The 115,343-nt window shown below is 70.9% G+C and carries 98 protein-coding genes and 1 tRNA gene (2 of these 99 cut by a window edge); 46 read left to right on the forward strand and 53 right to left on the reverse strand.

Features of this window, described 5'->3' with window-relative positions:
- The 15 genes from eccCa to OG496_RS21700 all read right to left on the reverse strand — a co-directional run.
- On the reverse strand, nt 1-2,706 hold the 5' portion of the coding sequence (eccCa, locus tag OG496_RS21630) for a type VII secretion protein EccCa (protein ID WP_405972045.1). It extends 1,311 nt beyond the left edge of the window; 2,706 of the gene's 4,017 nt are visible here — the first part of the coding sequence; the start codon lies at nt 2,704-2,706; its stop codon lies beyond the left edge, outside the window.
- A gap of 55 nt (nt 2,707-2,761) precedes the next feature.
- Nucleotides 2,762-3,991, reverse strand: a complete 1,230-nt coding sequence (locus tag OG496_RS21635) for a MinD/ParA family protein (RefSeq protein ID WP_405972046.1) — start codon at nt 3,989-3,991, stop codon at nt 2,762-2,764.
- A gap of 25 nt (nt 3,992-4,016) precedes the next feature.
- Nucleotides 4,017-5,372, reverse strand: coding sequence for a type VII secretion integral membrane protein EccD (gene eccD / locus OG496_RS21640; protein WP_405972047.1), 1,356 nt, complete (start codon nt 5,370-5,372; stop codon nt 4,017-4,019).
- Nucleotides 5,373-5,386: 14 nt separating this feature from the next.
- Entirely contained in the window at nt 5,387-5,692 is a 306-nt protein-coding gene (locus tag OG496_RS21645) for a hypothetical protein (RefSeq protein WP_366490842.1), read from the reverse strand.
- A gap of 36 nt (nt 5,693-5,728) precedes the next feature.
- Complete coding sequence (locus tag OG496_RS21650) at nt 5,729-6,235, reverse strand: HD domain-containing protein (RefSeq protein ID WP_405972048.1); 507 nt, start codon at nt 6,233-6,235, stop codon at nt 5,729-5,731.
- Nucleotides 6,236-6,541: 306 nt separating this feature from the next.
- Nucleotides 6,542-7,258, reverse strand: a complete 717-nt coding sequence (locus tag OG496_RS21655; protein WP_405972049.1) for a DUF6508 domain-containing protein — start codon at nt 7,256-7,258, stop codon at nt 6,542-6,544.
- Between the two features lie 6 nt (nt 7,259-7,264).
- Complete coding sequence (locus OG496_RS21660; protein WP_405972050.1) at nt 7,265-7,669, reverse strand: hypothetical protein; 405 nt, start codon at nt 7,667-7,669, stop codon at nt 7,265-7,267.
- 17 nt (nt 7,670-7,686) lie between these two features.
- Nucleotides 7,687-8,091, reverse strand: a complete 405-nt coding sequence (locus OG496_RS21665; RefSeq protein WP_405972051.1) for a hypothetical protein — start codon at nt 8,089-8,091, stop codon at nt 7,687-7,689.
- Between the two features lie 17 nt (nt 8,092-8,108).
- On the reverse strand, nt 8,109-8,510 hold the full coding sequence (locus OG496_RS21670; protein WP_405972052.1) for a hypothetical protein: 402 nt from the start codon (nt 8,508-8,510) through the stop codon (nt 8,109-8,111).
- Entirely contained in the window at nt 8,503-8,901 is a 399-nt protein-coding gene (locus OG496_RS21675) for a hypothetical protein (protein ID WP_405972053.1), read from the reverse strand. Before OG496_RS21675 ends, OG496_RS21670 begins: the two co-directional genes overlap by 8 nt.
- A gap of 71 nt (nt 8,902-8,972) precedes the next feature.
- Nucleotides 8,973-11,795, reverse strand: a complete 2,823-nt coding sequence (locus tag OG496_RS21680) for an ADP-ribosyltransferase (protein WP_405972054.1) — start codon at nt 11,793-11,795, stop codon at nt 8,973-8,975.
- 2 nt (nt 11,796-11,797) lie between these two features.
- Nucleotides 11,798-12,202: a DUF6507 family protein gene (locus tag OG496_RS21685; RefSeq protein WP_405972055.1), complete on the reverse strand. Its 405-nt coding sequence runs from the start codon at nt 12,200-12,202 to the stop codon at nt 11,798-11,800.
- A 95-nt stretch (nt 12,203-12,297) separates the two neighbouring features.
- Nucleotides 12,298-12,612, reverse strand: a complete 315-nt coding sequence (locus OG496_RS21690; protein ID WP_366490831.1) for a pore-forming ESAT-6 family protein — start codon at nt 12,610-12,612, stop codon at nt 12,298-12,300.
- 60 nt (nt 12,613-12,672) lie between these two features.
- On the reverse strand, nt 12,673-13,005 hold the full coding sequence (locus OG496_RS21695; RefSeq protein ID WP_366490830.1) for a hypothetical protein: 333 nt from the start codon (nt 13,003-13,005) through the stop codon (nt 12,673-12,675).
- Between the two features lie 210 nt (nt 13,006-13,215).
- Complete coding sequence (locus tag OG496_RS21700) at nt 13,216-14,394, reverse strand: PP2C family protein-serine/threonine phosphatase (protein WP_366490829.1); 1,179 nt, start codon at nt 14,392-14,394, stop codon at nt 13,216-13,218.
- Nucleotides 14,395-14,556: 162 nt separating this feature from the next.
- On the opposite strand from OG496_RS21700, the gene OG496_RS21705 reads away from it, so the two are divergent.
- Nucleotides 14,557-15,816 (forward strand): GNAT family N-acetyltransferase, encoded by a 1,260-nt coding sequence (locus OG496_RS21705; RefSeq protein WP_405972056.1) that lies wholly within the window; start codon nt 14,557-14,559, stop codon nt 15,814-15,816.
- Nucleotides 15,817-15,843: 27 nt separating this feature from the next.
- Here the strand turns inward: OG496_RS21705 and OG496_RS21710 are convergent, their stop codons facing one another.
- Both OG496_RS21710 and OG496_RS21715 read right to left on the reverse strand, forming a co-directional pair.
- The gene (locus tag OG496_RS21710) at nt 15,844-16,659 is read right to left on the reverse strand and encodes an Fpg/Nei family DNA glycosylase (RefSeq protein ID WP_405972057.1); all 816 of its coding nucleotides are present in this window, start codon (nt 16,657-16,659) and stop codon (nt 15,844-15,846) included.
- 89 nt (nt 16,660-16,748) lie between these two features.
- Nucleotides 16,749-17,234, reverse strand: coding sequence for a ribose-5-phosphate isomerase (locus tag OG496_RS21715; RefSeq protein WP_366490826.1), 486 nt, complete (start codon nt 17,232-17,234; stop codon nt 16,749-16,751).
- Between the two features lie 215 nt (nt 17,235-17,449).
- Between OG496_RS21715 and OG496_RS21720 the strand changes: the two genes are divergently transcribed.
- A complete protein-coding gene (locus OG496_RS21720) occupies nt 17,450-18,880 on the forward strand; it encodes an amino acid permease (protein ID WP_405972058.1) in 1,431 nt (476 codons plus the stop codon).
- Here OG496_RS21720 and OG496_RS21725 read toward each other — a convergent pair.
- Nucleotides 18,877-20,808, reverse strand: coding sequence for a serine/threonine-protein kinase (locus tag OG496_RS21725; protein ID WP_405976672.1), 1,932 nt, complete (start codon nt 20,806-20,808; stop codon nt 18,877-18,879). The genes OG496_RS21720 and OG496_RS21725 overlap by 4 nt on opposite strands.
- A 239-nt stretch (nt 20,809-21,047) precedes the next feature.
- Here OG496_RS21725 and OG496_RS21730 point away from each other — a divergent pair, with 239 nt between their 5' ends.
- Both OG496_RS21730 and OG496_RS21735 read left to right on the forward strand, forming a co-directional pair.
- Nucleotides 21,048-21,800 (forward strand): LPXTG cell wall anchor domain-containing protein, encoded by a 753-nt coding sequence (locus OG496_RS21730; RefSeq protein WP_405972059.1) that lies wholly within the window; start codon nt 21,048-21,050, stop codon nt 21,798-21,800.
- Nucleotides 21,801-21,947: 147 nt separating this feature from the next.
- Nucleotides 21,948-23,273: an FAD-binding oxidoreductase gene (locus OG496_RS21735; RefSeq protein WP_405972060.1), complete on the forward strand. Its 1,326-nt coding sequence runs from the start codon at nt 21,948-21,950 to the stop codon at nt 23,271-23,273.
- Here the strand turns inward: OG496_RS21735 and OG496_RS21740 are convergent.
- Nucleotides 23,257-23,838, reverse strand: coding sequence for a biotin transporter BioY (locus OG496_RS21740; RefSeq protein ID WP_366490822.1), 582 nt, complete (start codon nt 23,836-23,838; stop codon nt 23,257-23,259). The two genes, OG496_RS21735 and OG496_RS21740, sit on opposite strands and share 17 nt — an antisense overlap.
- Before the next feature lie 441 nt (nt 23,839-24,279).
- On the opposite strand from OG496_RS21740, the gene OG496_RS21745 reads away from it, so the two are divergent.
- The 7 genes from OG496_RS21745 (at nt 24,280) to OG496_RS21775 (ending at nt 31,558) form a co-directional block, all read left to right on the forward strand.
- Nucleotides 24,280-25,479 (forward strand): ROK family protein, encoded by a 1,200-nt coding sequence (locus tag OG496_RS21745; protein WP_405972061.1) that lies wholly within the window; start codon nt 24,280-24,282, stop codon nt 25,477-25,479.
- 251 nt (nt 25,480-25,730) lie between these two features.
- Complete coding sequence (locus OG496_RS21750) at nt 25,731-26,801, forward strand: ABC transporter substrate-binding protein (protein ID WP_405972062.1); 1,071 nt, start codon at nt 25,731-25,733, stop codon at nt 26,799-26,801.
- Nucleotides 26,798-27,679, forward strand: a complete 882-nt coding sequence (locus OG496_RS21755; RefSeq protein ID WP_405972063.1) for an ABC transporter permease — start codon at nt 26,798-26,800, stop codon at nt 27,677-27,679. The genes OG496_RS21750 and OG496_RS21755 overlap by 4 nt, the downstream gene beginning before the upstream one ends.
- Complete coding sequence (locus OG496_RS21760; protein WP_366490819.1) at nt 27,655-28,395, forward strand: ABC transporter ATP-binding protein; 741 nt, start codon at nt 27,655-27,657, stop codon at nt 28,393-28,395. The genes OG496_RS21755 and OG496_RS21760 overlap by 25 nt, the downstream gene beginning before the upstream one ends.
- Before the next feature lie 204 nt (nt 28,396-28,599).
- Nucleotides 28,600-29,943 carry an LLM class flavin-dependent oxidoreductase gene (locus tag OG496_RS21765; RefSeq protein ID WP_405972064.1) on the forward strand — a complete coding sequence of 448 codons (1,344 nt, stop codon included), beginning with the start codon at nt 28,600-28,602 and terminating at the stop codon, nt 29,941-29,943.
- Between the two features lie 12 nt (nt 29,944-29,955).
- Nucleotides 29,956-30,846, forward strand: coding sequence for a TauD/TfdA family dioxygenase (locus tag OG496_RS21770; RefSeq protein ID WP_366490817.1), 891 nt, complete (start codon nt 29,956-29,958; stop codon nt 30,844-30,846).
- A 76-nt stretch (nt 30,847-30,922) separates the two neighbouring features.
- On the forward strand, nt 30,923-31,558 hold the full coding sequence (locus OG496_RS21775) for a superoxide dismutase (protein WP_405972065.1): 636 nt from the start codon (nt 30,923-30,925) through the stop codon (nt 31,556-31,558).
- 169 nt (nt 31,559-31,727) lie between these two features.
- On the opposite strand, the gene OG496_RS21780 is transcribed toward OG496_RS21775, so the two are convergent.
- Both OG496_RS21780 and OG496_RS21785 read right to left on the reverse strand, forming a co-directional pair.
- The gene (locus OG496_RS21780; RefSeq protein WP_405972066.1) at nt 31,728-32,336 is read right to left on the reverse strand and encodes a histidine phosphatase family protein; all 609 of its coding nucleotides are present in this window, start codon (nt 32,334-32,336) and stop codon (nt 31,728-31,730) included.
- On the reverse strand, nt 32,333-33,856 hold the full coding sequence (locus tag OG496_RS21785; RefSeq protein ID WP_405972067.1) for an FGGY-family carbohydrate kinase: 1,524 nt from the start codon (nt 33,854-33,856) through the stop codon (nt 32,333-32,335). The genes OG496_RS21780 and OG496_RS21785 overlap by 4 nt, the downstream gene beginning before the upstream one ends.
- 71 nt (nt 33,857-33,927) lie before the next feature.
- On the opposite strand from OG496_RS21785, the gene OG496_RS21790 reads away from it, so the two are divergent.
- The 3 genes from OG496_RS21790 (at nt 33,928) to OG496_RS21800 (ending at nt 36,962) form a co-directional block, all read left to right on the forward strand.
- Nucleotides 33,928-34,971 (forward strand): 2-hydroxyacid dehydrogenase, encoded by a 1,044-nt coding sequence (locus OG496_RS21790; RefSeq protein WP_405972068.1) that lies wholly within the window; start codon nt 33,928-33,930, stop codon nt 34,969-34,971.
- A gap of 266 nt (nt 34,972-35,237) precedes the next feature.
- Nucleotides 35,238-36,659, forward strand: coding sequence for an FGGY family carbohydrate kinase (locus OG496_RS21795; RefSeq protein WP_405972069.1), 1,422 nt, complete (start codon nt 35,238-35,240; stop codon nt 36,657-36,659).
- 108 nt (nt 36,660-36,767) lie between these two features.
- A complete protein-coding gene (locus tag OG496_RS21800) occupies nt 36,768-36,962 on the forward strand; it encodes a hypothetical protein (RefSeq protein ID WP_405972070.1) in 195 nt (64 codons plus the stop codon).
- 12 nt (nt 36,963-36,974) lie between these two features.
- Here the strand turns inward: OG496_RS21800 and OG496_RS21805 are convergent, their stop codons facing one another.
- A complete protein-coding gene (locus tag OG496_RS21805) occupies nt 36,975-37,640 on the reverse strand; it encodes a disulfide bond formation protein DsbA (RefSeq protein WP_366490810.1) in 666 nt (221 codons plus the stop codon).
- A 145-nt stretch (nt 37,641-37,785) separates the two neighbouring features.
- Between OG496_RS21805 and pepN (OG496_RS21810) the strand changes: the two genes are divergently transcribed.
- Nucleotides 37,786-40,383, forward strand: coding sequence for an aminopeptidase N (gene pepN / locus OG496_RS21810; RefSeq protein WP_366490809.1), 2,598 nt, complete (start codon nt 37,786-37,788; stop codon nt 40,381-40,383).
- Nucleotides 40,384-40,628: 245 nt separating this feature from the next.
- On the forward strand, nt 40,629-41,666 hold the full coding sequence (locus OG496_RS21815) for a hypothetical protein (RefSeq protein ID WP_405972071.1): 1,038 nt from the start codon (nt 40,629-40,631) through the stop codon (nt 41,664-41,666).
- 74 nt (nt 41,667-41,740) lie between these two features.
- Here OG496_RS21815 and OG496_RS21820 read toward each other — a convergent pair whose 3' ends face one another.
- The 6 genes from OG496_RS21820 to OG496_RS21845 all read right to left on the reverse strand — a co-directional run bounded on the left by OG496_RS21820 (nt 41,741) and on the right by OG496_RS21845 (nt 48,759).
- Nucleotides 41,741-42,949, reverse strand: a complete 1,209-nt coding sequence (locus OG496_RS21820; RefSeq protein WP_405976673.1) for a glycosyltransferase — start codon at nt 42,947-42,949, stop codon at nt 41,741-41,743.
- A 727-nt stretch (nt 42,950-43,676) separates the two neighbouring features.
- Nucleotides 43,677-44,813 carry a serine hydrolase domain-containing protein gene (locus tag OG496_RS21825; RefSeq protein WP_405972072.1) on the reverse strand — a complete coding sequence of 379 codons (1,137 nt, stop codon included), beginning with the start codon at nt 44,811-44,813 and terminating at the stop codon, nt 43,677-43,679.
- Between the two features lie 98 nt (nt 44,814-44,911).
- The gene (locus OG496_RS21830) at nt 44,912-46,684 is read right to left on the reverse strand and encodes a TIGR03767 family metallophosphoesterase (protein WP_405972073.1); all 1,773 of its coding nucleotides are present in this window, start codon (nt 46,682-46,684) and stop codon (nt 44,912-44,914) included.
- Nucleotides 46,685-46,947: 263 nt separating this feature from the next.
- On the reverse strand, nt 46,948-47,406 hold the full coding sequence (locus tag OG496_RS21835) for an NUDIX hydrolase (RefSeq protein WP_405972074.1): 459 nt from the start codon (nt 47,404-47,406) through the stop codon (nt 46,948-46,950).
- Between the two features lie 10 nt (nt 47,407-47,416).
- Nucleotides 47,417-48,307 carry a pyridoxamine 5'-phosphate oxidase family protein gene (locus OG496_RS21840; protein ID WP_405972075.1) on the reverse strand — a complete coding sequence of 297 codons (891 nt, stop codon included), beginning with the start codon at nt 48,305-48,307 and terminating at the stop codon, nt 47,417-47,419.
- 2 nt (nt 48,308-48,309) lie between these two features.
- Nucleotides 48,310-48,759, reverse strand: coding sequence for a VOC family protein (locus OG496_RS21845; RefSeq protein WP_405972076.1), 450 nt, complete (start codon nt 48,757-48,759; stop codon nt 48,310-48,312).
- Between the two features lie 110 nt (nt 48,760-48,869).
- On the opposite strand from OG496_RS21845, the gene OG496_RS21850 reads away from it, so the two are divergent.
- Nucleotides 48,870-49,433: a CGNR zinc finger domain-containing protein gene (locus OG496_RS21850; RefSeq protein WP_405972077.1), complete on the forward strand. Its 564-nt coding sequence runs from the start codon at nt 48,870-48,872 to the stop codon at nt 49,431-49,433.
- Nucleotides 49,434-49,546: 113 nt separating this feature from the next.
- Nucleotides 49,547-52,849 carry a S8 family serine peptidase gene (locus OG496_RS21855; RefSeq protein WP_405972078.1) on the forward strand — a complete coding sequence of 1,101 codons (3,303 nt, stop codon included), beginning with the start codon at nt 49,547-49,549 and terminating at the stop codon, nt 52,847-52,849.
- Nucleotides 52,850-52,905: 56 nt separating this feature from the next.
- On the opposite strand, the gene OG496_RS21860 is transcribed toward OG496_RS21855, so the two are convergent.
- On the reverse strand, nt 52,906-53,655 hold the full coding sequence (locus OG496_RS21860; RefSeq protein ID WP_405972079.1) for a hypothetical protein: 750 nt from the start codon (nt 53,653-53,655) through the stop codon (nt 52,906-52,908).
- Nucleotide 53,656: 1 nt separating this feature from the next.
- Nucleotides 53,657-54,178: a sigma-70 family RNA polymerase sigma factor gene (locus OG496_RS21865; RefSeq protein WP_366491365.1), complete on the reverse strand. Its 522-nt coding sequence runs from the start codon at nt 54,176-54,178 to the stop codon at nt 53,657-53,659.
- A 338-nt stretch (nt 54,179-54,516) separates the two neighbouring features.
- On the opposite strand from OG496_RS21865, the gene OG496_RS21870 reads away from it, so the two are divergent.
- A complete protein-coding gene (locus OG496_RS21870; protein ID WP_399391651.1) occupies nt 54,517-55,533 on the forward strand; it encodes an aspartate-semialdehyde dehydrogenase in 1,017 nt (338 codons plus the stop codon).
- Nucleotides 55,534-55,696: 163 nt separating this feature from the next.
- Here OG496_RS21870 and OG496_RS21875 read toward each other — a convergent pair whose 3' ends face one another.
- Nucleotides 55,697-56,170 carry a DUF1203 domain-containing protein gene (locus OG496_RS21875; RefSeq protein WP_405972080.1) on the reverse strand — a complete coding sequence of 158 codons (474 nt, stop codon included), beginning with the start codon at nt 56,168-56,170 and terminating at the stop codon, nt 55,697-55,699.
- A gap of 112 nt (nt 56,171-56,282) precedes the next feature.
- Here OG496_RS21875 and pepN (OG496_RS21880) point away from each other — a divergent pair, with 112 nt between their 5' ends.
- On the forward strand, nt 56,283-58,856 hold the full coding sequence (gene pepN / locus OG496_RS21880; protein WP_405972081.1) for an aminopeptidase N: 2,574 nt from the start codon (nt 56,283-56,285) through the stop codon (nt 58,854-58,856).
- Nucleotides 58,857-58,923: 67 nt separating this feature from the next.
- On the opposite strand, the gene OG496_RS21885 is transcribed toward pepN (OG496_RS21880), so the two are convergent.
- The 3 genes from OG496_RS21885 to OG496_RS21895 form a co-directional block, all read right to left on the reverse strand.
- On the reverse strand, nt 58,924-59,682 hold the full coding sequence (locus OG496_RS21885; protein WP_405972082.1) for an SDR family NAD(P)-dependent oxidoreductase: 759 nt from the start codon (nt 59,680-59,682) through the stop codon (nt 58,924-58,926).
- Between the two features lie 87 nt (nt 59,683-59,769).
- Nucleotides 59,770-61,014, reverse strand: coding sequence for a sigma-70 family RNA polymerase sigma factor (locus OG496_RS21890; RefSeq protein WP_405976674.1), 1,245 nt, complete (start codon nt 61,012-61,014; stop codon nt 59,770-59,772).
- The gene (locus OG496_RS21895; protein WP_405972083.1) at nt 60,933-62,039 is read right to left on the reverse strand and encodes an EamA family transporter; all 1,107 of its coding nucleotides are present in this window, start codon (nt 62,037-62,039) and stop codon (nt 60,933-60,935) included. Before OG496_RS21895 ends, OG496_RS21890 begins: the two co-directional genes overlap by 82 nt.
- A gap of 136 nt (nt 62,040-62,175) precedes the next feature.
- Between OG496_RS21895 and OG496_RS21900 the strand changes: the two genes are divergently transcribed.
- Nucleotides 62,176-62,670, forward strand: a complete 495-nt coding sequence (locus OG496_RS21900) for a MarR family winged helix-turn-helix transcriptional regulator (RefSeq protein WP_393755649.1) — start codon at nt 62,176-62,178, stop codon at nt 62,668-62,670.
- Between the two features lie 19 nt (nt 62,671-62,689).
- Here the strand turns inward: OG496_RS21900 and OG496_RS21905 are convergent, their stop codons facing one another.
- The gene (locus tag OG496_RS21905) at nt 62,690-64,189 is read right to left on the reverse strand and encodes an FAD-dependent monooxygenase (protein WP_405972084.1); all 1,500 of its coding nucleotides are present in this window, start codon (nt 64,187-64,189) and stop codon (nt 62,690-62,692) included.
- 127 nt (nt 64,190-64,316) lie between these two features.
- Here OG496_RS21905 and OG496_RS21910 point away from each other — a divergent pair, with 127 nt between their 5' ends.
- Complete coding sequence (locus OG496_RS21910; RefSeq protein WP_366490790.1) at nt 64,317-64,910, forward strand: TetR family transcriptional regulator; 594 nt, start codon at nt 64,317-64,319, stop codon at nt 64,908-64,910.
- Between the two features lie 91 nt (nt 64,911-65,001).
- Here the strand turns inward: OG496_RS21910 and OG496_RS21915 are convergent, their stop codons facing one another.
- From OG496_RS21915 to OG496_RS21925, 3 genes are all read right to left on the reverse strand, one after another.
- Nucleotides 65,002-65,280: a hypothetical protein gene (locus tag OG496_RS21915; protein WP_405972085.1), complete on the reverse strand. Its 279-nt coding sequence runs from the start codon at nt 65,278-65,280 to the stop codon at nt 65,002-65,004.
- Between the two features lie 66 nt (nt 65,281-65,346).
- Nucleotides 65,347-67,500 (reverse strand): 4-alpha-glucanotransferase, encoded by a 2,154-nt coding sequence (gene malQ / locus OG496_RS21920; protein ID WP_405972086.1) that lies wholly within the window; start codon nt 67,498-67,500, stop codon nt 65,347-65,349.
- Complete coding sequence (locus tag OG496_RS21925) at nt 67,501-67,791, reverse strand: hypothetical protein (protein WP_405972087.1); 291 nt, start codon at nt 67,789-67,791, stop codon at nt 67,501-67,503.
- 182 nt (nt 67,792-67,973) lie between these two features.
- Here OG496_RS21925 and OG496_RS21930 point away from each other — a divergent pair, with 182 nt between their 5' ends.
- Genes OG496_RS21930 through OG496_RS21940 form a run of 3 tightly spaced genes read left to right on the forward strand, consistent with a single transcriptional unit; the run spans nt 67,974 to nt 70,548 of the window.
- Nucleotides 67,974-68,507, forward strand: a complete 534-nt coding sequence (locus OG496_RS21930) for a PadR family transcriptional regulator (protein WP_405972088.1) — start codon at nt 67,974-67,976, stop codon at nt 68,505-68,507.
- The gene (locus OG496_RS21935) at nt 68,504-69,202 is read left to right on the forward strand and encodes an ABC transporter ATP-binding protein (RefSeq protein ID WP_405972089.1); all 699 of its coding nucleotides are present in this window, start codon (nt 68,504-68,506) and stop codon (nt 69,200-69,202) included. The genes OG496_RS21930 and OG496_RS21935 overlap by 4 nt, the downstream gene beginning before the upstream one ends.
- The gene (locus tag OG496_RS21940) at nt 69,199-70,548 is read left to right on the forward strand and encodes an ABC transporter permease (protein WP_405972090.1); all 1,350 of its coding nucleotides are present in this window, start codon (nt 69,199-69,201) and stop codon (nt 70,546-70,548) included. The genes OG496_RS21935 and OG496_RS21940 overlap by 4 nt, the downstream gene beginning before the upstream one ends.
- An 83-nt stretch (nt 70,549-70,631) precedes the next feature.
- On the opposite strand, the gene OG496_RS21945 is transcribed toward OG496_RS21940, so the two are convergent.
- Nucleotides 70,632-71,168, reverse strand: a complete 537-nt coding sequence (locus OG496_RS21945; protein WP_033284586.1) for an HNH endonuclease — start codon at nt 71,166-71,168, stop codon at nt 70,632-70,634.
- A gap of 348 nt (nt 71,169-71,516) precedes the next feature.
- Here OG496_RS21945 and OG496_RS21950 point away from each other — a divergent pair, with 348 nt between their 5' ends.
- Complete coding sequence (locus tag OG496_RS21950; protein ID WP_366491364.1) at nt 71,517-72,611, forward strand: mechanosensitive ion channel family protein; 1,095 nt, start codon at nt 71,517-71,519, stop codon at nt 72,609-72,611.
- A 112-nt stretch (nt 72,612-72,723) separates the two neighbouring features.
- Here the strand turns inward: OG496_RS21950 and OG496_RS21955 are convergent, their stop codons facing one another.
- Both OG496_RS21955 and OG496_RS21960 read right to left on the reverse strand, forming a co-directional pair.
- A complete protein-coding gene (locus OG496_RS21955) occupies nt 72,724-73,035 on the reverse strand; it encodes a hypothetical protein (protein WP_405972091.1) in 312 nt (103 codons plus the stop codon).
- Nucleotides 73,036-73,700: 665 nt separating this feature from the next.
- Nucleotides 73,701-74,027, reverse strand: coding sequence for a hypothetical protein (locus tag OG496_RS21960; RefSeq protein ID WP_405972092.1), 327 nt, complete (start codon nt 74,025-74,027; stop codon nt 73,701-73,703).
- A 156-nt stretch (nt 74,028-74,183) separates the two neighbouring features.
- On the opposite strand from OG496_RS21960, the gene OG496_RS21965 reads away from it, so the two are divergent.
- Nucleotides 74,184-74,339 (forward strand): DUF397 domain-containing protein, encoded by a 156-nt coding sequence (locus OG496_RS21965; RefSeq protein WP_405976675.1) that lies wholly within the window; start codon nt 74,184-74,186, stop codon nt 74,337-74,339.
- Nucleotides 74,340-74,371: 32 nt separating this feature from the next.
- Here the strand turns inward: OG496_RS21965 and OG496_RS21970 are convergent, their stop codons facing one another.
- The gene (locus OG496_RS21970; RefSeq protein ID WP_405972093.1) at nt 74,372-74,938 is read right to left on the reverse strand and encodes a hypothetical protein; all 567 of its coding nucleotides are present in this window, start codon (nt 74,936-74,938) and stop codon (nt 74,372-74,374) included.
- 353 nt (nt 74,939-75,291) lie between these two features.
- Here OG496_RS21970 and OG496_RS21975 point away from each other — a divergent pair, with 353 nt between their 5' ends.
- The 14 genes from OG496_RS21975 to OG496_RS22040 all read left to right on the forward strand — a co-directional run bounded on the left by OG496_RS21975 (nt 75,292) and on the right by OG496_RS22040 (nt 94,823).
- Nucleotides 75,292-76,125 carry a hypothetical protein gene (locus tag OG496_RS21975; RefSeq protein WP_405972094.1) on the forward strand — a complete coding sequence of 278 codons (834 nt, stop codon included), beginning with the start codon at nt 75,292-75,294 and terminating at the stop codon, nt 76,123-76,125.
- A gap of 200 nt (nt 76,126-76,325) precedes the next feature.
- Entirely contained in the window at nt 76,326-77,552 is a 1,227-nt protein-coding gene (locus OG496_RS21980) for an ROK family transcriptional regulator (RefSeq protein WP_405972095.1), read from the forward strand.
- Nucleotides 77,553-77,903: 351 nt separating this feature from the next.
- Entirely contained in the window at nt 77,904-79,241 is a 1,338-nt protein-coding gene (locus OG496_RS21985) for an ABC transporter substrate-binding protein (RefSeq protein WP_366490777.1), read from the forward strand.
- Between the two features lie 7 nt (nt 79,242-79,248).
- Nucleotides 79,249-80,217 (forward strand): carbohydrate ABC transporter permease, encoded by a 969-nt coding sequence (locus OG496_RS21990; RefSeq protein ID WP_399391681.1) that lies wholly within the window; start codon nt 79,249-79,251, stop codon nt 80,215-80,217.
- A 2-nt stretch (nt 80,218-80,219) separates the two neighbouring features.
- On the forward strand, nt 80,220-81,113 hold the full coding sequence (locus OG496_RS21995) for a carbohydrate ABC transporter permease (protein WP_019065642.1): 894 nt from the start codon (nt 80,220-80,222) through the stop codon (nt 81,111-81,113).
- Between the two features lie 6 nt (nt 81,114-81,119).
- Complete coding sequence (locus OG496_RS22000; RefSeq protein WP_366490775.1) at nt 81,120-82,385, forward strand: 6-phospho-beta-glucosidase; 1,266 nt, start codon at nt 81,120-81,122, stop codon at nt 82,383-82,385.
- The gene (locus OG496_RS22005) at nt 82,376-83,347 is read left to right on the forward strand and encodes an N-acetylglucosamine kinase (RefSeq protein WP_405972096.1); all 972 of its coding nucleotides are present in this window, start codon (nt 82,376-82,378) and stop codon (nt 83,345-83,347) included. Before OG496_RS22000 ends, OG496_RS22005 begins: the two co-directional genes overlap by 10 nt.
- Nucleotides 83,348-83,532: 185 nt before the next feature.
- Nucleotides 83,533-84,978, forward strand: coding sequence for a hypothetical protein (locus OG496_RS22010; protein WP_405972097.1), 1,446 nt, complete (start codon nt 83,533-83,535; stop codon nt 84,976-84,978).
- Nucleotides 84,979-84,992: 14 nt separating this feature from the next.
- Entirely contained in the window at nt 84,993-86,054 is a 1,062-nt protein-coding gene (locus OG496_RS22015; RefSeq protein ID WP_405972098.1) for a glutamate ABC transporter substrate-binding protein, read from the forward strand.
- A gap of 66 nt (nt 86,055-86,120) precedes the next feature.
- Nucleotides 86,121-87,452 (forward strand): hypothetical protein, encoded by a 1,332-nt coding sequence (locus OG496_RS22020; RefSeq protein ID WP_405972099.1) that lies wholly within the window; start codon nt 86,121-86,123, stop codon nt 87,450-87,452.
- A gap of 26 nt (nt 87,453-87,478) precedes the next feature.
- Nucleotides 87,479-90,019, forward strand: a complete 2,541-nt coding sequence (locus OG496_RS22025; RefSeq protein WP_405972100.1) for a tetratricopeptide repeat protein — start codon at nt 87,479-87,481, stop codon at nt 90,017-90,019.
- Nucleotides 90,020-91,363, forward strand: coding sequence for a PP2C family serine/threonine-protein phosphatase (locus OG496_RS22030; protein ID WP_405972101.1), 1,344 nt, complete (start codon nt 90,020-90,022; stop codon nt 91,361-91,363).
- A 114-nt stretch (nt 91,364-91,477) separates the two neighbouring features.
- Nucleotides 91,478-92,824 (forward strand): VWA domain-containing protein, encoded by a 1,347-nt coding sequence (locus OG496_RS22035; RefSeq protein ID WP_366490769.1) that lies wholly within the window; start codon nt 91,478-91,480, stop codon nt 92,822-92,824.
- Nucleotides 92,825-92,885: 61 nt separating this feature from the next.
- Complete coding sequence (locus OG496_RS22040) at nt 92,886-94,823, forward strand: FHA domain-containing protein (RefSeq protein WP_405972102.1); 1,938 nt, start codon at nt 92,886-92,888, stop codon at nt 94,821-94,823.
- Between the two features lie 49 nt (nt 94,824-94,872).
- On the opposite strand, the gene OG496_RS22045 is transcribed toward OG496_RS22040, so the two are convergent.
- A complete protein-coding gene (locus tag OG496_RS22045) occupies nt 94,873-95,838 on the reverse strand; it encodes a methyltransferase domain-containing protein (RefSeq protein WP_405972103.1) in 966 nt (321 codons plus the stop codon).
- A gap of 77 nt (nt 95,839-95,915) precedes the next feature.
- On the opposite strand from OG496_RS22045, the gene OG496_RS22050 reads away from it, so the two are divergent.
- The 4 genes from OG496_RS22050 to OG496_RS22065 all read left to right on the forward strand — a co-directional run bounded on the left by OG496_RS22050 (nt 95,916) and on the right by OG496_RS22065 (nt 103,555).
- Nucleotides 95,916-96,329, forward strand: coding sequence for a globin (locus OG496_RS22050; protein ID WP_405972104.1), 414 nt, complete (start codon nt 95,916-95,918; stop codon nt 96,327-96,329).
- Between the two features lie 144 nt (nt 96,330-96,473).
- Nucleotides 96,474-99,707 (forward strand): FtsX-like permease family protein, encoded by a 3,234-nt coding sequence (locus tag OG496_RS22055; protein WP_405972105.1) that lies wholly within the window; start codon nt 96,474-96,476, stop codon nt 99,705-99,707.
- An 82-nt stretch (nt 99,708-99,789) separates the two neighbouring features.
- Entirely contained in the window at nt 99,790-102,501 is a 2,712-nt protein-coding gene (locus OG496_RS22060; RefSeq protein WP_405972106.1) for an FtsX-like permease family protein, read from the forward strand.
- Nucleotides 102,502-102,598: 97 nt separating this feature from the next.
- Nucleotides 102,599-103,555, forward strand: coding sequence for an ABC transporter ATP-binding protein (locus tag OG496_RS22065; protein WP_405972107.1), 957 nt, complete (start codon nt 102,599-102,601; stop codon nt 103,553-103,555).
- 6 nt (nt 103,556-103,561) lie between these two features.
- On the opposite strand, the gene OG496_RS22070 is transcribed toward OG496_RS22065, so the two are convergent.
- The 8 genes from OG496_RS22070 to OG496_RS22105 form a co-directional block, all read right to left on the reverse strand.
- Nucleotides 103,562-104,230 carry a hypothetical protein gene (locus OG496_RS22070; RefSeq protein WP_405972108.1) on the reverse strand — a complete coding sequence of 223 codons (669 nt, stop codon included), beginning with the start codon at nt 104,228-104,230 and terminating at the stop codon, nt 103,562-103,564.
- Nucleotides 104,227-104,640, reverse strand: coding sequence for an acyl-CoA thioesterase (locus OG496_RS22075; protein WP_405972109.1), 414 nt, complete (start codon nt 104,638-104,640; stop codon nt 104,227-104,229). Before OG496_RS22075 ends, OG496_RS22070 begins: the two co-directional genes overlap by 4 nt.
- Before the next feature lie 5 nt (nt 104,641-104,645).
- A complete protein-coding gene (gene ettA / locus OG496_RS22080; RefSeq protein ID WP_366490760.1) occupies nt 104,646-106,310 on the reverse strand; it encodes an energy-dependent translational throttle protein EttA in 1,665 nt (554 codons plus the stop codon).
- A 127-nt stretch (nt 106,311-106,437) separates the two neighbouring features.
- Complete coding sequence (locus tag OG496_RS22085) at nt 106,438-107,055, reverse strand: hypothetical protein (RefSeq protein ID WP_405972110.1); 618 nt, start codon at nt 107,053-107,055, stop codon at nt 106,438-106,440.
- A gap of 74 nt (nt 107,056-107,129) precedes the next feature.
- The gene (locus OG496_RS22090) at nt 107,130-108,545 is read right to left on the reverse strand and encodes a Cys-Gln thioester bond-forming surface protein (protein WP_405972111.1); all 1,416 of its coding nucleotides are present in this window, start codon (nt 108,543-108,545) and stop codon (nt 107,130-107,132) included.
- Nucleotides 108,546-108,815: 270 nt separating this feature from the next.
- Nucleotides 108,816-109,340, reverse strand: coding sequence for a single-stranded DNA-binding protein (locus OG496_RS22095; protein WP_405972112.1), 525 nt, complete (start codon nt 109,338-109,340; stop codon nt 108,816-108,818).
- Between the two features lie 210 nt (nt 109,341-109,550).
- Nucleotides 109,551-111,560, reverse strand: coding sequence for a GTPase (locus OG496_RS22100; protein WP_405972113.1), 2,010 nt, complete (start codon nt 111,558-111,560; stop codon nt 109,551-109,553).
- A 3-nt stretch (nt 111,561-111,563) separates the two neighbouring features.
- A complete protein-coding gene (locus OG496_RS22105) occupies nt 111,564-113,171 on the reverse strand; it encodes a dynamin family protein (RefSeq protein WP_405972114.1) in 1,608 nt (535 codons plus the stop codon).
- Between the two features lie 322 nt (nt 113,172-113,493).
- On the opposite strand from OG496_RS22105, the gene OG496_RS22110 reads away from it, so the two are divergent.
- Nucleotides 113,494-113,566: transfer RNA gene (locus OG496_RS22110), tRNA-Arg, on the forward strand.
- A 139-nt stretch (nt 113,567-113,705) separates the two neighbouring features.
- Here the strand turns inward: OG496_RS22110 and hisG are convergent.
- Together hisG and OG496_RS22120 are read right to left on the reverse strand one after the other, a co-directional pair.
- A complete protein-coding gene (gene hisG / locus OG496_RS22115) occupies nt 113,706-114,554 on the reverse strand; it encodes an ATP phosphoribosyltransferase (protein ID WP_405972115.1) in 849 nt (282 codons plus the stop codon).
- 64 nt (nt 114,555-114,618) lie between these two features.
- Nucleotides 114,619-115,343 carry the 3' portion of a hypothetical protein gene (locus OG496_RS22120; RefSeq protein WP_405972116.1) on the reverse strand. 661 nt of this gene lie beyond the right edge of the window, so only the last 725 of its 1,386 coding nucleotides appear in the window; the start codon falls outside the window, past its right edge — the gene reads right to left on this strand; the stop codon is at nt 114,619-114,621.

Genomic DNA, 115,343 nt, shown 5'->3' on the forward strand with positions numbered 1-115,343 from the left:
GTCGACGGTGCGGGCGCACCGCTCCCGGTCGGCCCGGCCGGCCACCCCGCCCACGTGCGGCAGGCCGGACAGCGCCTGCAGACCGCCGCCGACCAGGTCGAGGCCGTAGACGCCGACCTCCTGCGGGGTGTGGGTGAGGGCCAGGGACAGGGCCAGGGTGCGCAGCAGGGTGGTCTTGCCGGACTGGGGGCCGCCGATGACCGCCGCGTGTCCGCCCGCCACCGTGAGGTCCAGGTACCACTGGCCCTGCCACTGCCGTGCCGGATCGTCCAGGACGCCCAGCGGCACCTGGAGCGGGCCCCGGCGGCGGGCCAACTGCATGCCGCGCGCGCCCACTTCGACGGGGCCGGCGACCTGGTCGAGGGCGACGGCGCCGGGCAGCGGGGGCAGCCAGATCTGGCGTACGGCTTGAGTGTCGGCGTTCTCTATCTGCCGGACCATGACGGCCATCTCGGTCAGCCCGGTCTCCCGGCGCCGCATCTGCGGCTCGGCGGGGCTCGAACTCTCCTCCTGGCCCAGGGTGTTGTACGCCGGATACTCCAGGGCGAGCGGCCCGGTGTCCTCGGTGTCGCGCCGGACGGGGCCGCTGTAGGCACCGGAGACGTAGCCCGCCTTGAACCGCTCGTAGTGGCTGGTGTCGACCTTGAGGTAGCCGAAGCCCGGCAGCGGGGGCAGGTGGAAGGCGTCCGTGGTGTCGAGGACCGTGCGGGACTCGTCGGCGGAGAAGGTGCGCAGGCCGAGCCGGTACGACAGATAGGTGTCCAGGCCCTTGAGCTTGCCGCCCTCGATGCGCTGGCTGGACAGCAGCAGGTGGACGCCGATGGAGCGGCCGATGCGGCCGATGGACAGGAACAGGTCGATGAAGTCCGGCTTGGCGGTGAGGAGTTCGCCGAACTCGTCGATCACGACGAACAGGTGGGGCAGCGGTTCGAGGTCGGGGCGCTTCTCGGCCCGCAGGGCGGCGTAGTGGCCGATGTCGGCGACGTTGCCCGCCTCCTTGAGGACCTGCTGGCGCCGCTTGACCTCGCCGGCGAGCGAGGCGTGGACGCGTTCGACGAGGCCGGCCTGGTTCTCCAGGTTGGTGATCACACCGGCCACGTGCGGGACGTCCGCGAAGGGGGCGAAGGTGGCTCCGCCCTTGTAGTCGACGAGGACCAGCGCGAGATCCTCCGGCGGATGGGTGGCGAGCAGCGCGAGGACGAGGGTGCGCAGCAGCTCCGACTTGCCGGAACCGGTGGCACCGACGCAGAGGCCGTGCGGGCCCATGCCCAGCTCGGAGGACTCCTTCAGGTCGAGGAGCACGGGTTCGTGGCTGTCGCCGACGCCGATCGGGACGCGCAGGAAGGCGCGTTCGGCGCGGGGCGCCCACAGCCGGTCCAGGTCGAGGTCGGCGACGTCGTCGATGCCGAGCAGCTCCGCGAAGTCGACCGGACCGGTCAGCGGGGCACCGACCAGGGACTCCGCGGACAGCCGCAGCGGGGCGAGCATCCGGGCCAGGCCCTCGGCGAGGGCCGTGCCGACCTCGTCGACCGTGCCGTGGGCGCTGATCGGCTCGGCCTCGCGCAGGTCCTCGATGACGATCCGGGCGCCGTCGACGGTGATGCGCACGCCGACGCTGCCGGGCTCCCGTACCCGCTCGTCGAGCAGGTGCAGCACGGTGACGCCCATGTCCCGCAGGCCGACCGCGTCGTCGGGGCGCGGCAGGTCGACTGCGTCGTCCCCGTGCGCGTCGGCGACGACGAGGAGCCGGGAGGTCATGCCGAGCGCGTCCCGGCCGGACATGCCGCGGCGCACCTCGGCCGCGTAGGAGGCGCGGCGGCGCAGCTCACCGCCGATCTGCCGGGCGAGCTGGGGCAGCGAGGGGGCGATACGGCGGGCGGCGACCGGGCCGTCGAACTGCTCGGTGTCCAGCAGGTGCGGCAGCCACTTGGTCCACTCCCAGTCGGCCAGCCGGTCGCCGGGGGCCGCGACGGCCACGGCCACGTCGTCGGGCGCGTGGGTGGCGGCGGCCTGGACGAGCAGCGCGCGGGCGACGCGCAGGGTGTCCTCGCGCGGGCCGATGACGCTGATATTGCCGACGCGGTCGAGCGGGACGGTGAGCGGCAGTTCGGTGCCGGTGCTGAAGCGGGAGGTCAGCGCGGAGGCCTCGTTGAGCATGAACCGGTCGGGCGGGGTGAGCGCGGAGGAGCCCTGCTGGGCGACCCGCAGATCGCGCACCGGCATCTGACCGGTGCCGACGCGCACCCGCAGGAAGTCCCCGTCCGTCCGGCGCCGTTCCCACAGACGGGCGGGGTCGCGCACGATGTCGTACAGCGCGTCCGGCGGCGGGTTGAGCACCTGGGCTTGCTCGCGCCGTTCGCGTTCCTCCTTCGCCAGTTGTTCGCGCAGGTCCTCCAGGTAGGCCAGGTAGGCCTCGCGCTGGGTGCGGCGGACGCGCTGGGCCTTGCCCCGCTGGGAGAAGGCCATGGCGAGGGAGCCGGCCAGGGTGACGACGAGGATGATCGCGCCCAGGCCGGCGAACTGGCTGTTGCGCACGATGGTCATCATCACGACGGACGACATGACCCCGGCGACGGGCAGCAGCGAGTGCAGCACGGAACCGGCCTTGCCCTCGGGCAGGTTGGGCGGCGCCTCTATGGTGTCGGCCTCGGGGACGGCCGCCGGCCGGGTGGTGCGTGCGGGGCGGTGGATCAGTCGGGTGCTCATCTTCGGTGCCTCGTCCTCGGGTTCGTTCGGTTCCCCGGTCCTTCCTGTCGGGCGGTCAGCGCTGCTTCTGGGAGAGCTGGAAGACGTCCGCGGCCAGCCGGGTGGCGGCCTGCCGGGTGGCCCGGGCGAGGAGATCCGTACGGATGGTGCCGCCGGACGCGAGGTGGCGGTCGTAGGGCAGGACCGTCACGGTGACTCCGGCCTCGGTCAGCTCCCGGGTCGCCCTGCCGAGGTCGACGCCGGGGTGCGGTGCGACCTCGGTGAGGACGACGACGGTGGAGGCCAGCACGTGCGGGGGCAGGTTGCGCATCCACTCCAGGACGGCACGGGTGCTGGCGATGCCCTCCAGCGTCGCGGGCACGGTGAGCACCCGGGCCTGCGCGGCGGACAGCGCGGTACGGGCGACCTCGGCGGGCAGGGTCTCACAGTCGACGACGGTCACGCCGAAGAAACGGCGCAGCGACACCATGACCCGCTCGTAGCCCGTGGTGTCGAGCATGGCGCCGACCTGGCCCTGGCTGCCGGGCAACAGCCAGGCGTTGCCGGGGAGTTGGACCAGGTAGCCGGTGACGTCGAGCAGCGACATCTGCGGTTCCACCAGTCCGGCGAGGTCACCGGTGGTCCAGCGCAGGGTCTCCGCGCCGAGCCGCAGCGGCAGCGAGCCGAGCGCCGGGTCGGCCTCGACGACGAGCACCGGGTCCTGGCGGTAGTGGGCGTAGGTGGCGCCCAGCAGCGCGGCGACCGTCGTCTTGCCGGAGCCCCCGCGGATGGACGTCACCGCGATCTGCCGCCCGGTGGTGACCGCCTGCTGCAGCACCTCGGCGGTCGCCGCGCTGTCGGCGACCTCGCGGGCCGCCGAGGAGGAGACGGTACGGCGTACGGCGCGCAGGGCACGGGCACCGAGCGCCTCACCGCGGCGCGGCTTGAGCGCGGCGGCGGCGAGCCGCTTGTCGAGCACGGGCCGGGAGTCGGGAGTGACGACACGCTGCGCGGGCGGGGCCTGGTGGTGCTGCTGGTGCTGGTAGTGCTGCTGGTGAGGAGGCGCGTCCGTGTACGCCTGCTGCTGATGGTGAGAAGGCGGGTCGGTGTATGCCTGCTGCTGTGGGTGGCCGTACGCCGGCGCGGGACCCGGCGCGGGAGTGCCCGGCCGTTCCGGAGCGCCGGGCCCGTACGACTGTTGCTGGTGTTGTTGCTGCTGTTGCTGCGGCACAGGCTGCTGATGCTGAGGCGTACCGCCTCTCAGATCGCGCAGCACGTCGCTCTGCCAGTTGTCCCCGTTCGGCATGTCGCCCTTCACTCCTGCCCTGGCCTCAGAACTTGTTGAGCAGTTGCCCATAGATGCCGAACACCCCGACGGCGAGCGGGAAGAGCCCGATCACGCCGAGGGACTCGATCAGGTCGCCGATCCGCCGCAGCCGCACCCGCACGTGCTCGGGCGGCTGGACCGCGAGGACCAGCAGTGGCAGCACTCCGGCAAGGCACAGCAGCACCAGCGCCCCGGCGCCGCCCGCGTGGTCCACCCACTCCACCGCGAGCCGTACGACGAGCAGCGCGGCGCCGCAGAACAGCGCCACGACCTCGGCGACCAGCGGGAAGGCCCGGGCCTGGGACAGCAGCACCACGGCGGTGAGCGAGGTGAGGGCCACCGTCCACACGGTCGGCCGCCCGGCCGCGGTCAGCAGCCAGCCGCCGGCGGCTGCCGAGACCACGGTGGCGACGGTGATCAGCGCGAGCCCGCGGTGCGTCGCGGCGAGCGCGTTGGCGACCTGGTGGCGGCTGACCGACGCGCCCGCGGAGCGCCGGTCGTCGAGTCCCGTCAGCCCCGAGGCCATCAGCGCCAGCCGCGGCAGCACGCCGAGCAGCACAACGGAGAACACGGCCATCACCGCGCCGAGCCGGTCCGGCCGGTCCTGCACGGCGGCTACGGCCTCCCACACCAGGGTGATGAAGGCGGTGGCGCCGGCCCCGAGGAGCGCGCCACGGCCGAGCGGGGAGAAGTAGGCGAGCAGCACAAGGGTGAGCACCAGCGCCGCGACGACACCGGCCAGCCGGGCCGGGCCTGACCAGCCGTAGGCGTCGGCGGCGGTCCCGGCGGCGAGCAGTCCGAGCCCCCCGGAGGCGAGCAGCAGCGCCGTGGCGAGCCCGCGGTTGCCGTCGCCGATCTTCGAGACGAGCGCGCCGGCGACCAGGAACACGACCGTGACGGCCGCGAGCGCGGTGGTGACGGACCCAAGCGGGAACTCGCGCCGGGCCAGCAGGGCCGCGGCCACGGCGAACACGACGGTGGCCACCCCGGAACTGGCCCGGCGTGCGGCGGGCCGCCAGCGCCAGGCACGCAGATCGAGGTCGTCGGCGACCTGGTCGGTGACGTCGTGCACGACGGGTGCGGGAGGCGCGGCATGGGCGCGCACCAGCTGGAGCACGGCGCCGTCGGGCACCTCGGACGACGACAGCGTGGCCTCGTGCGGCAGCACCGAGCCGTCGGAGGTGATCAGCTGCCGGGTCATGGGCCGCGCGGCGGCCCGGTCGTCGAGCAACTGCAGGATGTCGGGCAGCAGTTGCCCGATCGGGGTGTCCGACGGCAGGACGATGTCGACGCGCCGGCGCTCACCGACCAGCGTGACCCGGCTCAGTTGTGTCCGGGACGTCGTTGCTGTACTCACCACTTACCGGAACCCATTCATCGCGAAGTTGTGGCCGAGGATGCCGAGGACGGCTGTGCGGAGGGGCCGCTGTACTGCTGCTGCCCTTGCTGCTGCTCCTGCTGCTGTTGCTGCTTCTGCTTGGCCAGGGTGGCCTGCAGGAAGGACCACCCGACGCATCCGGCGCACAGGACGGCCGCGATGGCGATGCCCGCGAACACCTTCCCGAGCCGCTCGTCGGCCGAGCGCCGGGTGCGCTGCGCGCCGAAGAGCAGCGCGTCGCGCATCCGGCGCCGGCGCACCGCCACCGACTCCAGCAGTTGGCTGTCGTAGTCCCGTGCCATTGAGTTGGTCCTGTGCCTGTGCTCTCTGTGCGGTCGTCAGTCGTCGGAGGTCGTGAAGGTTTCAGGAATGTCAGGTGTGTCAGGGACATCAGGGGATTCCGGGGTTTCGGCGGTGATGCCGAGGTACTGCCGCATGGCGGTGTACTTCCGCGTCAGACGCCGTGCGGTGGGCTCGTCGAGTACGGCCAGCCGGCGCGGGTCGGCGTTGTGCGCGAGGTCGGCCGCCTTGACTAGCCGTGCGCCCTCGGTGGCCAGGATCCGCTCCGCGTACGCCCGCGGCTCCTCGCCCGGCCGCTTGCTCAGGGCCCGTACGACGTCCTTGGTGCGCTGGGTGAGCGCGGCCGCCGCCAGCCACTCCTCGCTCAGCACACCGTCCTCGACCGCGTCGTGCAGCCAGGCGGCGGCGATGAGTTCGCAACCGCCACCGCGGGCGCGTACGCCTTCGGCGACGGCCTCCAGGTGTTCGGCGTAGGGCCGGCCGGCCTTGTCCCGCTGGGCGGCGTGCGCTGCGCGGGCGACGGCCTCGACCTCGGCGAGCGTCATGACAGGAGCGGACGACCCGTCGTACGACATACCGCATCCCCCTGTCCCCGTGACTTCGCCCGTGCAACATAAAACATGGACGCGCGGGCGGCGTACCCGGGGAGCCCGGGCTGCCGGGAACGACGCCGAAACCTCCGCAGAACCTGCACACCCAGCGTCCCGATGTTGAGGTTCCGATGTTGAGGTTCCGATGTTGAGGTTCCGATGTTGAGGTTCCGCGTCGCCGGTCGCATGATCGGCCGGCCATGGAACAGGCACGTGGTGCTGGACGCGCCTCACGTGGTGCGGCGGAACCTCGCATCCGGCTCACTGGGAGGCGTGTGCGGCGTGCCGGTCCAGGAGCGCGGCGGCCATGGCGTCGAACAGACCGCTCCGCACGGCTTCGTCCACCGACCCCTCGTTGACGCGCTCACCGACCGCGAGGAAGGTGGCGGCGCGTACGGCGTCCGCGGGACGCAGCCGTCCATGGGGCGGCACCGCGGGAGGGGGAGCGGCGCTCCAGCGGTACTCCGGGGTGACGGCACCGATGCCCCACAGGGCTCTGACGACCCGCCACAGCGGCCTGCTGTAGACCGGATACGGCCACTGGGTCGCGCCGTTGGCGTTCTTCTCGCCTCCGCCCCAGCGGACGTCACGGTCGTCGTCGGTGAGGGCAGCGTAGGCGTCGGCCAGCTCCTGCCAGGCTTCGATGCCGCCGTGGTCGAGCTGGGCCAGCAGGCGCCGGTCGTCGGCCTCGGTGACGGCGCGGGCAAGTTCGTCCACGGCCTCGGGGCCGCAGACGTCGACCGGGGGTCCGGTGCCGGCGTCGCGGGCGAGCCGGATGAGCGCGCCGGCCAGGGGGACGCCTCGCTCACCGGCCTCCGCCACCTTGGCCGCCCATGTCTCGCCGAAGCGATACCCATCGACACCGGTCGCGGTGCGCCGCGCCCACTTCAGGGTGCCTGCGGTGTAGTCGGCCCAGACGGATCCGACGACTTCGCCGTCGGGGGTCTCGACGGCGACGTACTGGACGGGGTGCTGCATGGGGGGTCAGGCCTCCTGGGCGATGGCCTTGACGGCGGCGGCGTTCGGGGCGTCGGTGAGAGAGCCGGGCAAGGGCCGCCCCTTACCCGCCGGATCCGGGTCGGCCGAAAACTCGGCGAGGGCCTGAAACGGCCGAAGGCCGCGTTCCTTGGCGTTGCGCAGCCGACGGATCCAGAAACCGCCCTCGTTCACCGCCCGAGGCCCTGCGGCCTGCCGCGGCTCGTACGCCGCGGCTTCGTCCTCGTCGCAGGCCCACACGTACCCGAGGACCGCGCCGCCCTGCTTGTCGACCACCGTGAAGTACCGCACCGGCTTGTCTGTCCAGTCCTGGTACCGCTGTGGACCGTCGGGCGCCTCCTGGAACCACATGTCCTCGGCGAAGCGCGGGTTGACCGGTCGTTCGCTACTCATGGTGGTGCGTATGTCTCCTAGTCACCCTTGGCAAGGGCCTTGACCACCGCGGCGTTCGGGGCGTCGGTGAGGGAGTCCGGCAGAGGACGGCCTCTGCCACCGGGCTCCGGTCCGGCCAGGAACTCGGCGAGAGCCTGGGACGGGCGGATGCCCCGCGACTTGGCTTCACGCAGCCTGCCGATCCAGGACATGCTCTCGTTCGCCCCCACGGGACCAGCGGCCTGCCTCGGTACATACGCCGCGGCTTCGTCCTCGTCACCGCCCCATACGTATCCGAGAACCGCACCGCTCTGCTTGTCGACCACCGTGAAGTACCGCACCGGCTTGTCTGTCCTGTCCCGATACCGTGCCGGACCGCCGGGCACCTCCTGGAACCACATGTCCTCGGCGAAACGCGGGTTGACCGGTCGTTCACTGCTCATGGTGGCGCGTATGTCTCCTAGTCACCCTTGGCGAGGGTCTCGACCGCGGCGGCGTTCGGTGCGTCGGTCAGGGAGTCCGGCAGGGCCCGGCCCCGGTTGCCCTCCGGGTTGGAAAGCATCTCCGCGAGGGCCTGGGACGGCGGGATACCCCGCCCCTTGGCCTCCTCCAACCGGGCGTGCCAGTGACCGCCCTCGGCGAGGGCCCGACCTCCCGCAGCGGCACGCGGTTCCCACGCGGCGGCGTCGTCCTCGTCACCGGCCCACACATAACCAAGGGCCGCGCCGCCCTCCTTGTCGGCCACCGTGAAGTACCGCACCGGCTTGTCGGTCCGGGTCCGGTACCTCGGCGGGCCCGGCCTCACGAGGTTGAAGTGCACGTCCTCGGCGAAACGCGGGTTGATCGGCGCGGGTTCAGCCACCAGAGGCCATTTCCTTGAGCGCGGCAAGTGTCGAGGCCTCGGTGAGCGAGCCGGGGACGGCGTGGCTCGGCTCGCTGTCGTTGGTGCCCCGCGCCAGCTCCGCGAGCATGGCCGTCGGGGCAAGCTCCCGGGCCTTGCCGGCGCGCAGGGCCCGCAGCCACCTCGCGCCGGCGTTGACGGCGTTGGCCGAAAGCCCCTGCGGCACCACCCAACCGGCCGCATCGTCCTTGTCATTCGCCCACACGTACCCGATGACCGTACCGGTCCGGTCGGCGACGCTCAGGTACGCGACCGGCCCATCGGTGTCACGGCCGTACATCGCCGGACCTGCCACCTGCTTCAGCTGGAGGTCTTCTGCGAAGCGCGAGTTGACCGGTTGTTCGCTACTCATGAAGTCCACATTTCTGTACGTCTGCCTGATCGGCAACGACGGCCCTGCCCCGACCCTTCAAGCGCCGTTCGCTACGGCTTCGGGAGAACCTCCCCGTAGGCGTGCCACTTGCCCGCCGAGTCCATGAAGACACGCGTCACGGTGTAATTCGTACCGCGAGCAAGCAGCAGCTCCCGCTCTCCCTTGTTCGCCGAGATGTAGTCGATCCATAGAGCGGGGGTGCCCTTCGGTACCCGCCAGTGCATGATCACCGGCTCGTGCTGGAAGGCCGGGTCCTTGCCGAGCGACGTGGAAGTGTACCCGTCGTCCCCGAAGGTCCTGCCCTCCATGTCGAGCGGCGAGTCCAGTTCGAGGTGATCGATCCCGGTGCCCCGGACGACCATGATGTCCTCGGGCACCGGGCGAGTGCCCATGACCCGGTCCATGTTGTGGACGATGTCCGCGATCGGGGCAGGCAGGTCCACACCATTCCGCAGCGGGCCATTGATCTGCGAGTAGTAGAAGTCGCTGTACTTGTTCAACGCGTTCTTCGCGGCAGGGTCGAGCTGGTCGATGTAGTCGTTCCAGTACGTGTCGCCGTAGGTCTGTCCCGCCTTGTTGCTGGTGCTGGGCCAGGGGTTCGTCCCCTGCTCCAGCTCCGCCGTGGCCACCGCGTGCTTCTCCGCGTCCGAGAGCTCGTCGAACTTGTCCGCGGACACGTGCGGCTTGTACTCGAACGGCTCCCCGCCCCCGCCATGCCCCGGCACCTCCCCGCCGGAGTGCCCCGGCGCAGCCGCGTCCGCGCCGTCGTGCCCGGCGATGTCCGCCGCGTCGTGCCCGGGGCCGGAGTGGTCGAGGCCGCCGTGGTCGCCGGCGTGCCCGGCGTCGTGGTTGTGGCCGACGTCGTGACCGGTGCTGTCGTGACCGCCGTGGCCTGCACCGTCGTGACCGGCGCCGTGGCCCGGGTGCCCCCCGGTGCCCGGGGTGTCGTGGCCGCCCGTGTGCGGGGCGGTCGGCGGAGCCTCGTGCGGGGTGGTGTGCGGTACCTCGTGCGCGGGGACCGTCGGGGTCTCGTGGTACCACGCCGAAGGCGTCGTACCGGCGTGCTCGCCCGCCGAGACCGCGTCGCCCGTGCCGTGCGGGATGCCACCGTGAATGCCGTTGCCGGGGACGTGCGGGACGCCTCCGGTGATGCCGTTGTCCGGGACGTGCGGAACCCCGCCGTGGATACCGTCACCCACCGACTTCGGGATGCCGCCGTGGATCCCATTGCCGGGGACATGCGGAACGCCTCCGGTGACGCCGCTCTCCGGGACGTGCGGAACCCCGCCGTGCACACCGTCACCCACGGACTTCGGAATGCCACCGTGGATCCCGCTCCCGGGAACATGCGGGGTGCCGCCATGGACAGCGTTGCTCACGGAGTGGGGAATCCCGCCGTGAACACCGTCATTGGCAGCCCCAGCCGACGGCATCCCGCCGGGGACCGCGTCCGTCGCGTGCGGGACGGCCCCGTGCACGCCGTTGTCCGCCGTGTGCGGGAGGGCCCCGTGCACGCCGTTGTCCGGCGCGTGCGGGACAGCCCCATGTACGCCGCTGTCCGCCGCATGGGAGACGCCCACGGACGCCGGTTCCGCGGCCGGGAGGGTCCAGTGGGACGGGAGTCCGGGGGCCGCTTCCTTCGGGATCGGGGTCGTCTCGACGTTGCCGGCGTGGTCGAGGAGGTTTCCGTTCGGCTGCAGGAGGCGGCCGTCGGGGAGGTGTACCGAGCCGTCGGGAAGGGTCGGGATGTCGATCTTGCCGATGCTCTTCAGGTTCTTGGCGATGTCGCCGACCTTGGACAGGCCGGCGCCGGCGCCCTTCATGACGTACGTCATCGGGTCGATGACCTTGCCGGCCTTGCCGACCAGGGAGACCGCCTTGGCCACCGCGCCCGCCTTGCCGGCGCCGGCCACGGCCGCACCCTCGCCACCGGTGAAGACAGTGGTGACGACGTTGAAGGTGACCGCACCCGCCGCACGCGCGGGGTTCTTGCCCCACTCGTCCCACGCCAGCAGCGCCTTCCCCGTCTGCTTCATCGTGTTGCGCGACTCACGGAACCACGACGGCAGGGCCTTGTCCGGCAACGCCCAGAAAAGGGTCTGGGCACCCGGCATCATCGACAGCGTCAACCCGGTCGCCAACTGCGCCAGGCCCTTCCACGCCTGCCCCATCGCGTCCCAGCCGCCGAACCCGACCAGCGTCCCCAGACCCTTGATGGTGCCCCAGACGCCGTCCACGATCAGGCCGTCCCACACGAACGACTTCACCCAGTGCCCGACGTCGTACCAGTGGTGCTTCTGGTCCACCGGGTCACCCCACGGCAGCTTCGCGTCCTTCAGGTCCGACGCGTTGTAGCCGTACTGGTCCTTCCGGTCCGAACCGTCACCGGCGACCATCTGCGTGCCGTGCCACAACGCCGTGATCTCGTTGTGGCACGTACGCTCGGCGGCCCAGAACGCCGCCACCGCCGCCGTGATGTCGTCCCGGATCCGGTTGTGCTTGTCGACCTTGTCCCCGTCGTACTCCCAGTCGTCGTCCCCCTTGACGGAGGCGACGAACTCCGTCGCCTCCGTCTTCAGCTGCTTCAGCTTCGCCACCAGCGGACGGATCTCGGTCGCGTACCCCGACAGGGCCGAGGAGACCGTCTCCAGATCCGTGGCGAAGGTGTCCGAGCGATCCGACACCGGCTTGGTCGACGCGAACAACGTCTCCGCCTCAGGAGCGTGGTAGTACGCCGACAACCCCTGGAACTGCGTGTGCACATCCGCACCCGTGGAACGGATGTGCCCGGCGTCCTTCTTCAGGTCGCCGTAGTCCTTCTCCAGCTGCTCCAGATCACCGGTGAACTCGGGAATCTCCTCCGGATCGATCACGCCTAACCCACTCCCGGCATCGTCACCCCGGGCGTGGACGCCTTACGCTGCACCTCTGCGGCCATCGCGTCGTCGCCGTTCAGATACGCCGTCGTCGCATCCACCGCGCCCTGCATCGACTTGCCCGCCCGCGCCGCGATGAACTGCAGGTCCTTCATCGCGTGCTCGGCGTACTGCGACAGCGCCAACGCCACGAGGCCGCCCTGTGCCTTCCCGCCGTCCTTGCCGCCCTGGCTGCCCGACGACCCACCCGATCCGCCGTCCGCAGAGATCGTGCCCGCGCTCGACGCCGCCGACTGCAGATGCGCGCCGTAGTCCTTCGCGTACGTCTCCAGATGCGACGCCGTCGTGCCCGTCGTCGTCAGCACATGCTGAATGCCCTGCGGACGCAGGTCCCAGCCCGTCATACCAACCCCCGTGAACCCGGCACCCGGCCGTCACCAACCATCAAGAACCACAGCAGCCCCGGTTAACCACCGACGAGCCACCAACCGGTCACGGCTCAGCCGATGTTGTCCACCGCCGACTTCGCCTTCGCCAACGTCGAGTGCGCCGTCGAGTCGTTCTTCTCCATCGTCGTCTTCAGCAGCTGAATGATGTTCCGGACCTCCTGCGAGGCCTGGTTCCAGCGGTGCTCCTTGCCGTGGTACTCATCCGCCACACCATCGGCCGTGAAGTCCGACATCGCCTTCTTCACCTGCTTGTCCCGCGCCGAGATCACCGCCTCCAACTGGGCGATCACCCCCGCGAGATTCCCCTGCACGTCCCCCGACGCCGTCGTGTCGTAGGAACGACGATCCGAACCCGCACCCGCCATCACACACCACTCCCCGAAAACACCCTGAACAGACCCGAACGAACCGAACGAACCGAACTCTCAGCGGCCCGAGAACCGCGCCGCGTCGAAATTGGCCGACCCCATGTGCTGCCGGGCGTTGTCACGCTGCTCGTCGTCACCCGTACTGAACGCGCTGTCCATCCCGGACTGGCCACCGAGAATCGCCGCCAACGACGAGTTCAGCTCCTTCGTGATCCCGTCCGCCCGCGCTTTGAACTGGTCGAAGGCCGCACGGCCCCCACCGTTGAACTTCCCCTCCAACGGCTCCGCCGCCTGCACCAACTGCTGGATCAGCGTGCCCAGATCCTGACTCGATCCGCGCGAGTCACGCATCAGCGTCGACAGCGCCTGCGCACCCATGTCGAACTTCATGTCGGCTCCCCCGGTACAGGCTCACGCGGCGTGTGCCGCTCGTGTCGCATACGGATTCATCAATATCAACTCGCGAATCCTCCGGGCAACCCGGGGCCTTCACCATCACAAAGTCGGCAAACTTTCCTCACCGAAGCTCGGGAAGGAACCACCGAAGGCTGGGAAGGAACCACCTCGCCCGCCGGTGACGTCAGCGCCCCGTCGGTGACGTCAGCGCCCCGCCTGGGCCGTCGGGCCCTCGCGGCAGACCAGCAGCAGGGCCCGGTCGTCGTTGACGTCCTTGGCGACCGCCTCGATCAGGTGCCAGGCGGCGCCGTGGAAGCCGCCGGCGACATAGCGGTCGGCCTCGCCGGTGAGGCGGTCGATGCCCTCGACGATGTCCCGGTCGGAGGTCTCCACCAACCCGTCTGTGAACAGCATCAACACGTCCCCGGGCCGCAGCGATCCCTTCACAGGGTCGAACTGCGCGCCGTCGTACACACCCAACAGCGGGCCCTCGGCCGCCTTCTCCTCCCAGCGGCCGCTGCCCGCGCTGAGCTGGAGGCCCGGCGGGTGTCCCGCGGAGAAGAGTTCGTAGTCGCCGGAGTCGAGGTCCAGGACGAGGTGGATCGAGGTCGCGAAGCCCTCGTCCCAGTCCTGGCGGAGCAGATAGCCGTTGGCCGCGGGGAGGAACGCGTGCGGGGGCAACGAGCCGAGCAGACCGCCGAAGGCGCCCGACAGCAGCAGGGCGCGTGAGCCCGCGTCCATGCCCTTGCCGGAGACGTCCGTGAGGACCACCTCCATGGTCCGACCACCGTTCGTCCGGGCCGCGACCACGAAGTCCCCGGAGAACGACTGGCCACCCGCCGGCCGCAGCGCCATCTCCCGGTGCCAGCCCTGCGGCAGTTGGGGCAGCTTGCTCTGCACCCGGATCCGCTCGCGCAGGTCGAAGAGCATGGTGCCGCCGCGCCGCCAGGGCACGCCCACCCGGCTGCGGAACTGCGCGATCAGCAGCCCGAAGAAACCGCACGCGGCCACCACGAGCACCACGCCCGGGGTCACCCGCGCCGGGCCCTCGGTGTACGGGCCGAGCTTCACCGACTCCACGATCAGGCCGGTGGCCGCCGCCGCGTACAGGCCGAGCAGGCTCGCGGGGCGCAGCAGCAGGCCGCCCGCGACGATCGGGAGGACCAGCGCGTTCGGCGAGCACCACACCGGGTTGGCGAGGGTCACGGCCACGATCACCGGGATCGTGATCAGCAGCCCGGCCAGCGCGACCCAGTCCGAGCCGTCCCCGCGGAAGTAGTCCACGGCACTTCTGCGCAGGCCGGTGCGGACCCGGTGAACCAGCTTCCTCAACCGGGCCATGAACGTGTCGGCCTCCGCGCGCCGCTCTCGTCCTGCTGCCATTAGTTCGGGACCCTATCCATCCGACCAGCCGCTTGGCACGGGAGGTCCCACTTGTCCCCCCTGCGAGGTTCAACTTCACAGTGAACTTCACCGGAGGCCGTCGTGGTGGCGCCGAGCGGAAATTCCCTGGCTCGTCCCGCAACGCGCTGGTAGGCATGGTCCATGGGGACAGTTGCGAGAAACACACCGGCCGGGCCGACCGAGCTGCGGGTACTGCGCCGGGACGAGTGGAACACCTGGTACGACAACCTTGTCGACGCCTTCGGTGGCGTCCCGGAGTCGCCCGAGGAACGTGAGCTGTGGCAGCGGCTCACCGAGTTCGACCGCTCCCTCGGCGTCTGGGACGGGGACGCGTGCGTGGGGACGGCGGGCGCGTTCAGCTTCCGGATCACCGTGCCCGGCGGCGCCTCCGTGCCCGCCGCGGGCGTCACGATGGTCAGCGTGGCCGCCACGCACCGGCGACGGGGCATCCTGACGTCGATGATGCGGCGGCAGCTGGACGACGTACGGTCCTGGGGCGAGCCGTTCGCCGTCCTGACGGCCTCCGAGCCGGTGATCTACGGCCGGTTCGGGTACGGCGTCGCGACGATGCGGACGACCGCCGAGATCGACACCGACCGGGTGCGGCTCTCGGTGCCGCCGGGAACGGACGACGTACGCCTGCGCTTCGCCGAACCCGCCGCCGTACGGGACCAGTGCGAGGCGGTGTACGCGCGGCTGGTGGCCGGGCGGCCGGGGATGACGGCGCGGCGGCCCGGGTGGGAGGACCTGCCGCTGCTGGACCCGGAGAGCGGGCGGGAGGGGTCCTCGCCGCTGCGGTGCGTGGTCGCGGAGCGGGACGGTGAAGTCGTCGGCTACACGCGGTACTTCGTCAAGCCCGAGTGGGACGTCCAAGGCCCCAAGGGGACAGTCCTGCTACGTGATCTGGAGGCGCTGGACCCGGCGTCGTACGCGGCGCTGTGGCGGTTCCTCTTCGACATCGACCTGACGCGGAAGGTGACGCTGCGCAGCCGTCCCGTCGACGACGCCTGGCAGCATCTCGTCTCCGACCTCCGCCGGTGCTCGATCCGGCAGGCGGACTCGCTGCACGTACGACTGGTGGACCTCGGCGCCTCGCTGGAGGCGCGCACCTACCAGGCGCCCGTGGACGTCGTGTTCGAGGTCGCGGACGCCTTCTGCCCCTGGAACGAGGGGCGTTGGCGGCTCACCGGCGACGCGAAGGGCGCGTCCTGCAAGCGCACCGAGGAGCCGGCCGATCTCGCCCTGTCCGTACGGGAGTTGGGGTCCGCGTATCTCGGCGGGGTGTCCCTCGCGTCACTCGCGGGGGCCGGTCGGGTGCGGGAGCTGCGGGCCGGGGCGCTGGCCGAGGCGTCGCTGGCGTTCGGGTCGACGGTCGCGCCCTGGCTGCCGCACGGGTTCTAGACCATCCGGAGAACATCCGTAACAGCCCTACCGCTGCTGGCAGTCGGGGCACCAGAACAAGTTGCGGGCGGCGAGATCGGCGGTGCGGATCTCGCCGCCACAGATGTGGCAGGGGCGGTTCGCCCTGCGGTAGACGTAGACCTCGCCGCCGTGGTCGTCGACGCGCGGCGGGCGGCCCATCGCCTCGGGGGTGTGTTCGGGGCGGACGGTGTCGATGCGGTTGTTGCGGACGCCCTCGCGCATCAGCTCGACGAGGTCGGCCCAGATCGCGTCCCACTCGGCCGGCGTGAGGTCCTTGCCCGCGCGGTACGGGTCGATGCCGTGCCGGAACAGGACCTCGGCGCGGTAGACGTTGCCGACGCCCGCGATGACCTTCTGGTCCATCAGCAGGGCGGCGATCGTCGTACGGCTGCGGGAGATGCGCCGGTACGCCGCGTTCGGGTCGGTGTCCTCGGGCGGGCGCAGGGGGTCGGGGCCGAGGCGGTCGTGTATCGCCTGCTTCTCGGTGTCCGTGATCAGGGCGCACGTGGTGGGGCCGCGGAGATCGACGTACGACGTGTCGTTCGCGAGGCGCAGGCGGACGGTGTCCGTGGGCGGGGGTGCGGGGGCTCCGCCGAAGTTGACCTTGCCGAACAGGCCGAGGTGGATGTGGATCCACTCCTCGTCCCGGCAACCGAGGAACAGGTGCTTGCCGTGGGCTTCCGTGCGGGTGAGTTCCGTACCGGTCAATAGTGCTGCGGCGTCGCTGAACTTGCCCTGGGGACTGGTGACTTGTACGGCTCGGCCCTTGAAGCGAGCGCCGTAGTCCAGTGCGAGTCGGTGGATCGTGTGCCCCTCTGGCACCTGACGAACTTCCTTTCCCACCCGCCCACCTGTCTCGGTCAGTTGACAGGTGGGCGCTCGAAAGACCTCTCCCAAGAGGCTGGTTCTGCTTACTGCTTCGGGTGGTGCGCCGGAATCTCCGGCAGCTCCCCCGTCGCCTCGTACTTCGTCAGCATGTCGATGCGACGAATGTGCCGCGGGTCCTCGGAGAACGGCGTACCGACGAAGGTCTCGACGAACTTCGTCGCCTCCTCCTCCGTGTGCATCCGCGCGCCGACGGCCACGACGTTCGCGTTGTTGTGCTGGCGGCCGAGCGACGCGGTCTCCTCGCTGTAGGCGAGGGCCGCACGCACGCCCTTGACCTTGTTCGCCGCGATCTGCTCGCCGTTGCCGGAGCCGCCGATGACGATGCCGAGGGCCTCGGGGTCGGCGGCGGTGCGCTCTGCGGCGCGGAGGCAGAAGGGCGGGTAGTCGTCCTGGGCGTCGAAGATGTGCGGCCCGCAGTCGACGGGCTCATGGCCCGCCTCCTTCAGCCACTCGACGAGGTGGTTCTTGAGTTCGAAGCCCGCATGGTCGGAGCCGAGATACACGCGCATGCGTCGAGTGTGACACGGCTGTTTCCGGGAAGCAGCTCCGGGGCCCGACCTCGTTAAATACAGGCAACACCTCGCAACCTCAAGGAAACCTCAAGTAACGATCTGGATTCAAAGGTTCAGGAATTCCTTTACCTCCGATTCACTGGACCGACTCGTACGCCGCTCGTACGAGCGCCCCCCACCGGCATCCCAACCGGCGTAAAGGAATTCCCCCCATGACTTCTGGTTCCGGCCTTCAGGCAGGACTCAAGAACCGACATCTCTCGATGATCGCGATCGGCGGTGTCATCGGCGCCGGCCTGTTCGTCGGCTCCAGCTCGGGCATCGCGACCGCGGGCCCCGGCATCCTGCTCTCCTACGCGCTCGTCGGCACGCTCGTGGTGCTGGTGATGCGCATGCTCGGCGAGATGTCGGCCGCGAACCCCACCTCCGGCTCCTTCTCGGCGCACGCCGACCGCGCGCTCGGCCGCTGGGCCGGTTTCTCGATCGGCTGGCTGTACTGGTTCTTCTGGGTCGTCGTGCTCGCCGTCGAGGCGACCGCCGGCGCCAAGATCCTCGAAGGGTGGATACCGGCCGTACCGCAGTGGGGCTGGGCGCTCATCGTGATGGTGGTCCTGACCGCCACGAACCTCGTATCGGTCGGTTCCTACGGCGAGTTCGAGTTCTGGTTCGCCGGGATCAAGGTCGTGGCGATCGGCGCGTTCATCGTCGTCGGCGCGCTGGCGATCTTCGGCGTGCTGCCCGGCGCCCACACCGACAAGGCGGGCCTCGGCAATCTCACCGACCACGGCGGCTTCCTGCCGAACGGACCCGGCGCGATCCTGACCGGTGTCCTGCTGGTCGTCTTCTCCTTCATGGGCAGCGAGATCGCCACGCTGGCCGCCGGTGAGTCCGAGGACCCGCAGCGCGCGGTCACCAAGTCGACCAACAGCATCATCTGGCGCATCGGCGTCTTCTACCTCGGCTCGATCTTCATCGTCGTCTGCCTGCTCCCGTGGAACGACCCGTCGATCAAGGCGCAGGGCTCCTACGTCGCCGCCCTCGACTCCCTCGGTATCGCGCACGCCGGCCAGATCATGAACTTCATCGTGCTGACCTCGGTGCTGTCCTGCCTCAACTCCGGCCTCTACACGGCCTCCCGCATGGCCTTCTCGCTCGGCGGCCGCGGTGACGCGCCGAAGGCGTTCGCCCGGACCACGTCCCGCGGTGTGCCGATGGCGGCGATCATCGCCTCCGTCGTCTTCGGGTTCGTCGCCGTGTTCTTCAACTACGCCTTCCCCGACACCGTGTTCCTCTTCCTCGTCAACTCCTCTGGCGCGGTAGCCCTGTTCGTGTGGCTGGTCATCTGCGCGTCCCAGCTGCGCCTGCGCCGGATCATCGAGCGCGAGTCGCCCGAGAAGCTCGTCGTGCGGATGTGGCTGTACCCGTATCTGACCTGGGCGACGATCGCCCTGATCGTCTTCGTCCTCGGCTACATGCTCACCGACACCGAGGGCGAGAGCAGCGGCCGTACGACCGTTCTGCTGTCCCTGCTGGTCGCGTTGGCGGTCGTGGCGGTCTCGGTGATCAAGGAGCGGGTGCGGGGCGGACAGGCGGTCACGACCGCGGTCTCCGACACGGACACCGACAAGGTGTCCGTGAGTTAAAGCACGACGAAGCTGTTCTTGACCCTGTCGTAGGTCTTCAGGGCCTGGGTCTCCACGCCCGGCTGGTACCAGGTGTTGATCTGGTACGACTTCCCGTCCTCGTCGAAACCGAGCAGCCGGGCGTGCCACGGGACGCCCTTGAGCGTGAACGTGTACTCCCAACTCACCGCCGGATAACCGCGGAACGTCGTCCTGTCGAGCCGGATCTTCCGGTAGCTGTCCCCCTGGTGGGCGTTCCGTTCCGAGGCCTCCCAGGTCTCCATCAGGTCACCGCGCGCGAGGGACGACTTCCCCACCAGCTCCTGACTCCCGTCCGGGGACGTGTAGTGCACCTCGGCCCCCGTCTTCAGATCCCGCCGCCACCCGACGGGCGTCGCCCACGCGAACCCGCCCGCCTCCCGGTGCGTGCCCGGGGGCAGGGTCGGAGGGCGGGAGGTGCCCTCGACCGTGGGGGACGGGGAGGCGGACGGCGAGGCAGACGTGGCCGTGGGGGACGGGGAGTTGGACGGTCCCGCCGAAGTCGATGAAGTACCGGATGATCCGCCGGAGTTGGCGAGGATCGTTCCGACGACGGCCCCTGCGACCACCACCGCCGCGGCGGCGATCAGTCCGCTACGGCGGCGAGCGCGACGGGTCCCTTCGGGGGTGAACGGCTGGGCGGGTCCCGGGAGTTCACCGCCGGGCGGCAGAGCGGCGGGGCGAGGCACGCGGGCCGGGTGCGGGCCGAGAGCGACGCGTGGTGGTGCCGGGCGGGGAGCGGGCGGCCGGGACGGTTTGGGTCCGGGCTTTCGCTGGGTCGACGCTTCAGCGCGTACGAGGGAGACGCCGGCCTTGCCCGGGGCAGTTCGCCGGTTGTTGGACGAGGCCTCGGAGCTCAACTCGGAGGCGGCCTCGGCTGCGGAGGCCGGTTCTTCGGCGGCGGAAGCCGGTACTTCTACGGCGGGACGCTGCGTCGGTATCGCGTCCTCGACGGGGTGCGGGTCGCGGTCGGGGTTGGGTTCGTAGACCCGGGGATCGCGTGCCGCGCGGACGAGCGCCGGCGCCAGGAAGGCCGGGGTCGGTGACTCCCTATAGGCCTCGGGCGTCGGCTCCTCCAACTCCGCTTCCGCCGCCGCCAGTTCCTCACTCCCCTGCCCCGCATCCCCCTCGGACCCCTCAGACCCCTCAGCCCGCTCCGGCGGAGACGCCACCGGCACCAGCGCCCGCTCCAGCTCGTCCAGCCCCGGCCGGGCCTCAGGCTGCTTCCGCAGCAGCGCGGCGAGGATGTCGCGCAACGGGCCTGCGGCGGACGGGAGTTCGGGCTCCTCGTACAGAACCGCGTGCAAAGTAGCGAGTGTTGTGTCCCGGGAGAACGGTGACCGGCCGCCGAGTGCGGCGCAGAGCGTCGCGCCGAGGGACCAGATGTCCGAGGGTGGTCCCTGTGGATGGCCGGAGATCCGCTCGGGTGCCATGTAGTCGGGCGAGCCGACGAGCATGCCGACCACGGTCAGCGCCGTGGCGTCCTGGATCGCGGCGATGCCGAAGTCGGTGAGCACGACCCGGTGACCCTGGCTCTCGACGAGCACGTTGGCGGGTTTGATGTCGCGGTGCAGGACGCCTCCCGCGTGCACCTGGCGCAGGGCGGCCACGAGGCCGAGTCCGATGCGGGCCACCTCGCTCGGGCCGAGCGCGCCGTCGTCCGCCAGCATGCGTTCCAGGGAGCGGCCGGCGACCAACTCCATGACGATCCACAGGCGTTCGCCCTCGTCGACGACGTCGTAGACGCGCACGACGTTGGGGTGGTCGATGCGGGCCGTCGCCCTGGCCTCGCGCAGGGTGCGCTCGCGGCGGGTGCGGGTGTCCTCCGGGTCGAGGCCGTCGATGCGCATTTCCTTGACCGCGACCTGCCGGTCGAGCATTTCGTCGGCGGCTCGCCACACCCGCCCCATTCCCCCCTGGCCGATACTCTCGACCAGCCGATAGCGTCCGGTCACCCATAGCCCCGGAGTGCCACCGCTCCTCATGTTCCCCGAATTCCCCATATCCCCCGGCAATCTGCCGCACCCCCACAATGGTCACACTTCATGCCGTACCAGCATAGTGCGGAGAAATCTTGTGGTACCTCTTCAAGTACTGCGAATTCAGGCACAGTCGCAGGGGGATACAGGGGAACACAAGGGGGACGAACATGAGTTCTCGTCGTGCTACGACCATGACCACGGCCGTGGCCAAGACCATCGCGGGATCGCTGCTCACGGCATCTTTCTCGGCGGTGATGGTCCTTTCCTTCACCGCCTCGGCGGATGACCAGGGGCCGGGGAGCAGTAAAGGCGGAAAGGCGATGGAAGCGGCTCCGGCGGGAGTGAAACTGACCACGCTCCTGCCGGAGAAGATCTCGGTCGACAACGGTTCGAAAAAGACGGCGATCACCGCAACGGTGAAGAATGAGGGGACCAAGGAGAGCGGCGATCTCAATCTCCTGGTCGTCGGTTTCGACGGCCTCAAGGTCAATGGCGTGCAGGGTTGTTCGGCGATCGCCGAAAAAGATCTGCCGCCCGGCTCGAACAGCGGATTCAAGTGCTCCGTCGGCGCTCTCGCCGCGGGCAAGTCGAAGTCGTACGCCGTCGACGCGACGTACGACCTGAGCAAGGCCGGGAAGATCTGCCTGCCGGTGATGTCCGCCGACGGCAAGAAGACCTTCTGGCAGCAGGGCCCGGTCCCGTTCGGTACGACGAACCCGTCGCCGAACGCCCCGGCCACCCCGTTGCTGCTCGGCACGGACAACAAGCCGGTGGCACCGGGCGGCGACACCCTGCCCAAGACGGGGGTCGGCGATGACGTCCTGCCCCTGGGCGCGGCGGGCGCGGCGCTGATCGCGGTGGGTGCGGCGGGCCTGTACTGGTCCCAACGCCCGCCGAGGCGGCGCCCGTTGGAGAGCTAGGGCAAGGGGGAGGGCCGGGTAGCGGGAGCACCCGGCCCTCCCCCGCTCGCTCTTGTTCTTGCTCTCTCGCTCTCTCGCTCTCTCGCTCTCTCGCTCTCACCGGAAAGCCTGACGGCACGTGTCAGGTTATGCGGCCAGCATGACCCCATGAACCACACACAGCCGCTCACCTTCCGCCTCACCGACCCCGGCTACGAGGACGAACTCGCCGGTTTCCAGACCGGGTTCACCCAACGCCCCGCCGTGATCTACGGCGCGCGCTCGGCCGACGACGTGATCGCCGCCGTACGGTACGCGGCCACCGAGGATCTGCCGGTCGGCGTCCAGGCCACCGGGCACGGGCTGCCGGGTGGCTCCGAGGGCGGGGTGCTGATCACGACGAGGCGGATGGACGGGGTGAGTGTCGACCCCGAGGCGCGCACCGTCCACGTCCAGGCGGGCGTGCGCTGGGGACAGGTCGTCGCGGCGGCGGAGCCGTACGGGCTGGCGCCCCTCAACGGATCCGCGCCGAGCGTGGGTGCCGTGTCGTACACGCTGAGCGGTGGACTGGGCATCCTGGCAAGGGAGTTCGGGTACGCGGCCGACCACGTCCGCTCGCTCGACGTCGTCACCGCCGATGGCCGACTCCGCCGGGTGACAAGGAAGTCGGAGCCCGACCTGTACTGGGCGCTGCTCGGCGCCGGTCACGCCTTCGGAGTCGTCACGGAGTTGGAGATCGGCCTCGTCCCCGTGCGGACGCTCTACGGCGGTTCGCTCGCCTTCGACGGACGGGAGGTCGATCCCACGGCCCTACTGCGGGCGTACGAGGAGTGGACGCGGACCGTACCGGACGAGCTGACCTCGTCCTTCGCCGCCGTACCGTACCCGGACATCCCGGCGCTGCCGCCGCATCTGCGCGGACGCTACGTGCTCTCCGTGCGCGTCGCCTACACGGGCACCGGTGACGACGGGGACCAACTCGTCGCGCCGCTACGGGAGTTCGGGCCGGTGCTCGCGGACTCGTTGCGGGAGATGCCGTACTCCGAGAGTCACACGATCCACAGTGACCCGCCCGCACCGCACGCGTACTACGGGGACAGCGCGGTGGTGAGCGAGCTGGATGTGGCGCGGGTGGGCGAGGTGCTGTCACTCGCCGGGCCGGACGCGGCCGGCATGTGTGTCGTACAGGTCAATCATCTCGGCGGGGCGCTGGCGAGGCGCGCGCCGAACTCGGTGGCGTATCGCGAAGGGCGGTTCCTGGTACGGGTGTTGGCGGTCGGGGAGCGGGAGGCCGCCCGTGCGCGACTGGACCCGGCCCTCGCGCTGCTCTCGCCCGTGACGCTCGGGCGGGCGGTCAACTTCGCGTTCGGGGCCGGTGATCGGAGCGAGGGGCTGTACGACGCGGAGACTCGGAAGAGGCTCGCCGAGCTGAAGTCGAAGTACGACCCGGCGAACCTCTTCCACGGGAACTGGCTTGTCAGCTCTGCTTGTTGACGAACTTCCAGGCGGTCGGCGTCGCGCCCATCGCCAGGGCCGCCTTCAGGGCGTCGCCGATGAGGAACGGGGTGAGGCCGGCGGCGAGCGCGGCGCTCGTCGAGAGGTCGAGGCTCAGCGCCAGGTACGGGACGCCGATCGCGTAGATGATCGCCTCGCCGAGCAGCATCGTGCCGGCCATGCGGAGGACCGAGCGGTCGGTGCCGCGGCGGGCCAGGGCGCCGACGGCGGCGGACGCGAGCAGCATGCCGACGATGTAGCCGAAGGAGGCACCGCCGCCGGAGGTGCCCTCGGCGAACCACGGCACGCCGGCGAGGCCGAGCAGCGCGTACAGGGCGAGCGAGAGGAAGCCGCGCCGGGCGCCGAGGGACGTACCGACGAGCAGCGCGGCGAAGGTCTGGCCGGTGACCGGGACCGAGGAGCCGGGCACAGGCACGGCGAGCTGGGCGGCGAGGCCGGTGAGCGCGGCGCCGCCGAGCACGAGGGCGATGTCCCGGACGCGGGAGGCGGGCAGCAGGTCGGCGAGGACCTGGCCCGGGCGGGCGGTGGCGACGGCGGTACTCAAGGGGGACTCCGCAGGTTGACGGGGGTACAGGGGAACCTTGTGACGCTATCCCGGGGCCCTCGGTCCGATCACCGTCAGCGTCCGACAAAGGGTTCGACGGGGACTTGGTGGGCTCCGGACAAAGGATGCCCGTTACACACGCCTGGGCGTGATGCCGGTCACGCGGACTCGGTGCCGTCTCGCACACGGACAGCCGTGCCATCTCGCCCACCGGCACCCGTGTCGTCTCGCACACCGGTCACCGTCTGGGCAGCCGTGGGCCGTTTTGCTAGCTTCGACCGCATGGTTGCCCAAGCCCGGAACTTCGCGTCGCGTCGCTATGTCGACCTGCGACGCCAGGCCGCGGCGACCTGTTACCGCCCCTGAGGCGGGCGGAGCGGATCCGGTACGCCTCCCATCCGAGACGGCGCACTGTCGGACCCGTTCCCGAGGAAGATCCCCATGCCCCGTACCGCGGCACCCCTTCTCGCCTCCCACTCCCCCAACTCCCCCATCCCGCGCGCCGCCGACAGCGACCGGCGGCGCACCAACGCGAGCGTCATCCTGCGCTCGGTGCTGGAGCACGGCCCGGTGGCCCGCTCCACCATCTCGCGGCTGACCGGGCTGTCCCCGGCGTCGGTCACCGACTACTGCGCCCGTTTCACCGAACTCGGGCTCATACGGGAGTCCGCCACACCCCAACGCTCGAAGGGTGTGGGCCGACCCCATGTGCCCGTCGACCTGGACGCGTCACGGTTCGTTGTGGGCGGAGTCCATGTGGCGGTGCCCTATACGACGGTCGCGCTGCTCGATCTGCGCGGGCGGGTGGTGGTCGAGCGGCGCATCGGCCACGACGGCACCAGCCCATCTCTGGTGCTGGCGCGGGCCGCCGAGGGACTGGACACGTTGCTCGCGGAGGCGCCAGGGACCACCCCACTGGGTGTCGGGGTCGCCGCCGGCGGCTGGGTCGACCGGGACTCCGGGACCATCGTCGACCATCCGCTCCTGGGCTGGCGGGACGTGCCGCTGCGCGAACTGCTCGGCGCCCGCACCGGGCTGCCGGTCCATGTGGACGGCCACGCAAGGGCGTTGGTCAACGGCGAGCGCCTCTTCGGGCGGGCGCGCGGCAGCCGTAGCGTGCTGCATCTCTTCGTCGGCAATGTGGTCGACGCGGCCTTCGCCACCAACGACGAGGTGCACTACGGCCCCCGTTCGCAGGCGGGCGCGATCGCCCATCTGCCGTTGCGTGGCGGCACGGAGCCGTGCGACTGCGGGCGCGTCGGCTGCCTCCAAGTCGAGCTGAGCGAACGGACGTTGTGCCGGCGGGCCCGGGAGGCGGGGATCGTCGACGGGGTGAACCCGACCCACGTCGTGACGGCGGCCGAACGCGGAAACCCCGTCGCCGTACGGCTGTTGACGCAGCGGGCGCGGATGGTGGGGCGGGCGGTCGGACTGCTGCTCGACATCCTCAACCCCGAGACGGTGGTCGTCACCGAGCTGGGGGTCATACGGCGGGAGGACTGCCTGCGCGCGCTGCGCGAGGAGGTCGGTGACGCACGGGCGTCGGCGGTCGTGCCGACGAGTTTCCCGGATTCCGTGCTGGCGGTGGCGGGCGGTTCGGTGATGCTGGATGTGCTGTACCGGGATCCATTGAGCGTGTGACCGAGCGTTTCACCGGGGCGTATTTAATTCAGAAACTCGGAATGTTGACAGGGGGCGCTCATGACCGGGAACATCCTGGTCATGAGCCTGCAGATGAGTTGTCGCACTTCTTGTTGCTGACCCGTTGACGCGCCCCGGGCGCCGGTCTCATCCTGCCTGAATTTCTTTCTCCGGACTGGTCCATCTTTCCCCGTCCGTGAATTCCGCGCGCATTCCCGCGTCCTCGCGACTTTTGATCAGGGAGTCCTCCCATGCCCCATTCCCGTGCGCCCGGCGTCGACCGGCGGCTCTTCCTCACCTCCGTACTCGGCGCCGCCGCAGGCATCGCCGGTCTCAGTGGCTGTGCCACGAGCAGTGCCGCGGCCGCCAAGTCGGGGGCCGGTCTGTCCGCCCCGCTCGCCGAGAAGGTCCCGTCCGGCACGAGCCTGAAGATCTCCTCGTACCTGAACACCCAGCAACTCCAGTTCAAGCTGGCGAAGCTGCCCAAGTTGCCGTTCACCGTGTCGAGTTGGGTGAACATCGGCGCCGGTCCCGATGTCATCAACGCCTTCCGCGCCAAGTCCCTCGACCTCGCCAACAACGCGGGCATCCCGCCGATCCAGGCGCACTACCAGGGCTACGACGCGAAGATCGTCGCGATCGACGTCACCCGCAAGCCCAACTACCTCTTCGCGACCAAGCCCGGCAGCGACATCCGCACGGTCGCCGACTTCAAGGGCAAGAAGCTGGCGTTCTCGCAGGGCCAGGCCCAAGGCGTCGTACTGCTGCGGGCGTTGAAGGAGGCCGGGCTGAAGTACGACGAGGTGAAGCTGGTCCCGCTGACCAGCAACCAGTTCTTCACGGCCCTGCAGTCGGGCCAGGTCGACATCGCCCCGCTCGCCAACAGCCAGGCACCGGCGTACCTCAAGCAGTACGAGGGGAAGGGCGCCCACGCGATCACGACCGATGTCGTAGACCTGCTCAATCTGTTGTGGGCGCCGTCCACCGTGCTGGCCGACCCGGCGAAGGCGGCCGCGATCGCCGCGTACATCCCGCAGTGGGCGCAGGGTCAGGTCTGGCAGTACGAGCACCCGGACGCCTGGAACGAGGAGTTCTACGTCAAGACGCAGAACCTGACCCTCGCGCAGGCCGAGTCGGTCACCGCGCTCGCCAACAAGCCGTTGTTCCCGCCGAGTTGGGACGAGGCCGTGAAGTGGGAGCAGGAGACCGCCGATCTGCTCGCGGAGGGTGGCTTCGTGAAGGAGTTCAAGGTGGACTCGCTCTTCGACCGGCGCTTCGAGGGGATCGCGGCGAAGGCCGTGGCGGCGGAGTACCGGAGGTGACCGCCGTGACGACCTCCACGTCTCGGACGACCGGGGCCACCACTGCAACCTCCGTGCCGGTGACCGCCGTTGAGACCGCGCCCCGCGTGCGGCGTCGGCGGCGGCGCGGGCTCGCCCCCGGCAAACGGCTGCCCGCCTCCCGGATCATCGGCCCCGCGCTCTTCCTCGCCCTCTGGGCCGTCGCCTCCGCCGCCGGGCAGTTGGACCCGGCCGCGATCCCGGCGCCCTGGACGGTGCTGCGGACCGCCGGCCGGCTGTGGACGTCCGGCACGCTGCCCACGGACATGCTGACCTCGCTGGAACGCGCCGCGTACGGCTTCGCGCTCGGCCTCACCGCCGGTGTCGTCCTCGCCCTGGCCGCCGGGCTGAGCCGGGTCGGCGAGGCGCTGATCGACGGGACCGTGCAGCTGAACCGGGCGATCCCGACCCTCGGTCTGATCCCGCTGTTCATCCTCTGGCTGGGCATCGGCGAGACCTTCAAGATCGCCATCATCGCGATCGTCGTCTACATCCCGATCTACCTCAACCTGCACGCCGCACTGTCCGGCATCGACCACCGGTACGTCGAACTCGCCGAAGTTCAGGGCCTGTCGAGGCTCCAGTTCGTCCGCCAGATCGTCATCCCCGGCGCCCTGCCCGGCTTCTTCGTGGGCCTGCGCCTCGGGGTGACCGGCTCCTGGCTGAGCCTCGTGGTCCTGGAGCAGATCAACGCCACCAGCGGCCTCGGTTACATGATGTTCCAGGCCCAGAACTACGGCCAGTCGGACGTCATCCTCGTCGGCCTGCTGATCTACGGCGTGTTCGGTCTGGTCTCCGACAGCGCGGTCCGTCTGATCGAACGGAGGGTGCTGTCATGGCGCCGCACACTCAGCAGCTGACCACCGCGACCGCCACCGCCGCCGCCACCGTCCCTGCGGTCCAACTCCGGGGGCTTACGCGGTCGTTCGACGGGCGTACGGTTCTCGACCACATCGATCTGGATCTGCCCGCCGGACAGTTCACCGCGCTTCTCGGGCACAGCGGTTCCGGCAAGAGCACGTTGCTGCGGGCCATCGCTGGACTCGACCACGAGGTCGTCGGGAGTGGTCAACTCACCGCCCCTGAGCGGGTGTCGGTGGTCTTTCAGGACTCCCGGTTGCTGCCCTGGCGGCGGGTTCTCGACAACGTGCTGCTGGGGACGGAGGGCAAGGAAGCCGCCGCGAAGGGGCGCGAGGCCCTTGCCGAAGTGGGGCTCGCCGGGCGTGAGCGGGCCTGGCCGAACGAGTTGTCCGGGGGTGAGGCGCAGCGGGCGGCGTTGGCTCGGTCGCTCGTCCGTGAGCCTGAACTCCTGTTGGCGGATGAGCCGTTCGGGGCGCTGGATGCGCTGACCCGGATCCGGATGCATGTGTTGCTCCGCGAGTTGTGGGAGCGGCATCGGCCCTCGGTGTTGCTGGTCACCCATGACGTGGATGAGGCGATCGTGCTTGCGGATCGGGTGCTTGTGCTGGAAGAGGGGCGGATCGGGCTGGACCTGGTCATCGACCCTGAGGTGCCGCGTGCGGAGTACCGGGAGCGGTTGCTGGCGGCGCTTGGTGTGACGTCGGACATTCGGTGAGCGTCGGCTGCGTGGTGAGCGTCCGCTACTTGGTGAACGTCGGCTGCTCGTGCCGTCTGCTGGGGGCTGCGCCCCCAGACCCCCATCGGCCCTGAAGGGGCCTCGTCCTCAAACGCCGGACGGGCTGAAAAATGCCGGCCTGCGTTGAAAGGTCTCCCGACGAGCTGATTCACGCACCCGGAACTCCCACCCAAAGGACCTGGCATGCCCCGCCAACTCCACCTCAACGCCTTCCTCATGAACACCGGTCACCACGAGGCCTCTTGGCGCCTCCCGGAGAGCAACCCGTACGCCCACGTCGAGCTGGACCACTACACACACCTCGCCCGGATCGCGGAGCGCGGCACCTTCGACTCGCTCTTCCTGGCCGACGGACCGCAGTTGTGGAGCAACCTCGCCCAACGCCCGGCCGGAGCCCTGGAGCCACTCACTCTCCTCACCGCGCTGGCGACGGCCACCGAGCACATCGGCCTGATCGCCACGGCGTCCACGTCCTACAACTCCCCCTACAACCTGGCCCGTAAGTTCGCGTCGCTCGACATCATCAGCGGGGGCAGGGCGGGTTGGAACATCGTCACGACCGCCGGTGCCGAGGCGGCCCGTAACTTCGGGCTGGAGCACGAGCCCGCGCACGCCGAACGGTACGCGCGGGCCTCCGAGTTCCTCGATGTGGCGCTGAAGCTCTGGGACAGCTGGGAGGACGACGCGATCGTCGCCGACAAGGCGGCCGGCGTGTGGGGCGACGACACGAAGATCCACCCGCCCCACCACCAGGGGACGTACTTCAGCGTCGCGGGCGCCCTCAACGTCCCCCGCTCACCGCAGGGTTACCCCCTGCTCGTGCAGGCGGGTTCGAGCGAGGACGGCAAGACGTTCGCGGCACGGTACGCGGAGGCGGTGTTCACCGCGCAGCAGACCCTCGCGGACGCGCAGGCCTTCTACAAGGACCTCAAGTCCCGTACGGCGGCGGCCGGTCGGGACCCCGGGCACATCAAGGTGCTGCCCGGCATCGTCCCGGTACTCGGCTCGACGGAGGCCGAGGCACGCGCGAACGAGCGGCTGCTGGAGGACCACATCGTGTACACGCACGGCGTGGACCGCCTCGAACGGCTCCTCCAACTACCCTCCAACACACTGGAGTTGGACGCCCCGCTCCCCGCCGACCTCCCGCCCGAAGACGCCATAGAGGGCGCGAAGAGCCGCTACACACTCGTCGTCGAACTGGCCCGCCGCGACCGACTGACCGTACGGCAACTCATCGGCCGGCTCGGCGGTGGACGCGGGCATCTGACCTTCGCCGGTACGCCGGAGCAGGTCGCCGACGCGATCGAGTCGTGGTTCACGCAGGGCGCGGCCGACGGCTTCAACATCATGCCCGCGGTCCTGCCGTCCGGCCTCGACGCGTTCGTCGACCACGTCGTCCCGCTCCTCCGCACCCGCGGCCTGCTCCGCACGGAGTACGGCCCGCGCACGACCCTCCGGGAGCGCTACGGCCTCCCCCGCCCGGCCAACCAGTACACCCGACCCACCCAACCCGCCCTCGTCTGAAAGGACTTCACCATGTCCATCGAGATCCAGAAGGTCACCGCGAACATCGGCGCCCGAGTGTCGGGCGTGGACATCGGCAAGCCGCTGGACGCCGAGCAGGTGACGGCGATCCGCGAGGCCCTCAACGTCCACAAGGCCCTGGTCTTCGACGACGTCCACCTCGACGACGAGGGCCAGGCGGCCTTCGCCCGCCACTTCGGCGACCTCACCACCGCGCACCCCACCGTGCCCGCCGTCGACGGCGCCCCGAACGTCCTGCCCGTCGACAGCGAGCGCGGCCGCGCCAACCACTGGCACACGGACGTGACCTTCGTCCTCAACCCGCCCCAGGCCAGCACCCTGCGCAGCATCACGGTCCCGCCGTACGGCGGCGAGACCCTGATCGCCAGTTCGGCGGCGGCCTACCGCGACCTGCCGGAACCGCTGCGCGTCCTGGCGGACACCCTCTGGGCGGAGCACACCAACGACTACGACTACGCCGTACCGGAAGAGGAGATCGACGACGAAAAGGCGGCCCAGCGCGCCCAGTTCACGTCGATCAAGTTCCGTACGGTCCACCCGGTCGTCCGCGTCCACCCGCTGACCGGCGAACGCGGCCTGTTCATCGGCGGGTTCGCGCAGCGGATAGCCGGCCTCTCGACGGCCGAGTCCCGCAAGATCCTGGACCTCCTCCAGTCCTACGTCACCCGCCCGGAGAACATCCTGCGCTGGCGCTGGTCCCCCAACCAGCTCGTCCTGTTCGACAACCGCATCACCCAGCACTACGCCATCGACAACTACGACAACCAGCCCCGCCGCCTCAACCGCGTCACCGTCGCCGGCGACATCCCGACCGGCATCGAGGGCAAGGAGAGCTACTCGATCGAGGGGGACGCGTCGCACTACACGTCGGTGGCGGAGTAACCACACAGCGTCTTTTCGCTGCTAGGTTGTAGTTGCAAGTTATGCGCAATAAGAAGTCCGGAGGGATCGATCCGCCATGCCCGTCTACACGCTGCCCGAGCTGCCCTACGACTACTCCGCGCTCGCCCCCGTGATCAGCCCCGAGATCATCGAGCTGCACCACGACAAGCACCACGCGGCCTACGTCAAGGGAGCCAACGACTCGCTGGAGCAGTTGGCGGAGGCGCGCGACAAGGAACAGTGGGGGTCGGTCAACGGGCTGGAGAAGAACCTGGCGTTCCACCTCTCCGGCCACATCCTGCACAGCATCTACTGGCACAACATGACGGGCGACGGCGGCGGCGAGCCCCTCGCGGCCGATGGCGTCGGCGGCCTCGCCGACGCCATCACCGACTCCTTCGGCTCCTTCGCCGGCTTCAAGGCCCAGCTCACCAAGGCCGCCGCGACGACGCAGGGTTCGGGCTGGGGCGTCCTCGCCCACGAACCGTTGAGCGGCCACCTGATCGTCGAGCAGATCTACGACCACCAGGGCAACGTCGGCCAGGGCTCGACCCCTCTCCTCGTCTTCGACGCCTGGGAGCACGCCTTCTACCTCCAGTACCGGAACCAGAAGGTCGACTTCATCGACGCGATGTGGGCGGTCGTCAACTGGCAGGACGTGGCGCGGCGTTACGAGGCGGCTAAGTCCCGCCAGACGATCATCCCTGCATAGGAAGCGTCCTGCCTCGTGATCGTCTTCTCACCTTTCACGCGGGCGGGCGGATGAGGAGGAAGGCCCCCGCGAGGACGTGACTCGCGGGGGCCTTCCGCACCTCACTTCACCTCGAAGACGTGCCGTCGGCTTCTCCTGCCCCGTCATCCCCACCCATTTCGGCTGTCGACTACACAGGCACGTTGAGCGAGAGGAACGCGGTCGCACCCGGCGCCATCCGGATCTCGGACACCGCCGCGTTGCGCAACTGCGGAAACACCCGACGGTATTCGCCGAGCGGAATCCCCAGCAGCCGGCACAGCACCAGTCGGAGGAGGGTGTTGTGGGCCACGACCAGGACCCGTTCACCGGAGTGTGCGGCCGCGATGCGGTGTAGCGCGGCGGTGCCTCGTTCGGCGGCGGTCAGGGGGTCCTCGGACTCCGGGAACGCGTGCGCCACCGGGTCGGACCGGAATGCCTCCGCCGCCCCGGGGTTCTCCGTCTCGAACTCCGCGAGCGTACGGCCCTCCACCACCCCGAAGTCGCATTCGCGCAGGGCAGGTTCGGTGTGGGGGGTGAGGTTCAGTGCGCGGGCGGCGGGGGCTGCCGTGAGGATCGCCCGGGACAGCGGGGACGTCCAGATCGCGTCGACCGGGTGGGCTGCGGCCCAGCGGCCCAGGGCTTCCGCCTGCGCGACCCCCGTGTCCGTCAGCGCGACGTCGCTGATGCCGGCGTAGCGGTTCTCGGCGTGCCAGGTGGTCTGGCCGTGGCGGGCGAGGAGGAGGGTGGTGGTGCTCATGAGTCGATCGTGTCCTGGTTCAGGCGGGTGCGGGTGTGGGTCGCGAGCGGGGTCGGCAGCCAGCCTCGGGTCTCCAGTTCGTCCACCAGGCGAGCGTACGGTTCGGTGAAGCGGGCCGTGCGGGACGCGCGGGGTTCGAGGAGTGTGCGGATGCGGACCATGCGCTCGGCAACCTCCGCCAACGTCAGCCCCGTCCCCAACCCCGTCCCTGTCCCCAGCCCCGTCACCGTCTCCATCACCGTCTTTGCCCCCGTCTCCGCCCCCGCTCCGTACGCCGCCAACACCGCCATCCCCAGCGCCGGTTCGATCTGTTCCGGTACTCGGGCCGGGCGGCCGAGGATGTCGGCGCGGAGCTGGTTCCAGTACGCGCTGCGGGCCGCGCCGCCCGTGAAGGTGAGGGGGCCGTCTATCGGGGCGCCGAGGTAGTGCAGGTAGTCCAGGCACAGGCGCTCCGTGAACGCCACGCCCTGCAGTACCGCCGCCCAGCCGTCCGCCTCGGATGCCGGGGTGCCGAGTGTGAAGGCGGTGGCTTCCGGGGCCAGGAAGGGGAAGCGTTCGCCGGGTGAGGCCAGGGGGTATGTCAGGGCGCTCGACGGTTCGTACTCGGCCGCCCGGATATCCATCTCCGACGGGTCCGGCCCCACCGGCAGTGCGCCCGCGCCCACACTCGACGCCCCGCCCGGCAGCCAACTGCCGTCCGGTGCACGGTGGTTGTAGACCACCCCGGCGTCGTCCCGGACGGGGCTCGCGGATGCTCCCTTGAGGACCAGGGTGGTGCCGAGTACCGAGTTCCACGCGCCCGAGCGCAACGCCCCCGACGCGATCTGGGCCGCGCAGCCGTCCGTCATGCCCGCGACGACCGGGGTGCCCGCGGGGATGCCGGTCGCCTCGGCGGCGGCTCGGCAGACCTCGCCCAGCCGGGTGCCGGGGCGGACGACCTCCGGCAACACCTCGCCCAAGTAGCCCAGTTGGGGCGGCCAGGCCTCGCGCTCCGCGTCGTAGCCCGTCTTGAGGGCGTGGCTGGAGTCGGTCGGGACCACCCCGCCCGTCAACTGCGCGGTGATCACGTCGGGTTGGTGCGCCACCCGGGCCGCCTGTCCCCTCCCCTCCTTCCACCCGTACGCGTCCAGCAGCCACAGCGCCTTCGGCAGCGCCCAACTCGTCTGCATGCCGACCCGCGCCGCCTCCTCCACCGCGCGCCCGTCGTCGTACATCAACCCCCTTGTGAGCGGGTGGCCTTGGGCGTCTGCCAGGAGGACCGTCCCGGAGGTGCCGCACACCGCGAGGCCGCCGATCGCCCCTCGTCCCCTCAGCGAGGACATCGCGGCTCGGGACGCCGTACACACCGCCTCCCACCACTCGCCCGGGTCCTGTTCGTGCCGTACGCCGTCCCGGTGGTTGGTCAGCGGGGCGGTGCCCGCGCCGAGGACCGTGCCGTCGGCCGTGACCAGCAGTGCGCGGACGCTCTGCGTGCCCAGGTCGATCCCCAGCCACGCTTCCGCTTCGCACTCGAACATCATCCGGACCTCCCTCAGGGGTTACGCATTCGGCGTTCCCCGTTCATCGTGGCGGAGAGGGAGGGAGCCCCACGATGACCGAGACCCTGCGTGTCGTCGCCGCCGGTGACCATTTCGTACTGCCTTCGCTGATCACGGCCGCCATCGCCGAGGAACTGCGCGAACACCCCTTCGGCGTAAGAGAGTTGACGCTCGGCTGGCCCTTGGAACCCTTCGGACCCGTCGCCGAGGTGGAGGAGGCGAGCGATGCCGAGGACGAGCTGATCGACGCCCTGCGGAGCGACGGGGGCGCCCAGGTACTGGTCACCCAGATGGGGCCCGTCACCGAGCGCGTACTGGAGGCCTGCCCGGATCTGCGGCTGGTCGTCGTGTGCCGGGGCGGTCCCGTCAACGTCAACCTGGACGCGGCGAAGACCCACGACGTACGGGTGTGCTTCGCGCCCGGGCGCAACGCCGCCGCGACCGCCGAGTTCACCGTCGGGATGATGCTGGCCGCGCTCCGCCGCATCCCGCAGGCTCATGAACTCCTTGCGGGGCAGGGGAGTTGGGAGGCAGGCGCCGCCTACTACACCTACGAGCACAGCGGGTTGGAGCTGGAGGATCTACCGGTCGGGCTCGTCGGCTACGGGGCCGTCGGCAGCCGGGTCGCGCGGGTGCTCTGCGCCTTCGGGGCGCGGGTGATGGTGTACGACCCGTATGTGCACGGCGAGATCCACGGGCTGCGGGTCGCGGGGCTGGACGAACTCCTCCGGCGTTCCCAAGTCATCACGCTGCACGCCCGGTTGACCCCCGAGACACGTGGTCTGATCGGCGCCCGCGAGCTGGCGCTGCTGCGGCCCGGTGCGGTGGTGGTGAACGTGGCGCGGGGGCCGTTGCTGGACGAGGAGGCGTTGTGCGACGCGTTGGAGAGCGGGCAGGTGTCGGCGGCGGCCCTGGACACCTACGCGCGTGAGCCGTTGCCCGCCGGGGCACGGCTGTTCGGCTTCGCCGACCGGGTCACCCTCACCCCCCATCTCGGGGGTGCTTCCCGGGCCGTCGCCGAGAAGGCGGCGCGGATCGCGGCGGCGGAGGTGGGACGGTGGGCGCGAGGTGAGCGCTTGTCACACCAACTCGGGTGAGGGCCCACCAAGTTCCACTGTCCCCACGTGGACGGCCGAGAGGGAGCCGTAGGGGCGCGCCGGTGTCGAGAGCCCCAGCGCGCGGAGGCCCGAAGGGTCGAGCACGGTGGGGCTCTCGACACCGGCTCCCAGCGCCCCGAAGGCGACCGAACCAAGAGAGGTGCGCGCGTGGGTGCGTTGACAACACAGGCCCACCTACGCGACACCACCCAACACCGACCCACCTCCACCCCACACCACATCACCCACCCCCAGGAGGCCCCCACATGTACGTCGGAATCGATGTCGGCACGTCCACGGTGAAGGCCGCCGCCTTCGACGGCTCCGGGCGTGAACTCGCCGTAGCCGCAAGGCCGGTGGGGCTGTCGATGCGCGGCGGGTTCGTCGAGCAGGACATGGACGAGGTCTACGGCGCGGTCGTCGCCGTGCTCGACGAACTCACGGCGGGGGTGGACGGGCCGTTCGAGCTCGCCGGGCTCACGGGGCAGGGCGACGGGGTGTGGCTGGTGGACGGGGACGGGCGGCCGGTGCGGGCGGCGGCGTCCTGGATGGACGGGCGGGCGCATGAACTGCTCGATCAGTGGCTGGCGGACGGAACCTTCGAGACGGTGTTCCGGCGGACCGGGAGCGCGATGTTCCCCGGGTGTCCGGGGCCGCTGCTGGCGTGGCTCGCGGCACACGAGCCCGCTTCGCTGGACGCTGCCGCCTCCGCCCTGTACTGCAAGGACATGGTGTTCCAGCGGCTGACGGGGGCGCGGGCGACCACCGATGTCTCGGACGCGTCGATGCCGTTCCTCGACCCCCGGACGCGGTCGTACGACAACGGTGTCGTCGAGCTTCTCGGGCTGACCCGGAGGCGGGGGCTGCTGGCGCCGGTCGCCGACCCGGTCGCCACGGCCGAGACGCGTGGGGAGGGGCTGCCGGCGGGGACCCGGATCGCGAACGGGCCGTACGACCTGCCCGCGTGTGCGCTCGGCGCGGGGGTGACGGAACCGGGCGACGGGCTGCTCATCGTCGGGACGTGTCTCGCCAGTCTGGTCGCGACCACCGAGCTGGACCTGAGCGGTGAACCTGCCGGGCTGTACATCTCCCTCGACCGGCCGGGGCACTGGCTGCGGGCCATGCCGGCGATGGTCGGTACGGCGGCCCTGGACTGGGTGCTGTCGACGACGGGCGTCCGGCACGAGGAGGTCGACGGGCTCCTCGCGGCGACCCCGCCGGGCGCGAACGGCGTGCGGGTGCTGCCGTACTTCGCGCCGTCGGGTGAACGCGCGCCCTTCGTCGAGCCCCGGCTCCGCGCCGAACTCACCGGTGTCTCCCTGGAGTCGACGCCCGCCGACCTGATCCGCGCGACCTGCGAGGGCATCGGTTACGCGGCCCGGCACTGTCTGGAGGCGGCGGGACTGACCGGTTCGCTGGCCGTGTGTGGCGGGGGTACGCGCAGTCCCGCCTGGATGCGGCTGCTCGCGGATGTGCTGGGGCGGCCGTTGCGGGTCGTCGAGGGGGAGGTGGGGGCGCGGGGTGCGGTGCTCGCGGCGGCCGAGCGGTACGGGGTTCCGCTGGACGCGGGGGTGTGGACCCGGCCGACGGAGATCGTGGAGCCGGACGCGGGGCGGGCCGCGTTCTACGCCAAGGGGTTCGAGGACCATCTGGCGCGGCTGACGGCCGCGCGCCACCGGAGCCGGTGATTTCGGGGGCGGGCGCCCGCGATTCGCGGTGTACTACCGGCCTGGCCCGTGCGTGGCGAGGAGGAGTTCATGGTGGTACGTCGAAAATGGTGCCCGAACTGTCGTGGGATGCAGGACTTCCGGAAGATGGTCGCCGCCGAGAAGGCCGCCGTCCGTGAGGAGAAGGGGCCCCGGCACTTCGTGCACGATCTATGGCGCTGCGACGTCAAGGGCTGTGTGTGGTACCAGCCGTGGTTCAGCACGCGGGGCGGCGGCGATCTCCCCGAGAAGTTCCGTGAGGAGAAGGCCGCCGCCCCGGAGTGAGCGCCGCCGTGCCTACACCAGGTTGCTGAAGTCCGGGCCCTTCGTGCGGGTGCGCTTCAGCTCGTAGAAACCGGGGACCGAGGCGACCGCGACGGTGCCGTCCCAGAGGCGGGCCGCCTCCTCGCCCTTGGGGGCGGGGGTGACGACCGGGCCGAAGAAGGCGATCTGCTCGCCGTCGGGGCCGGGGACGGCGATGACGGGGGTGCCGACGTCCTGGCCGACCTTGTCGATGCCCTCCTTGTGGGAGGCGCGCAGCTCGGCGTCGAACTCGAAGTCCTCCTGGTCCGCGTAGTCGATCAGGTCGGCGGGCAGGCCGACGTCCGCGAGCGCGCCGGCGATCGCCTCGACGGTCGGACCCTCACCGTTGTTGTGGATGCGGGTGCCGAGCGCGGTGTAGAACGGGCCGAGGGCGTCCGAGCCGTGCTTCTGCCAGACGGCGGTGACCACGCGGATCGGCTTCCACGCCTTGGTCGCGAGCAGCTCGCGGTACTCCTCGGGCAGCTCGTCGATCTTGGGCTCGTTGAGGACGGCCAGGCTCATGATGTGCCAGTGGACCTCGATGTCGCGGACCTTCTCCACTTCCAGCACCCACCGGGAGGTCATCCAGGCCCAGGGGCACAGCGGGTCGAACCAGAAGTCCACGGGCGTCTTTGCGGGCGTGGTCGCGGTCTCGGACATGACTCTCCTCGGAATACGGCCGTTTCCCCTCGCAACACCGTCCCTCGCCACCTCATTCCCGGGTACCTGCGGTCAGGGGCGCATGGCAGGATCGGCCCTGACCGCATATCGAACACCAGCCGACATCATCCGAGGGAGCTGCTCCGTGCCCGGTGAGAATCTGACCCGCGACGAGGCCCGTGAGCGGGCCGCCCTGCTGTCCGTCGACGGGTACGACGTGTCCCTCGACCTGCGCTCGGCGGTGGGCGACGACGCCGGCGAGGGGCCGCGGACCTTCCGGTCGGTGACCACGATCCGGTTCCGCTGCGCCGAGCCGGGCGCGGCGAGCTTCGCGGACCTGATCGCGCCGGCCGTGACCGCCCTGTCGCTCAACGGCAAGGACCTCGACCCGGGCGCGGTCTTCGACGGCACGCGCATCCAGCTGGAGGACCTGGCCGCCGAGAACGAGCTGATCGTCGACGCGCGGTGCGCGTACTCCCGTACCGGCGAGGGCATGCACCGCTTCGTCGACCCCGAGGACGGCGAGGTCTACCTCTACACGCAGTACGAGCCGGCCGACTCGCGCCGGGTCTTCGCCAACTTCGAGCAGCCGGACCTCAAGGCGCCGTTCCGCGCCGAGGTGCGGGCCCCCGAGGGCTGGACGGTGTGGAGCAACGGCGTCGGCGAACTGGCCGACGGCGTATGGAAGTTCGCGGAGACGAAGCCGATCTCGACGTACATCACGGCGTTCGCGGCGGGCCCGTACCACTACGTGACGGACTCGTACTCGCGCACCTTCGACGACGGTACGACGCTGGAGATCCCGCTCGGCGCGATGTGCCGCAAGGGTCTGGCGCCGTACTTCGACGCCGACGACGTCTTCCTGATCACCAAGCAGGGCCTCGACTTCTTCCACGAGCACTTCGACTACCCGTACCCGTTCGGGAAGTACGACCAGGCGTTCGTGCCCGAGTACAACCTCGGCGCGATGGAGAACCCGGGGCTCGTCACCTTCCGCGAGGAGTACATCTTCCGGGGGAAGGTCACGCAGGCCTCGTACTCGGGGCGGGCGAACACGATCCTGCACGAGATGGCGCACATGTGGTTCGGCGACCTCGTCACCATGGAGTGGTGGGACGACCTGTGGCTGAAGGAGTCCTTCGCCGACTTCATGGGCGTGTTCGCGAACGTCGGCGCGACCCGCTTCACCGACGCCTGGATCAGCTTCGCCAACCGCCGCAAGGCGTGGGCGTACCGCGCGGACCAGCTCCCCTCCACGCACCCGATCACCGCCGACATCCGCGACCTCCAGGACGCGAAGCTCAACTTCGACGGCATCACGTACGCCAAGGGGGCTTCCGTACTGAAGCAGTTGGTGGCGTACGCCGGCCAGGACGCGTTCCTCGAAGGCGCGCGCCGCTACTTCAAGCGGAATGCCTACGGCAACACGCGCCTCGGTGACCTGCTGTCGGTGCTGGAGGAGACGAGCGGGCGGGACATGGCGTCCTGGGCGCGGTCGTGGCTGCAGACGGCCGGGGTCAACTCCCTCACCCCGCAAGTGGTGTTGGACGTGGAGGGCGGCCGCATCGCCGAGCTGACGGTGATTCAGGAGGCTGCCGACTCGCATCCTGAGCTGCGCCCGCACCGGGTCGTGGTGGGCCTCTACCGGATGGAGGACAACCGGCTCGTGCGGTACGAGCGGGCCGAGGTGGACGTCGACGGCGCGCGGACGGTCGTAGTGGAGCTGGCCGGTGCGGACGCGCCGGAACTGGTGCTCGTCAACGACGAGGACCTCACCTACGCCAAGACCCGCTTCGACGCGACCTCGCTCGCCACCCTGCGCGAGCAACTCGGCGCGCTCACCGACCCGATGGCGCGGGCGCTGTGCTGGTCGGCGCTGTGGAACATGACGCGGGACGCGTTGCTGCTCGCGCCCGACTTCATCGATCTGGTGACGCGGTTCGGGCGCCGGGAGACCGACATCGGTGTCCTGCAGATGCTGCACGCCTGGGCGAACTCGGCGCTGGTCAACTACTCGCCGCCGTGGTGGCGCGAGACCGGCGCGAGGATCCTGGCGCACATCGCGCTGCGGGATCTGCGGGACGCCGAGCCGGGCAGCGAGCAGCAGCTGGCGTGGGCGCGTTTCTACGCGTCGGTGGCCTCGGCGCCGGAGGAACTCGCCCTGCTGCACGCCCTGTTGGACGGTACGGAGAAGATCGATGGCCTTGCTGTCGACCAGGAGCTGCGCTGGGCGTTCCTGGAGCCGCTGACCGCGCACGGCGCCGCCGACGAGACCGTCGTGGCCGCCGAACTGGCCCGGGACGACACCGCGTCCGGCAAGCGCCACCAGGTCCGCTGTCTCGCCGCCCGCCCCTCGGCGGCCGTCAAGGCGCAGGCGTGGGCGCAGGTCGTGGAGTCGGACGCGCTGTCCAACGCGCTCGTCGAGGCGACGATCGCGGGGTTCGCGCAGCCCTCGCAGCGGGAGTTGCTCGCGCCGTACACGGAGAAGTACTTCGCGGCGATCGAGCGGGTGTGGTCGGAGCGGTCGATCCAGATCGGCGTGGACGTGGTGCGGGGGCTGTTCCCGGCGTACCCGGCCGCCGAGGACGCGCAGGCGACGCTGGACGCGACGGACGCGTGGCTGACGTCCCACGAGGGGGCGGCGCCAGCGCTGCGGCGGCTGGTCCTGGAGTCGCGGGACGACCTGGCGCGGGCGCTGCGGGCACAGGCGGCGGACAACGAGGGGCGGGGCGCTGAAGGCTGAGGGGCCGAGGAGTTGAGGGCCGAGGGGCCGAGGGGCTGATCGTTGGCCTGTGATTGGCCTCTCCGTCACCGTTACTGAATACAGGTAATCCACCCCGTAACCCCTGGTCCACCCCATCCGGACCAGGGGTTTTCGGCGCCTACTCGGCATCCGAACGCCTGTCCTTTAGTGCCGTGTTGTCCGGATTTGTCGACGGGCGTGTAACAGCGGTTAGGGACCGGATCCGGCGCGGGAAACCCCGTTGCATGAACCACAACACCCCGCTCTCCCCCCGCCCCCTCAGCCACCTCACCGAGGTGCACCGCCGCGTGCTGACGACGGCTCAGCTCCGGGCGCACGGTGTCCCGGCCGCCGAGGTGAACGAGCAGTGCCGTCCCGACGGGCCGTGGCAGCAACTCCTCCCCGGTGTCGTCCTGTTGCACTCCGGCCCGCCCACCGGCGAGGAGCGGCTGCACGCGGTGCTGATGTACGCGGCGCGGGAGCGGACGGCGGGGGTCCCGGTCCAGCCCGGCGCGGAGGGCCCGCACCGGCCGACGTACACGGAGACGATGGTCACGGGCCTGGCGGCGCTGACCCTGCGCGGCTTCACGTCGGCGCCGGAGCTGGCCTCCCTCAAGCAGATCGACGTCCTGGTCCCCCGGATGCGCCGACTCCGCTCGACGGGCTGCGCGCGGATCGTCCGCACGGCCTCGCTTCCCACCCCGCAGCAGGCGAAGGGCGTCCCGGTCGCCCCGGTGCCGCGGGCCCTCGCGGACGCGGTGGCTGAGCTGTCGGACGCGAACGCGGTACGCGGGCTGCTCACCGAGGCGGTACGCGGCGGTCACTGCGAACCGGCCGCGGTGGTACGGGAGTTGAACAACGCCAAGCTGCTGAGCCGACCGCACGTGGTGGACGCGGTGGACTCGCTGCTGGCCGAGGGCCGCGCGATCGCGGAGGACCGCCTCTACCGGATGGTGAGCGAGCACGGCCTCCCCGACCCGGTGTGGAACGTCGACCTGCGTCTGCCCGGCGGCCCGCACCTGGGCGGCCTGGACGCGTACTGGCCCGAACAGGCGGTAGCCGTAGAACTGGACACCCGCGCCCCGCGCCAGGACGAGGACGCCCTGTGGTCGGAGTACGCCCGCAAGCGCGAGCACCTGGAGCGGCTGGGCATCACGGTCGTCCACATCACCCCGAAGAAGCTCCGGGACGCGATGGAGCAACAGGCGGCGGTGGTCCGTACGGCGCTCATGGCGTCGGCCGACCGCGATCCGGCCGCGTATGTCGTGGTGCTGCCCCGGTAGTGACGGACCGGGGCGGGATCAGGAGGGGAGAGGAGGGGCCACCGGGGGTCGGTGGCCCCTCCTCGTATTCCCGGTTACAGCGGCTCGGGCAACGGCGGCGGGGCGGCGCTCGTCGTCGTCTGTCCCGCGTGGAGGCCGTCGATGAGGGCGGCGTAGGAGGCGATCATGCGCGTACGGCTGAAGCGTTCGCGGCTGCGGGCGTGGGCCTTGGCGAACTCCGCGCGGCCGATGACCGCCTCGGTCCAGGCCGACGCGACGGCGTCCGGGTCGGGGGGCGTGATGATGCCGTGCCCGGCGACGATGGACGCGCTGTCGCCGACGTCGGTGGCGACGGGTACGGCCCCGCACATCATGCCCTCGATGAGGCAGAGGGGCGCTGCCTCACCGAAGGACGACGTCAGCGCGACGACGTCCGACCCGGCGTAGACGGTCTCCATGTCCCGCCGCACACCGAGGAGATGAAGCCGGTCGGCGAGCAGGGTTCGTTCCTCCCCGAAGGCGTCGTCGATGTCGGCGGAGAGGGCGGGCTGGTCGTGGTCGGTCATGCCCGCGCCGCACATCAGGACGTGCCCGGCGGGTTCGCGCCGTAGCCACTCGTTGGCCGCACGGAGGAAGAGCGGGATGTTCTTCATCGTGGCGTAGCGGGCGGCGAAGACGACGACGGGGGCGGTGTCCGGAATGCCGAGCGAGGCGCGGAGCGCGAGCCGCCGGGCCGGATCGGGACGGAAGCGAAGAAGATCCACGCCATTGGGGATGACGTGGAGGACCTCGGGCGGGATGCCGGCGGCCTGGTAGGCGTCGCGGGTGGACTCCGCGCAGCAGACGGCGGCGACGACCTTGCCATCGGCGATGGCGGCCTTCAGTTCGTCGAGAGCGGTGCCCGAGTGTTCGGGGTCCGAACGGTGCAGGCACACGACGACGGGGCGGCGGGGCAGTCCCGCCTGGTTGAGCAGCGAGAGCGGCTGCTCCTTGAGCGACAGGACGACGTCGGCGTCCGCGAGGGCACGGGCGGCGTCGGCGAGCTCGGGCCCGGTGAACCCCACCGTGGCCTGATCATCACCACCGCCGAAGCTGCGGCCGAGGGTCGAGACGCCGACGCCGGCCGCGGTCAGTTGCTGATAGCAGGCGTCGTTCTCCATGGCCTGCCGGGTTGCTTCTCGGTGTACTTCTCCGTGGATGCTGAGCACCGTATGGTGCTGGCCGCCCTCCACCAGTCCCAGTACGACGTCGCTGTGGACGATGCGGGCTCCTCCGGAGAAGAACCCCTCGTAGACCGACAGCACGTGCAGCTCGTGTCTAGCGCGCACACGACCACCCGCCTTGCATATGAATCGAGCCATCCCCGTGAACAGCGGGTTAGCCGTTATGAGGCGGCATGGACATTTCGTCCGAATGAACTGGGCGTCTCGTATCTGGGTCCGGTTGGTTATCCGGGGGTCAATTGGTACGGGGGCCTACGGCGAGCTGGACGCGAACCGTCTTTCCGATGTCTCCGCGCGGAAACCATTCGGGTGATTCGAGGGCCGTGCCGTACCGCGGGGGTAGGGCACGGACTGCTGATGGCTGCCGGTACGGAGTCACCCAGGAGCTTCCGGGTCCGAAGGGTCTTCCACTGGGAGCGGTTCACGGCCGCTCCTCCTCGATCCGTTCCCCCGATCGACATACCGTCAGGTGCGTGATGTCCCTCTTCGCGATCTTCGGTCCGCCCGTGTTCACGGTCTTCCTCGTTGCCTTCGGGGCCGGGACCGTCTACGCGCTCGGCCTTCACCAACCTGCTCGATCTGTGTGCGGACAGGCGTGCCGACGGCGTGTACTGGGATGTCGGGGCGGACTTCAGGCTGACGTCGGTGAGCAGGGGGAGCTTTCCGCTGTCCGTCCGGTGTTACTGGAGCAGCGGTCACAGCACCGAGGTGGTGTGGCCCTGGGCATCGCCCCTGCTGTACGCGGGGCTGGCCTGTTCCCTCGTGTGCTGTGTGCTGCTCCTCCGCAACCGCTACCCGCGTGGAGCCGTCACGTCCCGCAGAACTCCCCCAACACCACCGCCCCCGCGTCCCCCGACCAGTCCCCGTTGAAGTTGAACGCCAGCGAATGACGGCCGTCGGGCGTCGCCACCACCGCCGACGACGAGCCGTGGATACCGCCGTCGTGGCCCCAGAGATGGACACCGCAGGGCAGCTTGATGTCGGAGATACCGAGGCCGTAGCGCGTGGTCGGGCTGTCGCCCGCCGGCACTGTCGTCTGCATCTCCTTGAGCTGCTTCGCCGGGAGGAGCTTTCCGCCCAGCAGCGCGCCGTAGAAGCGGTCCAGGTCGGCGGAGCTGGAGATCATCTCGCCCGCCGACGAGGCCAGCGACGGGTTCAGCTTCGTGACGTCGTACGTCGGACCCGTCGTCTCCTCCGCCAGCTTGCTGTAGGCATGGCTGCTCGGGCGCGGAACCGTCACCTTCGTGCCGGGGAGTGAAGTCGCCCTCAGGTGCAGGGGGTTGATGATGCGGTCGCGGATCTCCGTCGCGTACGAGTGGCCCGTGACCTTCTGGATGACCATGCCGGCCAGGACGTAGTTCGTGTTGGAGTAGTGCCACGACGTGCCCGGCGTGAAGTCCGGCTTGTGGGACATCGCGATCGCCACCAGGGCGGCCGGGGTCTTCGTGTCGTAACGGTGCTGGAAGAAGCCGTCCTTGGTGAAGTACGCACGGCCGAAGTCGTCGTCCTCCGTGTAGTTGTAGATGCCGCTGGTGTGGTTCAGGAGCTGGCGGACGGTGATCCTGCCGCCGTCGTTGCCGTTGCCCTGGACCACGCCCGGCAGCCACTTCTCCACCGTGTCGTCGAGCGACAGGCGGCCCTCCGCCTCCAGTTGGAGCAGCACCGTCGACACGAAGGCCTTGGTGATGCTGCCCACCCGGTACCGGTCGTCGGCCGAACGCGGCTTGCCGGTACGGAGGTTGCCCACGCCGGCCGTCGTCGACCAGGTGGTGCCGCTGTCCCGCACGGTGGCCGTGACGCCGGGGGCGCCGTCCTCCACGGCCGCCCGGAGAGCCTCCTGCGTCGCCGTGTGGTCCCGTCCGGCGGGCGCCGCCGTCGCGGGACCCGCCAGCGCCACCGACAACGCCACCGCCGTCGCACCCATCACTGCCGCGCGAACTGCCATGTCTTCCCCCTCTGTTGAGCCCGGTTCAGCTCGGTCGAGGGGATGGACACGGCCTTCCGGCGCGAAGGTTGCCCGGGTCTACGCCAGTTGAGTGAGTTTCAGCCCTTCTTGAGGAGCAGCTCCGTGTTGCGGTCCCTCGCGGCGCCGCCCAGCACCGTGCTGGAACCCGGTGCGTTGTACGACAGTTCGCGGTACAGGGCCGCGAGGCCGGTCTGGGTGAGGTCGGAGAAGTCGGTGCGGTGCGGGGCCGCGGACTCGATGAGCGTGGTGAAGAGGGACAGCGTGCCGTCCTTGTTGTCCACCAGCTCGATGACACGGGCGAGTTGGGGATAGTCGACGTGCGAGGCCGTGGAGATCTCCCAGAAGCTGCGACCGTCGGGCGCCGAGTGCGGGGTGATGACGTTGCGGTGGATGTGGCCGTTGACCCAGGCCAGCACGTTGGGGTGGCTGCCGAGGAGAGCGATGACCGCCGAGCCCTCGTAGCGGCGCTCGGTGGGGTGTGCCGGGTCGGGGCGGGTGTTGTCCATCGTCTGACTGGTGTGGTGGCTGAAGATCACCGCGTACGAGTCCTTGTTGTCGCGGAGCGTCTTGTCCAGCCACCTCAACTGCGTTGCCCCGATGGACCCTTCGTAGTGGCCGCCCGCGTCCGTGGTGTCGAGGCTGATGCCGATCACGTCGTCGGCGATGCTGAACGCGTAGTACTGCGTGCCCGCGTCGACGTTCGCCGAGGAGTAGCCGTGACCGACCGGGCCGAGGCCCTGGTAGGCCGGGTCGAGGTGGGCCTTGAGGTACTCCGCGGAGGTGTACGGGGCGCGGTTCTCGTCCGGCGTGATCGACCGCGCGGAGCGGGCGTGCGCCTTGAGGAAGTCGCCGTAACCCGTGCCCTTGGGGTCCTTGGCGTCCCGGATCGAGTTCTGCAGCTTCTTCGCCTCGGCCGCCGTCGCGGTCATCAACTTCTTGCCGCCGATGGCGAGTTCGGTGAGGTACGGGTCCGCGTGCGAGCCGAAGCAGCCGAGCGGGAGCGCGTCGTGGTTGCCGACCGTGGAGTACCAGGGCAGGTTGAGGCCGGGGCTGCGGACCTCGCGGACCGCGGCGGCCAGGAAGCCCGTGAGGTGCGGGAAGCCGACCTGCTTGTCGCCGTCGCGCACGGTGGAGTCGGGCTGCCAGTACAGCTTGAGGCCGCTGTTCTGGACGCCCTCGTAGTGGCGCGGGTCACCGGTGTTGGGGGTGAACCGGCCGCCGCTCATGATCTTCATGAACCATTCCAGCTCGGACTTGGCGTTGTTGTCCGTGTTGTCGCCGGTGGTCATCACGAAGTGCAGCGGGGAGCCGGTCACCGGGGCACCGCGCAGCGCGTTGACCCGCTCGACCAGCGAGATCCCGCCCTGCACGGTCAGCGCCTCGTGCGGGCGCCACGCGTGCTTGTCGGTGGAGCGCAGGTACTCCAGGCGCAGCGGGTGCTGGGTGTCCATCAGGTGCAGATCGGTGAACTGCACGAACGACGCGAGCGCCGTACGGCGGCCCGCGCGCCCGGACTTGGCGTTGGCGAGGTCGCCGCGCACGACGCGCTTCCACCCGGCGCCGTCGCCGAGCCGGCGGTAGCCGGAGCCGGCGCGCGGGGCGGCGACCGTGGCGAGGGTGGTGCCCTTGGTGTACGGGGTGAGGGGTGCGGCCGGTGCCACGCGGGAGTGCGCGACGGGCGCCTCGGCGGCGGCGTTGGCGGCATCAGCGGTGGCGGTGGCGGCCTGGCTGTCGGTGGGCCGTAGGGCGTAACCGACGCCTGCGGAGACGGACACGGCCGCGGTGGCGGCGAGGACGGTACGGCGGTTGACCCCCAGCGCGGAGCTGGCGACAGAGCGTGTGCGCGACATGGCGCGATCTCCCCGAGTACGAACTGCGTCGGCAGTGGTCGCGGGCCTTCGCGGCGATCGGTTTTCGATCGCGGTCGCGAACTTCCCGCTCGTACTGGATGCTTGGCATCGGGGATGACCTGCGCGTAAACGAGACGGCAACGTGTAGCGCCGATCACCGTACGTCGATCTTGGAGACCCCTGTGCGTTCGTGAACGCTCGTCGAGCCGCCGGGAAGCCGCTACTCCGTGTTCATCTGCCGGGGTACTGAAGCTATCCCGGAGCTATTTCAGGGAGTGGTCGACCCGTCCGGCTGTCGGCCGCTCCCGCCACAGCCGCAGCGCCACGTCGATCAACCCGACCCGGGTGAGCCCGGGTACGTCGTCCAGCGGATGCCAGGCCGCCATGTCGGTGGACCCGCCGATCTCGTTGCGCAGCTCGCCGCCGACGATCCTGGCCTCGTAGACGATCCGGAGGCCGTGGTGGTCCACCTTGCGCCGATAGCTCCACGGGAGGACGTGGTGGGTCGTGTCCACGCCGAGCAGTCCGGTGACCTCGACGTGGTAGCCGGTCTCCTCCTCCAGTTCCCGTACGACCGTGTCGTTCGGGTGCTCGCCGTGGTCCATGCCGCCGCCGGGCAGCACCCACTCGTGTCCCCCGCCCGCGATCGGTGAACGGGCCAGCAGGAGCTGACCGTCCCGGACGCAGACGGCGTAGGCGGCGACCCTCAGCTTCTTGCGCATCCGGTAGACGTTAGTTCGCCGGGTCCGGATTGGCAGGTGAGTATTCGGGCGCGGACCAGCGCAGAGGGAGTGCGGCGGCGCTCTCGACGACCTCGGTGACGGCGAAACGCACCCTGCGCTCCCCGTCCCCGTCGAACTCCGTCCTTGCCTCGCCGGTGAGTTGGAGTGTCGTGCCCGTCGTCCAGTCGAGGAAGAGGAGTCCCGCGCGCGGGTCGGCGAGCAGGTTGCCCAGGCTCAGGAACATGGCGTTGCCCGCGTAGTCCGGCCAGGTCAGCTCGCGGGGTGAAGTCGCCTGTACGAAGCCCGGGTTGCCGCCCCGGTGGCTGGCGTCGGCGCCGTGCTGGTGGACGGTGGCGAGGAAGAAGGTGTCGGCCGTCGCGATGAACTCGGCCTGGGAGGTGGTCAGTTCGGCGCCACGCCGGGGGCGTGCGGGTTCGCGGTCGGCGAGCGTCTCGTAGGACTCCCGCCGCTGGATGTACTTGGGGCAGTTGGCGAACACCCGCTCCGCCTCGATCGCCAACCCCCGTTCCGTACGCCGGAGTCGGCCGTCCACGCGCATACGGCGGCGGGTGCGGGGGTCGAGTGCGATCGTGCCGACCGGGAGGTCCCGTGCGTCGGCGAGGGCCGGGGTGAGGGGGTCGGTGGGGCGGGTGGCGCCGGTGATCGAGATCTGGTGCGGGCCCGTCGCGCGGACGAAGCCGGGGTCGCCGGTGAGCGGTGAGGCCCATACCCGGCCCGTCGCGGGGTCGGCCGCGCCCAGGATCAGCAGAGGCTGGAGTTCGAGGAAGGCGGCGGCCACCGGTTTGATGCCCTGGCCGATGATCTGGCCGACGTGGTCGGCGAGTTCGCGCACCCCCACCCGGTCCTGCACGGTGCGGGAGCCCGCGTGATAGGCGCCCATGACTAGAAGAAACCGCAGGTCGGGGCGTCGGTGTTCGGGGCCGGAGCGTCCTCCGCGCCGGTCGGCACCGAGATCTCCAGGCGGGTGCCGTCCGGGTCGTGGAAGAAGATGCCGCCGGAGGCCGCGCCTTCACGGTGGGCGACCACGCCCTCGTACGCGAACTCGGCGCCGTAGGCCTTGAGCGCCTCCTCGTACCACCGGACCCGCTCGATCGAGTCGGCCGCGAACGCGAGGTGGTGCAGGCCGGCGCGGTCGCTGTCGTACGGCCCCTGCGCCTGCTGCCAGAGGGTGAGGAGGGGGCGGCCGTCGTCGCCGTCGCCCAGGAACGCGTACCGGCGGTCGTCCTCCTTGCCCTCGGCGAGGACCGCGAAGCCGAGGACGTCGCGGTAGAAGGCGAGCGAGCGGCCGAGGTCGGTGACGTTCAGGCCGATGTGGCCGAGGTGCAGGGTCATGCGAAGCCCTCCCAAAATCTAACCGTTGTAAGTGACGTTAATGGTTAGACTTAGGGGCGTCAACCGGTCACGTACTCTTGACCGGTTAGATCAGAAGAGAGGCACCCGATATGCCGAAGCCCAAGTCGAAGCCGACACCCCTCATCGAGGACCCCCGGCCGCTCATCGGTGAGCCGCTCGCGCTCGACCTGCTCAACACGTGGTGGATGCGGGACGGGGTCGTACAGGATCTGCTCGCGGTCCCGGGCGGGCTCGCCGTGTGGCTCGGGTCGAACGGGCTCGACGAGCGGTTCGCGGCCGACACGGTCACCCTGACGCACGTCAACGGCACGCGCACCGCGCTGAAGCTGGCCCTGGACGACGGTCGCACGGGCGACCTCGACGCCGTACTCAGCATGGGACGCATCCGCGCCACCCTCACCGCCGACGGGCCCGGCGAGGTGCCCGAGTTCGAGGACCCCAGGTGGGGGCCCGGCTGGCTCGCCGCCCGCAGCTATCTGGAGCTGCTCTCCACCGCCCCGGACCGCATCCGCCGCTGCGCCCACGAGGCGTGCGTCCTGCGCTTCTTCGACACGTCGCGGAACGGCACCCGCCGCTGGTGCTCGATGGCGGCCTGCGGCAACCGCGCGAAGGCGTCCCGTCACTACGCACGTTCGAACCCCGGGAACGAATAGGGGGTTTTCCCCATACGTTCATAGCGTTTCGGTCAACACTTCCCAAACAACCGTCCCTTGGGTAAAGCTGTGCCCTCGTCCGGCACTGGATTCTTCACCTACAAGGGATGCCGATGACCCTCTCCCACCAGAGACGCGTGGCCCGGATATCCGTGGCCGCCGGTCTCGTCGCCGCGCTCTCCGCGGCCGGGCCGATACCCATGGCCTTCTCCGCCGACTCACCGTCCGCCACCACATCCGCGGACGGCACGGTCAAGTCCGCCGCCGCCAAACTCGGTTCGGACGACGCCGATCTGCTCGCCACGGCCAAGGCCGACGGCGACAAGAACGTCACGATGATGATCGCCACCGCGCCGGGCGCGACCGAGCAGGTCGCCCAGCAGCTGGACGCGGTCAAGGGCGGCTCCGTGGGCCGCACCTACGACAAGCTCGGCTACGTCCGCGCCACCGTCCCGACCGGCAGGGCGGACTCGGCGATCGCCGCCGCCGCGAAGCTGTCCTCGGTGCACGCCATCGACCTGCGGCAGGAGATCGCGCTCGACGACCCGACGCCGAGCGCGGACACCGCGAAGGGCGCCAAGAGCGCCAACAAGGCCACGGCGACGACCACTTACTCGGCGCCGAACAAGAACACTCCCGCCGAGAACCCGTACAACCCGTCCTTCGAGACGGGCGCCGTCGACTTCGTGAAGAAGAACCCGAAGGCGGACGGCCGCGGCATCACCATCGGCATCCTCGACTCCGGCGTCGACCTCGGCCACCCGGCGCTGCAGAAGACCACCACCGGCGAGCGCAAGATCGTCGACTGGGTCACCTCGACCGACCCGATCGTCGACGGCGACCAGACCTGGCGCCCGATGGTGACGGCCGTCTCCGGCCCCAACTTCACCTACGGCGGCACGAGTTGGACGGCGCCCGCGGGGTCGTACGAGATCAGCACGTTCAAGGAGTCGTACACCACCGGCGGTGACGCGGCGGGCGACGCGAACCGTGACGGTGACACCACCGACGCGTGGGGTGTCCTGTACGACCCGGCGGCCGGCACGGTGACGGTCGACCTGAACAACAACCAGAACTTCAGCGACGACACCCCGATGAAGCCGTACAAGGACGGCTACCAGGTCGGCTACTTCGGGACGGACAACCCGGCGACGGACGTCGTCGAGCGGCAGCCGTTCGTCGTGCAGATCAGCAAGGACGTCCCGATGGACCCGTACGGCGGGTCCTGGGTCGGCAAGACCGCCGACTTCGTCAACATCGGTGTCATCGAGTCCGAGCACGGCACGCACGTCGCCGGTATCACCGCGGCCAACGGCCTGTTCGGCGGCAAGATGAACGGCGAGGCACCCGGCGCGAAGCTCGTGTCGTCCCGCGCCTGCACCTGGACCGGCGGCTGCACCAACGTGGCGCTCACTGAGGGCATGATCGACCTCGTCGCCAACCGCGGTGTCGACATCGTCAACATGTCGATCGGCGGCCTGCCCGCGCTGAACGACGGCAACAACGCGCGCGCCGAGCTGTACACGCGCCTCATCGACACCTACGGCGTGCAGCTGGTGATCTCGGCCGGCAACTCCGGTCCGGGCGCCAACACGATCGGCGACCCCGGTCTGGCCGACAAGGTGATCTCGGTCGGCGCCTCGATCTCGAAGCAGACCTGGGCCGCCAACTACGGCTCGCAGGTGGCGACTTCGTACCAGCTGCTGCCGTTCTCCTCGCGCGGCCCGCGTGAGGACGGCGGCTTCACGCCGACGCTCGTCGCGCCCGGCGCCGCGATCAACTCGACCCAGACCTGGCTGCCGGGTTCCCCGGTCCCCGAGGGGGGTTACACGCTGCCGGCCGGCTACTCGATGCTCCAGGGCACCTCGATGGCCTCCCCGCAGGCAGCCGGTGCCTCGGCGCTGCTGCTGAGCGCCGCGAAGCAGAAGCACATCGCGCTCACCCCGGCGACCCTGCGCACGGCGCTGACCTCAACGGCCGATCACATCAAGGGTGTTCAGGCATACGAGGAGGGCGCGGGCCTCATCAACATCGTGGACGCGTGGAAGTCCATCAAGGACGGCGCCACGTCTCACGAGTACACGGTGAAGGCTCCCGTCGACACCGCGATCGACTACGCGCTGAAGACGCCCGGCTTCGGAACCGGTCTCTACGACCGCGAGGGCGGCCTCAAGGCCGGCGCGAAGAAGACGTACGACATCACCATCACGCGAACCACCGGTGCGGACAAGGCCGTTCGGCACGAGCTGCACTTCGAGAACAACGCCGGTGACACCTTCCGGATCGTCGGCTCGGACGAGGTCAAGCTCCCGCTGAACCAGCCGGTGACGGTCAAGGTGCAGGCGGCGCCCAGGAGTTCGGGCATCAAGAGCGCGATCCTGGAGGTCGACGACCCGAAGACCGAGGGCCTCGACAAGCAGATCCTCACGACGGTCGTGGTCGCCTCGCCCGTCAACTACACCTACTCCACGGCGAATTCGGTGCAGCGCAACAGCACCCAGTCGTACTTCGTGACCGTCCCCGCGGGCGCCAAGGCCCTTGAGGTCGCGATCAGCGGGCTGAAGGACAAGAGCCAGACGCGGTTCATCTCGATCCACCCGTACGGCGTTCCGGTCGAGGACACCGGCACCCCGTACTGCTACAACAACTACCTCGACGGCAACGGCTGCAAGCCCGACGTGCGCTCGTACGCCGACCCGCAGGCCGGGGTCTGGGAGATCGAGGTCGAGGCGCGCCGCACCTCGCCGCTGCTCGACAACCCGTACAAGCTGGACGCCACCGTCCTCGGCGCGGCCTTCGACCCGGAGACCGTGACCGTGCCCGAGGCGAAGGTCGGCGTCCCGGCCACCGCCTCCTGGAAGGTGACGAACAACTACGCGGCCCTCACCGGCACGTTGAAGGGCGGCCCGCTCGGCTCCTCGCTGACCGCGCGGCCCACCATCACCGAGGGCGTCACCCAGACCACCACGGTCGACGTCCCGGCCGGCGCCACGTCCCTGGACGTCGCCATCGGCAACGTCTCGGACACGGCGGCGGACCTGGACCTGACGGTGAAGAACGCCGCCGGGACCGTCGTCGGCCAGTCCGCCGACGGCGACTCGGAGGAGTCCGTCTCCATCGCCAACCCGGCCGCCGGTACGTACACGGTCGAGGTCGCGGGCTACTCGGTGCCGTCCGGCTCGACCGCGTACGACTACCGGGACGTGTTCTTCTCCCCGGCGCTCGGCACGGTCACCGTCGACGGTTCGACTCCGGTGAAGCTCGCCACGGGCGCCTCGGCGACGGTCTCGGGCAGCGTCACCGCCCTGGCCCCGGCTCCCGAGGGACGCGAGTTCTTCGGCCAGGTCCAGCTGGTCAACGCCCGCGGCACGGTCGCGGGGCTGGGCAGCGTGAAGATCGAGAAGGTCACGTCGTAGCCATCACTACGGCGTGAAGGGGGCGGGCGTCCGTGCGGGCGCCCGCCCCTTTCATGTCAGCCGGTCGGGCAGGTGGTGGTGCCGGGCCCGGTCAGCGCCTCGACGATCGCGTCCCGGTCCGTGGCGACCGCGTCGTCGCCGACGGCCCAGAGGGTCGCCGTGTCCGAACCCTTCGGGACCCCGACCAGCACGTGCTGCCCCTGGCGCGGCGCCGGTTGCATCCCCGCGGCCAGGACGACCGTGACGTCGGCCGGGCCGTGGGCGGGCCGGTAGGAGTGGGTGACGGCGAGCGTGATCCGTTTCCGGGGGTCGGAGCCCGGCCGCACCTCGGTCACGGTCCCCTCGACCAGGAGGCGGGAGCAGGCCACGTACAGCTCCGGGTCGGACAGTGCGCCCGTGGCCTCCGGCGCCTTGTCCTGCGCCGGGCCGGAGCCGGTCTTCGCCCCCTGGTCCGCGCTGCTGCTCGCCGCGCCGCCCGAGACCCCGTTGTTCGCGGCCAGCCAGGCGAGCCCGGTGATCATCGTGGCGACGACCGCCGTCGCGAGCGTGCCGTAGGCGAGGACACGCAGGGCGGGACGGCGGCGCCGGGCCGGGCGGGCCCTGGTGGGCACGGGTTCCGGCGCGGGCGCGGGGGGTGCCGACAGTGCCTCCCCGATGATCCCCAACTGCTCGCGCAGCAACGCCACTTCGGCTTTGGCGGCCCGGTGCTCGGCCATGAACCCGGCGTCCGTGTCCGCGCCCCGCGGCAACGGCTCGTCCGTGATCGCGGCCATCAGCGCGTCCACGCCGTCGTACTCGGCAGCCACGTCACACCACCTCGTCCTCGTGCAGGCGGTCGCGCAGGGCGCGGACCGCGGAGTGCAGCCGGCTCTTGACCGTGCCTTCCGGGATGCCGAGTTCCTCGGCGATCCCGCGCACGGGCAGGTCGGCGAAGAACCGCAGGACGAGGACCTGGCGGTGCTGGTCGGGCAGTTCGTCCAGGCCCTGCGCCACCGCCATGGACAGGACGCTCGTGTCCTCGCCGGAGGGGTGCTCCAGCTGGCGCAGGGAGGCCAGCCGCTCCCCCACCCGCTCCTGGCGGCGTTTGGCGCGGTGCCAGTCCATGGCGAGGTTCGAGGCGACGACCGCCGCCCACGCCGAGACGTCACGCGGCGCCTCGTCGCCCTTCGCCGCCCGCTCCAGCAGCCGCAGCCGTACCTGCTGGACACCGTCCGGCAGATCCGCCTGCGGCACCCCGCCGAGCGCGAGCACCGCCCGCACCCGCCGTTCCTGGGCCGCGTCCAGAGGATCGTCGTCCTCCTGGACCCGGCGGGCCTTTCTGCGCAGCACAAGCCACCCCCTCACCGCGTTTCCTCTACGACGCGGGAGCGGGCGGAAACGTTCGGCCGGGCGAGGAGGAGTTTTCCGCGGCGGCGGACGGAGGCCCGGAGGCGTGGAGGCGTGGAGGCATGGATCACACCGGCGGGCGGGACGGCTTGCGGTCCGGGGCCGGTGCGGGGCGGATTTCTCGCAGCGCGCGGAGCCGTCGCCGCAGGATCGGGCCGGGGGCGGTCAGGTGTCGCGTCCCACTCCTCGGGCCGGGCGGCGAAAGGATTGGACACACGGGCACGGGTGAGACGCATCATGGAAGCGCTGGACCACGTAGAACGCACGCAAAGGGAGTCGCCGTGAAGGTCGGAATCGTCGGAGCCACCGGTCAGGTCGGCACGGTCATGCGCAGGATCCTCGTGGAGCGGGACTTCCCCGTGACCGAGCTGCGTCTGTTCGCCTCGGCCCGTTCGGCGGGGACGGTCCTGGACGGCGTGACGGTGGAGGACGCGGCGACCGCGGACTACTCCGGGCTCGACATCGTGCTGTTCTCGGCGGGCGGCGCGACCTCGAAGGCGCTGGCCGAGAAGGTCGCCTCGCAGGGCGCGGTCGTCATCGACAACTCCTCCGCGTGGCGCAAGGACCCGCAGGTCCCGCTGGTCGTCTCGGAAGTGAACCCGCACGCGATCGTCGACCGTCCCAAGGGCATCATCGCCAACCCGAACTGCACGACGATGGCCGCGATGCCGGTGCTGAAGCCGTTGCACGCGGAGGCGGGGCTCGAAGCGCTGGTCGTCGCCACATACCAGGCGGTGTCGGGTTCCGGTCTTTCCGGTGTGGCCGAGCTGCACGGCCAGGCCCTGAAGGTCGTGGCGGACGCCGACAAGCTCACCCACGACGGTTCGGCGGTCGACTTCCCCGAGCCGCAGGTCTACAAGCGCCCCATCGCCTTCAACGTGCTCCCCCTCGCCGGGTCGATCGTCGACGACGGCCTGCACGAGACCGACGAGGAGCAGAAGCTCCGCAGCGAGTCCCGCAAGATCCTGGAGATCCCCGGGCTGAAGGTCTCCGGCACCTGCGTCCGCGTTCCGGTCTTCTCGGGCCACTCCCTCCAGGTCAACGCCCGTTTCGCCCGCCCCATCTCGGTCGAGCGCGCGACGGAGCTGCTCGGCGGCGCCCCGGGTGTCGCCCTGACCGACATCCCGACGCCCCTCCAGGCGGCCGGGCAGGACCCGTCCTACGTCGGCCGGATCCGCGCCGACGAGACGGTCGAGCACGGGCTCGCGCTGTTCATCTCCAACGACAACCTCCGCAAGGGCGCCGCGCTGAACGCGGTGCAGATCGCGGAGCTGGTGGCGGCGGAACTCAGGAGCTGACGGGCTTTCTTCGCCCCCGCCGCCCCTACCCGTCCCATCCTCCAGGGGCTCCGCCCCTTCGACCCCGACACGGGGGCCAGCCCCCGGACCCCCGCTCCTCAAACGCCGGAGGGGCTGAAATTTCAGGCCGAAGCGGGGGTCTGGGGGCGCAGCCCCCAGGTTGCTAGGCCCTGCGCACCTCGAAGAAGAAGCAGCCGTACTCCACCGCCCGGACGTGGACGAGAACCACGGACGGATCGGCGAACGCCCGGGCGAAGGCCTCGTCGTCGAGGGTGTCGACCAGCTCGCCGCCCAGGATGTGGCCCTCGGCCGAGTAGCGCCGGACCGTGCGGTGCGACCCCGCGAAGGGATATCCGGATCCCGCCGCAGGCCCCCCGCACTCCTCCGCGTGGATGAACACCGGCCCCTGCTCGTCGTACGCCCCCGGCTCGGCGCCTGTTTCCGCAGCCCAGCGGCGCAGCGGGGCGTACGAGACCAGGGCGATCCGCTCGCCGGGCTCGCTGCGGCGCAGGCAGCAGCGGAGCGGAGCGCCGCCCTCCTCATCTAGCGCGGGAACCATTCCGCGCCCCGCGTCGTCAGCAGAGCGCAGCTCCTTCAGGACCGTCGGGTCGACGGGTCGTGCCGTGTACGTCGTCATGAACCCAGGCTCGCGCTCGTCCGCCCCGCTCACCGGCGGGATACGGACATCGCGCTTCCCGCAGCTCCCGTGGAAGGATGGCGCAACCCACACATAACGAGGAGATGACCGCGTGCCTGGCACAAACCTGACTCGCGAAGAGGCGCAGCAGCGGGCAACGCTGCTCACCGTTGACTCGTACGAGATCGATCTCGACCTCTCCGGCGCGCAGGAGGGCGGGACCTACAGGTCCGCGACGACGGTGCGCTTCGATGTGACGGAGGGCGGCACCGAGTCCTTCATCGACCTGGTCGCCCCGGCCGTCCACGAGGTGACGCTGAACGGCGACCCGCTCGACCCCGACGAGGTCTTCAAGGACTCGCGGATCGCCCTGGCCGGGTTGTTGGAGGGGCCCAATGTTCTCAGGGTCGTCGCCGACTGCGCTTACACCAACACCGGTGAGGGGCTGCACCGGTTCGTCGACCCCGTCGACCAACAGGCCTACCTCTACACCCAGTTCGAGGTCCCGGACGCGCGAAGGGTCTTTGCCTCCTTCGAGCAGCCCGACCTCAAGGCCACCTTCCAGTTCACCGTGAAGGCGCCCTCCGGCTGGACCGTCATCTCCAACTCCCCGACGCCCGAACCTCGGGACGACACCTGGGTGTTCGAGCCGACGCCGCGCATCTCGACGTACATCACCGCGCTGATCGTCGGGCCGTACCACAGCGTCCACAGCGTGTACGAGAAGGACGGGCAGAGCGTGCCGCTGGGCATCTACTGCCGGCCCTCGCTCGCCGAGTTCCTCGACTCGGACGCGATCTTCGAGGTCACGCGGCAGGGATTCGACTGGTTCCAGGAGAAGTTCGCCTACGCGTACCCCTTCAAGAAGTACGACCAGTTGTTCGTCCCGGAGTTCAACGCGGGCGCGATGGAGAACGCGGGCGCGGTGACCATCCGCGACCAGTACGTGTTCCGGTCCAAGGTGACCGACGCCGCGTACGAGGTGCGCGCGGAGACCATCCTGCACGAGCTGGCCCACATGTGGTTCGGCGACCTCGTGACCATGGAGTGGTGGAACGACCTGTGGCTGAACGAGTCGTTCGCCACCTACACCTCCATCGCCTGCCAGGCGTACGCGCCCGACTCGCGCTGGCCGCACTCGTGGACCACGTTCGCCAACTCGATGAAGACGTGGGCGTACCGGCAGGACCAACTCCCGTCCACGCACCCGATCATGGCCGAGATCCGCGACCTGGACGACGTCCTCGTCAACTTCGACGGCATCACGTACGCCAAGGGCGCGAGCGTCCTGAAGCAGCTCGTCGCCTACGTCGGCATGGACGAGTTCTTCGCGGGCGTGCAGGCGTACTTCAAGCGCCACGCGTACGGCAACACCCGTCTGTCCGACCTACTCGGCGCGCTGGAGGAGACCTCCGGCCGTGACCTGAGCACCTGGTCGAAGGCGTGGCTGCAGACCGCCGGCATCAACATCCTGCGCCCGGAGATCGAGACGGACGCGGACGGTGTCATCACCGCCTTCGCGATCCGCCAGGAAGCCCCGGCCCTGCCCGCCGGAGCCAAGGGCGAGCCGACGCTCCGCCCGCACCGCATCGCCGTCGGCCTGTACGAACTCGACGAGGACACCGGCAAGTTGGTGCGCGACGAGCGCGTCGAGCTGGACGTGGACGGCGAACTCACCGCCGTACCGCAGCTGGTGGGCAAGCGCCGTCCGGACGTGGTGCTGCTCAACGACGACGACCTGTCGTACGCGAAGGTCCGCCTCGACGAGCAGTCCCTCGCGTTCGTCACCGAGCACCTCGGCGACTTCGAGTCCTCGCTGCCCCGCGCCCTGTGCTGGGCCTCGGCCTGGGACATGACGCGCGACGCCGAACTCGCCACCCGTGACTACCTGTCGCTCGTCCTGTCGGGCATCGGCAAGGAGTCCGACATCGGCGTCGTGCAGTCGCTCCAGCGGCAGGTGAAGCTGGCGATCGAGCTGTACGCCGACCCGGCCGCCCGCGAGGCCCTGCTCACCCGGTGGACGGACGCCACGCTGGCGCACCTGCGTTCCGCCGAGGCCGCGAGCGACCACCAGCTGGCGTGGGCCCGCGCGTTCGCGTCCACGGCCCGCACCCCGGAGCAACTCGACCTGCTGGACGCCCTGTTGGAGGGCACCCAGACGATCGAGGGCCTGGCCGTCGACACCGAGCTGCGCTGGTCGTTCGTCGAACGCCTCGCGTCCGTGGGCCGGTTCGACGAGTCGGAGATCGCCGGCGAGTACGAGCGCGACAAGACCGCCGCCGGTGAGCGCCACGCGGCGACCGCCCGTGCCGCCCGTCCGACCGAGGAGGCGAAGGCGGAGGCCTGGGCGCAGGTCGTCGAGTCCGACAAGCTTCCCAACGCCCTTCAGGAAGCCGTGATTTCGGGCTTCGTCCAGACCGACCAGCGCGAACTCCTGGCGCCGTACACGGAGAAGTACTTCGCCGCCGTCAAGGAGGCCTGGGACACCCGCTCGCACGAGATCGCCCAGCAGATCGCGGTCGGCCTCTACCCGTCGATCCAGGTCTCCCAGGACACCCTGGACCGCACGGACACCTGGCTGACGACCGCCGAGCCCAACGCGGCCCTGCGCCGCCTGGTCTCGGAGTCCCGCTCGGGCGTGGAACGCGCGCTCAAGGCCCAGGCCGCGGACGCGGCCGCTTCGTAGTCGGTTCTACGGCCATGAGGGGCGCCCGGCACGATGCCGGGCGCCCCTTCGCGTGTCCTCGACCCGCTCAGCCCGGGAACATCCCGCCGGTGACATTGACAAACGTGCCGGTGATGCTCGCCGCGTGGTCCGAGGCGAGGAACACGGCGGTCGCGGTGATCTCCGCGAGGGTGGGGTTGCGGCGGGTCATGCGCAGGCTCGACAGGTGGTCGAGGATGCCCTGGATCGCCGCCTCGTTGAGGTCGGGGTTGACCTTGCCGAGCTTCTCGACGGTGAGGGTCTCGGGGATGCCGGCGGCCCACAGTCCTACGGCGCGCACCCCGCGCGGGCCCAGCTCCATCGCCAGGTTGCGCACCAGGCTGTCGGTCGCCGCGTCGGCGGGACCGGTGCCGCCCATCATCGGACTGCCGTGCGCGGAACCGCTGTTGAGGGTGAGGACGACGCCGCTGCCCCGCTCGGCCATCCGGCGGGCGGCGGCGCGGGCGGTGATGAAGTTGGCGCGGGTGCCGTTGATCACCGGCGCCAGGAAGGCCTCGACGGGCATGTCGGTGATCGGCAGTCCCTGGACGTCGCCGCGCGAGACGAGGTTGAAGGACACGTCGATGTCGCCGACGCGGGCGAGGTGTTCCTCCACGGCCGTCTCGTCGAGGGCGTCGACGACGGCCACCTCGGCGTCCTTGATGTCACCTGCCACGGCCTCCAGCGTCTCCAGGGTGCGTCCCACGAGGTGGACGCGGGCTCCCTCGGCGGCGAAGGCGCGGGCGACCGCACCGCCGATCGAGCCGCCGGCGCCGTAGATGACCGCGGTCTTGTCGGTGAGCAGCATGGTGGTTCTCCTTGCGGGTCGTATGTCGTTCGAGTCGGTCATACAGACGCACGCGGGGCCCACCACTCATCGGTCACCCCTCGTCGGTCACAGACGCAGGGGCAGTCCGAAGGCCGGGAACAGGTGCGGTTCGAAGGAGGTGATCTCGATGATCCGGTCGTCGGCGTCGAAGCGGAGCACGTCGAGAACCTGGGCGCGGTAGACGGTCGTACCGGGCCTGCGGACGTAACCCCCGGCCGCCAGTTGCCCGTTGGCACGGGCAGGCAGGTGACGCCAATGGCCCAGGAACATGGGCGAGTTGGCGTCGAGGCTCACGCTCAGGAACTCCAGGAGCGCGTCGCGGCCGGTGAACCAGAACGGGTTCGGCGGCATGGTGAGGGTGACGTCCTCGCTGAGCAGGGCGGCGACCTCGGACAGGTCGAGTCGCTCGGCGGCGTCCATGTACCGCTTGACCAGGGTGCGTTGGCGCTCGGTGGGTTCGGCGGTCGTCCAGTCCGCGCGGCGGCCGGGCAGGCGGTCGCGCAGGGTGGGGCGGGCCCGTTGCAGCGCGCTGTTGACCGAGGCCACGGTCATGTCGAGCGCCCCGCCGGTCTCCACGGCGGTCAGCCCGAGCACGTCCCGCAGCACCAACACCGCGCGCTGGCGCGGCGGGAGATGCTGTACGGCGGCCAGGAAGACCAGTTCGAGGGTCTCGCGGGAGACCGCGGCGGCCTCCGGCTGCTCCTCGGCGGAGGGCAACTCGTCGTCGGGGTAGGGCTGTAGCCACGTGATACGGGCGGGCGGCTCCCCGCCGCCGTGGTTCATGCCGGGCAACGGTTCGTAGCGCTTGGGGCGGCGGGCCGTACGGCGCTGGAAGTCCAGGCAGGCGTTGGTGGCGATGCGGTACAGCCAGGTGCGGGCACCGGCCCGCCCCTCGAAGGTGTCCCGGGCCCGCCAGGCCCGCAGGAACGTCTCCTGCACCAGGTCCTCGGCGTCGTCGTACGACCCGGTCATGCGGTAGCAGTGGACCTGGATCTCACGGCGGTGGGACTCGACGAGGGCCGCGAAGTCGCCTTCGTCGACGGGGACTTGGGGAACGGCGGGGGCTTCCGTAACGGGTACGTGAGTGACGGGTTCCTGGGCGGTGTCCCGCGCCGTCCGTGCCACCCGCCTCAGCCGCGCGACGGACGACGACAGTTCCGTCACGCCGGAGTAGAAGACGGAAGGCGGCTGCGGCACCAGCTCCTCCACCTGCCGCCCGATCTCCTTGATCAGCCCGTCGACTCCGACCCCGCCACCGCCGCCCTGCCGCTCCCGGTAGGCCTTCTGTCGGCAGGCGGCGGAGCAGTACACGGAACGCCGGCCGGTACGGCCCGCCCGCGCGGTGAGCGGCTTGCCACAACTGGGGCAGGAGTCTTCGGCCACGAGCGCCTCCGGCGTTGCGTCACGAGTGTCGCCTCACGGCGTTGCGTCACGCCGTTCCCGCGTGACGCTACCTCCCGAACGAGAACGCGAGGCGTACGCGTACCGATCTGCCCGAACACCGTCGCCCCGAACGCCAGCGCCATCCCCGCCACCTGCACCGCCGTGAGCGCCTGCCCGAGCGCCGCCCAGCCGACGACGGCCGCCGTCAGCGGGGAGAGCGGGCCGAGGAGGGTGACCTGGGTCGCGGAGAGCCGGCCGATGCCGCGGAACCAGAGCCAGTACGCGATCGCCGTGTTGGCCAGCGCGAGGTACAGGTAACCGCCGACCGCCCGGCCGTCGAGCGCGGGCGGCGCCCCCTCGACCAGGAAGGCGACGGGGGCGATCAGCAGCCCGCCGGCGGTGAGTTGCCACCCGGTGAGGGCGAGCGGGCCGACGCCGTCGGGGCGGCCCCACCGCTTGGTCAGCACGGTGCCGGTGGACATCGAGGCGGTGGACGCGAGGGCCGCGAGCACGCCGACCGGGTCGAGCGCCCCGGCCGCCTTCAGTACGACGAGACTGACGCCGAAGGCCGCGACGGCGCCGGTGAGCACGCTTCGAGCCGTCGGCCGCTGCCCCAGCAGCACCGCCGAGAGGCCTACGACGATCAGCGGCCCGACCGATCCGACGACCGCCGCCATGCCACCCGGGAGCCGGTACGCCGACAGGAACAGCAGCGGGAAGAAGGCGCCGATGTTCAGCGCGCCGAGCACCGTCGCCTTCCACCACCAGGCGCCGCGCGGCAGCACCCGGGCGAGCGCGAGGAGCACGAGACCGGCGGGGAGGGCGCGCATCAGGCCGGTGAAGAGGGGGCGGTCGGGCGGGAGGAACTGGGTGGTGACGGCGTAGGTGGTGCCCCAGGAGACGGGGGCGAGGGCGGTGAGGGCTATGAGGGCGGGGCGGCTGGTGGTCGTCATGGGACGCACCCTTCAGGTAGGTCACTGCTAACTAGCTTAGTCGTAAGTTAGTTAGCGTCAAGCCACTGACCAGTGATCCGCTGACCGCTGATCCACTTTCTTGCGACCGACCTACTGACCGGCGGATACTCACCCCATGAACGACAAGGACCCCGTCGACGCGATCGTCGAGCAGTGGGCGACGGTGCGGCCCGACCTCGACACCGCCGCGATGGAGGTCTTCGGGCGGATCTTCCGGCTCGCCCGGGCCATGGGCGACCGCATGGAGAAGGCGTACGTACCGCACGGCATCTCGCGCGGCGAGTTCGACGTCCTCGCGACCCTGCGCCGGGCCGACGAGCCGTACACGCTCTCACCGCGCGAGCTCTCCGCGACCCTGATGCTCACCACCGGCGGCATGACCGGCCGCCTCGACAAACTGGAACGGGCCGGCCTGCTCCGCCGCTCCCCCGACCCGCACGACCGCCGGGGCCTCCAAGTCACCCTGACGGAGAAGGGGTTGGCGCTGATCGACGAGGCGGTCGGCTCAGGCCTCGCCACCCAGACGGCGGCCCTCTCCGGCCTCGACGCCGAGCAGGCCGCCCAACTGGCCGACCTGCTCCGGAAGTTGCTGACCTCGACCGAGCGGTAGCCGCTCCCGGCGGGTCCGTTCAGCCGACGAGCCGCTTCAGCGGCAGGCCCTTTCCGCCGACGTGCTCGGCAAGGGCCGCCTCGATCGCGGCCGGCTCGGCGGTGTCGGCGGCCCAGGCCACATAACCGTCGGGGCGCACCAGCAGCACCGTACGGCGGTCGCTCGCCCAGTGCTCCACGGCCAGCCGGTTGCGGCGGCCGCCCTGGACGGCGTAGGCCGTCGTGGCGTGGGTCTTCGGGGTGACGAGTACGAACCGGCCGCCGCGCAGCGCCTCGTAGAGGCGGCCGCCGTCGGCGAGGGTCACGTCCGGGGCGCGGGTGCCGGTCAGGCGGTGGGAGCCCCGGGGTGCGGCGTAGGCGTAGCCGATGCCGGTGATCTGGCTGTTCACCTTGGAGCGGACCGGGGCGAAGTTGTTGAGGAAGCCCATCAGGACCGCGCGCAGCGCCAGGGACCAGGGGCGCTTGACCATGGCGAGGCGGACGATGCCGCCGCTGCTGCGGAGGACGGCCTTGCCGACGGGGTGGCGTTCGGCCTGGTAGGTGTCGAGGAGTTCCGGGGTCGCGTGACCGTTGATCACCGCGGCCAGCTTCCAGCCGAGGTTGGCCGCGTCCTGGAGACCGGTGTTCATGCCCTGGCCGCCGGCCGGGGTGTGGACGTGGGCGGCGTCACCGGCGAGGAAGACCCGGCCGACCCGGTAGCTGGGTGCCTGGCGTTCGTCGCTCTTGAAGCGGGACATCCAGCGGGCGTCGTACATCCCGAAGTCACGACCGAGGGCGAGCCGGGTGATCTCCTTGACCTCGTCGAGGTCGAGGGGCTCACTGTCGGGGACGTCACGGCCGCGGTACCAGCCGATGATCCGGTAGTAGTCGTCGCCGAAGGGTGCGAGGAAGGCCCAGGCGTCGCCGGTGGCGTTGACGGTGAGGACCGTGTCCGGCTTCTCGGCGAGCCGCACGTCCGCGAGGACGACGGAACGGATCACCGACTGCCCGGGGAACGGCAGGTCGACCGCGTCCCGCACCGCGCTGCGCATCCCGTCGGCGCCGACGGCATACGCGGCCCGCAGCGACTCGGTCGCCCCGCCGGGCCCGCGGACGGCCACGGTCACACCGTCCGCGTCCTGCGACAGCCCGACCACCTCGGACTCGTACCGGAAGTCCACGCCCGCCTCGACCGCGCGCCGCAGCAGCGCCTTCTCCACCTCGTACTGCGGGAGGACGAGCAGGTGGTTGAAGCGGGAGGGGAGCGTGGTCAGGTCGACGTTGAGCCGGCCGAACAGGCGGAGCCGGTCGAGGGCCTGCCCCACCGCTTCCAACTCGTCGGCGAGGGCGCGGGCGTCGAGCTGTTCCAGGGTGCGGGCGTGCAGGACGAAGGCGCGGGACAGGTTGCTGACCTTCTGGGGGCGCTTCTCCAGCAGGGTGACCGGGACTCCGGCGGCGGCGAGGTCACCGGCCAGCAGAAGGCCGGTCGGGCCGGAGCCGACGACGATGACGGTGCGGTCGGGGTAGCTGGTGCCGTTCATGATGGCCTCCTGATGCCAACGCCTGTTGGTCCACGCACGTTGGCCAACGCTTGTAGGCCAACGCTCGTTGACAACGGTAGGACGCGACCCCTGGACTGTCAACACGTGTTGGCCTACACTTGTTGGCATGAACGGCAGCAACAGCAGAGGTACCGAAACAGTCGGCGGCGTTCGCCGCTCCGACGCCACCCGCAACGCCATCCTCGAAGCCGCCCGCGAACGCTTCGCCGCCGACGGTTATGAGCGGGCCACGATCCGCGCCATCGCCAAGGACGCGCGGATCGATCCGTCGATGGTGATGCGCTACTACGGCAACAAAGAGGGCCTGTTCGCGGCGGCCGTGTCCTTCGATCTGCGGCTGCCGGACCTGGGGACGGTGGCGCGGGCCGACATCGGCCGGGCGCTGGTGACGCACTTCCTCACCCTGTGGGAGGAGAACGAGGAGTTCACGGCCATGCTGCGGGTCGGCGCGACCAATCAGGCGGGGGCCGAGCGGATGCGGGACACCTTCCGGGAGCAGTTGCTCCCGACCGCTCGGCAGGCGTGTCCCGACCCCGAACAGGCACCGGCCCGCGCCGGCCTGGCCGCCTCACAGCTCCTCGGGCTGGCGCTCACGCGCTACGTCCTACGGCTCCCCCCGACCGTCGCGCTGGCCCGCGAGGAGATCGTGGCCTGGCTCGGCCCCACCCTGCAGCGCTATCTCACGGCACCGAGCCCGTGAGCTGACCCGCCGGGGAACCTGCCGCAGGACATGCCGAAGGCGCCCGCCTCACCGCTGTGGGTGATGCGGACGCCTTCCGGAAAAGGTGAGGTCAGACCTTGGCGTCGACGGCGGTGCCGGTCTTGCCGGACCTGGCCTTCGGCCCGCGGTCCTTGGACTTGTCCAGCGCCATGACCAGGCCCGCGATGACCGCGAACAGGGCGAGCGGGATCAGGACATAGAGCCCCAGCGTCTGGGCGACGCTCAGGCCGGGGCCCGGGTCGTCACCGTCGTCGCGGGTGAGCGCGAGCGCGGGGGACGTCATGAGCAGCATCATCAGCGTCGTACCGGCAGCCAGGGCGCCGGCGCGCAGGGCGTTCTTCTTGTCCACACCGCAAAAGTAGCGAACGCCCGAACGGGCCGCGCGCCCGGGGGTGCCGTATGGGGCGCACGCCCCTCACGGACCCCCTCCACCACCGTCCCCCGAACCCGCCTCCGTGTCCCCCGAACCCTCCCCCAAGCCCACCCGCAGCACATCCACCAGCGCGTGCAGCCGCGGCGACGCGGCCAGCTCCTCCAGCGTCACCGGCCGCCCGTCCGCATCGGCGATGGGCAGGCGCCAGTTCGGATACTGGTCCCACGTGCCGGGCAGGTTCTGCGGGCGCCGGTCGCCGACGGTGTCGGGCAGCCAGACGCCGATCATCCGGGCCGGGGTGCGGAGCAGGAAACGGTGGACGGCGTGGATCTCGGCCTCCTCCTCGGACGCGGGCCGCCCGCCGCCCTCGGCGTGTTCGTAGAGGCCGAGCCGGGACAGCAGCGCCAGCCACTCCCCCACGTCGGTGGCGGACTCGATCCGCTCCTCCTCCACCGGCCGGGTCAACAGGCCCAGCCGGTCGCGGAGTTCGACGTGTTCACCGGTGAGCCGGGCCGCGGTGGGCGGCAGGTCGTGGGTGGTCGCGGTGGCGAGGCAGTCGGCCCGCCACTTCTCGGGCGCGAGCGGACGCCCGTCGCCCTCCCAGTCCCGCTCGAACCACAGCACCGACGTGCCGAGCACCCCGCGCTCCTGCAAGGTCTCCCGCACACCCGGCTCTACGGTCCCGAGGTCCTCGCCGATCACCACCGACCCGGCGCGGGACGCCTCCAGCGCGAGGATCGCGAGCATGGCCTCCGCGTCGTAGCGGACGTAGGTGCCCTCGGTGGGGGGATGCCCCTGCGGGACCCACCAGAGGCGGAACAGGCCCATGACGTGGTCGATGCGCAGGGCGCCCGCGTAACGGAAGAGCGCGCGGAGCAGGCGGCGGTACGGGGCGTAGCCCGACTCGGCGAGGCGGTCGGGGCGCCACGGGGGCAGACCCCAGTCCTGGCCGAGGGAGTTGAAGGCGTCCGGGGGCGCTCCGACCGACATGCCGGCCGCGAAGTACCGCTGTTGGGCCCACGCGTCGGCACCGTCCGGGTGCACCCCGACCGCGAGGTCGTGCACGACCCCGATCGGCATGCCCGCGTCCCGCGCTGCCCTCTGGGCGGCGGTGAGCTGGTCGTCGGTGAGCCAGGCGAGGCGGCAGTGGAAGTCGACGCGGTCCATCAACTCGGCGCGGGCACGGGCGGTTTCGGGTGAGCGCGGGTCGCGCAGCCCGGCGGGCCACTCCCGCCAGTTCGAACCGTGCACCTCGGCGAGGGCGTACCAGGTGGCGTGGTCCTCCAGCGCCTCGCCCTCGCGGGCGAGGAAGTCGACGTAGGCGGCCCGTCGTCCGGGGCCGAGGGGGACCTCGCGGACGAGTTCCAGCGCCTCCCGCTTCAGCTCCCACACGGCGTCGCGGTCGATCAACGCGTCCTTCTCCAGGACGGATTCACGCAGTCGCGCGGCCTGTGAGAGGAGCCCGCGCAGCTTCTCCCGTCCCTCTTCCGCTTCCTCGGCGTACGCGAACTCGGGGATGTCCTCGACCCGCAGATACACCGGGTCGGGGAAGCGGCGCGAGGACGGCCGGTACGGCGACGGGTCGGTGGGCGCGCCGGGCACGGCCGCGTGCAAGGGGTTGACCTGGACGAACCCGGCCCCGAGCGATCGCCCGGCCCAGGCGGTGAGTTCACCCAGATCACCGAGGTCACCCATGCCCCAGGAGCGCCGGGAGAGGAGCGAGTACACCTGCACCATCAGCCCGTACGACCGTCCCGCGGGCGTGGGCAACCGGTCCGGGGCGATGACGAGTTGGGCCTCGGCGCTGCGGCCGTCCGGCACGGTGGCGGTCAAGTGGTGGACGCCGGGCGGGAGTTGCTCGGCGCTCGCCCGCACCTCGCCCTGCTCGGTCTCGATGTGCAGCACGGTGCCCTCGGGCAGCGCGTCGAGCGCGGCGGGCGTACCGCCGTACCGGCCCACGATCGTGGGCGGCAACAGCCGTTCGGCCAGCTCCTGTTGGCGGGCGGCGAGCGCCTCGGCGGTGGCCTGCGGGGTGCTCGCGTCGACGCCGAGGGCGGCCAGCGCGGCGACGACCGCGACGGCCGAGGCGGGGACCGCGTGGTCCGGGGAGGGGCTGTAGGCGGTGGCGACGCCGTGCAGTTCGGCGAGCCGGGACAGGTCCTCGCCGAGGGTGTCCGCCGGCCGGGGTGCGGTCATCTAGGGCCTCGTCGAGTCCGGGGCGGCGAAGGGGGCGGCCTCACTGGTGAGCGGCGCGTCCATGGTGGCGGACTCGCTGGTGAGCGGGGTGGCGTCGGCGAGCGGGGGCTCGCTGGTGAGGGGTTCGACGTCGGCCAGCGGCGGTTCGCTGGTCAGCGGGGTCTCGGCCCAGGCTCCCTCGGAGTCGACGAAGAACAGGTCGGGGGCGAGATCGGGTGCGAGGTCGGCGGCCGGCTCCGGGGTGCGTTTGGAGCGGGCCGGGCGCGGAAGCGATGCCGATGCTGCGGCCACGGGGGCCTCCTTGTCGGGTCGGGCGTGCGGGCGGGTCACCGCAGCCCTACCCAGTGGGCGCGACGGCAGACCTCCAGGTTGGGGTACGGGTGGCACCGCAGCCACTCCCGCACCCCACTCCCCGCCATTCTCCTACTGATCACTATTCACTCAGTACATGTACCTGGTGCATACTGAGCGCCATGAGCACCCGCCACATCCTGCTGGGCCTGCTCGCCTCGGGACCGAGCCACGGCTACGACCTCAAGCGACGCCACGACGAACGTTTCCCGCAGGCCCGCCCGCTGGCGTACGGGCAGGCCTACACGACCCTGCAGCGGCTGGTCCGGGACGGTCTCGCGGAGGTCGACGGCACCGGCTCGGACGGCGGCCCGGAGCGCACGGCGTACCGCTCGACGGCGGAGGGTTCGCGTGAACTCGCCCGCTGGGCAGGGGAGATCGCGCCGCCCGCGCCCTTCGTGACGAACGAGATCTTCGCCAAGGTCGTCGTCTCGATCCTGGCCGACGGCGACCCGGAGGCGTACCTGAGAGCCCAACGCGCCGCCCACATGGAGCGGATGAGGGAACTCACGGCGGTCAAGACCGCCAAGGGCTCCGACCTGGCGACCGTGCTCTCGGCGGACTACGCCCTCAACCACCTTGACGCGGACCTCCGTTGGATGGCGACGACGGCGGCCCGGCTGACCACTCTGACCGCGGAGGTCGACACAGCATGAGCGACAACGGGGGTACGACGGCGCCGCTGCTCGCGGCCCGAGACCTCGCCAAGACGCACGGCAGGACCCGGGCGCTGAGCGGCGCCTCGGCCGACCTGGGCGCCGGCGAGATCCTCGCCGTCACGGGGACCAGCGGCAGCGGCAAGTCCACCCTTCTCCACTGCCTGGCCGGGATCGTCCGCCCCGACGAGGGGACGGTGACGTACGCGGGGGAACGGCTGGACGAACTCCCCGAGAAGCGGCTCAGCGAGCTGCGGCGCACGGAGTTCGGTGTGGTCTTCCAGTTCGGCCAGCTGATACCCGAGCTGACGGCCGTCGACAACGTCGCGCTGCCACTGCTGCTCGCGGGCGCCTCGCGCACGGACGCCCGGGCGGCGGCCGGTGAGTGGCTGGAGCGGTTCGGGGTGCGCGGGCAGGGCGAGTCGCGGCCGGGCGAGCTGAGCGGCGGCCAGTCCCAACGGGTCGCGCTCGCCCGGGCGTTGGTCACCTCTCCGAAGGTCGTCTTCGCGGACGAACCGACGGGCGCGCTGGACTCCCTGGCGAGCGAGCAGGTGATGACGGCCCTGGTCGGCACGGCCCGCGAGTCCGGTACGGCGGTCCTGCTGATCACCCACGACGCGCAGGTCGCGGCGTACGCGGACCGCGAGATCCGGCTGATGGACGGGACCGTGGCGACGACGGGGGTGGCGGTATGAGCACGCTGCCCACGGATCTGCGGCTGGCCTGGCTGCTCACCCGAGGTTCGGACCGGCGGGAGTGGTGGCGGGTCGGGCTCACGGCGGTCGGGGCCGCGCTGGCGACGGGGATCGGCCTGGCCGTCGTAGCACTGCAGTCGCTGGACGGGTACCGGGCCGTGTCCTTCGGGTCGGGGCTGTTCGACTCCCCCAGCGACCGGCAGAACGTGAGTCTGGCCCTCGGGCTGCTCCTGATCCCGGTGCTCGGGTTCCTCGGGCAGTGCGCGCGGATCGGGGCGGTGCACCGGGACCGGCGGCTGGCCGCGCTGCGGCTGGCGGGGGCCGGGCCGTGGCAGGTGCGGCGGATCGCGGCGCTGGAGTCGGGGCTCGCGTGCCTGGCCGGCGCGGTGGTGGCGACGGCGGCCGTCGTACCGCTGCTGCCGTACGCGACGGCCTGGGCCAGGGTCGTCCTGGTCGCCGTGGGCGTTCCGGTGCTGGGGGCGGGCGTGAGCGCGGTGGCGTTGCGCCGGGTGGTGGCGGATCCGCTGGGCCGGGTGCGGCGGGTGCGGCCGGTGCGGGGGCCGGGGCGGCTGTTCGGTACGGCGGCCCGGCTGCTGGCGGTGACGGCGGTGGCGATCGCGCTGACCCCGGTCTTCGGCAGCCCCGTCTCGTTCGGGCTGGGCCCGGTGGCGGTGCTGGTCCTGGCCGTACTGATCAGCCTGATCGCGATCTGGCTCTCCGGGGCCTCGTCCCGCCAACTGGGTGAGGGCTTCGCGGCCGGCACCTCTCGCCCCGCCCTGTTGATCGCGGCGGAACGGATGCGCGAGGACCCCTGGTCGACCGCCCGCACGCACGCGGCGCTGCTGCTGGTGACGGTCGTGGGGTCGGGCTTCGCGGGCGTACGGCAGATCCTGCTCGCGGACCTGGACGAGAAGCGCCGCACGGGCCACCTGGCCGCGCGCATGAGCTACTACACGACCGGCATCGACCTCACGGCCGCCGCGATCCTCGTCGCCCTCGCGCTCGTCCTGACGGCCCTGGCCGTGGGCACCGCCGAGTCCCTCGCCGTCCGGCGCCGGGGCCTGGCCGCGCAGGCCGCGGCCGGGGTGCCGCACGCCGTACTGGCCCGCGCGCTCCTCCTGGAGACCGCGCTGCCGCTGCTCCCGGCGATCGCGGTGGCGGGCCTCGGCGGCACGGTGATCAGCGGCTGGTACGGCGCCGCCGTCTCCGCGCACACGGACGTGCCGTTGCCGTACGCGGCGCTGCTGGTGCCGGTCGGCGTGTACGCGGCCTGCGTGCTGGCGGCGGCCACGTCACTGCCGCTGCTGCGGCGGTCGGTGCGGCCGGGCGAGCTGCGGTACGCATGACGGTCCGCCCCGGCAGCACGGGGGGCTGCCGGGGCGGACGACTCCGTACCGCCGTACATGGGCGTACACAAAAGCCCGGATCGTCAGGCGGAGATGCCGTCGATCCGGGCCATCGCGTCCTCCGCGCCGTACGGCTGCAAGTACGGCAGCCAGCGCGGGTCCCTATGACCTGTCCCGATGATGCGCCAGGCCAGGCCGGTGGGTGGGGCGGGTTTGTGGCGCAGCCGCCAGCCGATCTCGAAGAGGTGTCGGTCGGCCTTCGTGTGGTTGCAGCGGCGGCAGGACGCCACCACGTTGTCCCAGGCGTGCTTGCCCCCGCGGCTGCGCGGAATGACATGGTCGACGCTGGTTGCGACGCCACCGCAGTACATGCACCGGCCCCCGTCGCGCGCGAACAGCGCCCGCCGGGTGAGAGGAACGGGCCCCCGATAGGGAACCCGTACGAATCGCTTGAGCCGGACCACGCTGGGTGCGGGGACTGTGACGGTTGCGCTGTGCATAAAGGCGCCGGATTCCTCAAGGGAGACAGCCTTGTTCTCCAGGACGAGGACGAGCGCGCGGCGGAGCGGTACGACGCCGAGTGGCTCGTACGACGCGTTGAGGACCAGGACATGCGGCACGGATGCCTCCTTGTGCGTCGGCGGCGCGTGGCTCGCGCCGGGACGATCTGTAGTCAGTCTCCCCTCATGCCTGGTGGAAGCGCCACCATGTCCCGGTAACGGGCTGGGAGTGTTTTCGACCACATGTGATGCGGGGCCGGGACGGGTGTGGGTCGGTCCCACCTGTTCATTCCCGGCTGAGCACAGCCTCTCCCCTGAACACGGCAACGATCCGCACACGATGCCCCGATAGTGTGGTGGGCCTGCCCCTACGGTGACCTATTCGTGACCTAGAACCGCGTGTACGACGACGTGTACGACCTTGACCGCAGCGCCGGGGGCGGGCCGCAGCACCTGGAGGTACCTGCCGTGTCCTTGTCCGCCGTCCTACTGGCCGCCGCTACGCCGTCGCCGTCCCCGAGCCCTTCGGAGACGGCGGTGACCGTGCCCTCGCTCCAGGACGCCCAGGAGAGCGCGACCAACGCCGCGAGCTGGGTGGAGCAGAACTGGTCCACATGGCTGGCGATAGGTCTCCGGGTGCTGCTGATCGTGGTGATCGCGGCGGTCCTGAGAATGACGGTGCGGCGGGCGATCACCAAGCTGATAGACCGGATGAACCGCACGGTCGAGTCGGTGGACGGCACGGCGCTGGGCGGCCTCCTGGTCAACGCGGAACGCCGCCGCCAGCGCTCCCAGGCGATCGGCTCGGTCCTCCGCTCGGTGGCATCGTTCGTGATCCTCGGCACAGCCGCACTGATGGTGCTGGCGACCTTCGAGATCAACCTCGCCCCGCTCCTGGCCTCCGCCGGTGTCGCGGGCGTGGCGATCGGTTTCGGTGCCCGCAACCTCGTCACGGACTTCCTCTCCGGCGTCTTCATGATCCTTGAGGACCAGTACGGCGTCGGCGACCAGATCGACGCGGGCGTCGCCTCCGGCGAGGTCATCGAGGTCGGCCTCCGCGTGACCAAGCTCCGCGGCGACAACGGCGAGATCTGGTACGTCCGCAACGGCGAGGTCAAACGCATCGGCAACCTGTCGCAGGGCTGGGCGACGGCGGGCGTCGACGTGACGGTGCGCGCGTCCGAGAACCTGGACCGGGTAAAGGCGACGCTCGACTCGGTCACGGAGAAGATGAGCAAGGAAGAGCCCTGGAACGAACTCCTCTGGGGCCCGATCGAGGTCCTCGGCCTGGACAGTGTGTTGATCGACTCGATGGTCGTCCGCCTCTCCGCCAAGACCATGCCGGGCAAGTCGGTGACCGTCGAGCGAGAGCTGCGGTGGCGGGTGAAGCGGGCCTTCGACGAGGCGAACATCCGCATCGTCGGGGGCGCGACGGCGGACCCGGTGGACGACGCGGCGGACCCGACGGAGGCGGTCGCGGCGCCGTCGGTCTACTCGAACTCGGATTCGCCTCAGGTGGCGGCTACTTCGCCTATTGCTTCGCAGCGGCCTACGGGGCGGTAGGCCTACGAGGGGTACGGCGGGGGTGTGGCGAGGCGTGCGGGTCGGGCGCGGGCGGAACGGTTCGGGCACGACCCGCTTCCTGGAGGACTGACGCCGAGACCACGGGTGCGCCTCAACTCCCCGTCCGCTCCGCCCCCGTAGCGAAGAACCGCCCCACATACTCGCCGGCAGGCAACCCGCTCTCCCGCATGAGCGAGAAGACCTCGGCACCCTCCCCCGGCTCGCCGAACATCCGGTACGCCTCGGCGAAGTCTGCGTACTCGACGCCGTCGAGGTCCGCGCAGTACTCGTGCGCCTCCAACTCCCCACGGCTGATCGCCTCGTCGAGCGAGGACGCCCGCCACAGGGTCAACCGCTCCTCGTAGACGCCGAGTTCACGATGCTGGAACACACACCGGACGCCGTACCAGGACTGCTCGCTCAACCGTTGCCTCCGGCGGTTTAAGGCACCCGTAAATCTACGAAATGCCTGCGTTCAGTGCTTCTGGCCGAACTCGATGTCAGCCAGAAGCACTGAACGCCTAAAACGGGAACGAGGGATCGGCTCGGCCGACCGTAATGCTCATGGTGAACTGTTCAGTTCCCGGATGGCTGGGTGACGACGATCCGCCAGATCACCGAATTGGCCGCTGAGAACTTCCACGCCAGTTCGTGCATCCTGGTGTGCGGTATCTCGGCGGTGAAAACGCCACTCCCGTCACCGCACTGAGACCCGATGAGGGACTTTCCAGCGGCGATTACGTTGAACTTGGAGGGACCGGCGCATGTCCACATCACCGTGATGTTTGAGGCTTTCCCCGCTGATGCCGGAAGCGTGACGCCGCCCGCACCATGCCCCGACCCCGTGTACAGCGTCTTCGACCCGACAGGGAGTGACGACTGGACCGGATCGGGAAGGCGGTCCGGGCTCGTCGGGGTCTGCGCCGGAGAGGGGGTCGCATCGGACCCCGTCGTCGCTTTCGCCGGTGACGACGTCGACCCGTGGGTGGCGGTCGCCTGGGAGTGAGAACCGCCGGAACAGGCCGACACCAGGGCCAGGGCCGACAGAGACGCGGCCAGCAGAGAGCGCTTCATCAGATCGTCCTCAACTCACGAATGGGCGATGTAGGGCGAGGGCGCCGGGAGCTTCGCGGTCCCGTGGTTCGAAACGATCCACTTGCAGCCGCCATTGCAAGAACCGCGCTCCCAGTTGAAGGAGTATCCCTTCGAACCAAGGGCAAGCCATCCATCCGCCTGGTTCGCCGGAACTTTCCACGCCCCACCGAGGGTGACGGTGGTGGTCTTGGCGTAGGAGATCGAGCCGCTGATGGTCTCCTCGGCGGACGCGAAGAGGATCCCCTCGCTGAACTTGGCCGCATACGTGACGGTGCCGGTCCAGGTGTGGCCCTTGGCCACCGAGACCGAGACCGAGAGCAAAATGCCGGACTGTCCATAGACGGTCTTGGTCTTGTCACCGACGAACGTGCTCTTGACCTTGGAGAAGGAGAAGCCCGGGTCGGCCGGGCAGCCGTCCGGGTGGACCGAAGCGTCAGCATCGGCGTCGGCCGGCGCCTGACGAACGGCTTCGACTTCGTGAAGTCCAGCTACAGCAGTGGAAGCGGCGAGTGCGTCGAGGTCGCCCGCAACATCCCCGGCACCATAGCCATCCGCGACTCCAAGTCCCCCACCGGCCCACCACTCCACCTGACCCCCACCACCTGGACGAGGTTCATCGCAACCCTGCGCTGACCAACTCCCGGATAGATCAGGTGAGTTGAGGTCTACGACACCCGCGCCTCCCCCTCGCCCTCCATCAGCCCCAACCCTCCAGCCACCTGACACAACGCCACAAAGGACGCCCCCCTCCGCAACCCCGAAGACCCCGTATGGGCCGCCCCCGCCCGTAGGTCGAGCAGGACCGTCCCCGACACCTCATCGAAGGCGATCGAACCCCAGACCGTGCGACTACGCCGGCCCGGGCGCCAGTGGAACCAGATCTCCTCGCGCCCCTTCTCCGCCGTGACGGCAGCCCGGTTCGACGCCTTCAGCTCCGCGCGCATCCGGTCCGACCAGCCCACCGAGGGCCGTAGCACCCGGAGTTGGCGGGTCTGGCGGGCGGCGAGGGCGTCCGGGGTGAGGGTGATGCCCGACCTGCGCGCCCGGTGTCGTAGCGACAGCCATGCCACGGCCGCCCATACGACGCTCGCGGCGGCCCATGTCGCGGCCAGTTCGCCCGCCGCACTCCAGGCGAGGCCGCCCCGGTCCCAGAGTTCGAAGCCGACCCGGATCACCACGGGTACGGCGACCGCGCACGCCGCCTCCCGCCAGCACCCCACCAACACCCTCACGCCCGCACCCCGTTCCCTGGATCCCCCTGCCCCGCAAACGCCGCTGATCAAAAGTCAAAAGCCTGTGAGGGGGCTGGCAGGACAGGCCGGCCCACATCACGAATCGGCCTCGGGGGCGGAGCCGTAGCGGCCGAAAAGCGCTCAACAGGGCTCGCAATTGCGGCAGATCGGGGGAATCTCCGCCACCCGCCCCCACCTGCGGCTTTGCCCATCGTGACGAACCCGTGATGCGATCACCTTCACAGCTTTTCCCCATATTCAACGCACTCCCCGCACGCCTAAGGTCACCCCACGACGGGGCCCTTGTTCTGGAGCGCAATGCCCAGGGGTCCGTTTCGAATGTGGGGACAAGAATGAGAAAACTCGCCATCGGCGCCGCCCTGACCGGTGCCCTGGCCCTGACCGGGCTGGCCGCGCCGCTCGCGCAGGCCGCTACGCCGGCTCTGGTCTTCAGCGGGGTGACGGTCAACAAGGGGAAGGCGATCGTCGTAGGGACGACCGCGACGGTGAAGGTGCCCGTCACGTACACGCTGACGCGGCCGTCCGACGTGACGATCGACAACAAGACGACGTTCGCCGGGATCATGCTCTACCGCGGCGGACTCTCGGACTCCGACAACGAGCTCGACGCCGGCATGTCTCCGACCTGCACGACGACCGCGACGACGGACACCACGGTCACCGAGGCCTGCTCCGACACGATCACGATCGACCCCGGGGACAGCCTGTACGAGACGGCCGACGCGACCACCTGGAACGTCGCCGGCATCTACGCCCACATCGACGCCGACCTGGACGACTCGGACGACCAGATCAGCTACTCCACCGACTTCGCCGCCTGGGGCAACAAGGGCAAGGTCAAGATCCAGCGCGCCGCCAAGCTCACCGCCAACGCCTCCCCGGAGCCGGTGAAGAAGGGCAAGACCATCACGGTCACGGGCAAGCTGACCCGGGCCGACTGGGAGCGCGGTACGTACACCGGTTACGTGTCGCAGCCCGCCAAGTTGCAGTTCCGGGCGAAGAGTTCGAGCACCTACACCACCGTCAAGACGGTCACCACCGGGACGAGCGGTGCCCTGACGACGACCGTGAAGGCCGCGCAGGACGGTTACTTCCGCTACGTCTTCGCCGGCACCTCCACCACCGGCGCGGCCACCGCCGCCGGTGACTTCATCGACGTGAAGTAGCAGACCCGGCGAGACGCCGGGCAACACCAGCACCTCCCACCGCCCCCGCAGGTAACGAGTCTGTTGCCTCGGGGGCGGTGTCTATTGACGCCCCCTTCGCCCCGGGCTTACGTTCCTCCCACCCAATTGGAAACTTTCCTAACAGTGATCACGTGACACGCTGTGTGGTTCGGGAGTTCGAAAGGCAGGTGGCGTAAGACATGGCAGGAACCTCCGGTACCCCGGGCACCGGCACCCCGGGCACTCCCCGCGTCCTGCGCGCCATGAACGACCGCGCCGCCCTCGACCTCCTCCTGGAGCACGGCCCGCTCTCCCGCACCCGGATCGGCAAGCTCACCGGCCTCTCCAAGCCGACCGCCTCCCAGCTGCTGGCCCGGCTGGAAGCGGCGGGGCTCGTGCTCGCCACCGGGACGAGCGAGGGGCGGCCCGGCCCCAACGCCCAGCTGTACGTGGTCAATCCGGGCGCCGCGTACGCCGCCGGGCTCGACGTCACGCCGGAGCGCATCCGCGCCGCCGTCGCCGACGTCACCGGTCGGACGGTGGGGGAATTCGAGCTCGCCACTCCTGGCCGGCGGCCCGCCCAGCCCGTCGTACGGCAGGTCACCGACGCCCTCGACGGGGCCGTGAAGGCCGCCGGGCTCGCCCGGGACGACGTCCACCGGCTCGTCATCGGTACCCCCGGCGCCTTCGACCCCAACACCGGCCGGCTGCGCTACGCCTCGCACCTGCCGGGCTGGCACTCCCCCGCGCTGCTCGACGAACTCGCCGCCGCGCTGCCGATGCCGGTGGAGTACGAGAACGACGTCAACCTCGTCGCCATCGCCGAGCAGCGGCTCGGCGCGGCCCGCGGGCACGGCGACTTCGTGCTGCTGTGGAACGAGGGCGGTCTCGGCGCCGCCCTGGTCCTCGGCGGCCGGCTGCACCGCGGCTGGACCGGCGGCGCGGGCGAGGTCGGCTTCCTGCCGGTGCCGGGCGCGCCCCTGGTCCGCCAGGTGACCAAGGCCAACAGCGGTGGTTACCAGGCCCTGGCCGGTTCGCAGGCCCTGCCCGGGCTCGCCCGCGAACTCGGCATCACCGAGATCCCGACGGGTCCGTACGCCGAGGTCGCCGCCGCCCTCGTCGCCACCGCCGCCGACCACACCAGCGGGCCCCAGCGGCGGCTCCTGGAGATCTACGCGACCCACCTCGCGACCGGTCTCGCCTCGCTCGTCTCCGTACTCGACCCCGAACTCGTCGTCCTCAGCGGTGGCTCGCTGGCCGCGGGCGGCGAACCTCTCCGTGCCCTCGTCCAGGCCGAGTTGGAGGAGCTGGCGGCATCGCGGCCCCGGCTCGTCGTCGGCGACGTCCATGAACACCCCGTGCTGCGCGGCGCGTTGGAGAGCGCGCTGGCAACCACCCGCGACGAGGTCTTCGACACCTCGCGCTGATCCCACGCCCCGACCAGCCAACTCCGGCTTCCCCGGACCGACTTCGACCTACCCGGCTTCCCTGACCGGCTTCCCTGACCGGCCTCCCTGAACCGACTGACCAACCGGCTTCCTCAGACCGACCCCGGCCCACCCGCACCACCACCCTGCACCCCCCGGACCGACTCCGATCCGCCTGGCTCCTCGGACCGACTCCGACCCACCCGCACCACCCGCACCGCCTCGCCCGACCCGGCCCCTCCGGACCGGCCCCGCCCCACCCCGCTTCCTCACCCGCCCGCCCCACCGGCGCCCCCTCAACCACCTCACCTCGCCCCGCCCTGCCCTGCCCTGCCCTTGGGAGACCTCACCATGCCCGGAATATCCCGGAAAGCGGTCATCGCGCTCGCCGCCTCCGCCTCCTTCGCCCTCCTCACCACCGCCTGTACCGGCCAGTCCTCGTCCGGCGCCTCCGACGACGCCTCGAAGGACGTCACCATCAACTTCTGGCACGCGTGGAGCGCCGCCTCGGAGCTGAGCGCCGTGAAGTCGCTGGTCGCCGGGTTCGAGAAGGCTCACCCCAACATCCACGTGAACGTCGTCGGCAACATGACCGACGACAAGATCAACCAGGCGCTGCGCACCGGCGGCGGCAAGTCCCCTGACGTGATCTCGTCGTTCACCACGAACAACGTCGGCAAGTTCTGTTCGTCGGGCGCCCTGGTCGATCTCAACCCCTTCTTCAAGAAGGACGGCATCGACCCGGAGACGACGTTCCCCAAGGCGATGAACGAGTACACCCAGTTCGACGGAAACCGTTGCACCGCACCGCTGTTGGGCGACGCCTACGGGCTCTACTACAACAAGACGGAATTCGCGAAGGCCGGCATCACCAGCCCGCCCAAGACCTGGTCCGAATTCGAGGCCGACGCCAAGAAGCTGACGATCAGCAAGGGCGACTCGTACTCGCAGCTCGGTTTCATGCCGGACTACCACGGCTGGGAGACCACGACCGAGCACATCTTCGCGCAGTTCTCGCCGACGTACTTCGACAAGAGCGGCAAGTCGGCACTCGCCACCAACCCCGCGTTCAAGGCCGGTTTCACCCTCCAGAAGAAGCTCGTCGACGAACTCGGCGGGTTCAAGAAGCTGGAGAGCTACCGCTCCACGCTCGGTGACGAGTGGGGCGACAAGCACCCCTTCCACACCGGCCAGGTCGCGATGCAGCTCGACGGCGAGTGGCGGCTCGGGATGGCCACGGCCGCGAATCCCAAGCTGGACATCGGAGTTGCTCCGCTGCCCGTGCCGGACGACCAGGTCGCCCAGTACGGCAAGGGCTACATCACCGGCACGATCACCGGAATCGCCGCGACCAGCAAGAAGCAGAACGCGGCCTGGGAGTTCGTCAAGTACATCACCACGGACACGGACGCGGTGGTGAACTTCTCCAACGGCATCCACAACGTGCCCTCCACCCTCGCCGCCCTCAAGTCCCCGAAGCTGAAGTACGACCCGCGCTTCAAGACGTTCCTGGACATCGCGTCGAACCAGTACTCGACGACAAGTCCCGCCTCCATCAACGGCGGTGTGTATCTGACGACGATCCAGAACCTCGGATACGACTACGAGAGCGGCAAGGTGAAGGACCTGGACTCCGCCTTGAAGAGCACCGCCAAGCAGATCGACACCGACATCGCGCAGGCGAAGTAGCCACAGAATGAGCACAGTCACCCTGGCGAAGAAGCGCCGCACGCCCGGCCTCGCCGCGAAACAGCGGAAACAAGCGCTTCGCACCCTCGCCTTCATGTCGCCCTGGCTGATCGGCTTCGCGGTCTTCTTCGCGTATCCGCTGATCTCGACGGTCTATTTCTCGTTCATGCACTACGACGGCTTCAAGCCGCCGACGTGGGTGGGGACGAAGAACTGGACGTACGTCTTCAAGAACTATCCGTACTTCTGGCCCGCGATGCGCAACACCCTGTGGCTGGTCGTGGTGATGGTCTCGCTCCGGGTCGTGTTCGGGCTCGGCGTCGGGCTGTTGATCACCAAGATCAAAACGGCTACGGGTGTCTTCCGGACGCTGTTCTACCTGCCGTATCTCGCCCCGCCCGTCGCGGCGACGATGGCGTTCGCGTTTCTCCTCAACCCCGGTACCGGGCCGGTGAATTCGCTCCTGGAGAAGGTCGGCATCCCGGCCCCGGGCTGGTTCAACGACCCCACCTGGTCCAAGCCGGCGCTCACCCTGCTCGCCCTCTGGGGCATCGGCGACCTCATGGTGATCTTCATGGCCGCGCTGCTCGACGTACCCCAAGAGCAGTACGAGGCAGCCGAGTTGGACGGCGCGTCGGCCTGGCAGCGGTTCCGGTACGTCACGCTGCCGAACATCTCGCCGATCGTGATGTTCGCCGTCGTCACCGGCGTGATCCAGACCATGCAGTACTACACACAGCCCCTCATCGCCGGGAAGGTCGCGTCCGGCGTCATCCAGGGCGCCGGCACCCAGTTCGAGCCCGGCTACCCGGAGAAGTCCACGCTCACCCTTCCCCAGCTCGTCTACAACCTCGGCTTCCAGCGCTTCGACTACGGCTCGGCCTGCGTGGTGGCACTCGTCCTGTTCGCCCTGTCGATGGTGTTCACCGCGTTCCTGATGCGGCGCCGGGGCGGCCTCAACCTGGCAGGTGACTGACCATGGCCCAAGTACTCGACAAGCCCGTGGAGTTGAGGGCGCCGGTGACCCCCGCCGAGCGCACCGCCCGCCGCAAGGCGCTCATGGAGTGGATCGCCGTCCACTCGCTCGGCGTCGCCGCGGCCCTCTTCTTCACCCTGCCCTTCGTGTTCGTGTTCCTGACCTCGCTGATGAGCGACAGCCAGGCCCTCAGCCGCGACCTCATCCCGCACACCTGGGAGTGGGGGAACTACCGCAAGGTGTTCGACACTCCGGGCTTCCTGACCTGGTGGAAGAACACGCTGATCTACGCCGGTCTCGGCACCGTCCTGACCGTCGTGTCGTCGATCCCGGTGGCGTACGCGCTCGCCAAGTTCCGCTTCCGGGGCCGGAATCTGTCGCTGATGCTGGTCATCTCGATGATGATGCTGCCGCCGCAGGTCGTGATCATCCCCATGTACCTGTTCTGGGCCAAGCAGTTGGACCTGTCGGGCACGCTGTGGCCGCTGATCATCCCGATGGCGTTCGGCGACGCGTTCTCGATCTTCCTGCTGCGGCAGTTCCTGATGACCATCCCGAACGAGTACCTGGACGCGGCGAAGGTCGACGGCTGCGGCGAGTTCAAGACGCTCGTGCGGGTCGTGCTGCCGATGGCCAAGCCCGGTATCGCCGCCGTGGCGCTCTTCCAGTTCTTCTACGCCTGGAACGACTACTTCGGGCCTCAGATCTACGCGTCGGAGAACCCCGGTGCCTGGACGCTGAGTTACGGCCTGGAGTCGTTCAAGGGCGCACACCACACCGACTGGAATCTCACCATGGCCGCGACCGTGCTGGTCATGGCCCCCGTGATCCTCGTGTTCTTCTTCGCGCAGAAGGCGTTCGTCGAGGGCGTCACGCTCACCGGAGTGAAGGGTTAACCCCGTATGAAACTCACCGTGGTCGGCGGAGGCTCGACCTACACACCCGAACTCATCGACGGCTTCGCCCGGTTGAGGGACACCCTGCCCGTCGAGGAGCTCGTCCTCGTCGACCCGGCGCCCGAACGCCTGGAGCTGGTGGGCGGGTTGGCCCGCCGGATCTTCGCCAGGCAGGGGCACCCCGGTCGGATCGTCACGACGGACGACCTGGACGCCGGTGTCGAGGGCGCCGACGCGGTGCTGTTGCAGCTCCGGGTCGGCGGGCAGGCGGCCCGCGAGCAGGACGAGACGTGGCCGCTGGAGTGCGGCTGTGTCGGCCAGGAGACGACCGGTGCGGGCGGCCTCGCCAAGGCACTGCGGACCGTACCGGTCGTTCTCGACATCGCCGAGCGGGTCCGGCGTACGAACCCGGACGCCTGGATCATCGACTTCACCAACCCGGTGGGGATCGTGACCCGCGCCCTGCTCCAGGCCGGCCACAAGGCGGTCGGCCTGTGCAACGTGGCGATCGGTTTCCAGCGGAAGTTCGCCGGACTCCTCGGGGTCACCCCGACCGATGTGCACCTCGACCATGTGGGCCTCAACCACCTCACGTGGGAGACCGGTGTGCGGCTCGGCGGTCCCGAGGGCGAGAACGTGCTGCCCAAGCTGCTCGGCGAACACGGCGACGACATCGCCGCCGACCTGAGCCTGCCCCGGGTGCTGCTCGACCGGCTCGGCGTCGTCCCGTCGTACTACCTGCGCTACTTCTACGCGCACGACGAGGTCGTACGGGAACTGCGGACGAAGCCGTCCCGGGCCTCCCAAGTGGCCGAGATGGAACGTGAGTTGCTGAAGATGTACGCCGACCCGGCCCTCGACGAGAAGCCCGCGCTGCTCGCCAAGCGCGGGGGCGCCTACTACTCCGAGGCCGCCGTCGACCTGGCCGCCTCGCTGCTCGGCGGGGGCGGCAGCCCGTACCAGGTGGTGAACACGTACAACAAGGGGACGCTGCCGTTCCTGCCGGACGACGCGGTGATCGAGGTGCAGGCCGCCGTCGGCGCGAAGGGCGCGACTCCCCTTGCCGTGGCGGAAGTCGACCCGCTGTACGCGGGGTTGATGGCCAACGTGACGGCGTACGAGGACCTCGCCCTGGAGGCCGCGCTGCGCGGGGGCCGGGACCGGGTGTTCCGGGCGCTGCTCTCGCATCCCCTGATCGGCCAGTACGAGTACGCCGAAGCCCTGACCGACCAGCTGATCGCGCACAACCGGGAGCACCTCGCGTGGGCCTGACCGCAAGTGTCCTCGCCGTCGACGCGGGCAACAGCAAGACCGACGTCGCGGTCGTGGCGGCCGACGGGGAAGTCCTCGCCGCGGCCCGCGGCGGCGGGTTCCGGCCGCCGGTCGTGGGCATCGAGACGGCCGTGGACAACGTCGCCGAAGCCGTCGCCCGCGCCTTCGCGGAGGCGGGGGTGAGCGCGGTCGACCATGTGTCGGCCTGTCTCGCCAACGCCGACTTCCCCGTGGAGGAGGAGCAGTTGGCCGCCGCGCTGCACGCGCGCGCGTGGGGCACGGGTGTGGAGGTGCGCAACGACACGTTCGCGATCCTGCGGGCGGGCATCCCGGAGCCGCGCGGTGTCGCCGTGGTGTGCGGGGCGGGCATCAACTGCGTCGGCATGCGGCCCGACGGCCGTACCGCCCGCTTCCCGGCGATCGGCCGTATCTCCGGTGACTGGGGCGGCGGTTGGGGCCTGGCGGAGGAGGCCCTGTGGCACGCGGCCCGCGCGGAGGACGGACGCGGCGGCCCTACGGCCCTGGCGCGTACGCTCCCGGCGTACTTCGGCCTGGACTCGATGTACGACCTCATCGAGGCACTGCATCTGGAACACGTCGAACACCATCGCCGGCACGAGTTGACGCCGGTGCTGTTCGCGACGGCGGTGGACGGCGACCCGGTGGCCCGCTCGATCGTGGACCGGATGGCGGAGGAGGTCGTGGCCATGGCGACGGTCGCGCTGACCCGCCTGGACCTGCTCGACGAGGAGGCGCCGGTGCTGCTCGGCGGCAGCGTCCTCGCCGCCCGGCATCCCCAACTGGACGACCGTATAAGGGAGTTGCTGGCCGCCAAGGCACCCAAGGCGGTGGCGACGGTCGTCACCGCGCGGCCGGTCCTCGGCGCCGTCCTGCTCGGTCTGGACCATGTGGGCGCCGCGGCCGAGGCACATGCGCGGGCCAGGGCCCATTACGAGCACTGACACCCGGGAACCGAACAGATTCCCACGGCGTATTCATGGACAGGGGGGCGGTGCGGGGCGTTGTGTGGTGCCGGAAATCCGGTGACCGCGCTGCGATCCGATCAAGATCCAGTGAAGGCCGGTGCGGAATGTCAGTCCTGGCGGCGATACTTGCCGCGACGGGATGACCCTGGGGGAGGTCAGCAGTGACACAACCGCAGAAGAGCAGTACGGCGCCACCGGGCACCGCGGTGCCCACGATGCCGGTGCTGCCGCAGCAGCCGGGCCGGTCGGGGGCGCCCGCGCCCCGGCGTACGCCGGACGCGGCGCCCGCGCGCCGTACGGCGCTCGCCGAGGGCGTCGACCAGTTGCGCGCGGCAGCCACCACCGAGCCGGGCCGGCTGCGGGCCATCGGCGCGCTGCTGGCCGTGCTGGTGATCGCGTTCGGCGCGGTCACCGCCTGGCAGACCGACACCCGGGCGACGGCGGCGGGCGACGTGCTCCACCACAGCCAGCCGCTCAGTTCGGACGCGGCGGACATATACCGCTCGCTCGCCGACGCCAACACGATGGCGGCCAGCGGTTATCTGGCGGGGCTCCAGGAGACGCAGGCGACCCGCGACCAGTACGAGGCGGACATCAGGACGGCCGCCGCGAAGCTCGTGACGGCCGCCGCCAACACCGACCCGGGCTCGTCGTCCGCGACCACCATCAAGCAGCTCAACGAACTGCTGCCGGAGTACAAGGGCCTGGTCGAGTCGGCCCGCGCCAACAACCGGCAGGGCTTCCCGGTGGGCGGCGCCTATCTGCGCGCGGCGAACGACACCATGCAGAACAAGATGCTCCCCAAGGCCGAGACCCTCTACAAGACGGAGAACCAGCGGCTGAGCGACGACTACGGGGACGCGAAGCCGTACCCGTGGTTCGCGATCGCCCTCGGGCTCCTCGCGCTCGGCGGTCTGGCCTGGGCCCAGCGGCGCAACTACCAGCGCACGAACCGGGTGTTGAACCACGGCCTGGTCGCCGCCTCGGCGACCACCGCGGTCGTCCTGCTGTGGGTGGTCGTCGGCCACACCGTCGCGCGCGCGGGGCTCGACGCCTCGTACGACCACGGCGTGAAGTCGCTCAACGTGCTGCACGACGCGCGGATCGCCTCCCTGAAGGCGCGCAGCGACGAGAACCTGACGCTGGTCAGCCGCGGCGCGGAGACGAAGACGCTGGCGGACAAGACGGTCGTGGACGCCTACGACTACGAGTACGACCAGGAGATCGCGAAGCTCGGCAAGGGCCTGAAGCTGGCCGACTCGCTGGCCGACGACTCCGCGGGCCGCAAGCCCGTCGCGGTCGCCAACAACTCCATGAAGGTCTGGATCGCCCGCCACGCGAAGGTCAGCGACGACAACGAGAAGGGCCTCTACCAACAGGCCCGTGACGGTGTCATCGGCAAGAACGGCGCGACCGGCGAGTGCTTCACCGCCGTGGACGCCTCGCTGAACACGGCACTTGAGCACGAGACGAGCGAGTTCAGGAAGTCCGCGGGCGACGGCCTGGACGCGATGACCGGCCTCACCGCCGGGGCCGCGGTGCTCGCGGTGCTGGGTGCGGCCGGGGCCGTCCTGGGCATCGGGCGCAGGCTGTCGGAGTACCGGTGAAAGGGGGCGTGACGATGCGCGCACGGAGTGACTTCTTTCGCCGGCTGAACGCTGTACGACGCGTGCGGGCCGGTCTGCGGGGCTGGGGCGGGGTGGGCGCGATGGCGGCCGTCTGCGTCCTCGCGGTCGCCTTCGTGCTGCTGCTGCCGCTCACGCAGTCGCGCGGCGAGAGCGGCGCGGCCCTCGGCGGTCAGCGGACGGTCCAGGGCACCCAGGCCAGGGCGCCCAAGTGCGACGAGGCGACCGTCCAGAACCAGAGCCCGTCCCCGTCGGACGCCGACGGCACCACGATCGACGCCATCAAGGCGCGCGGTGTGCTGAAGGTGGGCATCGACCAGAACAGCTACCGCTGGGGCTACCGCAACCCCAACAGCTCCTCCGGTGACCTGGAGGGCTTCGACATCGACCTGGTCACCGCGATCGCGAAGAACATCTTCGGCGACTCGTACACCGCCAACAGCGTTCAGTTCCTGGCCATCCCGACCAACCAGCGCATCCCGGCGGTCCAGGACAAGCAGGTCGACATGGTGGTCCGCACCATGACGATCACCTGCGACCGGGCCGGTCAAGTGGCCTTCTCCGCCCCGTACTTCCTCACCGGCCAGCAGGTCCTCGCCCCGAAGGCGTCGACGATCACCGGCTACGACAAGTCCCTGGCCGGCAAGCGCGTCTGCTCCGCGTCGGGCTCCACGGCGAACGACCGGCTGACCGACGACAAGGCGAGCGGCAAGCTGCCCGCCAGCGTGCGGATCCTGCCGCCCGTCGCCAACCAGCTGGACTGCCTGGTGGAGCTCCAACTCGGCCAGGCCGACGCGGTGGTGACCGACGGCGCGCTCGCCGCGAGCCAGGCCGCGCAGGACCCGACGGTGGAGCTGAAGGGCGCCACGTTCACCAAGGAGTACTACGGCGTGGCGATGAACAAGGACGCCACCGATCTGGTACAGCGGGTCAACCGAATACTGGAGAGCTACCGCACCAGCCCGGACGGCTGGCGGGCGTCGTACGCGAAATGGCTGCTGCCCACCCTGGGTAAGAACTCGGAGTCGGCCGACCCGCCGACCCCGCACTACACGTGACGGACCGTCAACTACCGAACGGCACAACGGACCTTCCACGGAACACAACGCAGCGAGAGGTGATCGATGGGCGTCACGGGACCCCCCGGGCCGGTAATGGACCGGGACGAGGTGGACCGTGCGCTGGCGCGGCTCGGCGCGGAGCACGAGGCCATCGAGACCTCGCTCCTCGCCCTGCAGGACCACGCGGGCCGCAGACTCCTCGAAGGCGCCGAGCTGACCGGCACAACCAAGGAGCGCTGGGCGTCCACCGACGCGTCGATCACGCTGCTGTGGGCGTACTTCGACGCCTACACGGACGCGTTCCGCGCCGCCCAGAGCATCCGCTCCCGGCGTCGCTGGTCCAGCCGTGAGGACCTGGTCGAGCTGACCGAGCTGCTGCGCGGCGAGTCCGTCACGGTCGCCGGTTCCACCACGGCGACCGCCAACATGCCGACGCTGACCGGCGGTTCGAGCAAGCTGAGCCACCAGTTCTCGCTGAGCGCGCTCGTCGACGAGATGAACGACCTGTACGCGAACTCGCTGGACATGGTGGTCACCTCCGACGCGGTGTGGTCGGCGCTGCCCGCCCGGATCGATTTACTGGCCGCGGAGTTGCAGCGCACCCGCCAGCTCGCCCACTCCGTCGGCGTCCGCCCGGGCGAACACCCGGCGGGCGACGACCTGGAGCGCATCACACGCGTCCTGACCGACCTGCGCGAGCGTGTGATCTCCGACCCGCTGGCCTACTGGGTGCGCGCGCAGGGCAGTTCGGCCCCCGGCGGCGGCCGCCCGGACACCACGGTCTACGACCGGGAGGCGCGCGCCCTGGAGGACGTGCGCCGCGAGATCGACGCCGTGCTCACCGTCCGGCAGGACGCGGAGGCGCGGCTGGTGAAGCTGCGGGACGTGCTCTCCCGCGCGGACCGCACCCTCTCCGAGGCACGCACCGCGCGCGGTGAGGTCCTCGCGAAGATCGCCGCCACGGAGGTGCCGGTCGTCGGCGGACCGCCGACCGTGCTCCAGGAGCAGCTGTCGACGGCCGCCGAGTACCGCAGACACGCCCAGTGGCACCGTCTGTCCCCGCTCCTGGAGTCCCTGGAGCAGAAGGCGGAGGACGAACTGCTGCGCGCCCGCGAGTCGTTGACCGCGGTCACCCAGCCGCTGGCGGTCCGCGCGGAGCTGCGCGGCCGCCTCGACGCGTACAAGGCGAAGGTCGCCCGGCACGGCCTCGCGGAGGACCCGCTGCTGATCGAGCGGTACGACGCGGCCCGCCGCATGCTGTGGAGCGCGCCCTGCGACCTGCGCGTCGCCGAACAGGCGGTGCTGCGCTACCAGCACGCGGCCGCCGAGCAGTTCAACGCTCCGCGGACACATCCGCAGGGCGGTCCCGAGGACCAGAGGGGGCCGGGCGCGTGAGTGACGAGGAAGAAGCGGGGTCGGTCATGAGCGAGACACAGCAGAAGTGTCAACGGCCGGGCTGCGAGGGGTCGTACGAGGACGTCGGCGGCGGCGAGCTGTACTGCGACACGTGCGGTCTGGCGCCGGTGGTGTCGGCGAAGGGCGCGATCAGCTCGCCGCCCACCGGGATGACCAGCGGCAAGGGCTCGCGGGGCACGGGGAGCGGCAGTTCCCGTACCAGCAGCCGCAGTTCGCGTACGTCGTCGCAGTCGTCGAAGTCCCGGCGCTCGGTGTCGGGGCGGCTCTCGCGCTCGGAGTCGGGGCGGTCCACCGGCCGTTCGGTGTCGGTGCGCAGCTCCGGCTCGTCGTCCGGGACCTCCAGCCGCGGCCGGCTCGGCGTCGGCCTGGTGCAGGTGCCGGCGGTGCCGCGGCCCGATCCGCGCGGGATGGTCCTGGAGAACCCGGAGGTGCCCGAGCGCAAGCGGTTCTGCTCGCGCTCGGACTGCGGTGCGCCGGTGGGGCGCTCCCGCGGTGACAGCCCGGGGCGCACGGAGGGTTTCTGCACCAAGTGCGGCAACCCGTACTCGTTCACGCCCAAGCTGGAAGCCGGCGACATCGTGCACGGCCAGTACGAGACCGTGGGCTGCCTCGCGCACGGCGGCCTCGGCTGGGTCTATCTCGCCGTGGACCGCGCGGTCTCCGACCGCTGGGTGGTCCTCAAGGGCCTCCTCGACACCGGCGACCAGGACGCCATGGAGGCCGCGATCTCCGAGCGGCGCTTCCTCGCCAAGATCGAGCACGCCAACATCGTGCGGATCTACAACTTCGTGGAGCACCTGGACCAGCGGACGGGTTCGCTGGACGGGTACATCGTCATGGAGTACGTCGGCGGCAAGTCCCTCAAGGAGATCGCCAACGACCGCCGTACGGAAGGCGGGAAGCGCGATCCGCTGCCGGTGGAACAGGCCTGCGCGTACGGCATCGAGGCCCTGGAGGCGCTCGGCCACCTGCACAGCCGCAACCTGCTGTACTGCGACTTCAAGGTCGACAACGCGATCCAGACCGAGGACCAGCTCAAGCTGATCGACATGGGCGCGGTGCGCAGGATGGACGACGACGAGTCGGCCATCTACGGCACGGTGGGCTATCAGGCGCCGGAGGTCGCGGAGGTCGGCCCGTCGGTGGCGAGCGACCTGTACACCGTCGCCCGCACCCTCGCGGTGATGACCTTCGACTTCCAGGGCTACACGAACGTCTTCGTGGACTCCCTGCCCGACCCGGACAACATCGAGGTCTTCCGCCGCTACGAGTCGTTCTACCGGCTCCTGGTCCGCGCCACCGACCCCGACCCGGCCCGCCGGTTCGCCTCCGCGCAGGAGATGGCCGAGCAGCTGACGGGCGTCCTGCGCGAGGTCGTCTCGCTGCAGACCGGCCGGGCCCGCCCGTCGCTGTCCACCCTGTTCGGGCCCGAACTCAAGGTCACGGACACGGAGTTGTTCCCGACGCTGGACGGGGACGTGTCCCTGCTGGGGGCGAGAGCGGTACTGCCGCCGAAGCGGACCCCAAGTGCCCGCTCCGGCACGGCACTTGCCGAACGCCCCAATGGCAGTTCGGTGTTGACCGCGCTCAACGGCAGCGCCCCGAGCACCGTCAAGCAGGTCGACTCCCCCGCCGTGGCGCTCGCGCTGCCCGTTCCGCACGTCGACCCGAGCGACCCCAACGCGGGCTTCCTGGCGGGCCTGATGGCGACCGCGGCGACCGAACTGCTCGGCGCGCTCGCGTCCGCACCGTCGCCGTCCGTGGAGACCCGGCTGCGGCAGATCCGGGCCTGGCTGGAGAACGGCGACTCGTACACCGCGCTGGACGCCCTGGCGAAGCTGGAGGACGAGCGGCCCGACGACTGGCGGGTGGTCTGGTACACGGGCGTGGCCGCGCTGGCGACCCGTGACTTCGAAGCCGCCGCGCTGTCCTTCGACGCGATCTACGACGCCTTCCCGGGCGAGCCCGCACCGAAGCTGGCGCTGGGCCTGTGCGCCGAGGTGCTGGGGCAGCTGGACAACGCGGCCGAGTACTACCGGCTGGTGTGGTCGACCGACCCGAGCTATGTGAGCGCGGCGTTCGGCCTGGCCCGCGTCCAGTTCGCGACCGGCGACCGGAAGGGCGCCGTACGGACGCTGGAGTCGGTGCCCGAGGCGTCGATCCACTACACGGCCGCGCGGGTGGCCGCCGTGCGGGCGCGGCTTCGGGAGCGGGCCGCGACGGCGGACGACACGCCGTTCCTGGACGATCTGACCGCGGCCGCCGGACAGGTGGAAGCGCTGGAGGGATACGGTCTGGACGCGGTCCGGCGCGAGCGGTTGTCGGCCGAGGTCCTCGGCCGCGCCCTCGACTGGATACTCTCCGGAGGCCAGGGTTCCGTACCGCTCACGCGGCGGGAGCTGCTCGGCAGCGAACTGGACGAGCGGGGACTCCGCTTCGGCCTGGAGCGTTCGTACCGCACGCTGGCCCGGCTGGCACGGGACGGCGAGGAGAGGATCGACCTGGTGGAACGAGCCAACCGTTACCGCCCCCGGACGTGGGTGTAGTTGATGTCGCAGATGCCCCAGCTCTCCGCCTGCCCGAGCTGCGAAGAGCCCCTGGAGTCCGGTGACCGCTTCTGCGGCGCGTGCGGATACGACCTGTCCGCCGTGCCCGCGCCGCCGGACGACCACCCGACGCTCACCATGAACGGCGCGGTGCCGCTCCCCCCCGAGGAGGCCGCGGACGTGGACTGGCCCGTGGTGCCCCAGCCGGAGAACTCCGAGACCCCGCCGGCGGTCCATCTGCCCACCGATCTGGCCGGCACCGACTCGGGCGGCACCCCCCTGCCGTCCAACGCCCCGCTGCCGCCCACCGGTTCGCCGGTCTCCCCGGCCACGGGCGTACGGTTCGACCGGCCGCCGGAGCCCGACGAGTACCCCCTACAGGCGCCGGACCCGCGGGTCGCCGCCGATCCGCCGACCGCGGGCGAGGGCGTCAAGGTGTGCGTGGCCTGCCGCTCGGGCCGGGTCGACCCGGACGGCTACTGCGAGAACTGCGGGCACGCCCAGCCCCGCGAACGCGACCACATGGAACAGGAGTTGGGCCCGCTCGCGGCGGTCAGCGACCGCGGGCTGCGCCACCACCGCAACGAGGACGCCTTCGCCGTAGGACAGTGTGTGCTGCCCGACGGGGCGCCCGCGCTGGTCGCGATCGTGTGTGACGGGGTGTCGTCGGCTACCCGGCCCGACGCGGCCTCGCTGGCCGCTTCGCGGGAGGCGGGCGAGGCGCTGCTGGCCGCGCTGCCGCAGGGGACGCATCCGCAGGCGGCGATGCACGAGGCGATCATCGCGGCCTCGCACGCGGTCAACTCCCTTGCCCAGGAGCCCGCCACGGCCCGCGAGCACGCCCCGCACCAGAACGCGCCGGCCTGCACACTGGTCGGCTCCATCGTCACCCCGACCCTTCTCGTCGTCGGCTGGGTCGGCGACAGCCGCGCCTACTGGATCCCGGTGGACCGCAGTTCACCGCCGGCCCGGCTCACCGAGGACGACTCGTGGGCGGCCCAGATGGTCGCCGCGGGCCTGATGAGCGAGGCGGAGGCCTACGCCGACGAGCGCGCCCACGCGATCACCGGCTGGCTCGGCGCGGACGCGTACGAACTGGAGCCGCACACCGCCTCGTTCAAGCCGGACCGCCCCGGCGTGGTGGTGGTCTGCACGGACGGACTGTGGAACTACGCGGAGTCCGCCGAGGAGATGGCCGAGATCGTCCCCGCCGACGCGGCGGTCCGTCCGCTGCACAGCGCCCAGGTGCTGGTCGGCCACGCGCTGGACGGCGGGGGCCACGACAACGTAACAGTGGCCGTCGTGCCGTTCCCCGCCCCGCCGCAAGGGGCAGTAATCGGCTGAAGGCCGTAAAACCGCGGGATCGCGAAGAAACGTCGGCCTCGGACCGGTGGGGACCGGTCCGCACATAGTCATCGCCCCATTCAGGTGGGGTACTTGAGGGGGATCAGAGTAGGCATGGCCAATTTCTCGAAGTCGAACGTGCCACAGTTCTCGGTCGACGTGTACCAGAACGAGTACCTGCCGGAGGGCGGCCGCGAGGTCAACGCGATCGTCACGGTGACCTCGACCGGCGGCGGCACCATCGGGAGCCCGGTCGCGGCGCCCCACCTGTACTCGGCCGGGCAGGGCCCGGACGCGGCCGTGGCGATCATGGTCGACTGCTCGGGGTCGATGGACTACCCGCCGACCAAGATGCGCAACGCCCGGGACGCCACGGCCGCCGCGATCGACACCCTGCGCGACGGGGTGCACTTCGCGGTGATCGGCGGCACGCATGTCGCCAAGGAGGTCTATCCGGGCGGCGGGGCGCTCGCGGTCGCCGACGCCCGGACCCGCGACCAGGCCAAGCAGGCGCTGCGCAAGCTGAGCGCGGGCGGCGGTACGGCGATCGGCACCTGGCTGCGCCTCGCCGACCGGCTGCTGTCCTCCGCGGACGTCTCCATCCGCCACGGCATCCTGCTGACCGACGGCCGCAACGAGCACGAGGCGCCGGAGGACCTGAAGGCGGCCCTCGGTTCCTGCGCCGGACGTTTCACCTGTGACGCGCGGGGCGTCGGCACCGACTGGGAAGTGAAAGAAGTCACAGGGATCGCCTCCGCGCTGCTCGGCACCGCCGACATCGTCGCCGACCCGGCCGCCCTCTCCGCCGACTTCACGAAGATGATGGAGACGGCGATGGGCAAGGAGGTCGCGGACGTCGCGCTGCGGCTGTGGACGCCGGTGGGCACGGCCATCAAGTTCGTCAAGCAAGTCGCGCCCAGGGTCGAGGAGTTGACCGACCGCCGCACCGAGGCGGGACCCCGCGCGGGGGACTACCCCACCGGGTCCTGGGGAGACGAGTCCCGTGACTACCACGTGTGCGTCGAGGTCCCCGAGGCCGGCATCGGCCAGGAGATGCTCGCCGCCCGGGTCTCGCTGGTCGTCCCGCAGCCCGACGGAAGCACCCAAAACCTGGGCGCCCAGGGCCTGGTGAAGGCCGTATGGACCGACGACATGGTGGCGTCCACGTCCATCAACCCGCAGGTCGCGCACTACACCGGCCAGGCCGAACTGGCGCAAGTCATCCAACAAGGGCTCGATCTCCGCAAATCGGGAGATGTCGACGGAGCAACGGCCAAACTGGGACGGGCCGTTCAGCTCGCCAGCGTCTCCGGAAACGCGGATACTGCGAAACTGCTTGCGAAGGTGGTGGACGTGGTCGATGCCGCGGCGGGTACTGTGCGACTGAAGGCGAAGGTCGCGGAGGCCGACGAGATGACTCTCGAAACACGGTCCACAAAGACTGTTCGTGTAAAGAAGTGACTTAGCCAGCACGACTCCGTGAGACCCAGAACGACCCTGTGCGAAAGGGGGACGCGCCGACATGCCGACCTGCCCGAACGGACACCAGTCGGGTTCCGACGACTGGTGCGAGGTCTGCGGTCACCGCATGGCCGGTGCCGTGCCCCCGCCCCCTCCCCCGCCCCCCGGCGGCGGCTACGGCTTCCCGCCGCCCGCGCCCGGCCGCGGCCCGTCCGCCGAGGCGGAGCTCTGCCCGCAGTGCCGCACGCCCCGCGAGGGCGGTGCGCCGTTCTGCGAGGAGTGCCGGTGGAACTTCCTCACGAACACGGCGACGTCGTACACCCCGGCCGCGCCGCGCCCCTCGACCCCGGGCCCCGGCCCCGGCCCGAGCCCGGCGTCCCGCTTCCAGCAGCAGCCCCCGCCGCCCGGTCCCGGTCCCGGTCCCGGTCAGTCGTACGGCGGTGACCCCTACGAGTACCAGGGCTCGCGGCCGTCGCAGATGAACCGGCCCGCGGAACCCATACCCCCGTTCGGCAGCGAGCCGACGGGGCGACCTGGTGCGCCCGGCGGACCTGGTGGATCCGGTGGTCCTGGCGGACCGAACGGTCCCGGTGGCTTCGGTGGCGAACGGCAGGGTGGGCCCGGCCCGCAGGGGTTCGGCGGCGAACGCCAAGGCGGACCCGGTGGCCAGGGCGGACCTGGTGGGCCTGGTGGCCCCGGTGGTCAGGGCTCGCAGGGCTTCGGCAATGAGCGGCAGGGTGGGCCCGGCGGTCCTGGCGGCCCCGGGTCGCAAGGCTTCGGCGGTGAGCGCCCGGGCGGCGGTCCCGGTGGTCAGGGTGGACCTGGTGGTCCCGGTGGCCAGGGCTCGCAAGGCTTTGGTGGCGAGCGGCAGGGCGGCCCTGGTGGCCCCGGCTCGCAAGGTTTCGGCAATGAGCGGCAGGGCGGTCCCGGTGGCCCCGGCGGCGCGCAGGGCTTCGGTAGTGAGCGTCAGGGTGGCGGTCCCGCGCCCTTCGGGAACAACGACCCGTCCGGTCCGCCGCGCCCCTTCGGCAACGACCCCTCCGGCCCGCCCCCTCCCTTCGGCAACGAGGCGTCCGGCCGTCCCGGCCCGTTCGGCAATGAGCAACCCCCGGGTCCCGGCGGCCAGTTCGGCAACGAGCGCCCCCGCCAGGGCGACTTCGGCGGCGGCCGCCCCGGCACCTTCGGCGGCGAGCGGCAGGGTCCGCCCGGACCGTTCGGCAACGAGCCCTCGAACCCGCAGGGTCCGCCGAACTTCGGCCCGGACCCCTCGCGCCCGATCCCGCCGCCCCCCGGACCGACCCCGCCCGCGGGTCCCGGTGGGACGAGCGGCGCCCCGCAGGCCTTCCAGCAGTCCGCCCCGCCGGCCCCGCCCGGGTTCCCGCAGGAGACGAACCGCCCGCAGCAGGGCGGCTCGCCCTTCGGCGGCGGTGACGACGACTGGGTGATCTCCCCGCCGACCCCCGGCTCCCCGGGCGGACCCGGTGGTCAGGGCGGACCTGGTGGTCCCGGTCAGGGTGGCGGTGGCTACGGCTATCCGCAGCCCGGTTCGACCCAGGCACCGCCTCCGCCGCGTCAGGCGTACCAGCAGCAGCCGACGACGTGGATGGCGACGATCGGCCCGGACCGCGAGTACTTCATGGCGATGATGCAGCGTTCGGGGCCGGAGGCCGCGGGCCTCAACCTGCCCGCGTACTCGCCCGAGCAGCAGCGCCAGCTCACCGGCAACCAGATCACCATCGGCCGTCGCCGGCACTCCACCGGCGAGTCTCCCGACATCGACCTGTCGGTGCCGCCGGAGGACCCGGGTGTCTCGCATCAGCACGCGGTGCTGGTGCAGCAGCCGGACGGGAGCTGGGCGGTTGTCGACCAGAACTCGACGAACGGCACGACCGTCAATGGCGGCGAGGAGCCGATCCAGCCGTTCGTACCGGTGCCGTTGCAGGACGGGGATCGGGTGCACGTCGGGGCTTGGACGACGATCACGGTTCGGCGGGGTTAGTACCCAGCCGTCTGCTGTCAGCCCCGCGCCCCTTGCAGGGACGTAGTAGTTACCGGAGAGGCCAGGTGTACGGCCCCTCCGGGGCATCCAGCCATGCCCGCACACCTTCACCGCCGACCGTGACACCGTAGCGCTCTCGGCCTGGTCTCCCCTCGTGCTCCCACAGCTCGCGGGCCTCCTGCGGATCGAGCGTGCCGTGGGTGAGGGTGAGCAGGAAGCGGAGTAGTTCGTGGTCGCCGGGGCGGTGCGGGATCTCGCCCTGTACGGCGGGTTCGGTGCCGCGCAGGGGGACGAAGTACGCGGCCGTGTTCAGGAAGGTGCCCTCCGCGTGGGTCGCGTCGCGGACGGTGAGGGCGATCAGGCCGGTGGCAAGCGGGGCCAGGATGCGGGCGCCGGGGCTGCACTGGGCCGGCCAGGCTCGCGGGATCGACGTCAGGGCACAGGTCGCGATGATGCGGTCGTAGGGACCGTGTTCGGGGACTCCGCGGGTGCCGTCGCCGGTGACGACGGTCGGGCGGTGGCCCGCGTCGGCGAGGTGGGTGCGGGCGGACTCGGTGATCTCCGGTTCCAGGTCCACGGTCGTCACCTGCTCGTCGCCGAGCCGCTCCGCGAGCAACGCCGCGTTGTAGCCCGTCCCCGCGCCGATCTCCAGCACCCGGTCGCCGTCCGCGACCCGCAGCTCGGCCAACATCCGTGCCATCAGGGAGGGTTGGCTGCTGGACGACACCAACTCCCCGTCCCGCAGCCGCGTGGCGAGCGGTACGTCGGCGTAGACCCCGCGCAGCCAGCGTTCCCGGGTGCGCGGGTCGGGGCTGTCCCGCCACAACCGCTCGTTCCCGTCGGCGACGGCCACGTAGTAGTACGGCACGAACAGGTGCCGCGGCACCGCCGCGAACACCGCCCGCCACCCGGGGTCCGTGTCCCAGGCGCCGCTCAGGCCGATCGCCCGCACCAGTTCCGCCCGCGCGGAGACGGCGACGGCGTCCAGGTCCTTGTCGAGAGCGTGCGCGCTCATACGTCCACTGTCCTGCCGTAGCGGCCGGGAGGCGAGCGGTCCTAAGTCCGAAGTCCTCCGCCGCCCCGTCTGAGACCATGGGGAGTGTGAACGAGATTCGGCGCGGCACGCTTCAGGAGCAGACCTTCTACGAGCAGGTCGGCGGGGAGGAGACCTTCCGCCGCCTCGTCCACCGTTTCTACGAGGGCGTCGCCGGGGACCCGCTGCTGCGGCCCATGTACCCGGAGGCGGACCTGGGTCCGGCCGAGGAGCGCTTCACCCTCTTCCTGATGCAGTACTGGGGCGGCCCGACGACGTACAGCGACAACCGCGGCCACCCGCGCCTGCGCATGCGCCACGCCCCGTTCCAGGTCGACCAGGCCGCACACGACGCCTGGCTGAAGCACATGCGTGTCGCCGTCGACGAACTCGGCCTGTCCGAGGAGCACGAGCACACGCTGTGGAACTACCTGACGTACGCGGCCGCCTCGATGGTGAACACGGCGGGCTGACCGCCGCTCACTGAACGTCGGATTCCGGTCGTACGGCGCCGGTATCCGGTCACGATCCGGTCAAGCAGTGGTCGCAAACGGTTACTCACCGCCGGTCCCCTCTGGCAGCATCGCCGGGAAGATCGGACAACGGCGGGGGGCCGGGTGGGGTTCGTCCTGGTACGCGCGCGGGCGCACCGCCTGCTGCTCGCCGCCGCGCTGCTCACGGTCCTGCTGACCACGGCGGTCCTCACGACGCTCACGGCCTACTCGGGCGCGATCGGCGACGCGGCGCTCCAGCACTCCCTGAACGACGCCCGCAACGCCCCCGACACCGCCCTGATCGTGAAGGCCGACGTCCCGCCCGCCGGGCGCGCGGCCGCCGACACCGCCGTACGGAAGGCGGCGGGGCGGACCTTCGACGAACTGCCCGTGACGGTACGGACGTTGGTGCGCTCGGGGCCGTACGCCCTGCCGCGCTCGCTGCAGCCGCGGGCCGAGCGGTCCGGCGATCCGGATCTCACCTACTTCGGGGCCCTGGACCGGACGCAGGTGCGGCTGGTCTCGGGCCGCTTCCCGCGCGCGACGGCCTCGGGGGACATCGAGGTCGCGCTGCCGCGCACCGCGGCCGAGGGGCTCGGGGTGCGGGCCGGCGCGCGGCTCACCCTCGACAACCGGCTCAGCGGCCCCAAGGCGCACATCCTCGTCACGGGTGTCTACCGGCCCGCCGTCGCGAGCGCCGCCTACTGGCTCCTCGACGACCTGCGCGGCCGCGGCCTCAGCACGGCCGGTTTCACGACCTACGGCCCGCTGCTCACCGATCCCGCGAGCCTCGCCGGGTTGAGCGCCGGGCCGTCCGCGTGGCTCGCGTCGGCCGACTTCTCCACGCTGACGACCGGGCGGATCGGCACCCTGCGCGCGAGCGCCGGGGCGGGCGGCGCCTCACTGCGAAAGTCCGGTGTGGTGCAGGGAGTTACGACGGCGACGACCTCGCTGCCGGACGTACTCGACCGGATCGACCGCTCGTTGCTCGTCTCCCGCTCCACCCTGCTGATCGTCGCGCTCCAGCTCGCGCTGCTCGCGGGGTACGCCCTGCTGCTGGTGGCCCGGCTGCTGAGCACCGAACGGGCGGGCGAGAGCCGCTTGTTGCGGGCGCGCGGCGGTTCACGGGCGCGGATCGCAAGCCTGTCCGCGGTGGAGGCGCTGCTGCTCGCCGTACCGGCGACGGCAGTTGCGCCGTTGTTGGCGGGCCCGCTCACCGAACTCCTCGCCGGACACGGCGCGTTGGCGCGGATCGGCCTGCACCTGGACACCCCGGCGGGCGGCCGGGCCGGGGTGTGGCTGGTCGCGGCGGCCGTCGCCCTCGGCTGCGCGCTGGCGGTGACGCTCCCCGCGCTGACGTCGTCCTTCGAGGGCGGCCGGGCCCGCGCGGTCCCCGCTCCGCTGCGCGCGGGTGCGGACATCGGGCTGCTGGTCGTGGCCGGGGTCGCCTACTGGCAGCTGAACCGGCAGACCTCGGGAGCCGTCAGCACCGACAACTCCGGGACGCTGGGCGTCGATCCCCTGCTCGTCGCGGCCCCCGCCCTCGCCCTGCTCGCGGGCACGGTCCTGACGCTACGGCTGCTGCCGCCGGTGGCACGGCTGGCCGAGCGCCGGGCCGCCGCCGGGCGGGGGCTGCCGGTGGCGCTGGCGGGCTGGCAGTTCAGCCGCCGTCCGATGCGCGGTGCCGGGCCGGTGCTGCTGCTCGTGCTCGCCCTGGCGCTGGGCATGCTCGCCATCGGCCAGAGCGCCTCCTGGAACCGCTCGCAGAGCGACCAGGCCGACTTCCAGGCCGGGGTGCCGGTCCGCGTACTGGCCGCCGGTGACGGCGGGTTGGGCCGCACGGAGACCTACGCGGGCCTTCCCCGCGTACGGGAGGCGGCCCCCGCCGTCCGCACCTCCCTGTCCCTCTCCGGCGACCGCACGGCGACCGTGCTGGCCCTGGACACGGCCCGCGCGTCGGACGCGGTACTGATCCGACGGGACCTGACATCGGGACACCCCGCCGGACCACTGCTGGCCGGCCTCGCGCCGAAGGGGACCACGGCCGGGACCCGAATCCCGGCTGGAACAGCCCGGTTGACGATGCGGGCGGGCATCCGCGCCACGGGCCCGCGGACGACGGTCGACGTCACGGCCACGGTCGAGGACCGCTACGGCACGCCGTACCAGGAGCCGCTCGGCCAACTCCCCACGGACGGACGGTCGTACGACCTGACACTCGACCTGTCCCCGGAACTCGGCCCGCTGACCCTCACCGGGCTGCAACTGGACCTGCCCCAGCCCGGCGACCACGCGGCCCAACACCGGCTCACTGTCGGCGAGTTGAGCGCCACGGACACGGAGGGAAAGGTGCGGCGGCTGACGCTGCCCGCCGCCTGGACGGGGAGGTCCTCCGTCAGCGCGTCGTACGGCAATGCCAACCCGCGCGCTCCCAGGGCGATTTCGGCGAACCCGCTGACCGTCGACTACGACACGGGATACATCCCGGACAAGGACTTCTGGACGAACGCCTCCGTCACGGTGCAGCTGCGGGTCGTCCAGCCCGCGGCGGCCGAGATCACCGCCGTCGCCACCGACCGCTACCTGGCCTCGGCGGGCGCGCACACCGGGCAGCGGGTACAGGTGACGCTCGGCGGGGAGGACCTGCCGGTGCGGATCGTCGCGGCGGTGCACGGGCTGCCGACGACGGGTGACTCCGGTGATTCGGCCGCGCAGGACGGGGGCGCGCTGCTGGTCGATCTCCGGTCCGTGAACCGGGTGTTGGAGGCGCGCTACGGCGCGAGCGTCACGCCCACCGAGTGGTGGCTGCGGACGGCGCCGGGCGACGCGGCGACGGTGGCCGCGGCAGTGCGCGCGCTGCCCGACGTCGATCCCACGGAGGTCGTGGTGCGGGAGGAGATCGCCCAGGAACTGCGCGACGACCCGTTCGGCGCGGGACCCGAGGCCGCGTTCGCCGCGGCGGCGCTGGTGGCGGCGGCCCTCGCCGCGGTGGGGTTCGCGGTGAGCACGGCGGGGTCGCTGCGGGAGCGCGGCGCGGAGTTCGCCGTACTGCGCGCACTGGGCGCCCCGCGCCGCCAGCTGGCCCGCATGATCGCCGCCGAACAGGGCGTCCTGGTCGCCCTGGCCCTCGTGGTGGGCACGGCCCTGGGAACCGTACTGACCCGCGCGGTGATCCCCCTGATCGTCCTGACGGCCCGCGCGACCCGCCCGGTACCACGCGTCCTGGTCGAACTGCCCGTCACCCACGTGGCGTTGCTGCTGGTGGCGGTGGCGGTGACCCCGCTGATCGTGACGGTGACACTGGCGTTGCGACGGGCCGATCCGGCGACTTCGCTCCGGGAGCAGGGGGGTGAGTGAGATGGGGGACGAGAAATCAGGAAGTGCGGTGGATTCCGGGGGTGTTGAGCGTTCTGCGGGTGCTGAGGGTCCCGGCGTCGCCGTGACCGCCCCCTGGGTCCGTACCCGGCTGCGTTCCGCCCCCGGTGCCGCCTGGGCGCTGGCGCTGCTCGTCGTGGTGACCGCGTGTCTGGCCGCCGTGTTCCCGCGGGCGCTGGACCGGTACGAGGACGCCGGGCTGCGGCACACCGCGCGGGAGGCGGGACCCGACCGGACCTCCGTCCAACTGACCGGCTCACAGCCCGACTTCGTGCTCCCGCAGCAACAGCGTGAGGCGGACCTGCGCCCCGCCGCGCTCCGCGGGCAGTACGACAAGGTCCGTACCGCGGTCGGCCGTCCCCTCGTCATCGACCCCGCCCAGTCCGCGTACGGTGTGCGTCCCGCCGAGGACCTTGCCGTGCCGGACAGCTGGATACCGCGCCCGAACGGGCTGCCCGCACACGTCTACCCCGCCGCCCAGAGCGACCTCGCCGGACACGCGACGGTACGGGAGGGCCGGTTCCCGCGCGCCTCCGGCCAAGTCACCGCGCAGACCCCGGAGATCGAGGCCGCGGTCACCGTCGCGACCGCCAAGAGCCTGCACATCAAGGTGGGTTCGGTCATCCACGTACCCGGTGAGGGACGCGCCCCGCTCGCCGTCCGCGTCACCGGCATCCTCACCCCGCGCGACCCCGCCGGCGCCTACTGGTCGACCCAGCCCGGGCTCCGCACCCCGACCCTGGTCGTCCTGCCGACGCCTGACCAGCCGAAGTACTGGCTCGGCGCCCTGCTGTTGGCCCAGGACGCGGCCCCCGCCCTCCTCGGCACAGCAGCGAAGCCGGTCCCGTACTGGCAGTTGGCCCCCGAACTGACGGCCCTGCACGCCCACGACCTGGACAACCTGAAGACCGCCGTCGCCGCACTCGAATCGGGCCCGGGCCTCCAACGGGCCCGCACCTACACCAACCCCGACACCAACCTGAGCACCGGTCTCGACGACGTGTTCACCACCTTCGGCCAACTCCGCTCCGGCATCCGCCCGTTGACCGCCGTCGCGGCCTTCGGCACCGGCACGGTCGCCGTCGTCGTCCTGCTCATGGCGGGCGGCCTCACCGCGGACCGCCGTCGCACCGAACTCGCCCTGCTCCGCGCCCGCGGCGCCTCCCTGCGCGGCCTCACCGCCCGCCTGCTCGCCGAGACGGCCGTGATCGCGGTACCGGCAGGGGCACTTGGCCTGACCGTCGCGCTGCTGGCCGTCCCGGAGGGCCGCCGCCGCTACGCCGTCGCGGCCGCCCTCGCGGTCACCCTCACCGCGTCCGCCGCGCTCCCCGTACGCGCCGCGCTCACCCACCGGGCCGTCCGCGTCCACGGTCCCCGCGAGGACGTGACGACCGTACGCCCGTCCCGGCGCCGTACGGTCGCCGAACTCACCCTGCTGGTGGTGGCGTCCGGCGCGGTGGAGGCCCTGCGCAGACGCGGCACGTCCGGCTCGGCGGGGGATCAACTGGTGTCCCTGGCCCCGGTGTTGGTGGGCGTGATCGCGGCCTTGGTGCTGGTGCGCGTGTATCCGTTCCTGCTGCGCCGGCTGGCCCGTCCGGCGAGCCGGCTGCGGGGCGCGGTGGGCCATCTGTCGCTGGCCCGGGCGGGCCGTACGTCCGTCTCCGCGGTCCTCCCCCTGCTGGCCCTCCTCACCGCGCTCACCACGGCCGCGTTCGGCGGTTCGGTCCTCGCGGGCGTGAGCGACGCCCGCGACCACGCGGCACTCCTCGCCGTCGGCGCGGACGCCCGCGTCGACGCGACCGCTCCCCTGCCGAGCCAACTCCCCCGCGAGGTAAGCCGATTGGCGGGGGTGCGCGGTCTCGCCGAGGTGAGCATCACCGACGAGGCGAAACCGCTGGACGGCCTGGAGGCGGTCCCGCTGGTGGGCGTGAACCCCAATGCCTACGCGGAGTTGGCGGATCGCACGGGCCTGGGAGCCTTCCCCGAGGGGCAGTTGAAGCGCCCCTCGGGCTCGGATGTCGTCCTCCCGGCCCTCGCCTCCCCCTCCGTGGCGAGGGCGTACGGCACCCGCCCCTTCCTCGTGCGGCTGCCGGACACCAGCGCGGTCACCGTGCGGATCGTGCTCGTCCGGGACGTGACCCCGGCCCTGTCCGGCGCCGACTTCCTGGTCGTGGACCGCGCCGGGCTGTCCGGTACGGCGGCCCGCCCGACCTCGCTGCTGGTGACCGGCGACCGGGTGAGCGGGGCCGCGCTGCGCAAGGCGGCCGGCTCCTCGGCCGGTGTGACGGTACGGGCCGAGGAACGCGCCCGGTACGTCGACTCGCCCCTCCAGTCCGGCGCCGAACGCATCTACACGGCGGCGGTGGCGGCGGGCGCCGGTTACGCCGTACTGGCCCTCCTGCTCTCCCTGCTGCGCGCGGCCCCGGAACGCGCCGCGCTGCTGGCCCGCCTCCGCACGATGGGCCTCACCCGAGCACAGGGCCGCCGCCTGCTCGTCCTGGAGTCCCTGCCCCAGGCCCTGTTGGCGGCGGCGGGCGGCGCGCTCACCGGCTGGGCGACGATCCGTCTGCTCGCCCCCGGCATCGACCTGACGTCGGTGGCCCTGGCGTCGGCCCAGAACCCGGTCGGGGAGGCCCAGTTGAGAACCGACCCGGTGTCACTGGCCGTCCCGGCGATCGGGGTGCTGCTGGTGGCGGTGGGGGTCGCGGGGGTGCAGGCGTGGTGGTCCGGACGGCGGGGATCCGTACGGGAGTTGAGGGCGGGGGACGCGCGGTGAGCCGTAGAGAAGACGTTCATGGACAAGGCGTTCATGGACAAGGCGTTCGTGAAGAAGGCTTTCGCCGAGCAGTCGGCTGTGACCGAGGAGAGCGTCGATGACCACGAACCCCACCCTCGCCGACCTCGCCACCCGCGCGGCCGAGAGTCGCAACCGGCCCGCCTACGGCCATGACGCGCTGATCACCTGCGACCGGCTGGTCCGTATCTTCACCGCGGACGGGGTCGAGGTGCAGGCACTGCAGGGGCTCGATCTCCTGGTCAGGGAGGGCGAGTTGATGGCTCTGGTGGGGGCCTCGGGCAGTGGCAAGTCGACGCTCATGAACATCCTGGCCGGGCTGGACACGCCCACCGCCGGTGCGGCGCGGGTGGCCGGCCGGGACCTGCTCACGATGACCGCGAAGGACCGGCTCGCCTACCGTCGTGAGGTCGTCGGGTTCGTCTGGCAGCAGACCTCCCGCAATCTGCTCCCCTATCTGACTGCGGCTCAGAACATCGCCCTGCCCATGCAGTTGTCCGGCATCCGCTCCGGGCGCCGGGCGAAGGCCGAACGGGCCCTGGAACTGCTGGAGTTGCTGGAGGTCGCCGACTGCCGTGACCGGCGCCCGCGGGAGATGTCGGGCGGTCAGCAGCAGCGGGTGGCGATCGGGGTGGCCCTCGCCAACGCCCCGGCCGTGCTGCTCGCCGACGAACCCACCGGCGAACTCGACTCCCACACCGCCGAACAGGTCTTCGCCGCGTTCCGCACGGCGAACGAGCAGTTGGGCACCACCATCGTGATCGTCACCCACGACCAGGCGGTGGCCACCGAGGTCCGCCGCACGGTCGCCATCCGCGACGGCCGCACCTCCACGGAGGTCCTGCGGCGCAGCGAGGTCGACGCGACGACGGGCCACGAGACGGTCGTAGCGAGGGAGTACGCGATGCTGGACCGGGCGGGGCGGCTCCAACTACCCGCCGAATACACGGAGTCGCTGGACATGCGGGACCGGGTGGCCCTGGAACTGGAGGCGGACCACATCGGCGTGTGGCCCGACGACAGCGAGCAGCGGTGACCGCGCTCAGCGCACGCTGACGCCGAACGCCCCAAGTCCCGCCCTGCGCACGGCGATCGAACCGTACGGGGTGCGGAGCCTCAGCCACGCGCCCGACGAGAACAGGCCCGACTCCCCGCCGGGGCGCAGGAAACCGAGCGACTGGGCCGCGTGCACGGCGCGCACCGGGAGCGGGGTGTCGCCGACCGTGCGGGACCAGATCTCCCGTCCTATGCGGTCGAGTTCGGTGCGCGTGCGGGTCTCGGCGGTCAACTCGTCAGTGCGGGAGCGGAATTCGGCGACTCCGGCCGCGATCATCCCGCGCAGTGCCTGCGGGCCCGGCAGGCCGGACTCGGGGGTCCAGCCGCCGCGGGGCGGCAGGACGCCGGCCCACGGCGGGCCGGTCACCGCGGCCGGTACCCCGGCCGTGGCCGCCGACTCGTCGAGCAGCTCCAGGAGTTCACCGGCGGAGACGGTCACGTCGAGGGTGACGTCGAGGCCGTTCTCGTAGGGCTTGGCGAGGCGTACCGCGCGGATGGCGAGGACCTCGAAGGACGGCGGACGGCCGAAGACGGCGAGCGCCGTGCCGGTCGCCTGGAGGCGGACCGCGGCGCCGCGGTCGTAGTGGAGCAGGCGGGAGAGGAAGGCCGCGAGATCCGCCGCCTCCCCTTCGTCGGCGAGGTGGAGGACCGTCATGCGGCGACGGCCTCGTCCTCGGCGTCGTCCCGGTATTCCTCCAGGAACTCGCGTTCCTCGGCGGTGATCCGGCGCGGGCGCTGCGCCTCGAAGTCGAACGGGACGACGACCGTGCAGGCCCGGACGTAGATCTGGTCGCCGTCCTTCACCTCGTAGGTGATGGTGAAGGACGCCGCCCTGATCTCGGTGATCCACAGCTCGATGTCCACGGGCGTGTGCCGGTGGACGAGCTGGCGTTTGTAGTCGATCTCGTGGCGCGACACCACCGAGCCCTGCTTGAAGTCCTTCTCCGGGCGGAACAGGAAGTCGATACGGGCTTCCTCCAGGTAGCGGAGGAAGACCACGTTGTTCACGTGGCCGTACGCGTCCATGTCCGCCCAGCGCAGTGGGCAACGGTAGATGTGGCGCAAGAAGATCAGCCCCGGGTCAGCTTCTTGTAGGTGGCGCGGTGCGGACGCGCCGCGTCCGCACCGAGTCGCTCGACCTTGTTCTTCTCGTACGACTCGAAGTTGCCCTCGAACCAGTACCACTTCGACTCGCCCTCGTACGCGAGGATGTGCGTCGCGACCCGGTCCAGGAACCAGCGGTCGTGGGAGATGACCACGGCCGCACCGGGGAACTCGAGCAGCGCGTTCTCCAGCGACGACAGGGTCTCCACGTCGAGGTCGTTGGTGGGCTCGTCGAGGAGCAGCAGGTTGCCGCCCTCCTTGAGGGTCAGCGCCAGGTTCAGGCGGTTGCGCTCACCACCGGAGAGGACACCGGCCGGCTTCTGCTGGTCCGGGCCCTTGAAGCCGAAGGCGGACACATAGGCCCGCGACGGCATCTCGACCTGGCCGACGTTGATGTAGTCGAGCTCGTCGGAGACGACGGCCCACAGCGACTTCTTGGGGTCGATGTTGGCGCGGCTCTGGTCGACGTAACTGATCTTGACGGTGTCGCCGACCTTGATGGAGCCGGAGTCCGGGGTCTCAAGGCCCTGGATCATCTTGAACAGCGTGGTCTTGCCCGCGCCGTTGGGACCGATGACCCCGACGATGCCGTTACGCGGCAGCGTGAAGCTCAGGTCGTCGATGAGAACCTTGTCGCCGAACGCCTTGGAAAGGCTCTGGACCTCGACGACGATCGAGCCCAGACGCGGGCCCGGCGGGATCTGGATCTCCTCGAAGTCCAGCTTCCGCATCTTGTCGGCCTCGGCTGCCATCTCCTCGTAACGGGCGAGGCGCGCCTTGGACTTGGTCTGACGGCCCTTGGCGTTGGAGCGAACCCACTCCAACTCCTCCTTGAGCCGCTTCTGGCGCTTCTCGTCCTTGCGGCCCTCGACCTTGAGGCGGGTGGACTTCTTGTCGAGGTACGTGGAGTAGTTGCCCTCGTAGGGAATCGCACGGCCGCGGTCCAGTTCGAGGATCCACTCGGCGACGTTGTTCAGGAAGTACCGGTCGTGAGTCACGGCGACGACGGCGCCCGCGTACTTCGTGAGGTGCTGCTCCAGCCAGTTCACCGACTCGGCGTCGAGGTGGTTGGTGGGCTCGTCGAGGAGGAGCAGGTCCGGGGCCTCGATCAGCAGCTTGCAGAGCGCGACGCGACGCTTCTCACCGCCGGAGAGGTTCACGACCGGCCAGTCGCCGGGCGGGCAGCCCAGCGCGTCCATGGCCTGCTCCAGCTGCCCGTCGAGGTCCCAGGCGTTGGCGTGGTCCAGGTCTTCCTGGAGCTTGCCCATCTCGTCGAGGAGCGCGTCCGAGTAGTCGGTCGCCATCAGCTCGGCGACCTCGTTGAAGCGGTTGAGCTTGCCCATGATCTCGGCGGCGCCGTCCTGGACGTTCTCCAGGACCGTCTTGGTCTCGTCCAGCTCCGGCTCCTGCATGAGGATGCCGACGCTGAAACCGGGCGACAGGAACGCGTCGCCGTTCGAGGGCTGCTCAAGCCCCGCCATGATCTTGAGAACGGTGGACTTACCGGCACCGTTCGGCCCGACCACACCGATCTTCGCGCCGGGCAGGAAGCTCAGCGTCACGTCGTCAAGGATGACCTTGTCGCCGTGCGCCTTGCGCGTCTTGCGCATGGTGTAGATGTACTCAGCCAAGAGAAACCGTCCGGCAGCTTGAAATCTGGAGTGGGCAGATGTAGTCCATACTGCCTGAGGTCCCGGCTTGGGTGGTAACTCGTTTGGCCGGGGGGCTGTGAGCTGGGGCTTCGGTCGGCGCCCTGTCTCACCACCCGCAGTCGATGTCGGTCATACCTCCTCGGATCACCGGATCGGTATTCGTACCGCTGATCAGCAGCAGGCCCCCGTCCCGCTCCCATTTGATTTCGTACGTGCCGCCGGCGACGGGCCGGTACCCGTCGTCGACCACCCAGGAGCCCGCCTCGCCCCAGGCCAGGCCGGTGCGCCCCACCGCGTACGCCTCGCCGTCGCCGATCATGAGGAACGACGTCTCCCGTACTACGGCCGTGCAGCCGCCGGGTCCGGTGGGGCGCAGCACGTGGTACTCCGCTTCGTTGATCAGGTCGCCCAGCGCTCCCCACGCGATGCCGGACACCGCCACGGCGATCAGCAGATTCCTCGCCGACCGCACCCACCTGGCTCGCGTCGCCGGGAGCCGTACGGCCTCCGCCCGGCGGGCCGCCCTGATGAAGGTCCGCCACAGAACGAGCGCGAGCACGAAGAGGACACCGCTCACCTCCCAGCCGGGGACCACCCGCCCCCACACGAGCAGCAGGAGGTCGCTCCAGCTCGCCACGGCGGCGAGAGCCAGGCTCCCGACGCCTGCCGCCGCGAAGGCGCCGGGCGACATTCCCACGCCGTGCTGTATCCGTGCTTCGGTCATGGCGGGTACGACTCCCCGAGGGCGCCGACAGTTGCGCCGGGAAGCCGGCGGGAGTACCGCCGGTCGGTGTCTCCTCAGCCCTGCCCGGGCTTCCGGTCCCGCAGCAGGACCAGGGTCGTGGCGCCGATGCCGACCAGGCCCAGGGCGAGGACCGTGATCATCGGGGTGATGCCGGAGCCGCCGGTCTCGGCGAGGTTCGTGTCGACGGTGGTGCCGCCCACCGTCGCGGGGCTCGGTTCGCTGAGCGTCTGCGTCACGTCACCGCCCGCGTCGCTCTGCGTCCGGCAGTCGAGGACCCCGGCGAACCGCTTCTCGTAGCCGTTCGGCGCCGTGATCGTGAAGTCGTACGCCTGGTCCTCCTGGAGCGGGACTGTCACCGTCGCGGACTTCCCGGCGTCGATGCCGTGCTCGATGCCCATCAGGTCGAAGGTGAACGTCGCGTCGCCCTGGTTGGTCGCGGTGATGTCCACGGCGCCCTCGGCACAGTTCGTCCGCGCCGACAGTGCCGGTACGGCACCGGTCTCCGCCCAGTTCGCGCTTGCGGCCGCGGCGACCGTCGACTCGCTGGAACCGGCGAGGATCTGCGTCTGGCTTCTGCTCTCGGAGGTGAAGGCCCGGCCGACGGGCACGGTGGTGGAGGCCTGCACGGTCAGGTCGGCCGACCCGGCCCCCGCGTCCTCGGGCACGTCGAAGAACACCTGGCTGCCGTCCGCCGCCGACGTGACGACCTTGCCGTCCTTGTCGACGATCCGCACCCCGGTCGTGGCGGCGTCGGCGGGCGGTATCACCGTCACCCCGCTCGCGTTGGTGTGCACGGTCACCGGGCCGAGCCGCTCTCCGGGGTGACCGGAGACCGCGGGCGGGTCGAGGGTCAGCGAGGCCTTCGGCTCCGCCACGTTCCGCGCGCTCTTCTCCAGATAGTCCGCGAGCTTCTCGGCCTGCGGGTCGACCGCGTCGACGTCGGCGCCGTCCGAGTAACGCCAGATGGCCACCTGGGTACCGGCCGCCGCGTCACTCTCGGTCAGGCCCTTGGTGCCGGCCTTCGCGGAGAGTGCCGCGAGGTCGTTCACCTGCGGGTAGGAGTGCTGCAGGATCCAACTGATCCTGCCCGCGCTCTTGTTGGCGCCCAGCGACGTGCCGCTCCACGCGGTCTCGTGGTACTTGGCGTCCCGCTGGGTGGGGTTGCGGAGATCGACGCAGTACGTCTGCAGGGTGCCGCCGCCGTCCACGGACATCTCGAACAGGCCCGCGGAGACCTGCACATCGCTGCCGCCGTCCTCGTGGAGCACGGCGGCGCCGTACGTCTTGAGCCCGCCTATCGTCGCCGTCGCCCCGCCCTGGGTCTGCGGTGTCTCGTCGGCGACGGCCGGGCCGGCACCGGCCAGCACTCCGGCGGCGACGAGTCCGCACGCCCAGGTCGCGGCGACGAGGCGCACGGCGCCCCGGCCGCGCAGGGACAGCGCGGAGAACACAGACAACGCAGATGACACGGAATTCCCCTTCGAGCAGGACCCGTCGACGTGGGGGTGCGGTCCCACCAGCAGAATCAAAGCGCCGGGAGCTGTGCCCGAGCCATGCCCGGCATCCTAGGGACGCGGGCGCACCCCCTTCTCCAGTCGGGTCATCCGATAACCGATCCGACTCGGAATCGTTATCCCCAAGATCGCCTGCGAGCAGGGCTTATCGACAAATCCACCGGGTCTTTTGGAGCGCATTCATCGATAAGCCGCAGTTCGATCAGCTGAGGGCATTCACTGACATCACGTCACCGCGAGGCTTTCCGCGAGCTGTCGGTCGGAATGCCGCCCGTCGGCGGAAACAGCGTCCTCGGCGGAATCGGTGGAATCAGCGGCCGAGTCGGCCGAATCCCCCGCCGGTGTCTCCCAGTTGGGCTCGGGCCGGGGCGGAGAGGCCGCCGACTCCTGCCTGTTGGCCCGGCGGAAGGCCGAGGTGCCGCGCGCCAGGTCGTGGCCGATCGCCACGGCGTCGATGTCCGCCGAGGACCAGTTCGGCTGTCCCTCGCGTACTTCCGTCCGCACCTTCAGCCGGCCCTGGACGACGACGGGGTCGCCGACCGACAGCGACGCCGCCACGTTCGTGGCCAGTTGGCGGTTGGCCCACACCGTGAAGAAGCTGGTGTGGCCGTCCGTCCACACGCTCTTCTCGCGGTCGAAGTAACGTGCGGTCACCGCCAGCCGGAACCGCGCCGACGCTCCCGCCGGCAGGTCCTGGTACATCGGCTGGGTCGCCACATTGCCGACCGCGCAGATCGTGGTGTCGTTCATCGCTCGTCCCTCCCTGACCCGGCCCCGCAGGGCTGGGCGGAAACGCGTACGGGCCCGTCCCGTACGGCTGCAGTCAGACTGCCTCCGCCGAGCCGGGCCCGCTGAGCGCTGTGGACCACCGCCCACCTGTGGAAAACCTCATCACCCGCACGAGGGAATCGCGTCCGGGGTCAACCTGCCGTTCCCCTGGCCCCGTTCACCCGATCCGGGTCACCCGACCCCCGCCCCCGTGACCCGCGCGTACTGCTCCCGCACCTCCCGGTACCGCAGCAGTTCCGCGGCCAGCGGATCGAGCACCCGCGCCCGTCCGCATCCCGCCGCGGCCTCCCGCAAGCGGCGTTCCGCGTCGAGGCCGTAGCGCCGGGCAGGACCGCGGGCCGCCATCCGGCAGCTCCACTCGACGAGGGGGCCGCCGATGATGCCGGCCACCATCAGCAGCACCGGCACACCCAGGTTCGGCGCCATGAAGCCGATGATCTGGCCCACCAGCCAGAGCCCGCCGACGACTTGGAGGATCGTCATGGACGCCTGCGCCAGGACGGCCGCCGGCCACCAGCCCGGCCGCGGTGGCCGCCCCACGGGCAGCCCGGCCCGCGCCGCGAGCTCGTCCAGCGCCTCGGGCAGCCCCTGCGACCCGCGTACGGCCGCCTCGCGCACCGCCTGCGCCCACGGCGCCGGCAACCCGCCGGAGGCCCGGTCGGCGACCGTACGGACCGCCTGTTCGACGCGCTGGCGTGCCGTGGCCTCCTCGTCCGCCTGTGCGCGGATCGGCAGTCGGCCGGTGGTCGGTTCGCGCCGGTCGTTGTACCAGCGCCACAGCCGCAGCCAGGGCGTGCCGCAGGCGCGGTTGGCGTTGCGCAGCCAGGCGCGTTCGGCGGCCTCGCCCGCCGCGGTGGCGCCCACCGAGTCCGCGAGCCGCGCGGCGAACTCGTCCCGCGCCTCCTCGCTGAGCCCGGTGCGCCGCCCGGTGGCGTAGACGGGCCGCAGTCGCCACGCGGCGGCGTCAACATCGGCTGAAATTCGCCGTGCCGCGGCTCCACGATCCGCCACGAACTGGCCCAGAACCTCCCGCAGTTCGGGGATGCCGTCCCCGGTGAGCGCGGACAGGGAGAGCACGGTCGCGCCGGGTTCGCCGTACTCCCCCAGGGCGATGCCGTCCTCGTCGAGCAGTCGCCGAAGATCGTCGAGGACTTGGTCGGCGGCCTCTCCGGGAAGGCGGTCGATCTGGTTGAGGACGACGAACATGACCTCCGCGTGGCCCGCCATCGGCCGCAGATAGCGCTCATGGAGGATCGCGTCGGCGTACTTCTCCGGGTCGACGACCCAGATGACCGCGTCGACGAGCGCGAGCACCCGGTCCACCTGTTCGCGGTGCGCGACGGCCGCCGAGTCGTGGTCGGGCAGGTCCACCAGGACGAGCCCGCGCAACTGGGCCTCCATCTCGGCGCTCTGCAGGGGGCGTCGGCGCAGCCGTCCCGGGATGCCGAGCCGGTCGATGAGGGTGGCCGCGCCGTCGCTCCAGCTGCACGCGATGGGCGCGGCGGTGGTGGGCCGTCGTACGCCCGTCTCCGAAATGGCCACTCCGGCGAGGGCGTTGAAGAGCTGCGACTTGCCGCTGCCGGTGGCGCCCGCGATGGCGACCACGGTGTGCTGCCCGGAGAGCCGGCGCCGCGCGGCGGCCTCGTCGAGCACCCGCCCCGCCTCCGCGAGGGTCCCGCTGTCGAGCCGGGTGCGGGAGAGCCCCACGAGTTCCCGCAGCGCGTCGAGACGGGACCGTAGCGGCCCGTCGTACGCCAACGGGGCCGAGACGTGCGCGGCCTGTGCGGCGTGCGCGCTGTGCGCGGCCTGCGCACGGGAAGCCCTGATCTCCACGGCGGCGGCCTGCTGCGCCGCGGTGGTCTCGTTGACCCGCCGCGCGATCAGCCCGTCGTCCCAGGAACCGGTCGATTCCTCGGGGTCGGTCGGGTCTGCGGACGCCTTGGATTCCGTTCGACCCGAGGTGTCGGCGTCGGCCCGCACACGCGCGTGGCCGTCGGCTTCCTCCGGGGCACCCGCCTTCTCCGCGTCCTCTACGGGGAGGCCGTTCGCGGGAGTCGCCTCGGAATCGCCCTCTGCGGGGGAGGCGTTCTCGGGGTGCTCGTCCTGGGCGGCGACCGCGTCCCCGGCGTGCGTGACGTGGTCCATCTCGTCCGTGTGGTCCTGGTCAGTGACGGCAGTCACCGGTCACCTCTCCTTCTGCAGTACGGACAGCGCGGCGATGAGTTCGGCCTGGGGTTCGGGGTGCACCTCAAGGGCGTCGAGCGGGGCGAGCCGCCATTCGCGCTCGGTGTGCACGACCCGGTCCAGATGGTCGTTGAGCAGCCGCCCGGCCCGGTCTCGCAGCCGCAACGCGCCGTGGGCGCCGATCCGTTCGGCGAGCCCCTCGCCCGCGGACCGTGCCCTGCGGCCGCCCAGGAGCGCGGTGGCGACCAGGGCGGCGACGACCTCGGGATCGGGCGCGATGCTCCGGTCGAGGTCGGCCACCTCCTCCTCGGCGTACTCCTCCAGCTCGCGCCGCCACCGCCGTACGGCCATCCCGATGCGGTGCTCGGCGCTCTCCAGCGACGGATCGCGCTCGGTGAGCTCTGGAGCCCCTGCGGCCGGTTCGCGGCGCCAGGCGTCGTCCACGCGCTCGTCGGCGGCCGTGACGGCGCACAGCAGCAGTGCGGCGAGGCTCTCCGCGAGGGCGTCGAGCAGTTCACCGGCGGAGCAGTCGAGCGGGAAGGCGCGCCAGCGCTTCAACGCGTCCCCGGCGAGCACGGCCCCGGCCTGCAACCGCCCCCGCACACGCGCGTGCTCGCTGTCGTACGCCCCGTCGACGGCGGCCGTGAGCCGGAGCGCGGCCGCGTACTGGGCGGCGGCGGCGCTGGCCAGTTCGGGCATCCGCGACTTGAGCGAGTCGAGGACGCCGTAGGCCGTGCGCGCCATCGACTGGTGCCGGGCGCCCGGGTCCTGGGCCTGCTGCACGAGCCAGCTCCGCAGTGTCGCCACGGCGCTGGCCGGGAGCAGTCCCCCGCCCCAGGCGGACTCGGGAAGTTCGGGCACCGTGAAGCGGGGGACGTCGCCGAGGCCGGCCTTGGCGAGCAGGGCGCCGTACTGCCGCGACACCTCGGACACCACCTGGTGGGGCACCCGGTCGAGGACGGTGACCAGGGTCGCGTTGTGCTCCCTGGCCGTGCGCAGCAGATGCCAGGGCACGGCGTCGGCGTAGCGGGCGGCCGTGGTGACCATGACCCAGATGTCGGCCGCGCAGATCAGTTCGGCGGCCAGCACCCGGTTGTCGGCCACCAGGGAGTCGATGTCGGGCGCGTCCAGGAGGGCGACTCCGCGCGGGAGGGTGTCGGCGGTCTCGATCCGCAGCACACGCATGCCGTCCTCACCGGGGAGGAGCAATTCGTCCCCCGGGTCCTGATGGGGCACCCACACGCGCGTGAGGTCGGGCAGCACCCGCATGCCGCTGAACCAGTGATGGTCCTCCGGGTGGCAGACGAGCACCGGTGTACGGGTCGTCGGCCGCAGGACGCCGGCCTCGCTGACCCGGCGCCCGACAAGGGAGTTGACGAGCGTCGACTTCCCCGCACCGGTCGAGCCGCCGACCACGGCCAACAGGGGTGCTTCGGGTTCTTTCAGGCGGGGCACCAGATAGTCGTCGAGCTGGGCGAGCAGTTCATCGCGATTGGCCCGCGCGCGTGGAGCCCCCGCCAGGGGCAGCGGGAAGCGTGCGGCGGCGACACGGTCGCGCAGGGCGGAGAGTGCGTCGAGCAGCTGAGGCCGTACGTCCAAGGTCACCACATGTGAAGAATGCCCAATTTTGGGGGAATTCTGAAGCATATGAGCATGTCTGCGCGCCGACGGAACACAACGGACGGAAGGGATGACTGGGGCATGGGCACAGTCCAGGCATAACGAGTGCACAACACCCGTGGCCCCGGGCACCAAAAGCGATGCACGATTCGTACCTGCCTGCGATTATCAGGACCGCTTCACTGAACCTCCACATCGAGCCACGGAGGGGAAGCAACAGGGACAAGGACCCGGGAGCCCTATCCTTGTCCCCGGCAACGTCACGGACCGGCCCACACCCGGGCACACCACGACCGAGGCCACACACCCGGCCCCCGTAGCTCAGTGGATAGAGCAGGCGCCTTCTAAGCGCTTGGCCGCAGGTTCGAGTCCTGCCGGGGGCGCCCAGCTACACCCCGCGTTTACGCAGTTCAGGCGGACTTCACCAGCAGGTCGACCGGTCGCTCCGGTGCCGGTTCACTTCGCGGCCCTGTTTCTGTTGCCGTGTCGCCGACTCCCCATCCGCCGGACGGACTTCGGGCGTCACAGCCGGCAGGCGTGCATCGCGGTGGTCAGGATCGCCCGCGCCCCCAGCTCGTACAGGCCGTCCATGATCCGCTGTGCCTCCTTCCCCGGGACCATCGCGCGGACGGCCACCCAGCCCTCCGTGTGCAGCGGCGACACGGTCGGCGACTCCAGCCCCGGGGTGAGGGCGATCGCCCGCTCCAACTGCCCGGCGCGGCAGTGGTAGTCCATCATCACGTAGGCACGGGCGATGAGGACGCCCTGAAGGCGGCGGACGAACTGCCGTACGGACGGGTCGGCGGCGTCCGCGCCGGCGCGGCGGACGACGATCGCCTCCGACGTCGTGATCGGCTCGCCGACGACCGCCAGGCCCGCGTTGCGCAGACTGGCACCGGTCTCGACGACGTCGGCGATCACCTGGGCGACACCGAGGTCGATCGCCGTCTCCACGGCTCCGTCGAGATGGACGACGGAGGCGGCCACCCCCTGGTCGGCCAGGTGCTTGGCGACGATGCCCTCGTACGAGGTGGCGATGGTCAGACCGTCGAAGTCGGCGATCTCCCGCGCGGTGCCCGGCCGGGCCGCGTACCGGAAGGTCGAGCGGGCGAAGCCGAGCGGCAGGATCTCCTCGGCGTTGGTGCCCGAGTCCAGCAGCAGGTCGCGGCCGGTGATGCCGAGGTCCAGCCGGCCGGACGAGACGTAGATCGCGATGTCCCGGGGCCGGAGGTAGAAGAACTCGACGTCGTTCCCGGGGTCGGCGAGGACCAGTTGTTTGGCGTCCTTGCGCTGTTGGTAGCCGGCCTCGTGCAGGATCTGGGCGGCGGGCCCGGACAGGGAGCCCTTGTTGGGGACGGCGATGCGCAGCATGGGCCGGTCTCCTTCAGGTGAGAAACGACGGACGGGGGACAACGGGGGCGAGGAGCAAGGGGAGTCAGCCGCCCAGCGTCAGTACCGCCGACGACTCCGCGCCGCTCGACGCGTTGATCGCCGACCCGGGCCGCACCGGGGCCTGGCGCATGAAGACGCCGGCGAAACGGCCGCCGAACACCAGCGGTGCCAGCACCACTTCACGCCCGCCGGACGGCCCGACGCCCGGCAGACCGACCACGGACGGCCGCACCCGCTCCTGCAGCACATGGCGCTCGCGCGGGTCCGCGAGCCGTTCCCGCAGCTCCGCGGCCCAGGACCGGTCGTCCTCGGCCAGGAAACCGAAGGCCAGGTCCTTGCCGCCGTAGGCCGAGGCGGGCTTGCAGAGCAGCTGCCCGCGTCCCTCGACCGCGCGGTCGAGGGTCTCCGGCCGCAACCGGAAGGTCATCGGCACGTACGCCTGGACGAGGGCCTGTTCCTCGTCGGTCAACAGGCCCTGGAACCCGGGGTCGTGAAGCAGGGCCAGGTTCGCCTTGTTGTCGTGGAGCGCGGCGGCGGGCGAGCCGATGAAGTCCAGCTCGCCGGCCGTGTCGAGCTCCATCAGCGCACGGGTCAGCGCGGGCGGCACGAAGTTCCTCGTCTCGTGCCAGGTGTACGCGGTGAACACGGCGTCCACCCGCCTGCCCCGGAAGTGGGCCCCGTCGTCGGTGAGGTCCAGCTCGGTGATGAGCCCGCAGCTGATGTCGTGGCCCGCGGAGCGGATCATGTCGACGAAGAACCGGCGGCCAC

Origin of the sequence: Streptomyces sp. NBC_00988 (assembly GCF_045162645.1) — a bacterium.
In the GTDB taxonomy this organism is placed as follows: Bacteria; Actinomycetota; Actinomycetes; order Streptomycetales; family Streptomycetaceae; genus Streptomyces.

What these genes read in the sequence shown, in the direction of transcription:
- OG496_RS21635 (WP_405972046.1), bottom strand. Translation starts at nt 3,991, where the DNA reads ATGCCGAACGGGGACAACTGGCAGAGCGACGTGCTGCGCGATCTGAGA.
- OG496_RS21645 (WP_366490842.1), bottom strand. Translation starts at nt 5,692, where the DNA reads ATGGCACGGGACTACGACAGCCAACTGCTGGAGTCGGTGGCGGTGCGC.
- OG496_RS21650 (WP_405972048.1), bottom strand. Translation starts at nt 6,235, where the DNA reads ATGACGCTCGCCGAGGTCGAGGCCGTCGCCCGCGCAGCGCACGCCGCC.
- OG496_RS21655 (WP_405972049.1), bottom strand. Translation starts at nt 7,258, where the DNA reads ATGCAGCACCCCGTCCAGTACGTCGCCGTCGAGACCCCCGACGGCGAA.
- OG496_RS21660 (WP_405972050.1), bottom strand. Translation starts at nt 7,669, where the DNA reads ATGAGTAGCGAACGACCGGTCAACCCGCGCTTCGCCGAGGACATGTGG.
- OG496_RS21665 (WP_405972051.1), bottom strand. Translation starts at nt 8,091, where the DNA reads ATGAGCAGTGAACGACCGGTCAACCCGCGTTTCGCCGAGGACATGTGG.
- OG496_RS21675 (WP_405972053.1), bottom strand. Translation starts at nt 8,901, where the DNA reads ATGAGTAGCGAACAACCGGTCAACTCGCGCTTCGCAGAAGACCTCCAG.
- OG496_RS21685 (WP_405972055.1), bottom strand. Translation starts at nt 12,202, where the DNA reads ATGACGGGCTGGGACCTGCGTCCGCAGGGCATTCAGCATGTGCTGACG.
- OG496_RS21690 (WP_366490831.1), bottom strand. Translation starts at nt 12,612, where the DNA reads ATGGCGGGTGCGGGTTCGGATCGTCGTTCCTACGACACGACGGCGTCG.
- OG496_RS21695 (WP_366490830.1), bottom strand. Translation starts at nt 13,005, where the DNA reads ATGAAGTTCGACATGGGTGCGCAGGCGCTGTCGACGCTGATGCGTGAC.
- OG496_RS21700 (WP_366490829.1), bottom strand. Translation starts at nt 14,394, where the DNA reads ATGGCAGCAGGACGAGAGCGGCGCGCGGAGGCCGACACGTTCATGGCC.
- OG496_RS21705 (WP_405972056.1), top strand. Translation starts at nt 14,557, where the DNA reads ATGGGGACAGTTGCGAGAAACACACCGGCCGGGCCGACCGAGCTGCGG.
- OG496_RS21715 (WP_366490826.1), bottom strand. Translation starts at nt 17,234, where the DNA reads ATGCGCGTGTATCTCGGCTCCGACCATGCGGGCTTCGAACTCAAGAAC.
- OG496_RS21720 (WP_405972058.1), top strand. Translation starts at nt 17,450, where the DNA reads ATGACTTCTGGTTCCGGCCTTCAGGCAGGACTCAAGAACCGACATCTC.
- OG496_RS21725 (WP_405976672.1), bottom strand. Translation starts at nt 20,808, where the DNA reads ATGGGGCGGGTGTGGCGAGCCGCCGACGAAATGCTCGACCGGCAGGTC.
- OG496_RS21730 (WP_405972059.1), top strand. Translation starts at nt 21,048, where the DNA reads ATGAGTTCTCGTCGTGCTACGACCATGACCACGGCCGTGGCCAAGACC.
- OG496_RS21735 (WP_405972060.1), top strand. Translation starts at nt 21,948, where the DNA reads ATGAACCACACACAGCCGCTCACCTTCCGCCTCACCGACCCCGGCTAC.
- OG496_RS21745 (WP_405972061.1), top strand. Translation starts at nt 24,280, where the DNA reads ATGCCCCGTACCGCGGCACCCCTTCTCGCCTCCCACTCCCCCAACTCC.
- OG496_RS21750 (WP_405972062.1), top strand. Translation starts at nt 25,731, where the DNA reads ATGCCCCATTCCCGTGCGCCCGGCGTCGACCGGCGGCTCTTCCTCACC.
- OG496_RS21760 (WP_366490819.1), top strand. Translation starts at nt 27,655, where the DNA reads ATGGCGCCGCACACTCAGCAGCTGACCACCGCGACCGCCACCGCCGCC.
- OG496_RS21765 (WP_405972064.1), top strand. Translation starts at nt 28,600, where the DNA reads ATGCCCCGCCAACTCCACCTCAACGCCTTCCTCATGAACACCGGTCAC.
- OG496_RS21770 (WP_366490817.1), top strand. Translation starts at nt 29,956, where the DNA reads ATGTCCATCGAGATCCAGAAGGTCACCGCGAACATCGGCGCCCGAGTG.
- OG496_RS21775 (WP_405972065.1), top strand. Translation starts at nt 30,923, where the DNA reads ATGCCCGTCTACACGCTGCCCGAGCTGCCCTACGACTACTCCGCGCTC.
- OG496_RS21780 (WP_405972066.1), bottom strand. Translation starts at nt 32,336, where the DNA reads ATGAGCACCACCACCCTCCTCCTCGCCCGCCACGGCCAGACCACCTGG.
- OG496_RS21785 (WP_405972067.1), bottom strand. Translation starts at nt 33,856, where the DNA reads ATGATGTTCGAGTGCGAAGCGGAAGCGTGGCTGGGGATCGACCTGGGC.
- OG496_RS21790 (WP_405972068.1), top strand. Translation starts at nt 33,928, where the DNA reads ATGACCGAGACCCTGCGTGTCGTCGCCGCCGGTGACCATTTCGTACTG.
- OG496_RS21795 (WP_405972069.1), top strand. Translation starts at nt 35,238, where the DNA reads ATGTACGTCGGAATCGATGTCGGCACGTCCACGGTGAAGGCCGCCGCC.
- OG496_RS21800 (WP_405972070.1), top strand. Translation starts at nt 36,768, where the DNA reads ATGCAGGACTTCCGGAAGATGGTCGCCGCCGAGAAGGCCGCCGTCCGT.
- OG496_RS21805 (WP_366490810.1), bottom strand. Translation starts at nt 37,640, where the DNA reads ATGTCCGAGACCGCGACCACGCCCGCAAAGACGCCCGTGGACTTCTGG.
- OG496_RS21815 (WP_405972071.1), top strand. Translation starts at nt 40,629, where the DNA reads ATGAACCACAACACCCCGCTCTCCCCCCGCCCCCTCAGCCACCTCACC.
- OG496_RS21825 (WP_405972072.1), bottom strand. Translation starts at nt 44,813, where the DNA reads ATGGCAGTTCGCGCGGCAGTGATGGGTGCGACGGCGGTGGCGTTGTCG.
- OG496_RS21830 (WP_405972073.1), bottom strand. Translation starts at nt 46,684, where the DNA reads ATGTCGCGCACACGCTCTGTCGCCAGCTCCGCGCTGGGGGTCAACCGC.
- OG496_RS21835 (WP_405972074.1), bottom strand. Translation starts at nt 47,406, where the DNA reads ATGCGCAAGAAGCTGAGGGTCGCCGCCTACGCCGTCTGCGTCCGGGAC.
- OG496_RS21840 (WP_405972075.1), bottom strand. Translation starts at nt 48,307, where the DNA reads ATGGGCGCCTATCACGCGGGCTCCCGCACCGTGCAGGACCGGGTGGGG.
- OG496_RS21845 (WP_405972076.1), bottom strand. Translation starts at nt 48,759, where the DNA reads ATGACCCTGCACCTCGGCCACATCGGCCTGAACGTCACCGACCTCGGC.
- OG496_RS21850 (WP_405972077.1), top strand. Translation starts at nt 48,870, where the DNA reads ATGCCGAAGCCCAAGTCGAAGCCGACACCCCTCATCGAGGACCCCCGG.
- OG496_RS21855 (WP_405972078.1), top strand. Translation starts at nt 49,547, where the DNA reads ATGACCCTCTCCCACCAGAGACGCGTGGCCCGGATATCCGTGGCCGCC.
- OG496_RS21875 (WP_405972080.1), bottom strand. Translation starts at nt 56,170, where the DNA reads ATGACGACGTACACGGCACGACCCGTCGACCCGACGGTCCTGAAGGAG.
- OG496_RS21885 (WP_405972082.1), bottom strand. Translation starts at nt 59,682, where the DNA reads ATGCTGCTCACCGACAAGACCGCGGTCATCTACGGCGCCGGCGGCTCG.
- OG496_RS21895 (WP_405972083.1), bottom strand. Translation starts at nt 62,039, where the DNA reads ATGACGACCACCAGCCGCCCCGCCCTCATAGCCCTCACCGCCCTCGCC.
- OG496_RS21900 (WP_393755649.1), top strand. Translation starts at nt 62,176, where the DNA reads ATGAACGACAAGGACCCCGTCGACGCGATCGTCGAGCAGTGGGCGACG.
- OG496_RS21905 (WP_405972084.1), bottom strand. Translation starts at nt 64,189, where the DNA reads ATGAACGGCACCAGCTACCCCGACCGCACCGTCATCGTCGTCGGCTCC.
- OG496_RS21910 (WP_366490790.1), top strand. Translation starts at nt 64,317, where the DNA reads ATGAACGGCAGCAACAGCAGAGGTACCGAAACAGTCGGCGGCGTTCGC.
- malQ (WP_405972086.1), bottom strand. Translation starts at nt 67,500, where the DNA reads ATGACCGCACCCCGGCCGGCGGACACCCTCGGCGAGGACCTGTCCCGG.
- OG496_RS21930 (WP_405972088.1), top strand. Translation starts at nt 67,974, where the DNA reads ATGAGCACCCGCCACATCCTGCTGGGCCTGCTCGCCTCGGGACCGAGC.
- OG496_RS21935 (WP_405972089.1), top strand. Translation starts at nt 68,504, where the DNA reads ATGAGCGACAACGGGGGTACGACGGCGCCGCTGCTCGCGGCCCGAGAC.
- OG496_RS21940 (WP_405972090.1), top strand. Translation starts at nt 69,199, where the DNA reads ATGAGCACGCTGCCCACGGATCTGCGGCTGGCCTGGCTGCTCACCCGA.
- OG496_RS21975 (WP_405972094.1), top strand. Translation starts at nt 75,292, where the DNA reads ATGAGAAAACTCGCCATCGGCGCCGCCCTGACCGGTGCCCTGGCCCTG.
- OG496_RS21980 (WP_405972095.1), top strand. Translation starts at nt 76,326, where the DNA reads ATGGCAGGAACCTCCGGTACCCCGGGCACCGGCACCCCGGGCACTCCC.
- OG496_RS21985 (WP_366490777.1), top strand. Translation starts at nt 77,904, where the DNA reads ATGCCCGGAATATCCCGGAAAGCGGTCATCGCGCTCGCCGCCTCCGCC.
- OG496_RS21990 (WP_399391681.1), top strand. Translation starts at nt 79,249, where the DNA reads ATGAGCACAGTCACCCTGGCGAAGAAGCGCCGCACGCCCGGCCTCGCC.
- OG496_RS21995 (WP_019065642.1), top strand. Translation starts at nt 80,220, where the DNA reads ATGGCCCAAGTACTCGACAAGCCCGTGGAGTTGAGGGCGCCGGTGACC.
- OG496_RS22000 (WP_366490775.1), top strand. Translation starts at nt 81,120, where the DNA reads ATGAAACTCACCGTGGTCGGCGGAGGCTCGACCTACACACCCGAACTC.
- OG496_RS22015 (WP_405972098.1), top strand. Translation starts at nt 84,993, where the DNA reads ATGCGCGCACGGAGTGACTTCTTTCGCCGGCTGAACGCTGTACGACGC.
- OG496_RS22020 (WP_405972099.1), top strand. Translation starts at nt 86,121, where the DNA reads ATGGGCGTCACGGGACCCCCCGGGCCGGTAATGGACCGGGACGAGGTG.
- OG496_RS22025 (WP_405972100.1), top strand. Translation starts at nt 87,479, where the DNA reads ATGAGCGAGACACAGCAGAAGTGTCAACGGCCGGGCTGCGAGGGGTCG.
- OG496_RS22035 (WP_366490769.1), top strand. Translation starts at nt 91,478, where the DNA reads ATGGCCAATTTCTCGAAGTCGAACGTGCCACAGTTCTCGGTCGACGTG.
- OG496_RS22040 (WP_405972102.1), top strand. Translation starts at nt 92,886, where the DNA reads ATGCCGACCTGCCCGAACGGACACCAGTCGGGTTCCGACGACTGGTGC.
- OG496_RS22045 (WP_405972103.1), bottom strand. Translation starts at nt 95,838, where the DNA reads ATGAGCGCGCACGCTCTCGACAAGGACCTGGACGCCGTCGCCGTCTCC.
- OG496_RS22050 (WP_405972104.1), top strand. Translation starts at nt 95,916, where the DNA reads ATGGGGAGTGTGAACGAGATTCGGCGCGGCACGCTTCAGGAGCAGACC.
- OG496_RS22065 (WP_405972107.1), top strand. Translation starts at nt 102,599, where the DNA reads ATGACCACGAACCCCACCCTCGCCGACCTCGCCACCCGCGCGGCCGAG.
- OG496_RS22070 (WP_405972108.1), bottom strand. Translation starts at nt 104,230, where the DNA reads ATGACGGTCCTCCACCTCGCCGACGAAGGGGAGGCGGCGGATCTCGCG.
- OG496_RS22085 (WP_405972110.1), bottom strand. Translation starts at nt 107,055, where the DNA reads ATGACCGAAGCACGGATACAGCACGGCGTGGGAATGTCGCCCGGCGCC.
- OG496_RS22095 (WP_405972112.1), bottom strand. Translation starts at nt 109,340, where the DNA reads ATGAACGACACCACGATCTGCGCGGTCGGCAATGTGGCGACCCAGCCG.
- hisG (WP_405972115.1), bottom strand. Translation starts at nt 114,554, where the DNA reads ATGCTGCGCATCGCCGTCCCCAACAAGGGCTCCCTGTCCGGGCCCGCC.